General features: G+C 60.6%; 101 protein-coding genes (1 of these 101 cut by a window edge). 44 read left to right on the forward strand and 57 right to left on the reverse strand.

The genetic code is table 11. The annotated features are described in order from the left end of the window. Positions 1-331 precede the first annotated feature (331 nt). From mddA to TX24_RS26810, 5 genes are all read right to left on the reverse strand, one after another. Complete coding sequence (gene mddA, locus TX24_RS26790) at positions 332-1,099, reverse strand: methanethiol S-methyltransferase (RefSeq protein ID WP_057711771.1); 768 nt, start codon at positions 1,097-1,099, stop codon at positions 332-334. Between the two features lie 121 nt (positions 1,100-1,220). Then, entirely contained in the window at positions 1,221-2,489 is a 1,269-nt protein-coding gene (locus TX24_RS26795; protein WP_034135756.1) for an NAD(P)/FAD-dependent oxidoreductase, read from the reverse strand. Continuing rightward, positions 2,486-3,238, reverse strand: a complete 753-nt coding sequence (locus TX24_RS26800) for an amino acid ABC transporter ATP-binding protein (RefSeq protein WP_057711772.1) — start codon at positions 3,236-3,238, stop codon at positions 2,486-2,488. The genes TX24_RS26795 and TX24_RS26800 overlap by 4 nt, the downstream gene beginning before the upstream one ends. Then, entirely contained in the window at positions 3,235-3,903 is a 669-nt protein-coding gene (locus tag TX24_RS26805) for an amino acid ABC transporter permease (protein WP_003191710.1), read from the reverse strand. The genes TX24_RS26800 and TX24_RS26805 overlap by 4 nt, the downstream gene beginning before the upstream one ends. After that, on the reverse strand, positions 3,900-4,682 hold the full coding sequence (locus tag TX24_RS26810) for an ABC transporter substrate-binding protein (protein WP_003191708.1): 783 nt from the start codon (positions 4,680-4,682) through the stop codon (positions 3,900-3,902). The genes TX24_RS26805 and TX24_RS26810 overlap by 4 nt, the downstream gene beginning before the upstream one ends. Positions 4,683-4,897: 215 nt before the next feature. Here TX24_RS26810 and TX24_RS26815 point away from each other — a divergent pair, with 215 nt between their 5' ends. Continuing rightward, entirely contained in the window at positions 4,898-5,677 is a 780-nt protein-coding gene (locus TX24_RS26815; RefSeq protein WP_003191707.1) for an IclR family transcriptional regulator, read from the forward strand. A gap of 213 nt (positions 5,678-5,890) precedes the next feature. Here the strand turns inward: TX24_RS26815 and TX24_RS26820 are convergent, their stop codons facing one another. Both TX24_RS26820 and TX24_RS26825 read right to left on the reverse strand, forming a co-directional pair. Then, positions 5,891-7,135 (reverse strand): saccharopine dehydrogenase family protein, encoded by a 1,245-nt coding sequence (locus TX24_RS26820; protein ID WP_003191706.1) that lies wholly within the window; start codon positions 7,133-7,135, stop codon positions 5,891-5,893. Positions 7,136-7,163: 28 nt separating this feature from the next. Beyond that, a complete protein-coding gene (locus tag TX24_RS26825) occupies positions 7,164-8,261 on the reverse strand; it encodes a carboxynorspermidine decarboxylase (protein WP_003191705.1) in 1,098 nt (365 codons plus the stop codon). Between the two features lie 344 nt (positions 8,262-8,605). Here TX24_RS26825 and metE point away from each other — a divergent pair, with 344 nt between their 5' ends. Next, complete coding sequence (gene metE, locus TX24_RS26830; RefSeq protein ID WP_057711773.1) at positions 8,606-10,894, forward strand: 5-methyltetrahydropteroyltriglutamate--homocysteine S-methyltransferase; 2,289 nt, start codon at positions 8,606-8,608, stop codon at positions 10,892-10,894. Positions 10,895-11,023: 129 nt separating this feature from the next. On the opposite strand, the gene TX24_RS26835 is transcribed toward metE, so the two are convergent. Then, positions 11,024-12,178 (reverse strand): acetyltransferase domain-containing protein, encoded by a 1,155-nt coding sequence (locus tag TX24_RS26835; protein WP_047711024.1) that lies wholly within the window; start codon positions 12,176-12,178, stop codon positions 11,024-11,026. Between the two features lie 62 nt (positions 12,179-12,240). On the opposite strand from TX24_RS26835, the gene TX24_RS26840 reads away from it, so the two are divergent. Continuing rightward, the gene (locus TX24_RS26840) at positions 12,241-12,783 is read left to right on the forward strand and encodes a DUF924 family protein (RefSeq protein ID WP_057711774.1); all 543 of its coding nucleotides are present in this window, start codon (positions 12,241-12,243) and stop codon (positions 12,781-12,783) included. Here TX24_RS26840 and TX24_RS26845 read toward each other — a convergent pair. After that, entirely contained in the window at positions 12,780-14,219 is a 1,440-nt protein-coding gene (locus TX24_RS26845; protein WP_057711775.1) for an alpha/beta hydrolase family protein, read from the reverse strand. The genes TX24_RS26840 and TX24_RS26845 overlap by 4 nt on opposite strands. 146 nt (positions 14,220-14,365) lie before the next feature. Here TX24_RS26845 and yfcF point away from each other — a divergent pair, with 146 nt between their 5' ends. Then, on the forward strand, positions 14,366-14,998 hold the full coding sequence (gene yfcF / locus TX24_RS26850) for a glutathione transferase (protein ID WP_057711776.1): 633 nt from the start codon (positions 14,366-14,368) through the stop codon (positions 14,996-14,998). Here the strand turns inward: yfcF and TX24_RS26855 are convergent. Further along, on the reverse strand, positions 14,957-15,241 hold the full coding sequence (locus tag TX24_RS26855; RefSeq protein ID WP_034135748.1) for a hypothetical protein: 285 nt from the start codon (positions 15,239-15,241) through the stop codon (positions 14,957-14,959). The two genes, yfcF and TX24_RS26855, sit on opposite strands and share 42 nt — an antisense overlap. A 138-nt stretch (positions 15,242-15,379) precedes the next feature. On the opposite strand from TX24_RS26855, the gene TX24_RS26860 reads away from it, so the two are divergent. Continuing rightward, positions 15,380-16,024 (forward strand): hypothetical protein, encoded by a 645-nt coding sequence (locus tag TX24_RS26860; RefSeq protein WP_057711777.1) that lies wholly within the window; start codon positions 15,380-15,382, stop codon positions 16,022-16,024. A gap of 46 nt (positions 16,025-16,070) precedes the next feature. Further along, positions 16,071-16,412 carry a hypothetical protein gene (locus TX24_RS26865; protein ID WP_034135746.1) on the forward strand — a complete coding sequence of 114 codons (342 nt, stop codon included), beginning with the start codon at positions 16,071-16,073 and terminating at the stop codon, positions 16,410-16,412. A gap of 145 nt (positions 16,413-16,557) precedes the next feature. On the opposite strand, the gene TX24_RS26870 is transcribed toward TX24_RS26865, so the two are convergent. Both TX24_RS26870 and TX24_RS26875 read right to left on the reverse strand, forming a co-directional pair. Then, the gene (locus TX24_RS26870) at positions 16,558-17,304 is read right to left on the reverse strand and encodes a creatininase family protein (protein WP_044274105.1); all 747 of its coding nucleotides are present in this window, start codon (positions 17,302-17,304) and stop codon (positions 16,558-16,560) included. A 30-nt stretch (positions 17,305-17,334) separates the two neighbouring features. Next, positions 17,335-18,063, reverse strand: a complete 729-nt coding sequence (locus tag TX24_RS26875) for a murein L,D-transpeptidase catalytic domain family protein (protein WP_003191690.1) — start codon at positions 18,061-18,063, stop codon at positions 17,335-17,337. 39 nt (positions 18,064-18,102) lie between these two features. Here TX24_RS26875 and TX24_RS26880 point away from each other — a divergent pair, with 39 nt between their 5' ends. Continuing rightward, positions 18,103-19,704, forward strand: coding sequence for a L,D-transpeptidase family protein (locus TX24_RS26880; protein ID WP_057711778.1), 1,602 nt, complete (start codon positions 18,103-18,105; stop codon positions 19,702-19,704). A gap of 7 nt (positions 19,705-19,711) precedes the next feature. On the opposite strand, the gene TX24_RS26885 is transcribed toward TX24_RS26880, so the two are convergent. Beyond that, positions 19,712-21,103 carry a sensor histidine kinase gene (locus TX24_RS26885; RefSeq protein ID WP_057711779.1) on the reverse strand — a complete coding sequence of 464 codons (1,392 nt, stop codon included), beginning with the start codon at positions 21,101-21,103 and terminating at the stop codon, positions 19,712-19,714. Further along, complete coding sequence (locus TX24_RS26890; RefSeq protein ID WP_003191687.1) at positions 21,081-21,764, reverse strand: response regulator transcription factor; 684 nt, start codon at positions 21,762-21,764, stop codon at positions 21,081-21,083. Before TX24_RS26890 ends, TX24_RS26885 begins: the two co-directional genes overlap by 23 nt. Positions 21,765-22,604: 840 nt before the next feature. Here TX24_RS26890 and TX24_RS26895 point away from each other — a divergent pair. Beyond that, positions 22,605-23,510, forward strand: coding sequence for a hypothetical protein (locus TX24_RS26895; protein ID WP_057711780.1), 906 nt, complete (start codon positions 22,605-22,607; stop codon positions 23,508-23,510). Between the two features lie 199 nt (positions 23,511-23,709). Here the strand turns inward: TX24_RS26895 and TX24_RS26900 are convergent, their stop codons facing one another. Further along, on the reverse strand, positions 23,710-24,618 hold the full coding sequence (locus TX24_RS26900) for a MurR/RpiR family transcriptional regulator (RefSeq protein ID WP_057711781.1): 909 nt from the start codon (positions 24,616-24,618) through the stop codon (positions 23,710-23,712). Positions 24,619-24,902: 284 nt separating this feature from the next. Here TX24_RS26900 and TX24_RS26905 point away from each other — a divergent pair, with 284 nt between their 5' ends. The 13 genes from TX24_RS26905 (at position 24,903) to TX24_RS26960 (ending at position 38,937) form a co-directional block, all read left to right on the forward strand. Continuing rightward, positions 24,903-26,840: a bifunctional 5-dehydro-2-deoxygluconokinase/5-dehydro-2-deoxyphosphogluconate aldolase gene (locus TX24_RS26905; RefSeq protein ID WP_057711782.1), complete on the forward strand. Its 1,938-nt coding sequence runs from the start codon at positions 24,903-24,905 to the stop codon at positions 26,838-26,840. A 148-nt stretch (positions 26,841-26,988) separates the two neighbouring features. Further along, entirely contained in the window at positions 26,989-27,876 is an 888-nt protein-coding gene (gene iolE / locus TX24_RS26910; protein WP_034134955.1) for a myo-inosose-2 dehydratase, read from the forward strand. A 3-nt stretch (positions 27,877-27,879) separates the two neighbouring features. After that, positions 27,880-28,668, forward strand: coding sequence for a 5-deoxy-glucuronate isomerase (gene iolB, locus TX24_RS26915; protein ID WP_003191678.1), 789 nt, complete (start codon positions 27,880-27,882; stop codon positions 28,666-28,668). 26 nt (positions 28,669-28,694) lie between these two features. Next, positions 28,695-29,516, forward strand: a complete 822-nt coding sequence (locus TX24_RS26920) for a TIM barrel protein (RefSeq protein WP_003191677.1) — start codon at positions 28,695-28,697, stop codon at positions 29,514-29,516. Between the two features lie 148 nt (positions 29,517-29,664). Then, positions 29,665-31,596: a 3D-(3,5/4)-trihydroxycyclohexane-1,2-dione acylhydrolase (decyclizing) gene (iolD, locus tag TX24_RS26925; RefSeq protein ID WP_034134957.1), complete on the forward strand. Its 1,932-nt coding sequence runs from the start codon at positions 29,665-29,667 to the stop codon at positions 31,594-31,596. Between the two features lie 19 nt (positions 31,597-31,615). Next, entirely contained in the window at positions 31,616-32,626 is a 1,011-nt protein-coding gene (gene iolG, locus TX24_RS26930; RefSeq protein ID WP_057711783.1) for a bifunctional inositol 2-dehydrogenase/D-chiro-inositol 1-dehydrogenase, read from the forward strand. A gap of 150 nt (positions 32,627-32,776) precedes the next feature. After that, positions 32,777-33,814, forward strand: coding sequence for a Gfo/Idh/MocA family protein (locus TX24_RS26935; RefSeq protein ID WP_057711784.1), 1,038 nt, complete (start codon positions 32,777-32,779; stop codon positions 33,812-33,814). Between the two features lie 118 nt (positions 33,815-33,932). Next, the gene (locus tag TX24_RS32225; RefSeq protein WP_003191673.1) at positions 33,933-34,109 is read left to right on the forward strand and encodes a hypothetical protein; all 177 of its coding nucleotides are present in this window, start codon (positions 33,933-33,935) and stop codon (positions 34,107-34,109) included. Between the two features lie 49 nt (positions 34,110-34,158). After that, the gene (locus TX24_RS26940) at positions 34,159-35,094 is read left to right on the forward strand and encodes a sugar ABC transporter substrate-binding protein (protein WP_003191671.1); all 936 of its coding nucleotides are present in this window, start codon (positions 34,159-34,161) and stop codon (positions 35,092-35,094) included. Between the two features lie 64 nt (positions 35,095-35,158). Then, positions 35,159-36,712, forward strand: coding sequence for a sugar ABC transporter ATP-binding protein (locus TX24_RS26945; RefSeq protein WP_003191670.1), 1,554 nt, complete (start codon positions 35,159-35,161; stop codon positions 36,710-36,712). A gap of 26 nt (positions 36,713-36,738) precedes the next feature. Continuing rightward, positions 36,739-37,761 (forward strand): ABC transporter permease, encoded by a 1,023-nt coding sequence (locus TX24_RS26950; protein WP_003191668.1) that lies wholly within the window; start codon positions 36,739-36,741, stop codon positions 37,759-37,761. Between the two features lie 409 nt (positions 37,762-38,170). Beyond that, complete coding sequence (locus tag TX24_RS26955; protein WP_003191666.1) at positions 38,171-38,575, forward strand: TraR/DksA family transcriptional regulator; 405 nt, start codon at positions 38,171-38,173, stop codon at positions 38,573-38,575. Positions 38,576-38,733: 158 nt separating this feature from the next. Beyond that, positions 38,734-38,937 carry a hypothetical protein gene (locus tag TX24_RS26960; RefSeq protein ID WP_003191664.1) on the forward strand — a complete coding sequence of 68 codons (204 nt, stop codon included), beginning with the start codon at positions 38,734-38,736 and terminating at the stop codon, positions 38,935-38,937. On the opposite strand, the gene TX24_RS26965 is transcribed toward TX24_RS26960, so the two are convergent. The 3 genes from TX24_RS26965 to TX24_RS31445 all read right to left on the reverse strand — a co-directional run bounded on the left by TX24_RS26965 (position 38,938) and on the right by TX24_RS31445 (position 39,866). Beyond that, positions 38,938-39,180, reverse strand: coding sequence for a DUF2789 domain-containing protein (locus tag TX24_RS26965; RefSeq protein ID WP_003191663.1), 243 nt, complete (start codon positions 39,178-39,180; stop codon positions 38,938-38,940). Between the two features lie 69 nt (positions 39,181-39,249). After that, positions 39,250-39,480 carry a hypothetical protein gene (locus TX24_RS26970; protein WP_003191661.1) on the reverse strand — a complete coding sequence of 77 codons (231 nt, stop codon included), beginning with the start codon at positions 39,478-39,480 and terminating at the stop codon, positions 39,250-39,252. Between the two features lie 110 nt (positions 39,481-39,590). Then, positions 39,591-39,866, reverse strand: a complete 276-nt coding sequence (locus tag TX24_RS31445; RefSeq protein ID WP_080765570.1) for a hypothetical protein — start codon at positions 39,864-39,866, stop codon at positions 39,591-39,593. Between the two features lie 395 nt (positions 39,867-40,261). Here TX24_RS31445 and TX24_RS26975 point away from each other — a divergent pair, with 395 nt between their 5' ends. Both TX24_RS26975 and TX24_RS26980 read left to right on the forward strand, forming a co-directional pair. Next, a complete protein-coding gene (locus tag TX24_RS26975; RefSeq protein ID WP_044274081.1) occupies positions 40,262-40,711 on the forward strand; it encodes a hypothetical protein in 450 nt (149 codons plus the stop codon). A 131-nt stretch (positions 40,712-40,842) separates the two neighbouring features. After that, positions 40,843-41,850, forward strand: a complete 1,008-nt coding sequence (locus TX24_RS26980) for an ABC transporter substrate-binding protein (protein ID WP_003191654.1) — start codon at positions 40,843-40,845, stop codon at positions 41,848-41,850. 140 nt (positions 41,851-41,990) lie between these two features. Here TX24_RS26980 and TX24_RS26985 read toward each other — a convergent pair whose 3' ends face one another. Further along, complete coding sequence (locus TX24_RS26985; RefSeq protein ID WP_057711785.1) at positions 41,991-44,117, reverse strand: TonB-dependent receptor; 2,127 nt, start codon at positions 44,115-44,117, stop codon at positions 41,991-41,993. Between the two features lie 91 nt (positions 44,118-44,208). Then, the gene (locus TX24_RS26990) at positions 44,209-44,598 is read right to left on the reverse strand and encodes a DUF2946 domain-containing protein (RefSeq protein WP_034134960.1); all 390 of its coding nucleotides are present in this window, start codon (positions 44,596-44,598) and stop codon (positions 44,209-44,211) included. 93 nt (positions 44,599-44,691) lie between these two features. Here TX24_RS26990 and TX24_RS26995 point away from each other — a divergent pair, with 93 nt between their 5' ends. The 4 genes from TX24_RS26995 to TX24_RS27010 all read left to right on the forward strand — a co-directional run bounded on the left by TX24_RS26995 (position 44,692) and on the right by TX24_RS27010 (position 51,152). Next, complete coding sequence (locus TX24_RS26995) at positions 44,692-45,129, forward strand: DUF3995 domain-containing protein (RefSeq protein WP_057711786.1); 438 nt, start codon at positions 44,692-44,694, stop codon at positions 45,127-45,129. A 232-nt stretch (positions 45,130-45,361) separates the two neighbouring features. Next, entirely contained in the window at positions 45,362-46,528 is a 1,167-nt protein-coding gene (locus TX24_RS27000; protein WP_057711787.1) for an efflux RND transporter periplasmic adaptor subunit, read from the forward strand. Next, positions 46,525-49,701 (forward strand): efflux RND transporter permease subunit, encoded by a 3,177-nt coding sequence (locus TX24_RS27005; RefSeq protein ID WP_034134962.1) that lies wholly within the window; start codon positions 46,525-46,527, stop codon positions 49,699-49,701. The genes TX24_RS27000 and TX24_RS27005 overlap by 4 nt, the downstream gene beginning before the upstream one ends. Beyond that, positions 49,698-51,152 carry an efflux transporter outer membrane subunit gene (locus tag TX24_RS27010; protein WP_003191645.1) on the forward strand — a complete coding sequence of 485 codons (1,455 nt, stop codon included), beginning with the start codon at positions 49,698-49,700 and terminating at the stop codon, positions 51,150-51,152. Before TX24_RS27005 ends, TX24_RS27010 begins: the two co-directional genes overlap by 4 nt. 264 nt (positions 51,153-51,416) lie before the next feature. Here the strand turns inward: TX24_RS27010 and TX24_RS27015 are convergent, their stop codons facing one another. Both TX24_RS27015 and TX24_RS27020 read right to left on the reverse strand, forming a co-directional pair. After that, positions 51,417-52,709, reverse strand: a complete 1,293-nt coding sequence (locus tag TX24_RS27015) for a PQQ-dependent sugar dehydrogenase (RefSeq protein ID WP_003191644.1) — start codon at positions 52,707-52,709, stop codon at positions 51,417-51,419. Next, positions 52,706-53,131, reverse strand: coding sequence for a DUF2231 domain-containing protein (locus tag TX24_RS27020; protein WP_057711788.1), 426 nt, complete (start codon positions 53,129-53,131; stop codon positions 52,706-52,708). Before TX24_RS27020 ends, TX24_RS27015 begins: the two co-directional genes overlap by 4 nt. 188 nt (positions 53,132-53,319) lie before the next feature. Here TX24_RS27020 and TX24_RS27025 point away from each other — a divergent pair, with 188 nt between their 5' ends. Genes TX24_RS27025 through TX24_RS27035 form a run of 3 tightly spaced genes read left to right on the forward strand, consistent with a single transcriptional unit; the run spans position 53,320 to position 55,035 of the window. Beyond that, on the forward strand, positions 53,320-53,799 hold the full coding sequence (locus TX24_RS27025; RefSeq protein WP_057711789.1) for a P-loop nucleotide/nucleoside kinase family protein: 480 nt from the start codon (positions 53,320-53,322) through the stop codon (positions 53,797-53,799). Continuing rightward, the gene (locus TX24_RS27030; RefSeq protein WP_057711790.1) at positions 53,796-54,593 is read left to right on the forward strand and encodes a nucleotidyltransferase domain-containing protein; all 798 of its coding nucleotides are present in this window, start codon (positions 53,796-53,798) and stop codon (positions 54,591-54,593) included. The genes TX24_RS27025 and TX24_RS27030 overlap by 4 nt, the downstream gene beginning before the upstream one ends. Then, complete coding sequence (locus tag TX24_RS27035) at positions 54,586-55,035, forward strand: NUDIX hydrolase (RefSeq protein ID WP_003191640.1); 450 nt, start codon at positions 54,586-54,588, stop codon at positions 55,033-55,035. The genes TX24_RS27030 and TX24_RS27035 overlap by 8 nt, the downstream gene beginning before the upstream one ends. Positions 55,036-55,097: 62 nt before the next feature. Here the strand turns inward: TX24_RS27035 and TX24_RS27040 are convergent, their stop codons facing one another. After that, positions 55,098-55,658: a cysteine hydrolase family protein gene (locus tag TX24_RS27040; RefSeq protein WP_003191639.1), complete on the reverse strand. Its 561-nt coding sequence runs from the start codon at positions 55,656-55,658 to the stop codon at positions 55,098-55,100. A gap of 145 nt (positions 55,659-55,803) precedes the next feature. Between TX24_RS27040 and TX24_RS27045 the strand changes: the two genes are divergently transcribed. Then, positions 55,804-58,002, forward strand: a complete 2,199-nt coding sequence (locus tag TX24_RS27045) for an OsmC domain/YcaO domain-containing protein (RefSeq protein ID WP_057711791.1) — start codon at positions 55,804-55,806, stop codon at positions 58,000-58,002. A gap of 122 nt (positions 58,003-58,124) precedes the next feature. Here the strand turns inward: TX24_RS27045 and TX24_RS27050 are convergent, their stop codons facing one another. From TX24_RS27050 to TX24_RS27070, 5 genes are all read right to left on the reverse strand, one after another. Then, positions 58,125-59,291 carry a cystathionine gamma-synthase gene (locus TX24_RS27050; protein ID WP_057711792.1) on the reverse strand — a complete coding sequence of 389 codons (1,167 nt, stop codon included), beginning with the start codon at positions 59,289-59,291 and terminating at the stop codon, positions 58,125-58,127. After that, positions 59,288-60,664, reverse strand: a complete 1,377-nt coding sequence (locus TX24_RS27055) for a pyridoxal-phosphate dependent enzyme (protein WP_034134969.1) — start codon at positions 60,662-60,664, stop codon at positions 59,288-59,290. Before TX24_RS27055 ends, TX24_RS27050 begins: the two co-directional genes overlap by 4 nt. A gap of 671 nt (positions 60,665-61,335) precedes the next feature. Continuing rightward, on the reverse strand, positions 61,336-61,818 hold the full coding sequence (locus tag TX24_RS27060) for a VOC family protein (RefSeq protein WP_003191632.1): 483 nt from the start codon (positions 61,816-61,818) through the stop codon (positions 61,336-61,338). A 65-nt stretch (positions 61,819-61,883) separates the two neighbouring features. Next, complete coding sequence (locus TX24_RS27065) at positions 61,884-62,603, reverse strand: SDR family NAD(P)-dependent oxidoreductase (RefSeq protein WP_003191630.1); 720 nt, start codon at positions 62,601-62,603, stop codon at positions 61,884-61,886. A gap of 64 nt (positions 62,604-62,667) precedes the next feature. Further along, positions 62,668-63,852 (reverse strand): MFS transporter, encoded by a 1,185-nt coding sequence (locus tag TX24_RS27070; RefSeq protein WP_034135712.1) that lies wholly within the window; start codon positions 63,850-63,852, stop codon positions 62,668-62,670. A 94-nt stretch (positions 63,853-63,946) separates the two neighbouring features. Between TX24_RS27070 and TX24_RS27075 the strand changes: the two genes are divergently transcribed. Continuing rightward, entirely contained in the window at positions 63,947-64,840 is an 894-nt protein-coding gene (locus tag TX24_RS27075) for a LysR family transcriptional regulator (protein WP_057711793.1), read from the forward strand. 267 nt (positions 64,841-65,107) lie between these two features. Here TX24_RS27075 and TX24_RS27080 read toward each other — a convergent pair whose 3' ends face one another. Then, entirely contained in the window at positions 65,108-65,491 is a 384-nt protein-coding gene (locus TX24_RS27080; RefSeq protein ID WP_057711794.1) for a nuclear transport factor 2 family protein, read from the reverse strand. Positions 65,492-65,635: 144 nt separating this feature from the next. After that, positions 65,636-66,739: an alkene reductase gene (locus tag TX24_RS27085; RefSeq protein WP_044270781.1), complete on the reverse strand. Its 1,104-nt coding sequence runs from the start codon at positions 66,737-66,739 to the stop codon at positions 65,636-65,638. A 102-nt stretch (positions 66,740-66,841) separates the two neighbouring features. On the opposite strand from TX24_RS27085, the gene TX24_RS27090 reads away from it, so the two are divergent. The 3 genes from TX24_RS27090 (at position 66,842) to TX24_RS27100 (ending at position 70,093) form a co-directional block, all read left to right on the forward strand. Then, entirely contained in the window at positions 66,842-67,813 is a 972-nt protein-coding gene (locus TX24_RS27090) for a LysR family transcriptional regulator (RefSeq protein ID WP_057711795.1), read from the forward strand. Positions 67,814-68,103: 290 nt separating this feature from the next. Then, the gene (locus TX24_RS27095; protein WP_057711796.1) at positions 68,104-69,318 is read left to right on the forward strand and encodes an aldose 1-epimerase family protein; all 1,215 of its coding nucleotides are present in this window, start codon (positions 68,104-68,106) and stop codon (positions 69,316-69,318) included. 259 nt (positions 69,319-69,577) lie between these two features. Continuing rightward, on the forward strand, positions 69,578-70,093 hold the full coding sequence (locus tag TX24_RS27100) for a GNAT family N-acetyltransferase (protein ID WP_057711797.1): 516 nt from the start codon (positions 69,578-69,580) through the stop codon (positions 70,091-70,093). 481 nt (positions 70,094-70,574) lie between these two features. Here the strand turns inward: TX24_RS27100 and TX24_RS27105 are convergent, their stop codons facing one another. Further along, entirely contained in the window at positions 70,575-71,195 is a 621-nt protein-coding gene (locus TX24_RS27105) for a LysE family translocator (RefSeq protein ID WP_057711798.1), read from the reverse strand. Positions 71,196-71,288: 93 nt separating this feature from the next. Continuing rightward, complete coding sequence (locus TX24_RS27110) at positions 71,289-71,549, reverse strand: DUF6429 family protein (protein WP_057711799.1); 261 nt, start codon at positions 71,547-71,549, stop codon at positions 71,289-71,291. 66 nt (positions 71,550-71,615) lie between these two features. Here TX24_RS27110 and TX24_RS27115 point away from each other — a divergent pair, with 66 nt between their 5' ends. Next, on the forward strand, positions 71,616-72,137 hold the full coding sequence (locus TX24_RS27115; RefSeq protein ID WP_082628887.1) for a DUF2867 domain-containing protein: 522 nt from the start codon (positions 71,616-71,618) through the stop codon (positions 72,135-72,137). A 78-nt stretch (positions 72,138-72,215) separates the two neighbouring features. Here the strand turns inward: TX24_RS27115 and TX24_RS27120 are convergent, their stop codons facing one another. The 22 genes from TX24_RS27120 to TX24_RS27225 all read right to left on the reverse strand — a co-directional run bounded on the left by TX24_RS27120 (position 72,216) and on the right by TX24_RS27225 (position 101,794). Then, positions 72,216-72,572, reverse strand: a complete 357-nt coding sequence (locus TX24_RS27120) for a VOC family protein (protein ID WP_057711800.1) — start codon at positions 72,570-72,572, stop codon at positions 72,216-72,218. Between the two features lie 69 nt (positions 72,573-72,641). Further along, positions 72,642-74,129: a methyl-accepting chemotaxis protein gene (locus TX24_RS27125; RefSeq protein WP_003191607.1), complete on the reverse strand. Its 1,488-nt coding sequence runs from the start codon at positions 74,127-74,129 to the stop codon at positions 72,642-72,644. A gap of 185 nt (positions 74,130-74,314) precedes the next feature. Then, positions 74,315-76,468, reverse strand: a complete 2,154-nt coding sequence (locus TX24_RS27130) for a TonB-dependent siderophore receptor (protein WP_057711801.1) — start codon at positions 76,466-76,468, stop codon at positions 74,315-74,317. A gap of 211 nt (positions 76,469-76,679) precedes the next feature. Next, the gene (locus TX24_RS27135) at positions 76,680-77,441 is read right to left on the reverse strand and encodes a PIG-L deacetylase family protein (RefSeq protein WP_034135723.1); all 762 of its coding nucleotides are present in this window, start codon (positions 77,439-77,441) and stop codon (positions 76,680-76,682) included. A gap of 393 nt (positions 77,442-77,834) precedes the next feature. Beyond that, positions 77,835-78,494, reverse strand: coding sequence for a glycosyltransferase family 2 protein (locus tag TX24_RS27140; RefSeq protein WP_057711802.1), 660 nt, complete (start codon positions 78,492-78,494; stop codon positions 77,835-77,837). Further along, a complete protein-coding gene (locus TX24_RS27145) occupies positions 78,491-79,090 on the reverse strand; it encodes an SAM-dependent methyltransferase (protein ID WP_003191601.1) in 600 nt (199 codons plus the stop codon). The genes TX24_RS27140 and TX24_RS27145 overlap by 4 nt, the downstream gene beginning before the upstream one ends. After that, positions 79,087-79,845 carry a PIG-L deacetylase family protein gene (locus TX24_RS27150; protein WP_003191600.1) on the reverse strand — a complete coding sequence of 253 codons (759 nt, stop codon included), beginning with the start codon at positions 79,843-79,845 and terminating at the stop codon, positions 79,087-79,089. Before TX24_RS27150 ends, TX24_RS27145 begins: the two co-directional genes overlap by 4 nt. Continuing rightward, positions 79,842-80,840, reverse strand: a complete 999-nt coding sequence (locus TX24_RS27155; protein WP_057711803.1) for an acyl-CoA dehydrogenase family protein — start codon at positions 80,838-80,840, stop codon at positions 79,842-79,844. Before TX24_RS27155 ends, TX24_RS27150 begins: the two co-directional genes overlap by 4 nt. Position 80,841: 1 nt before the next feature. Then, positions 80,842-83,001, reverse strand: a complete 2,160-nt coding sequence (gene glgX, locus TX24_RS27160; RefSeq protein WP_003191597.1) for a glycogen debranching protein GlgX — start codon at positions 82,999-83,001, stop codon at positions 80,842-80,844. A 121-nt stretch (positions 83,002-83,122) separates the two neighbouring features. After that, on the reverse strand, positions 83,123-83,392 hold the full coding sequence (locus tag TX24_RS27165; protein WP_003191595.1) for a DUF2934 domain-containing protein: 270 nt from the start codon (positions 83,390-83,392) through the stop codon (positions 83,123-83,125). 23 nt (positions 83,393-83,415) lie between these two features. Then, the gene (locus tag TX24_RS27170) at positions 83,416-86,166 is read right to left on the reverse strand and encodes a malto-oligosyltrehalose synthase (protein WP_057711804.1); all 2,751 of its coding nucleotides are present in this window, start codon (positions 86,164-86,166) and stop codon (positions 83,416-83,418) included. Further along, positions 86,163-88,247, reverse strand: a complete 2,085-nt coding sequence (gene malQ, locus TX24_RS27175; RefSeq protein ID WP_057711805.1) for a 4-alpha-glucanotransferase — start codon at positions 88,245-88,247, stop codon at positions 86,163-86,165. The genes TX24_RS27170 and malQ overlap by 4 nt, the downstream gene beginning before the upstream one ends. Continuing rightward, positions 88,244-89,989, reverse strand: a complete 1,746-nt coding sequence (gene treZ, locus TX24_RS27180) for a malto-oligosyltrehalose trehalohydrolase (RefSeq protein ID WP_057711806.1) — start codon at positions 89,987-89,989, stop codon at positions 88,244-88,246. The genes malQ and treZ overlap by 4 nt, the downstream gene beginning before the upstream one ends. 30 nt (positions 89,990-90,019) lie before the next feature. After that, positions 90,020-91,576 carry a glycogen synthase GlgA gene (gene glgA / locus TX24_RS27185; protein ID WP_082628888.1) on the reverse strand — a complete coding sequence of 519 codons (1,557 nt, stop codon included), beginning with the start codon at positions 91,574-91,576 and terminating at the stop codon, positions 90,020-90,022. 480 nt (positions 91,577-92,056) lie between these two features. Then, the gene (locus TX24_RS27190; protein WP_057711808.1) at positions 92,057-93,010 is read right to left on the reverse strand and encodes a D-2-hydroxyacid dehydrogenase family protein; all 954 of its coding nucleotides are present in this window, start codon (positions 93,008-93,010) and stop codon (positions 92,057-92,059) included. Positions 93,011-93,035: 25 nt separating this feature from the next. Further along, a complete protein-coding gene (locus TX24_RS27195) occupies positions 93,036-94,049 on the reverse strand; it encodes an alpha/beta fold hydrolase (RefSeq protein WP_057711809.1) in 1,014 nt (337 codons plus the stop codon). A gap of 193 nt (positions 94,050-94,242) precedes the next feature. Continuing rightward, positions 94,243-98,109, reverse strand: coding sequence for a hypothetical protein (locus tag TX24_RS27200; protein WP_244175940.1), 3,867 nt, complete (start codon positions 98,107-98,109; stop codon positions 94,243-94,245). Between the two features lie 124 nt (positions 98,110-98,233). Then, entirely contained in the window at positions 98,234-98,659 is a 426-nt protein-coding gene (locus TX24_RS27205; RefSeq protein WP_057711810.1) for a YqaA family protein, read from the reverse strand. Positions 98,660-98,662: 3 nt separating this feature from the next. Beyond that, on the reverse strand, positions 98,663-99,109 hold the full coding sequence (locus TX24_RS27210; RefSeq protein WP_057711811.1) for a DUF411 domain-containing protein: 447 nt from the start codon (positions 99,107-99,109) through the stop codon (positions 98,663-98,665). A 93-nt stretch (positions 99,110-99,202) separates the two neighbouring features. After that, positions 99,203-99,661 (reverse strand): SRPBCC family protein, encoded by a 459-nt coding sequence (locus tag TX24_RS27215; protein ID WP_057711812.1) that lies wholly within the window; start codon positions 99,659-99,661, stop codon positions 99,203-99,205. 89 nt (positions 99,662-99,750) lie between these two features. Further along, entirely contained in the window at positions 99,751-100,653 is a 903-nt protein-coding gene (locus TX24_RS27220) for a calcium-binding protein (protein ID WP_057711813.1), read from the reverse strand. A 145-nt stretch (positions 100,654-100,798) separates the two neighbouring features. Beyond that, complete coding sequence (locus TX24_RS27225; protein WP_057711814.1) at positions 100,799-101,794, reverse strand: aldo/keto reductase; 996 nt, start codon at positions 101,792-101,794, stop codon at positions 100,799-100,801. Between the two features lie 116 nt (positions 101,795-101,910). Between TX24_RS27225 and TX24_RS27230 the strand changes: the two genes are divergently transcribed. Continuing rightward, entirely contained in the window at positions 101,911-102,822 is a 912-nt protein-coding gene (locus tag TX24_RS27230; RefSeq protein WP_003191581.1) for a LysR family transcriptional regulator, read from the forward strand. Here the strand turns inward: TX24_RS27230 and TX24_RS27235 are convergent. Continuing rightward, entirely contained in the window at positions 102,819-103,724 is a 906-nt protein-coding gene (locus tag TX24_RS27235) for an AraC family transcriptional regulator (RefSeq protein WP_057711815.1), read from the reverse strand. The genes TX24_RS27230 and TX24_RS27235 overlap by 4 nt on opposite strands. A gap of 103 nt (positions 103,725-103,827) precedes the next feature. On the opposite strand from TX24_RS27235, the gene TX24_RS27240 reads away from it, so the two are divergent. The 5 genes from TX24_RS27240 to TX24_RS27260 are packed head-to-tail and all read left to right on the forward strand — an operon-like array spanning position 103,828 to position 108,233. After that, positions 103,828-104,388 carry a carboxymuconolactone decarboxylase family protein gene (locus tag TX24_RS27240; RefSeq protein WP_057711816.1) on the forward strand — a complete coding sequence of 187 codons (561 nt, stop codon included), beginning with the start codon at positions 103,828-103,830 and terminating at the stop codon, positions 104,386-104,388. 39 nt (positions 104,389-104,427) lie between these two features. Continuing rightward, positions 104,428-105,489, forward strand: a complete 1,062-nt coding sequence (locus TX24_RS27245; RefSeq protein ID WP_003191576.1) for an acyl-CoA dehydrogenase family protein — start codon at positions 104,428-104,430, stop codon at positions 105,487-105,489. Then, a complete protein-coding gene (locus tag TX24_RS27250) occupies positions 105,486-106,289 on the forward strand; it encodes an ABC transporter ATP-binding protein (protein WP_003191574.1) in 804 nt (267 codons plus the stop codon). Before TX24_RS27245 ends, TX24_RS27250 begins: the two co-directional genes overlap by 4 nt. Next, positions 106,276-107,475 (forward strand): ABC transporter substrate-binding protein, encoded by a 1,200-nt coding sequence (locus TX24_RS27255; RefSeq protein WP_003191572.1) that lies wholly within the window; start codon positions 106,276-106,278, stop codon positions 107,473-107,475. Before TX24_RS27250 ends, TX24_RS27255 begins: the two co-directional genes overlap by 14 nt. After that, positions 107,472-108,233 carry an ABC transporter permease gene (locus tag TX24_RS27260; RefSeq protein WP_003191571.1) on the forward strand — a complete coding sequence of 254 codons (762 nt, stop codon included), beginning with the start codon at positions 107,472-107,474 and terminating at the stop codon, positions 108,231-108,233. Before TX24_RS27255 ends, TX24_RS27260 begins: the two co-directional genes overlap by 4 nt. A gap of 50 nt (positions 108,234-108,283) precedes the next feature. Here TX24_RS27260 and TX24_RS27265 read toward each other — a convergent pair whose 3' ends face one another. Continuing rightward, entirely contained in the window at positions 108,284-113,191 is a 4,908-nt protein-coding gene (locus TX24_RS27265; RefSeq protein WP_057711817.1) for a TraB/GumN family protein, read from the reverse strand. A gap of 288 nt (positions 113,192-113,479) precedes the next feature. Here TX24_RS27265 and TX24_RS27270 point away from each other — a divergent pair, with 288 nt between their 5' ends. Continuing rightward, complete coding sequence (locus TX24_RS27270) at positions 113,480-113,674, forward strand: hypothetical protein (RefSeq protein ID WP_003191569.1); 195 nt, start codon at positions 113,480-113,482, stop codon at positions 113,672-113,674. Between the two features lie 10 nt (positions 113,675-113,684). Here TX24_RS27270 and TX24_RS27275 read toward each other — a convergent pair whose 3' ends face one another. Then, a complete protein-coding gene (locus tag TX24_RS27275; protein WP_003191568.1) occupies positions 113,685-114,065 on the reverse strand; it encodes a hypothetical protein in 381 nt (126 codons plus the stop codon). A 238-nt stretch (positions 114,066-114,303) separates the two neighbouring features. Between TX24_RS27275 and pvdQ the strand changes: the two genes are divergently transcribed. Beyond that, positions 114,304-114,955, forward strand: partial view of a bifunctional acylase PvdQ gene (gene pvdQ / locus TX24_RS27280; protein ID WP_057711818.1) — the 5' portion only. The gene runs 1,628 nt beyond the window's last position; only the first 652 of its 2,280 coding nucleotides appear in the window; the start codon lies at positions 114,304-114,306; its stop codon lies beyond the right edge, outside the window.

A 114,955-nucleotide genomic window follows, 5' to 3' on the forward strand; every position in this document is an offset into this window, starting at 1 on the left:
AAGGCGGCAACAACTTGCTCAGCACGGCTTCTTTTCGCTCATGGGAATAACGGGCCACATCGGTGTCCTTTACCGCCTATCTGGGGAAAACTGGAGGGTGACAACTATCCTGCCAGAGGGGGCGGTCCACAGGTTATTCAGCGAAATTCCGAGCGACAACCTGAAACAGTTGTGAGAAATATCCTGACGCCGCAAATCCTCTGTGGGAGCTGGCTTGCCTGCGATAGCGGTTTTTCAGTGCCGGATGTGCTGGCTGACACAGCGCCATCGCAGGCAAGCCAGCTCCCACATTTTGATCTTTATTGTTCGTGGGAACGATCAGGACAGTGGGTTAGTGGCGGGGCCTGTTGAGACGCGGCACGATCATGCCTACCTCACGCTGATAACGCCGATACCGCTCACCAAACAGCGCCACCAAATCCCGTTCTTCGAAACGGGCGCCGATGAAGAGATACACCGACATCCCCAGCGCAAACAGCAGATGCCCCACAGTCATATGCGGCGTTGCCCAAAAGGCGATCAGGAAGCCCAGGTACAGCGGATGACGCACGACTTTGTAGAGCAGCGGCGTCCTGAATGCCGGGCCCGATTGTGGGGCGTTGCGCCAGCGATCAATGGCCTGTTTCAGCCCGAACAACTCGAAGTGACTGATCAAGCAGGTTGCCAGCACCACGATGCCCCAGCCCAGCCAGAACAGGCCGGTTAGCAGTGCCTTGGCCCAGGCGGCGTCAACCTCCCAAACGGTGTGCCTAATGGGCCGCCATTGCCAGAACAGCAGCGCGAGCATCAGGCTGGAGAGCAGCACATAGGTGGAGCGCTCCACCGCTGCCGGGGCGAAGACTGCCAGCCAGCGCTTGAAGCGTTTACGCGCCATGGCGCTGTGCTGGACGCCAAACACAATAATCAGTGACGTATTGATCATGAGTGCCAGCGCCCAGTCGATGCGCGCGCCGGAGTCGATGTGTTTGGGTACGACCACAGCCCCCATGAAGCCCATCATGTAAAGCAAGGTGAATAAGAAAACCAGATAGCAGCAGGTGCTATAGACCAGGCCAGCCAAGCGTGCCGTGAAGTTGTTTGAAGAGGTCTGCCGTTTCATGGACGATTCCTTTCGCACATGGTGAATGGGTGAGCCAATCGAGGACTGGCTCGCTCAGACTAACGGCATTCAAGTAGGCGGTAACCTGTTGGAATTGACAGTTTCAAGAGCGATTGGCGATTTAACCGACGTTCAACCGATCCAACAAGCTATACCAGGCCACGCCCGCGCCAATGTAGAACCGCTGCAAGCGATGCAAGGGCAAGCGCTGCAACGGCGTTATCGGGTAGGCGAAGTCTGCCGTGCTGTCGCACAACCGCCCGGCTAATTGCTGACCCAGGCTGGTACACAACGCGATCCCGCGCCCATTGCAACCCAACGCCAGGGTGAGCCCCGGCGCCGGTTCGTGGACATGGGGCATGAAGTCCCGCGTGATTGCGATGCGCCCGGCCCAGCGGTAGTCGAATTCCAATGGCCCCAGTTGCGGAAACAGCAGCGCCAGGGAGCGCTCCAGGTGGGCAAAATCGGCCGGCCCGGTGGGGTCGTTGAACAGGCCGCGGCCGCCCATCAGCAGGCGCCCATACGCGTCTTTGCGAAAATACAGCAGCAAGCGTTGCGCGGTCGACACGGTTTCCTGGCCTGGCAAAATGCTTTCGGCTGCGCGGCCACTCAATGGTTTGGTGGCGACGATAAAACTGTTGGCCGCAAGGACGCTCTGGGCCATGCCGGGCCATAAGTGATCGCTGTAGCCATTGGTGGCCAGCACCACTTGATCTGCCGTGACCTGCGCACCGCCGGCCGTCTGCAACTGCCAAGCCGAACCCTGGCGCTGCAAGCCTGTCACCGCACTGTGGCCGTGCACCCGTGCGCCCGCCGCCAACGCCGCGGCCACCAACCCGCGGGCATACGCCAAGGGTTGAATGGCCCCGGCACGGCCATCCAGCCAGCCGCCGGCAAACGCCGAGCTGCCCATGCGTGACGCCACCGCCGTGGCATCCAGGCGCTGAACTGGTACGCCGCGTCGGGCCCATTGTTCGGCCCGAGCATGCAGCCCGGCCACCGCCTTTTCACTGTACGACACCTGCATCCAGCCCTTGCGCACCGGCGCGCAATCGATGCCATGGCGTTCGATCAGCTTGAACACCAGGTCCGCCGAGTTCGACACCGTGGCGATCAACGGCTCGGCGCGTTCCGGCCCGTACTTCTGTACCAGCTGCTGCGGGTCATATTTGAGCGTGGGGTTGACTTGCCCACCGTTGCGCCCCGAGGCACCCCAGCCTGGCTCATGGGCCTCCAGCACACACACGCGCACGCCACGCTCTGCCAAGTGCAGCGCCGTCGATAAACCGGTATATCCGGCTCCGACAATCGCCACGTCGACCTTCACCGACTCGTTCAATGCCGGTGTTGGCACCACTGACGGCGCAGTCGCCGACCACAACGATTTCATGACAGGCTCCGCGTGTTGCCTGTGGGGTGCAGCACGCGCCGCAGGAAGTCCTGGGTGCGCGCATGCTGCGGGTTGCCCAGCACCTGTTCAGCGGGGCCGCTTTCGACGATGTAGCCGCCGTGCAGGAAGCACACGCGGTCGGCCACTTCGCGGGCAAAGCCCATTTCGTGGGTGACCACGATCATGGTCATGCCTTCATCGGCCAGGGTGCGCATTACCGCCAGCACATCGCCGACCAGTTCCGGGTCGAGGGCCGAGGTGGGTTCGTCGAACAGCATGGCGCCGGGTTTCATCGCCAGGGCGCGGGCGATGGCAACGCGTTGCTGCTGGCCGCCGGAAAGCTGTTCGGGGTAGGCGTCGGCCTTGGCGCTCAGGCCGACTTTTTCCAACAGCACCAGGGCTTCTTCGCGGACTTGGCGGGGCGATTCGCCTTTGACGTACACCGGGCCTTCCATTACGTTTTCCAGCACCGTGCGATGGGGGAACAGGTTGAAGCGCTGGAACACCATGCCCATGCGGCTGCGCAGAGCGTGTACGGTCTTGCTGCCACGTTGTACGGTTTCGCCGAACACGTTGATATGCCCGCCGTCGTAGGCTTCCAAGGCGTTGATGCAGCGCAGCAGGGTGGATTTTCCCGAGCCCGAGGGGCCGATCAGGCACACCACTTCGCCCTTGGCCACGTCGAGGTCGACGCCGTGCAGGACGTGGTGGTCACCGTAGTGTTTTTGCAGCTGGCGAATCTCGATCATGCTTTTTTCCTCCGGCCCAGGTACTGCTCCATGCGACGCAGGCCATACACCAGTGGCAGGCTCATCAACAGATAGAGCAGGGCGACCAGGGTGTAGACGGTCATGTTCTGGAAGGTCGATGAGGCGATCAGTTGGCCCTGGCGCGTCATCTCGGCGACGGTGATGGTCGACACCAGCGAGGAGTCCTTGAGCATCATCACCAGGGTGTTGCCGTAGGGCGGCAGGGCGATGCGAAACGCCTGGGGCAGGATCACCCGGCGCATCATCAGCCCCGTGCGCATCCCTAAGGCTTCGGCGGCTTCACGTTGGCCTTGTTCGACGGCGATGATGCCGGTGCGGAAGTTCTCTGCCTGGTACGCCGAGTAGGCGATGCCCATACCGATCACCCCGGCATAAAACGCCGTGAGATGGATGCCCATGTCCGGCAGCACGAAGTAGATGTAGAACAGCTGCACGATAATCGGCAGCCCCCGGATCACGTTGATGATGGTGCTGGCGGTCCAGGACAGCGCGCGAATCGGCGACAGCTTGAGCAGCGCCAGCACCAGGCCGAGGGCGCTGCTGAGCAGGAACGACAGCACGGTGATCTGGATCGTCACCCAGGCGCCTTGCAGCAGGATCGGCAGGAAGTCCTGGGCGTTCTGCAGGAACTCAGCCAGGTTCATGGGCGCTCCTGGGCGTCCAGCCCCCATTTCTTGAGGATGCTGTCCAGCGTGCCGTCGGCCTTGATACTGGCGATGGCGGTGTTCAGGCGCTCAAGGGTTGCGGCATCGCCCTTGCGCACCACCAGGCACACTTCGCCGACGTTAGTGGGCTTGTAGTCAGGCGCCAGTTTCACGCCTTTGAACAGCTTTTGACGGATCTGGTAGGCCACCACCGGCTGGTCACCCACGGCGGCCTTGATGCGGCCCAGGGACAGGTCGCGAACCATCTCACCGATGGAGTCGTAGGTGCGGATCTCCTTGAAGATGCCCAGCTTGTTCAGTTGGTCGTAGAAGATTGTGCCGGCTTGCACGCCGACGACCTGGCCTTTGAGCGGCATAAGGTCAGGGTAGGCGGCATCGTCGTCGGCGCTGATGATCAGCCCTTCACCATAGGCGTAAACCGGGGCGCTGAAGTCGACCACTTGGGTACGCTCCGGGGTCTTGAGCATGCCGGCGGAAATAAAGTCCAGCTTGCCGGATGTCAGGGACGGGATCAGCGCGGCAAAGTTGGTCTGCTCGATCTGGCTGCTGAACCCGCCGGCCTTGCCGACGGCTTCCGCCACGTCGACCATCACGCCCTGGATGCTGTTGCTCTTGATATCCAGGAAGGTAAACGGCGAACCACTGGCGGTTGCACCGACTTTGTACGAGGACGCACTGCCTGCGTGCGCGACGCTGATGCAGAGCGTGGCGCACAGGCCGAAGGCAAGGCGGCGAAACAAGGGCGAAAGACTGTTCATCGGGTTACTCCAGACGGAAAACGGAAAGTCAGTACCGCAAGCGGCTGCCGATGAAATCGCAAGCTCTATGCCATTTCGAATCAGAAAAATCGTAAATGATGGGAGAAAGTTTTAAAAATGAACCTTTCGTATCGATATGCGATATTTAATGGTCATTAATCAGCTTTTAAGGTAGAAATATCACCACGCCTGAGCCACCTGCCCGCGAGTTCGCCATGTCCGAAGACCGCAACAGTTTGCACAACCAATCCCTGGAAAAAGGCCTGTCGGTGCTCAAGGCTTTTAGCGCACAACGCCGTAGCATGAGCCTTGCAGAGGTGGCAGAGGCCGCCGGTATGACCAAAAGCTCGGCCCAGCGCATGGTGTTCACCCTCGAAAGCCTGGGTTACCTTCGGAAACACTCACGCACACGCCATTACCAACTCACCCCCCGGGTATTGGAGCTGGGCTTCAGTTACCTGGATGCGCATTCGTTGATCGAAGTGGCCAACCCGTTCTTGTCCGAGTTGACCCGATTGACCGGCGAGACGTCGTGCCTTACCGAGCCGGCGGGCTACGACATGACGTACATCGCGCGCTTTGTTAGCGCAGGGTTCGTGCCGGTCCATATGCCGATTGGCTCACGGGTGCCGATGTACTGCACGGCGTCGGGGAGGGCGTATTTGAGTGCGTTGCCGCAGGAGGAGGCGTTGGCGTTGATCGAGAACAGCCAGCGAGTGGCGCATACCAGCCGCACGCTGACCGACGTCGAGGCGATCATGGCCTCCTTGGAGCAGGTGAGGGCGCAGGGCTATGCGGTGAACACTCAGGAACTGTTCCTCGGCGACATGACCATCGGCGCGCCGGTGCTGGGCGGCAATGGCCGGCCCGTGGCCGCAGTGCATGTGGTGGCGCCGACCAGCCGCTGGTGCCAGGCGGATGCCGAACGGCAACTGGCGCCGGCGCTGTTGCAGTGCTCAAGGGCGTTGAGTAATTCGGCGCGGAATCTGGAATGAACCGAAGCTCCGTTTGCGCTGCAGATTCAGTGTGGGAGCTGGCTTGCCTGCGAAAGCGTCAGTTCAGTGACAGATTAATTGACTGACACGCCGCCATCGCGGGCAAGCCAGCTCCCACATTTTGATCCTCATTGTTCTTCGCGCTGTAGGTGAGCCCACACAAAAAATGCGCCCCTAGGGGCGCATTCTTTTTGCTCGGTCAGCTATCGCCTATCAGGCCGTCGCATCCCAGGCCCGATCACCGTTCTCGTCTTTGATCCGAGTCGGCAAGCCCATCACATCCAGCGCCTTGAGGAACGGCTCGGCCGGCAGTTCCTCGACGTTGGCCATGTGCTTGACATCCCACTCGCCACGCGCCACCAGCAGCGCAGCGGCTACCGGTGGTACGCCTGCGGTGTAGGAGATGCCCTGGCTGTCGGTCTCGGCATAGGCCTCTTCGTGATCAGCCACGTTGTAGATGAACATCTCACGCGGCTGGCCATTCTTGGTGCCTTTGACCAGGTCACCGATGCAGGTCTTGCCGGTGTAGCCAGGCGCAAGCGAAGACGGGTCGGGCAGCACGGCCTTGACCACTTTCAACGGCACCACTTCCAGGCCTTCGGCGGTCTTGACCGGCTGTTCGGAGAGCAGGCCGAGGTTTTTCAGCACGGTGAACACGTTGATGTAGTGTTCGCCGAAGCTCATCCAGAAACGCACGTTGGGCACGTCGAGGTTTTTCGACAGCGAGTGCACTTCATCGTGGCCGGTGAGGTAGAGGTTTTGCGAGCCGACTACCGGCAGGTCGTCGGTGCGTTTGACTTCGAACATGGTGTTGCTGGTCCACTGGCTGTTCTGCCAGCTCCACACCTGCCCGGTGAATTCGCGGAAGTTGATTTCCGGATCGAAATTGGTGGCGAAGTATTTGCCATGGGAGCCGGCATTGACGTCGAGAATGTCGATCGAATCAATGCGGTCGAAATGCTGTTGCTGCGCCAGCGCGGCATATGCGTTGACGACACCTGGGTCGAAGCCCACGCCAAGGATGGCGGTGATGTTCTTCTGTTTGCACTCTTGCAGGTGGTTCCACTCGTAGTTGCCGTACCACGGCGGGGTCTCGCAGACCTTGCCCGGCTCTTCGTGGATGGCGGTGTCCAGGTAAGCCACGCCCGTGTCGATGCAGGCACGCAGTACCGACATGTTGAGGAAGGCGGAGCCGACGTTGATGACGATCTGCGATTCGGTCTCGCGGATCAGGGCCTTGGTCGCTTCCACGTCCAGGGCGTTCAGCGTGAAGGCTTGGATATCGGCGGGAACCTTGAGGCTACCTTTGGCCTTGACGCTGTCGATGATGGCCTGGCATTTGGAGATGTTGCGCGACGCGATAGCAATACGACCGAGTTCGTCGTTGTGCTGCGCGCACTTGTGGGCCACCACCTTGGCGACACCTCCTGCACCAATGATAAGAACGTTCTTTTTCAATTGCTTTATCTCTCCTTTATCCGCCAGCTCAGGACAGGCTGGACAGGTAGTCGTCGTAACCAAATTCACGAACCACCTCGACAGTACCGTCGAGTTGTTTCACTACGATGGACGGCATTTTCAGGCCGTTGAACCAGTTTTTCTTGACCATGGTGTAGCCTGCGGTGTCGATGAACGACAGCCGATCGCCGATGGCCAGCGGACGATCAAATTGATACTCGCCGAAGATGTCCCCGGCCAGGCAGGATTTGCCGCACACCATGTAGGTGTGTTCACCCTCGCTCGGCGCCAGCTTGGCGTTGAGGCGATAGATCAGCAGGTCCAGCAGGTGGGCTTCGATGGAGCTGTCTACCACGGCGAGATTTTTGCCGTTGTAGAGGGTGTCGAGCACGGTGACTTCCAGGGAGGCGCTGTTGGTGATCGCCGCTTCGCCGGGTTCCAGGTAGACCTGCACGCCGTACTTCTCGGAGAAGGCCTTGAGCCGCGCGCAGAATGCGTCCAGTGCATAGCCTTCACCGGTGAAATGGATGCCGCCGCCGAGGCTGACCCACTTGACCTTGTGCAGCAGCGTACCGAAGCGTTCCTCGATGGTGCCGAGCATCTTGTCGAACAGGCTGAAGTCGCCGTTCTCGCAGTTGTTGTGGAACATGAAACCGGAGATCTGGTCGATCACGCCATCGATCTTCACCGGGTCCCACTCGCCCAGGCGGCTGAACGGGCGCGCCGGGTCGGCCAGCAGGTAGTCGGAGCTGCTCACCTGTGGGTTTACGCGCAGGCCGCGGGTCTTGCCTTCGCTGCGTTCGGCAAAACGCTGCAGCTGGCTGATGGAGTTGAAGATGATCTTGTCGCAGTTCTCCAGCATCTCTTCGATTTCATCGTCGGCCCAGGCCACGCTGTAGGCGTGCGCTTCGCCTTCGAACTTCTGGCGACCGAGCTTGAGTTCATACAGCGACGACGAGGTGGTGCCGTCCATGTATTGCTGCATCAAGTCGAATACCGACCAGGTGGCAAAGCACTTGAGCGCCAGCAGAGCCTTGGCGCCAGACTGTTCGCGCACGTAGGCAATCTTCTGCATGTTGACCAGAAGCTTCTGTTTATCGATGAGGTAGTACGGCGTTTTGATCATTTTTGAGAGCCTGCGGCGGTGCCTGCCAAAAAAGGACACGCATTGTGCCCGCACTTGGAACAGATCGAAAGGTTAGCCGGCGGTTTTTGCGCGCCACGTTAAGCATAGGGCGTAAGTATGACCGTTCATAAGAATCACCCCGTCCCCCTGTGGGAGCGCTCGAACCTAAGCGAGGCCGCGATGACGCCAGCCCTGGCACCGCAAACCCTACAGTAGCGCCGCTAAAATCAGGCCCACCTAAACATGAGTAAATCTTGTGATGATCTAGAACAAAATGAGTTTGTCTCAAGAAACCCCTCTGCCGACAATGACCGCCATCAATCACACCATCGGAGTTGTAAGTCATGGCAGTCGCTCATTCCCTCGGGTTTCCACGCATTGGACGCGATCGTGAACTGAAAAAAGCGCAGGAAGCGTTCTGGAAGGGAGAGCTCGACGAAGCCGGCCTGCGCGCCGTTGGCCGTGATGTGCGCAGCACCCACTGGGCGCTGCAACAGCAAGCCGGCATCGAACTGTTGCCGGTGGGTGATTTTGCCTGGTACGACCAGGTGCTGACCCACTCGCTGATGTTCGGCGTGGTGCCTGAGCGATTCCGCCCGGCCGATGGCCAGGCCACTCTGCATACCTTGTTCGCCATGGCCCGTGGCGTCAGCGACAGCTGCTGCGGCGGAGCCCATGCCCAGGAGATGACCAAGTGGTTCGATACCAACTATCACTATCTGGTGCCGGAGTTCAGCGTCGATCAGCAATTCTACCTGGCGTGGGACCAGTTGTTCGAAGAGGTCCAGGAAGCCCTCGATTTGGGACACAGCGTCAAGCCGGTGGTGATCGGCCCGCTGACCTACTTGTGGCTGGGCAAGGCCAAGGGCGCTGACTTCGACAAGCTCGACCTGCTCGAACGACTGCTGCCGCTGTATGGCCAGATCTTCCAGCGCCTGGCCGATTTGGGCGTGGAGTGGGTGCAGATCGACGAGCCGATCCTGGCGCTTGATCTGCCCCAGGAGTGGAAGAACGCTTTTGAGCGCGCCTATAACCTGATCCAGCGCGACCCGCTGAAAAAATTGGTGGCCACTTACTTCGGCGGCCTGGAAGAAAACCTCGGCCTGGCCGCCAACCTGCCGGTGGATGGCTTGCATATCGACCTGGTGCGTGCACCGGACCAGTACCCGACGATCCTCGACCGCCTGCCAGCGTACAAGGTGCTGTCCCTGGGTGTGGTCAACGGCCGAAACGTGTGGCGCTGCGACCTGGAAAAAGCTCTGGCTACCTTGCAGCATGCCCATGAGAAATTGGGCGATCGCCTGTGGGTCGCGCCGTCCTGCTCGCTGCTGCACAGCCCGGTGGATCTTGAGCGGGAAGAGCAGTTGGATGCCGAACTGAAAAGCTGGCTGGCCTTTGCCGTACAAAAGTGCGCGGAAGTGGCGCTACTGGCCAAGGCGGTTGACCAGCCGTCAGCACCTGACGTACTCGCCGCCCTGGCCGAAAGCCGCGCCGTGCAGGTGGCTCGTGCTGCATCGTCACGTATCCATAAACCCGCTGTTCAGGCCCGTGTCGCCGCCATCACGGCGCTGGACAGCCAGCGTCAGTCGCCGTTTGCCCAGCGCATCGAAAAACAGCGGGCCGGGCTTAACCTGCCGTTGTTCCCGACCACCACCATCGGCTCGTTCCCACAGACCGCGTCGATCCGCCTGGCGCGCCAGTCGTACAAGACGGGCAAGTTGAGCGAAGCCGAATACATCGAAGCCATGCACAGTGAGATCAAGCATGCGGTTGAGGTGCAGGAAAATCTTGGGCTGGATGTGCTGGTGCATGGTGAAGCCGAGCGGAACGACATGGTCGAGTACTTTGCCGAGCAACTTGATGGCTACGCGTTCACCCGCTTTGGCTGGGTGCAGAGCTATGGTTCGCGCTGTGTGAAACCCGCGGTGATTGTCGGCGACTTGATGCGCCCGAAAGCCATGACCGTGGAGTGGATTCGCTATGCCCAAGGCCTCACCGACAAGGTGATGAAGGGCATGCTCACAGGCCCGGTGACCATGTTGATGTGGTCGTTCCCACGGGAAGACCTGAGCCGCGAAGTGCAGGCCCGGCAACTGGCCCTGGCGATTCGTGACGAAGTGGTGGACCTGGAAGCGGCCGGTATCAAGATCGTGCAGATCGACGAAGCGGCTTTTCGTGAGGGCTTGCCGTTGCGCCAGGCGCAGTGGCAGCACTACCTGGACTGGGCGACTGAAGTGTTTCGTTTGTGCGCGAGTGGCGTGGGCGATGAAACCCAGATCCACACCCACATGTGCTACAGCGAATTCAACGACGTGATCGAGTCCATCGCCGCCATGGATGCCGACGTGATCACCATCGAAACCTCACGCTCGGACATGGAGTTGCTCGACGCGTTCGAAGCCTTCGCCTACCCGAATGAGATCGGCCCGGGGGTCTACGACATTCACTCGCCACGGGTGCCGGATGCCTCGGAAATGGCCAACTTGCTGCGCAAGGCCGCCAAGCGGATTCCGGCAGAGCGCTTATGGGTGAACCCCGATTGCGGCTTGAAGACGCGAGGCTGGCCGGAGACCGAGGCGGCGCTCATTCATATGGTCACCGCCGCTCGCCAACTGCGTGCCGAACTGGCCTGATTCCTGAGCCCGGCGCGGTTAAAACTGTGGGAGCGGGCTTGCTCGCGAAGGCGGTCTTTCAGTCACAGCAGCAGTGGCTGACGCACCGCCTTCGCGAGCAAGCCCGCTCCCACAGTTGCCTGCATCAGGTCAGAGGTATTTGAGCCACGCCAGGTCGCGCCGCCGTGCTTTCAGGCCGGCGAACCAACGCACGGGCAAGTACAGGGCAATCGGCAACAGCAGCGCTGCCAACCACACCGCACCGATACCGTCGAAGCCAAAATAATTGCCATGGTTGAGGCCAAACAGCGCAACGCAGGCGACATAGAGGATTTTCAATACATAGAGGTGCAACAGATAAAAGAACATTGGCGCCGCGCCGAACACCGCCAGCACCCCGATCCAGCGCTTATGCCCGGCGCGTTCAAACGCCAGCAGCAACAGCAAGCCAATCCCCAGGGTCAACGCCAGGAACAACAGCGAAGGCGGGTACTTGGTGATGTTGAAAAAGCTCATCAGCGTCAGCACGCCGCTGTCATACACCTGCCAAGGCTGCTCGCCGTAGCCATTAAGCGCGCGCAACAGCCCAAAACCCACCAACGCGCCCACCCCCGCGATCAGCAAATAACGCTGACGCACAGCCGGCAGCGTGGCATTGGCAAACCATGGCCCGAGGCCGTAGCCCAGGGCAATCACACCGATCCATGGCAGTACCGGGTAGGTGGTGCGCAGGCGCAGGTTGTCAGACACTTCAATCCAGTTGCGTTCATGCAAGATCGTCCACGGCACGTGCCACATCGAACCGGCTGCAAAATGCAGCCCATCCAACAGGTTGTGCCCGGCGATAATCACCAGCGCCACGCCGATCAGCCAGGCGCGCGGCAGCCAGACCAGCGCGGCAAGGGCGATCATACTGATGCCGATGGCCCAGATCACTTGCATATAGATCACGCTGGGCGGCAGTTGGAAGGTCCACGCGAAGTTGACCAGGGTGAATTCCAGCACCACCAGGAACAGCCCGCGCTTGAACAAAAATGCCGACACGTCGCGACGGCCCTGATATTTCTGGCCATACAGCCACGCCGACAATCCGGTAAGCAGCACAAACACCGGCGCACACAGGTGAGCGAGGGTGCGGCTGAAAAACAACGCTGGCTCGGTGCTGTCAATGCTCATGGGGTCGCTGACCTGGCGGTGCAGCAAGAAGGTTTCCCGCACGTGGTCCAGCAACATGAACAGGATCACCAGGCCGCGCAGGGCGTCGATGGACAGCAGGCGTTTGCGTAAAGTCATAGCGTCAGTCATAAGTTAAGGATCACACGCAGGCACAATATTGACGTTATTCTATAACATTAAGCGAGGTAAGCATGACCCCTCAATCGGCCGAAGCGGTAATCGCGTTCTGGAAACAGGCGGGGCCCAAGCGTTGGTTTGCCAAGGACGAAGAGTTCGATGCGGACTTTCGTGACCGCTTCCACGCCACCCATATGCAGGCGGCGCGGCGTGAACTCGAAGACTGGTTGACCACGGCGGATGGCGCGCTGGCGTTACTGATCCTGCTGGACCAGTACCCGCGCAACGCCTTTCGCGGCACGGCACACATGTTCGCCACCGACCCGCTGGCCCGGTTGTATGCGCGAAAGATGGTGGACGCGGGGTTGGATCAACAGGTCGAACCTCAGTTGCGCGCGTTCTGCTATTTGCCTTTTGAGCATTCGGAAGACCCACAGGACCAGCAACGGTCTCTGGCCCTGAACCGGCAGTTGGATAACAGCACCTATCACTGGGCCAAGGAGCATGCCGATATCATTGAGCGGTTCGGGCGGTTTCCGCATCGCAATGGGGTGTTGGGCAGGGCGAGCACCGATGAAGAGCTCGCCTTCCTCAAGGCCGGTGGCTTCGCCGGTTAGGCATGTTCTGGCGCCAGGCTTTGCTGGGCGCCAACACGTCGAAACCGCCGCACCCCCTTAAGGTCAATTGCCCACCGCAATGCTTCAGTGGCCGAAGGGCGCGGGCCTTGGGTGATCGCCTGTTCATCCTTGCCCAGTGCACTGAGGTAACCCTGTGTACCGCCGCGTTCGCTCCAGTAATGGGTGTGGCTGAGCCAGGATCTGGCCAGCCAGCCTTTGCCATTGCCCACGGTCACCGGCAAGTCCAGCACGCCGCCGCCCATCACCGGCTTGACCGGGCCGCCGACGATGTCGCCGAATACGCCGAAGGGGGCAGGGAAGTACAGGTTGGTCCAGCGCGTGACGGCAAAGGCTGCGGCGTGGTGCAGGTAGTGCGGGGTGAAGGGCTTTTGGCCGAGCATCAGCGGTTGGCGGGCGTTGTAGCCGTAGCCTTGGGTGTCTTCGGTAGGCGGGCAGGCCGGGGCTTCGCGGCGCTCCATGCGCTGCTGGAAGTCACTGACGCTGCGGCCCAGCAACAGGCTGGCGTGGGCCATCGGGCTGCCGACCGTGACCAGGTCGGTGATGCGCCAGGGGTTGCCCAGGCCGCGCTGTTCGACGAATGCCTCGGCCTGTTGCTGACGAAAATTCAACAGGCTGCCCAGGCTGCCGTCCAGTAAGGCGCCAGCGGCGGGCAGGGCCTCCTTGACCACCGGTTGCAGCGGTTCGCGGTTGGCATAACGGGCCGCCAGCTCACGGTTGCTGGGGTTCAGTTGGGTCAGTTGGTCGTGGTATTCATGCCAGAGGTAGCCGACGATGTCGTAGGCAATCACGCTGCCCAAACTGTGGCCCACGACGATGATGCGCTCGTAGTCACCCTGGTTGTGCAGCGCACGCAGGAGGTCGACACCATCGGCACGGATCTGCTCGCGCACCCTCACGTTCTGCGGGTTGGGGCTTAAGTAGCGTGCGGCATCTCCCAGGTACGCCAGCGCCGAATAGCGCAGCCCCAGTCCCATGGCCGCGAGCAGCAGGGGGATCAGCGCGAAGGGGTTGTCGTTGGCGGGCAACTGACCCCAGGCTGCGGCCAGTGCGCCGCTGGCAATCAATAGCAGTAACGCCAACACCGTCCAGCGCGTGCTACGCCAGATCGGCACGATGGCGTCGGGAATGTCGCGCCGCGGGCGCTTGAAGATGTCCCACAGCCAGCCCAGCAGATGGCCGAGCTTGGTGCCCTGCATCTTGTGGGCCCAGTAGTACTCATAGAAATCCGTCGAGGTGCGGCCCGAGGACTTCAGTACGCGCAGGTCGAAGTTGCGCGACAGCCGATCCGGCTTGCTCCAGTACAGAGGTTTGCCATCGGGGGTGTCCGTGGGGATCATCGCTTCGACAAAGCCGCGCAAGGTGTCCATTGGGCGCTGCTCGCCGATGCCGTGGATAACCACAACTGCTTGTTTCATGTGCTGTTCCTTCCTTGAAAATCAGCGGTAGCCATAATATTGCCACTACCCGCGCTATTCCCGCCAGGAATGCCCCCATAAAAACCCTGCATTGTCTTTATCGGCCCGGATCTCGTAGCGTGATGGCTCATCCCAGGAGATTGCCCATGAGCCAAGGCCCGCTGCACCTCTACGTTGATTCGCTGTTTACCAGCCCTTATGCCATGTCGGTGTTTGTCGCCTTGCGCGAAAAAGGCCTGGCGTTCGAGACCCTCACCCTGGACCTCGATGCCCGGCAGAACCAAGCGGCAGATTTCGCCCAACGCTCCCTGACCCAGCGCGTGCCGACCCTGGTAGATGGTGATTTTGCGCTGTCGGAGTCTTCGGCCATCACCGAGTACCTGGACCAGGCCTACCCCGAGACCAGCGTGTACCCGGCGGATGTGCAGCAGCGGGCGAGGGCGCGACAGGTCCAGGCGTGGCTACGCAGCGACCTGCTGCCGATTCGCCAGGAGCGCTCGACGCTGGTGGTGTTCTGTGGGCAGAAGAGGCCGCCGTTGTCAGCAGACGCTCAAGCCGCCGCGACCAAGTTGATCAGCGCGGCGCAAGCGTTGCTGGCGGATAACCGCGAGTACCTGTGCGGCCAGTGGTCGATTGCCGATGTGGACCTGGCGGTGATGCTCAATCGCCTGATCCTCAATGGTGACGCCGTACCCACGCAACTGGTGGCCTACGCGCAACGCCAGTGGCAGCGGCCGTCAGTGCGCGAGTGGGTCGAGCTGCGACGGCCCGCGCTCTAGCTCTGCCTGCTGGGCGACACGCCGGTCGAGGTCTTCCCAATCAGCCATGCCCAGCACGCGCATGGTGTTCAAACCGCGCAAGTAGCCGCGCAGTTGCTCGGCGCTGGCGCTGCCTTTTGCGGCGTCGGCGTTTGAGTCCAGCAGCACGGTTTCGTACTCGACCAGGTAGTCGGCGACCCGCTCGCGAAACTCTGGCAGTACTGCCTCGCGGATACGATCGAAGATTTTCTGGTAGGGCTTCATGGCGGGGTCCTTATAGATTTTATGGGCGGCCTGACACTATCGGTTCAAATGATAGTCACCATCAAGGATCACAAGTTCTGTTTTTTCGCCAAACGCGCAGAATCGGCACATCGAGACGCAGCCCAAGGAAAATGCGCGATGAGGACGATTATCCAGTTGGCTTTGATGGCCCTGATGCTGGGCACCGCGGTCATGACCACCCCGGCGATGGCCGATCAAGTGCGTACAGGCCATTTGCTGCCCCTGGTGGGTAGCGTAGACTCCCTGCAGCGTGCCCAGTCGGTGGGGGTGTTGTTCAGTGAAAACACCCGCGACAACCTCAGCTACCTCGAACGCTACCACGCCATGGCACTGAACGGCGCCAAGGATCCGCTGGATGGGCGGATTCGCGAGGCGTTCGTCAACAGCTCCGACCCGGAACTGGCGATCGACTGGTTGATGCACTCGTTGCAGGGCACTTTTGCCTCGGTGACGGTCTATAGCAGCCTGGATGCCCTGGTGCAGGCGCACCCGGATGTGGTGGTGGTGCTCGATACCCATAACCAATTGCTCACCCAGCGTAATGACCGGGTCGAGGCGCGCTTTGTCGCACGCTTCTTTGATGCGAACCTGCAGTTTATCGCCAAGGCCGAAGGCTCGGTGGACAAGCACGTGCCGTCCGTGTGGGTGCACGACAAGGCGGCCCCGGAGATTGCTGCACTGATCGAGCAACAACGCGATGTACAGCAAGATGCCCTGAAGCAGTTCGATGCGTCGCTCAAGGCCCTGGTTCGCGCAGGTTGACCCGCGAATGGTTGTGAACCCTATTTGGTTATTTTCAGGAATGAATATGCGCTCTTTCTTCGCCCCGGCCCTGGCTTGTGCTTCGTTGTTGCTGACCGGCTGTATCACGGCGCCCAATGCCCCATCGCTGACCCTGCAAACCAACAAGACCCCCGACGGCTATGTGCAATGCGTATTGCCCAAGCTGGAAAAGCATGGCATCACCTCGACCGTTACCCAGAACTCGCGCCACGCCAAGGTGCTGTTGACCAGCAAGATTGCCGCCGATGATGTGCTGGAGGCCTACAAGTCCCAGGACGGCACCAAGGTGTTCCTGTATGAGCGCAAGCCGCTGGCTTCGGCGATCAAGCCGTCACGGCTTGAGCAGGCCGCCCAGGATTGCAAATAAACCCGCACATGCACCGCAACCCCACCCTGTAACCAATGTGGGAGCTGGCTTGCCTGCGAAAGCGGTGGTTCAGTTGAAGATTCAGTGGCTGACACACCGCCTTCGCGGGCAAGCCCGCTCCCACAGGGTATTGGCCCCATTTGGCTCAGGGTTTGGCTTCGTTGCTGAAGCTGTCGACGGTCTTGACCAGTCCTTGCGCCGCCAACGCCACCAACTCACCGCCTTTCTCCACGGTGGCCAAGGCCGGGTCCGAGCCCATGCGGCCGTCAGGGAAGCGCGCACGGAAGTCCAGGGCTTCGCGAATCGGGCCGGTGTTGGCGATTTGCGGTGAGTACTCGGCAGACTTGATCGAATCCGGATACGCCCACTGCGTCACGGCAATTTCCGACGGCGTGGCGTGGCTGCCATGCCCGACCGGGAATTGGCGCTGGGCCAGGTCGGTGACGCCTTCCAGGTCCCACCAGTTCACCAGCTTCAGCGCGAACCCGGCCGGGCGGCGGGCGAAGCTGGCTTCGGCGTACAGCTCTGAGAACGCCGCTTCAATCGTGGCGATATTGCCGCCGTGGCCGTTGAGGAACAGGATCTTTTCGAAACCATGCCCGGCCAGCGAACGCACCCAGTCGCCAATCGCAGCGATAAAGGTGGAAGGGCGCAGGGAGATGGTGCCGGGAAAGCCCAGGTGGTGTTGGGCCATGCCGATATTGAAGGTCGGGCCGACGAGGATGTCGGCGTGCTTCTGGGCGTGGTGGGCGATGATCTCCGGGCACATCCAGTCAGTGCCCAACAGGCCAGTGGGTCCATGTTGCTCGTTGGAGCCGATGGGAATCACCACCGTGCGGCTGCGTTCCAGGAACTGCCCGATTTCGATCCAGGTGGAGGTGTGTAGAAGCATGCGACGCTCTCTTTTATCTATGGGGACAGGCTATCCGCCACGGATTGTACGACTACTCGCCACCTGCTGGGGTTTGCAATTGAGGTAGGTCGATGACTTCAGCCAGCGCTGGTCGGGGTACCACGAAAACATGAACTGCCCGTCCTTGAGCTTGTCCACCACTTGGCGGGCGACCTGCGGGCGCACGGCCGGGCAACCCTGGCTGCGGCCAATGCGGCCTTCGCGCTTGCTCCACAACGGGCTGACGTAATCGGCGGCATGAATCACGATGGCGCGGTCGCGGGCCTGGTCATTGAAGCCCGGCTCCAAGCCATCCATGCGCAGCGAGTAGCCATGGGCGCCCAGGTAGCTTTCCTGGGTGCGGAACAACCCCAGGCTCGACTGGTGGCTGCCTTCGAGATTGGAGAACTGGGTGGCGAAGTTTTCCCCGGACTTGGCACCGTGGGCCACCAGGTCGCGCAATACCAAGGTCTTTTTGCGCAAGTCGAAGATCCACAGGCGACGGGCGGTCGAGGGCTGGGAGTAGTCAATAACCGCTAGGCGATCGGAACGTTCCTCGCCGTTATTGACCGCGCACTGCACGGCGCTCAGGGCGCTTTTGAGGACGGTGGGATTGAGTTCTGGAGCAGAGCGCGCCAGGCTGCTATACAGGGAAAGAGAGGTGCCATTGGCGGCGAGCGCAACATTGCTCAATAAAGCCAGGCACCCGGTGATCAAGCCCAGGCTGGTTAGCCTGCGCCTGCGTATAAAAGTCAGCATCTACAGTCGAGTCCCCGCTGTGGAGTGGAGCTAAGTCAATTGTTCAAAAAACACGCATGTTACTTGAGCATTTGCCTGCTCGTTGCACCATTGGTCGCTACAGCCGAAACGCTGCCGTTAGAACCACTGCCCGTCACCACCCCTGCACCGGTCGCGCTCGCGCCGCTGCAACAGGCCTTGGCGCAGTTGACCAGTGTCTGCCCGCATCTTGCGCCGCGTATCGATGCCGCCGCGTTGGCGCGCCTGCAAACCTTTTACCAGCAGCAGGGCGATGCCCCGCTATGGGCGGCTGACGAACGCCGGCAAGCCTTGCATGCCCAGTTGCTGATGCTTGCCGACGATGGCCTGGACCCCACCCACTATAGCTTGCCTGCGGCGGATGCCACGGCCAACGTGCTGTGCAGCGATATCGCCAACAGCCAGCAGTACCTGCAAGCTCTGCAGGATTTGCACTACGGGCGCCTGCAGCAATCGCGTTTTGAGCCCCTCTGGCACTCCCAGCCACCCAGTGGCGACCCGAATACCGAGGTACTGGCGTTCGCCGCCACCGGCCTGCACGACATGGCCCAAGCCTTCGATCAGTCCCGGCCCAGCGCCGATTTGTACCGCAGCCTGCGCAATGCCTATGCCGGCGTGCGCCAGCAACCGCTGCCCCATTGGGACCCGGTCGCCGAGGGCACGTTGTTGCGTCCTGGGATGAATGACCCTCGCGTGCCGGAACTGGCGCGGCGCCTGCACAGCGGCGGCTACCTGGCCCAGTTACCCAGCGGCAACGGCAAGCAGTACCAGGGCGAACTGGTCAAGGCGGTGAAAGCCTTCCAGCTCAGCCACTCGTTGCAGGCCGACGGCGTGATCGGCGCCGGCACCGTGGCCGAACTCAATATCAGCCCGGCGATGCGTCGTGAACAACTGCGCATCAACCTGGAGCGCTTCCGCTGGCTGGCCCAGGACCTGGAGCCTGAAGGCGTCGTGGTCAATGTGGCCGCCGCGCAACTGAGCGTGTACCAGAGCGGCATCCCAGTGTGGCAAACCCGCCTGCAAGTGGGCCGGGCCGAACGCCAGACGCCGTTGCTCAAGTCGCGCATCACCCGGCTGACCCTCAACCCCACCTGGACCATCCCGCCGACCATCATGCGCGAGGACAAACTGCCCGCCATCCGCCTCAACCCTGAATACCTGCGCCAGCAAAACCTGCAAGTGCTCGACGCCGAAGGCCACCCGCTGGCCCCCGACCAGGTCGACTGGGCGCGCCCCGGCAATATCCTGCTGCGCCAGCAGGCCGGCCCGCGTAACCCGCTGGGCAAGATTGTGATGCGCTTTCCCAACCCGTATTCGGTGTACCTGCACGACACCCCCAGCCAACCCTTGTTCACCAAGGGCCCGCGGGCGTTCAGTTCAGGATGCGTGCGGGTCGAGCAACCGTTGTTATTGCGCGACCTGCTGGTAACGCCGGCCGAACGCACCCGCACCGATGAGCTGCTGGCGACCGGCGAGACGCATGAATTCAGGCTGGCCACGCCGGTACCGGTGCTGTTGGGGTATTGGACCGTGGAAGTGGATCGCCAGGGCGAGCTGGTGTACGCGCCGGATATTTATGCGCGTGACCCGGCGTTGATCAAGGCCATGGGTAGCGTGCTCTAGGGCACGCTTATTCCGGCATCAATTGTTGGCGACATTCGAGCACCAAGCGGGCGCCGCCCAGTTCACTGGTGCCAACCTCCAGTTTGAAACCATGCAAGTTGATGATCGCCGCCACAATCGACAGGCCCAGGCCAAAACCGCCTTGCTGATCACTCTCATCGACCCGATAGAAGCGCTGGAACACCGAGGCGCGCTCGGCAGCCGGAATGCCTGGCCCGGAGTCGAGCACTTCGATGCGCGTACTGCCCAGGTCGTTGACTGCCCGCAGGATCACCTTGCCCTTGGGCGGGGTGAACTTGATCGAATTACTCAGCAGGTTGGCCAGGGCTTCGAATAGCAGCGCACGGTCACCGGTAATCCACGGCAGTGAGTCAGGCGCCTGCAACACCAACTCCAGTTCGCCTTCTTCGGCCAGGGGCAGATAGAAGTCATGCAGCTCGCGCAGCAACGGCAGCGGGTCCAGTACCAGGAAGCCGGAGCGGCGCTGGTGGTCTTCCAGTTCGGAAATGCGCAGCAGCCCGCGAAAGCGCGCCATCAGGGTGTCGGTTTCGGCGATGGCGTCATCGAGCTTTACCGCGTGGGCCGAGTCTTCCTCGGCTTGTTGCTTGATGCGGTAAAGCTGGGCGCGCAAGCGGGTGAGGGGGGTGCGCAGGTCGTGGGCGATGTTGTCGCACACGCCCTTGACCTCGTTCATCAGTTTTTCGATGCGGTCGAGCATCGCGTTGACGATGGCGGCGAGCATGTCTAGCTCGTCGCGCCGGTCGGACAGCGGCAGGCGGTGCGTGAGGTCGCCGGCGACGATGGCCTCGGCGCTGGCCTGGATCCCACGAATGCGCCGCAACGGGCGACGGCGCAGCAGGTGCCAGCCAGCAGCGCCGGGGATGATGGTCAAAGAGAGCGCCCACAGCAGGGCGTGCCAGATAATCCGTGTGACCCCGAACAGCGAGCCGTTGGCGCGCACCAACACCAGCCAGCGGCCGTCTTCGGTGTGGGTGGCCACCGCGTCGCAGCTGTCCTTGGGCAGTTTGGGGTCATCCGATTGCACGCAATTGGTCAGGGCGTGGATCTTGCCATCCAGCGGCAAGTCGGGTGGTACGGCGCGGATCGGCCCGCTCAAGGGACGAAAGTGCTCATCGAACAGGCCATAGGCGTCCACGCCCTTCATGTCGAAGGTCATGCTGGTGGTGAGCGCCTCCACCAGCTCTTCGCCGTCAAAACGCTGGAACAGGTGCTGGCGTTGCAGCAGGGAATGGCGCGACAAGTCGCTGAGGTAGCCCGACACTTCGTAGTACAGCACCCCCATGAGGATGCAGCTCCAGGCCACGAACAACGAACTGTACAGCGCCAGCAAGCGGCTGCTGGAAGAGCGCCAGCCTTTAGAGGGGTTCAGCAATGACATAGCCCGAGCCTCGTACCGTGCGGATCAGCGGCGTGAGGCCCGGTGGGTCGATTTTCTTGCGCAGACGGCCAATGTGCACGTCGATCAGGTTGGTGCCGGGGTCGAAGTGATAGCCCCAGACTTCCTCGAAAATCATCATCCGCGACAGGATCTGCCCGGTGTTGCGCATCAGGAACTCAAGCAGTTTGTATTCGGTGGGTAGCAGGGTCAGCGGCTGGTCGGCGCGGCTGGCTTCGCGGCTGATCAGGTTCAGTTCCAGGTCGGCCACGCGCAGGGCGGTTTCGAATTCCTGGACCGTGCTTTTACGCCGCAGCAGCACCTCGACACGGGCGGCCATTTCATCCGAGGCGAACGGTTTGGTCAGGTAGTCATCGCCGCCAGCACGCAGGCCGCGCACGCGCTCGTCGACATCGGAGAGGGCGCTGATCATCAGGATCGGCGTGGACACCCCAATGGTGCGCAACGTGGTGACGATGGCCAAGCCATCGAGTTCGGGCAGCATGCGGTCGAGGGTGATCAGGTCGTAATCACCACTCACAGCGCGGACCAGGCCCTCGCGGCCGTTGTCCACCCAATCTACGTCCAGTCCATGGCTACTCAGCTCGGCGACAATCTCGCGGGCCGTTACGGCGTCATCCTCGATGGTCAAAATGCGGGTCATAGGATTACCTGGTGAGCGTTCACACTAGAAGTGGCGACATTTTGCCAAGAAGTTGCTGAATGTTTCCTAAATAAAACTTCATCTTCCTGAAACTGACACTACATCGAACACTGTGGGAGCTGGCTTGCCTGCGATGGCGGCCTACCAGCCGACACCTATCTAGCTGACGCCCCGCGATCAAATTGTGGGAGCGGGCTTGCTCGCGAAGGCGGCCTGGCAGTCAACACAGTTGGACCGGGTACATATCCGTTATTTAGGTAACGGCCACCTAGGGTTCCGCCCTGACGGCGGCTCACTTTCGAAAAGCGCGAAAGTAAGCAAAGCGCTCTTGCCCCACCACTCGGCACCTCGCCTGGGCTCGGTGTGCCCGTAATCCGCCAGTGATTTGGGGGGCCGCCGCCACGCGCCATCCATGGCGCGGGGCGGCTAAACCGGCATCCCTGCCGGTTTACCCCCCAAATCCCTGTCGAATTCCGGCCAGCGTGGTTTAACGGGGCGCCTGAAATCAAGATCAAAAGCAGATCAAGATCAAAAGCAGATCAAGATCAAAAGCAGATCAAGATCAAGAGCGGCTCGCTTCGCATCGTGGTTACCGTGGGCTGCTACAGGCTACAAAGTTGTGTAGAGACCTATGGCTATCGTAGGCAAGCCAGCCCACAGGGGAGTGCATTACGCCCGCCTGATATCGTCGTTTATTGCAACCTGCATGATCTGGCTAAGTTCAATTTAAATAAACCATTGAAATTAAAGGAATTTAATTTCAGTCGCAGCTGGCACGCTGCCTGCACTGTCCGTTTTGAGACTTGTAACATCATTTTTCGTGCCTGGAGCAAAACAACAATGATCACATCCTCATCCACGCTGCAAGAGTCAAGCACGCTCTCCGGGGTTTCCTGGGGGGCGATTTTTGCCGGGGCCGCTGCGGCGGCTGCCTTGTCATTGATCCTGGTGTTGCTGGGTTTCGGCCTGGGCTTCTCGGCGGTGTCGCCGTGGGCGGACAGCGGTATCAGCGCCAAGGGCCTTGGCATTTCCACGATTGTCTGGCTGGCGTTCACCCAGATTGTCGCTTCTGGCCTGGGCGGTTACATCGCCGGTCGGTTGCGGGTGACGTGGGCCAACATGCACGGCGACGAGGTGTACTTTCGCGATACCGCCCATGGCTTCCTGGCGTGGGCAGTGGCCACATTGATCACGGCGATGCTGGTGGTCGGTTCGGTCAGCAGTGTGGTCAGCGGCGGCGTGAAAGCTGGTGCGAGTGTGGCATCGGGCGCCGCCAGCGGCCTCACTCAAGCGGCGGGCAGTGCGGCCAAGGGTGCCGACAGTGGTGACTTCGGTTATTACGTCGACAGCCTGTTCCGCGATGATCGCCCCGCGGCGGTCAGCGATGATGCAGCCCACGCCGTAGTCGGTCGCATCCTGACGCGCACGTTGAGCAACGACGGCCAACTGGCAGCGGAAGATCGTGCCTACCTGGCCCAACTGATCAGCCAACGTACCAACCTGAGCCAGGCCGATGCCGAAGCCCGCATCGACAAGGTCTATGGCGATGCGCGCAAAGCCGTCGAAGACGCCAAGCTCAAAGCCAAGCAAGCCGCCGAGACCGCGGCGAAAGTAGCGGCCTACACATCCCTGTGGACCTTCGTGGCCCTGCTCATCGGTGCGTTCTTCGCCAGCTTCGCTGCCACCTTCGGCGGTCGCCGCCGGGATGCCGTGGTGTACGTCGAAACCGAAAACTACGTTCGTTAATTCAAGGAGAACATGATGCGCTCATTACTGCTGTGGTTCCTCGGCGTGCCGATTCCAGTGATCATCCTGATTGCGATCTTCATGCACTAATTGTAGGAGCGAGCTTGCTCGCGAAGAACTGTCGGGCGCCGCATTCATTCAAAATGGCCGCGGCGTTCTTGCGTTTTTCGCGAGCAAGCTCGCGCCTACAGGTGGCGTGTCAGTCGTCGAACCCGACTTGCTCGTGAATCTCATCCACCTTCAATTCCAACCGATACGCCACCGCAATAAACAACGCCTGGCACAGGCACAGCGTGGCGCTCAGCGAGCGGAAAGCAAACGAAGAACCTTCATTGACCAACAGCACCGCGTTCGCCCGCTTGGCCAGGGGCGACAGGTTGCTGTCGGTGATGATCAGGGTCTTGGCCTGGTGATGCTGCGCGATGCGCAGGCAGTGCTGGGTCTCTTTGCCGTAGGGCGTGAAGCTGATGGCGATCACCAGGTCATTGGCGCGCACGCTGCGCATCTGCTCGCGATAACTGCCACCTAGGCCCGAGATCAAGTGGATGCGCTTGTTGGTGTGCTGCAGGTTGTAGACCAGGTAGTCGGCCACCGCAAAGGAGCGGCGCACGCCAACCACGTAGATGTTGTCGGCATTGACCACCAGGTCTACGGCTTTCTCGAAGGCCGCGTCGTCCAGCTCCAGCCCCAGGCGTTCGATGCCCGACAAGGTCGCGTTGACGCACTCGCGCGCCAGGTCGCCGCCGCTGGCCTTCTGCGACTTGTTGGCGATCATGCTGCGGATGCGCTGCTGGTAGTTCTGCACCGGCGTGGTCTTGTGGGTATACGCCTCGCGAAACAGCGCCTGCATCTCACTGAACCCACTGAAGCCGAAACGCTGGGAAAACCGCACGATGGCCGAGGGGTGCACTTCGCACTCGCGGGCGATGTCGCTGATGCGGTCGACCATGATCCGGTCGCTCTGCTGGCTCATGTAGCTGGCGATGCGCTTGAGCTGGCGCGGCAGGCTGTCGTATTCGTCGGTGATCAGCTGCAACAGGCGTTCGGCATTGATCGGAGGGCTGGCGACAGTTTCTTCCAGGGTGGTCTCGGGATCGGTGCGGGACATGGGCAATCCTTCTGGCGTGTTCGTCTGATGCGCTGATAGGTGGCGCAAGTCTACAGGGTAGGCGCAAAAAAATACCCCGGCATCGCGGCCCGCGTGGCCTGCTGAAACGATGCATGGGTGCTGGCGTGCCACTATCCTGAGGTATTGGAAAAAATATTCCACTAAAAATAAATATGGAATAAATATTGATTGCTGCCTGCGGACGTTCTAGTCTGCTCCCACCAAGAGCGTTTGCCGCCGCCACGGCGGCACAACGCAGGCTGATAAAAATAACAGGAGCCAGCATGGGCCAGACTCGTTTTGCCAGTGGGCGTCAATTGGATCTGATTTGCCTCGGGCGCCTGGGCGTCGATCTCTATGCGCAGCAAGTCGGTGCGCGGCTTGAAGATGTGTCCAGCTTCGCCAAGTATCTGGGCGGTTCCTCCGCCAATATCGCTTTCGGCACCGCCAGGCTTGGGCTCAAGTCGGCGATGCTGAGCCGGGTAGGGGATGACCACATGGGCCGTTTCCTGGTGGAGTCCCTGGCCCGCGAAGGCTGCGATGTCAGCGGCATCAAGGTCGACCCGGAGCGCCTCACCGCCCTGGTGCTGCTGGGCCTAAAAGACCGTGAAACCTTCCCCCTGGTGTTCTACCGCGAAAACTGCGCCGACATGGCCCTGCGCGCCGAAGACATCAGCGAAGCCTTTATTGCCTCGAGCAAGGCGCTGTTGATCACCGGTACGCATTTCTCCACCGACGGCGTGTACAAGGCCAGCCTGCAGGCCCTGGATTATGCGGCCAAGCACAACGTCAAGCGCGTGCTGGACATCGACTATCGCCCCGTGTTGTGGGGCCTGGCCGGCAAGGCCGATGGCGAAACTCGTTTTGTTGCCGACCAGAATGTCAGCCAGCATGTGCAGAAGATCCTGCCGCGTTTCGACCTGATCGTCGGCACCGAAGAGGAATTCCTCATCGCCGGCGGCAGTGAAGACCTGCTCACGGCCCTGCGTACCGTGCGTGAACTGACCCCGGCGACCCTGGTGGTCAAGCTCGGCCCCCAGGGCTGCACGGTGATCCACGGCGCGATTCCCGCGCGCCTGGAAGACGGGGCGATCTACCCCGGTGTACGGGTTGAAGTGCTCAACGTGCTGGGCGCCGGTGATGCCTTTATGTCGGGCTTTCTCAGCGGTTGGATCAATGACGCCAGCGATGAGCGTTGCAGCCAGTTGGCCAATGCCTGTGGCGGCCTGGTGGTGTCGCGCCACGCCTGTGCGCCAGCGATGCCGACCCCCGCCGAACTCGATTACCTGTTCAGCAGCCGCGTGCCCATCACCCGGCCGGACCAGGACGTGACCCTGCAACGCCTGCACCGTGTCACGGTGCCGCGCAAAGCCTGGAAGCAACTGTTCGTATTTGCCTTCGACCACCGCTGGCAATTGGTGGAGCTGGCGCAAAAAGGCGGCCAGGCCCCTGAGCGTATCAGCGACATCAAGCAGTTGTTTATCCAGGCCATCGAACGCGTGGAGCGCAAACTCAGCGAGCAGGGCGTCGAGGCCGATGTGGGCCTGCTCGCCGACCAACGCTTTGGCCAGGATGCACTCAACGCGGCCAGTGGTCGCGGCTGGTGGATAGCGCGCCCGGTGGAAGTGCAGAACTCGCGGCCCCTGGCGTTCGAGCACGGGCGTTCGATTGGCAGCAACCTGATTGCCTGGCCCCAGGAACACATCATCAAGTGCCTGGTGCAATTTCACCCCGATGACGAGCCGATGCTCCGCCTGGAACAGGAAGCGCAACTCAAGGCGGTGTACGAGGCGTCGCTGGTCAGTGGCCACGAACTGCTGCTGGAAGTCATCCCGCCCAAGGATCACCCGTCCACTTACCCGGACGTGCTCTACCGCAGCCTCAAGCGCCTCTACAACCTGGGCATCTACCCGGCCTGGTGGAAGATCGAAACCCAGTCGGCCGCAGACTGGAAAAAGCTCGACGAACTGATCCAGGAACGCGACCCCTACTGCCGCGGCGTGGTGTTGCTGGGCCTGAATGCTTCGCCCGAGTTTCTCGCCGATGGCTTTAAGCAGGCCAGCCAGAGCAGCACCTGCCGTGGGTTTGCCGTGGGCCGCACGATCTTCCACGAGCCGAGCCGGGCGTGGATGGCGGGGGAGATTGATGACGAAACGCTGATCCAGCAGGTGCAGCAGACCTTCGAACAGCTCATCAATGCCTGGCTCAGTGCCCGACAGTAAATACGATCAGATGTGGGAGCTGGCTTGCCTGCGATAGCAACCTATCAGTTGCAAATGTACTGCCTGACACGCTGCTATCGCAGGCAAGCCAGCTCCCACACAAAGCAGATCCCAGTGAATTCTGAAGATAAAAACAAAAGGTGCAGCCATGCCCGCAATCCGAATTGGCATCAACCCGATCTCCTGGAGCAACGACGACCTCCCGGCCCTCGGCGGTGAAACCCCGCTGAGCACGGCCCTGAGCGAAGGCAAGGACATCGGCTACGAAGGTTTTGAACTCAACGGCAAATTCCCCAAGGATGCCAAGGGCGTCGCTGACGTGCTGCGTCCCTATGACTTGGCGCTGGTGTCCGGTTGGTACTCCAGCCGCCTGGCCCGCCGTTCGGTGGCTGAAGAAATCGAAGCCATTGCCGGCCATGTCGAACTGCTCAAACACAACGGCGCCTCGGTGCTGGTATACGGCGAAGTGGCCGACTCGATCCAGGGCTCGCGGATCCGCCTGATCGAGCGCCCGCGTTTTCACAGTGAACAGGCCTGGCAGGCTTACGCCGACAAGCTCACCGAGCTGGCGCGCTTCACCTTGTCCCAGGGCGTGCGTCTGGCCTACCACCACCATATGGGCGCCTACGTCGAATCCCCCGACGACATCGACCAGTTGATGAAACGTACGGGCCCGGAAGTCGGCCTGCTGTTCGATTCGGGCCACTGCTACATGGGCGGCGGCGAACCCATCGAAGTACTGCGCAAGCATATCGACCGCGTCTGCCATGTGCATTTCAAGGACGTACGCAAACCCGTGGTGCAACTGGCGCGCAACCAGATGTGGAGCTTCCCGGACTGCATCGTCAACGGCACCTTTACCGTGCCCGGCGATGGAGATATCGACTTCGCACCGTTGCTGGATGTGTTGCTCGCGGCCAGCTACAAGGGCTGGCTGGTGGTGGAAGCCGAGCAGGACCCGGCCGTGGCGCCCAGCTATATCTACGCGAAGAAGGGTTACGACACCCTGCGTGCGCTTCTCAACCAGAGGACTTGAGTGATGAGCTTGTTGGTCAAAAGCAGCAAACGCGGGCAAACCATGGTGGCGCTGGAAGCGGGGCGCCTGGAGTATGTGGGCTTTGCGGCCTACCGTTTGAGCCTGGGCGAAACCCTGCCGGTCAGCGCCGGTGATCAGGAGCTGTGCCTGGTGTTGCTCAGCGGTCGGGTGAATATCGAAGGTGAAGGTTTCAATTGGCAGAACCTGGGTGATCGCCAGTCGGTGTTCGAAGACAAATCACCGTTCGCCGCCTATTTCCCGCCGGGCACCGACGCCCAGGTCACGGCCCTGAGCGATGTGCAGATCGCCGTCTGCGCAGCGCCGGGTGCCAAGGGTTTTGCCCCGCGCTTAATCCGCCCCGAGCAGTGCAAGCGCAGTGTGCGCGGCAAAGGCGCCAATACCCGCTACGTGTGCGACATCCTGCCCGACAGCGAGCCGGCCCATTCGCTGCTGGTGGTGGAAGTACGCACGCCGTCCGGGCATTCCTCCAGCTACCCGCCGCACAAGCACGACACCGACGACCTGCCGCACCAGAGCTTTCTGGAAGAGACCTACTACCACCAGGTCAACCCGCCCCAGGGCTTTGTATTCCAGCGCGTGTACACCGACGATCGCAGCATCGACCAGGCCATGGCCGTGGAAAACAGCGACCTGGTGGTGGTGCCCAAGGGCTATCACCCGGTCAGCGTGCCGTACGGCTACGAGTCTTATTACCTGAACGTGATGGCCGGCCCCAAGCGCGCCTGGCATTTCCATAACGACCCGCAGCACAGCTGGCTGCTGGACCTCTAAACGGTGTTGGACGGAGAACAAAAACAATGAAGTCGCCGCTACGTTTTGCCCTTAACCGCATGGTCGCCCCCCACCTGTCCTTGCCGGATTTCATCCAGTTGGCGGCTGCCCTCAACTGCGAGGCCATTGAGATCCGCAACGACCTCAAAAACCGTGAAATCGAATACGGCACACCCGCCAGCCGCGTGCGCGAGTTGTGCGCAGCGCAGGGTATCAAGGTGCTGTCGATCAACGCGCTGTACCCCTTTGATGTGTGGAACGACGAGCGCCGTGCCCAGGCAATCGAACTGGCCACCTACGCCCGTGAGTGCGGGGCCGAAGGCTTGGTGATGTGCCCGTTCAATCAGCCTGGCGATACGCGCAACGACGCGCAGCGCGCCGCCGGTTTGCGCACGGCGTTGAGCGAGCTGGCGTTGATCCTGCGCGAGTACGGGATTCTCGGTTTCATCGAGCCCCTGGGCTTCACGGTATCCGCTCTGCGCCGCAAGCGCGTGGCAGTGGATGCCATCAAGGCCATCGGTGGCCTGGATGTATTCCGGGTGGTGCACGACACCTTTCACCATCACCTGGCCGGCGAGCATGAGTTCTTCCCGGAACTGACCGGCCTGGTGCATATCTCCGGAGTGGAAGACCGCGAGGCGCCGCTGGACTCGATCCGCGACGGCCACCGCGTGTTGGTGGGCGAGGACGATATCCTCGGCAATGCGGCGCAGATCGAGACCTTGCTGAGCACCGGCTACAGCGGCTATTTGTCGTTCGAGCCGTTTGCCGAAAGCGTGCATGGGTTGGCGGATATCCGGCAGGCGTTGGGCAGCAGCATGGCGTACTTGCAAAAGCCCCTGCCATAACGCGATCAAAATGTGGGAGCTGGCTTGCCTGCGATAGCGGTCTATCAGTTGCACATGTATTGCCTGACATACCGCTATCGCAGGCAAGCCAGTTCCCACACTGGATCGGTGTTGAACACTTCAATTGCAGTCACACAAGGTGCAAGTAATGACCACAACACGATTGACCATGGCCCAGGCCCTGGTGAAGTTCCTGGACAACCAATACATCGAAGTCGACGGCGTACAGAGCAAGTTTGTCGCCGGCGTATTCACTATTTTCGGGCATGGCAATGTGTTGGGCCTCGGCCAGGCCCTGGAGCAGGACAGCGGCGATCTGGTGGTGCATCAGGGCCGCAATGAGCAAGGCATGGCCCATGCCGCCATCGGATTTGCCAAGCAGCACCTGCGCCGCAAGATCTATGCGTGCACGGCCTCGGTCGGGCCGGGCGCGGCCAATATGCTCACCGCCGCAGCCACCGCCACCGCCAACCGCATCCCGTTGCTGTTGCTGCCCGGCGATGTGTATGCCAGCCGCCAGCCCGACCCGGTGTTGCAGCAGATCGAGCAGTTCCACGACCTGAGCATCAGCACCAACGACGCCTTCCGTTCCGTGAGCAAGTACTGGGACCGCATCAACCGCCCCGAGCAACTGATGACCGCGGCGATCCACGCCATGCGCGTGCTGACCGACCCGGCCGAAACCGGCGCGGTAACACTGGCCTTGCCCCAGGATGTACAAGCCGAAGCCTGGGACTACCCCGATTACTTCCTGCAAAAACGCGTACACCGCATCGACCGACGCCCGGCCACCCGCGCCATGCTCGATGACGCGCTGGCGGCTTTTCGCGGCAAGCGCAAGCCGCTGATCATTTGCGGCGGCGGGGTCAAGTACTCCGGCGCCAACCAGGCACTGCAAGCCTTTGCCGAGCGGTTCGATATTCCCTTCGCGGAAACCCAGGCGGGCAAGAGCGCCGTGGTGTCCAGCCATGCGCTGAACGTCGGCGGCATCGGCGAAACCGGCTGCCTGGCGGCCAACCTGCTGGCGCCCGAGGCCGACCTGATTATTGGCATCGGCACCCGTTATACCGACTTCACCACCTCGTCAAAATCGCTGTTCAAGCACCCCGAGGTGAAGTTTCTCAACCTCAATATCAGCCCAGCCGATGCCTTGAAGCTGGACGGTGTGCAAGTGCTGGCCGATGCAAAAGTGGCCCTTGAAGCACTGGCCACTGCCCTGGGCGATTACCGCTCGGGCTGGGGCGAGCAGATCGCCGACGCCAAGGCGCAACTCGACGCCGAAGTGGACCGCGTGCATCAGGTGCAATACCTGGGTGATGAGTTCGTCCCCGAAGTCGACGACCACCTGGACCGTGCCGTCCTGCGCGAATTCATCGAACTGACCGGTTCGTGCCTGACCCAAAGCGCGGTGCTCGGCGTGCTCAATGCACGCCTGGCCGATGACGCGATCATTGTGGCCGCCGCCGGCAGCCTGCCCGGCGATTTGCAGCGCGCCTGGCGCAGCAAGGGCGTCAACACCTACCACGTCGAGTATGGCTATTCATGCATGGGCTATGAAATCAATGCCGCCCTGGGCGTGAAGCTGGCCGAGCCAGGCAAGGAGGTGTACGCCCTGGTCGGCGATGGCTCCTACATGATGCTGCACTCGGAGCTGGCCACCTCGATCCAGGAGCGGCGCAAGATCAACGTGGTGCTGTTGGACAACATGGCGTTCGGTTGCATCAACAACCTGCAAATCGGCAATGGCATGGACAGCTTCGGCACCGAGTTCCGCTACCGCAACCCCGAGAGCGGCAAGCTCGACGGTGGCCTGGTGCCGGTGGATTTCGCCATGAGTGCGGCGGCTTATGGCTGCAAGACCTACAAGGTCAGCACGCTGGAACAGCTGGAAGCGGCGTTGGCCGATGCCCGCACGCAAACCGTCTCCACGCTGATCGATATCAAGGTGCTGCCCAAGACCATGGTCCACGGCTACCTGTCGTGGTGGCGGGTGGGGGTGGCGCAAGTGTCCACCAGTGAGCGCACGAATGCAGCGGCAAAAAAACTCAATGAACACCTGGCCAAGGCCCGGCAGTACTAACAACAAGAGGAGTGTTTGTATGTCTTTGAAGCTTGGAGTGATCGGTACGGGCGCCATCGGCCGGGACCATATTCGTCGTTGCAGCCAGGCCTTGCTCAACAGCCAGGTGGTGGCCGTCACCGACATCAACCTTGAACAAGCCGCCCAGGTGGTGGCGGATTTGAAGCTGGACGCCGAGGTGTACCCGGACGGCCATGCGCTGATCAACTCGCCAGAGGTCGAAGCGGTACTGGTGACGTCCTGGGGGCCGAGCCATGAAGAATTTGTGCTGGCCGCGATTGCCGCCGGCAAACCGGTGTTCTGTGAGAAACCCCTGGCGGTGACGGCCGAGGGGTGCCGCAACATTGTCGAGGCCGAAGTGGCCCACGGCAAACGCCTGGTCCAGGTGGGTTTCATGCGCCCGTACGACCAAGGCTACCGCGCCCTCAAGGCGGTGATCGACAGCGGCCAGATTGGCGAGCCGTTGATGCTGCACTGCGCGCACCGCAACCCCACGGTGGGCGAGAACTACAACACCGGCATGGCGATCACCGACACCTTGATCCATGAGCTGGACGTGCTGCGTTGGCTGCTTAATGACGACTACGTGTCCGTGCAGGTGGTGTTCCCGCGCAAGACCAGCAAGGCGCTGGCGCACCTGCGTGACCCGCAGATCGTGCTGCTGGAAACCGCCAAAGGCACGCGTATCGACGTGGAAGTGTTTGTGAACTGCCAATACGGCTACGACATCCAGTGTGAAGTGGTAGGGGAGAGCGGCATCGCCAAGTTGCCGGAGCCGTCCCAGGTGCAACTGCGCAGCGAGGCGAAGCTGTCCAATGCGATCCTGATGGATTGGAAGGATCGGTTTATCGGTGCCTATGACGTGGAGTTGCAGGCGTTTATCGACAGCGTGCTGGCCGGGCAAGTCGGCGGGCCGTCGGCCTGGGATGGGTTTGCGGCGGCGGTGGCGGCGGATGCGTGTATTGAAGCCCAGGACAGTGGGCAGATTGTGAAAGTCAGCCTGCCGGATCGCCCGCGCTTCTACGGCTAACTCACTGAAGAAATGTGGTTAACACTGTGGGAGCTGGCTTGCCTGCGATAGCGGTCTATCAGTGACAAATTCATTGCCTGACACACTGCTATCGCAGGCAAGCCAGCTCCCACAGTTGATTGGGTTTCCAAATCAATTCCGGAGTTGAACATGCGAATCGGACTAGTGGGCTACGGTCACGGTGGGCGCTTTTTTCATGCGCCGCTGATCGCCACCCTGCCTGACGCCACCTTTGTCGGCGTGGTGACGCGTTCACCCGAACGTCGCCAGCAATTGAGTACTGATCTTCCCGGTGTCAAAGCCTTCGACTCCATCGGCCAGATCGTCGAAGCCGGCGTCGATGCCCTGGTGATTTCGACCACCTTGAAAGGTCGGCCGGCCCTGGTGCTGGAAGCAATCGAGCATGGGGTGGCGGTGGTCAGCGACAAACCTTTTGCCGCCAACGCCGAACAAGCCCAGGCCCTGATTACCGCTGCCGAGCGCCAGGGCTCGTTGCTCAGCGTCTACCAGAACCGGCGCTGGGATTCGGACTACCTGACCCTGCGCAAACTGATCGACGCCGGCGCCCTGGGCACCATTACCCGCTTTGAATCCCGCGTGGAGCGCTACAGCCCGCAGGCCGTGGGCAATGCCAGCGGTGGCGGATGGCTGCGCGACCTGGGCAGCCACCTGGTCGACCAGGCGCTGCAACTGTTCGGCCCGGTGGAGCGGGTGTTCGCCCAATTGCACTACACCCCTGAACATCCCACGGTAGACCACGGCTTCTTTGTCTCCCTCACCCACGCCAACGGCGTGATTTCGCACCTGTGGGGCAACGCGTTGCAGAACAGCCAGGCGCCGCGCTTTCGCGTCAGTGGAAGCCTGGGTTGCTACACCGTCGACGGCCTGGACGGCCAGGAAGAAGCGCTGCTGGCCGGCAAGTCGCCGAAAACCGAAGGCGAACACTGGGGCGCTGAGGAACATCGACGCTGGGGCTGGTTTGAACAAGGGCCGGAGCGTGAGCGGGTGCCGTCGGAGAAGGGCTGCTGGAACCAGTTCTACCGCCAGTTGCAAGCCGCCGTGATGGGGCAGGGGCCGCTGCCCGTCAACGCCTATGACGCCCTGGAAACCACCCGTATATTAGACGCCGCACGCCTGAGCGCCGAGCGCCAGCAGGTGGTTTCGACAAAAAATAGAATAAAATTCTAAAACAGGTTGATATGGAAATTATTTTCTAATACAGTCTTTTCCAGGTTGCATAAAGTACGTCCCGGAACCTACGGGCGACTCAACAAAAACAAGATCAAAAACAACCAGGTACCGTCAGATGAAAATCTTCAACGCTGTACTGCGAGTTTTACGCCCCCTCCAAGCGCCACGCGGACTGCCCCGCGCCCGGCCGTTCTACTTCTCCTTCCTGAATGTGCTGTGCGTCGAAAACCAGGGCGCGCTGGTGTGCTGCATTCCAGGCGCGCCGGTGGTGCGACTGACAGCCGAGTCCTGATCAACGCAACGTCGAACAAAACTAACAAGAAAGTGGAGACAGACCGTTCATGAAGACCCCGATCCGTTTTACCGCCCTGGCCTTGTCCATGCTGCTGGCCAGTGGCGTTGCCGGCGCCGCCGATCTCAAGGTGGGCGTGACGATGTCCGCGTTCGATGACACCTTCCTCACCTACCTGCGCGAAGACATGGACAAGCAAGCCAAGTCCTATCCAAAAGGCGATGGCGTGCAACTGCAGTTCGAAGATGCCCGCGCCGATGTGGTCAAGCAGTTGAGCCAGGTCGAGAACTTCATCAGCCAGAAGGTTGACGCGATTATCGTCAACCCCGTCGATACCGCGTCGACCAAGAACATCATCAGTGCCGCCACCAAGGCAGGTATTCCGCTGGTGTTCGTCAACCGTCGCCCCGACCAGAAAGACCTGCCCAAGGACGTGGTGGCCGTGACCTCCGATGACGTCGAGGCCGGCCGCCTGCAAATGCAGTACATCGCCGAAAAACTCGGCGGCAAGGGCAAGGTCGTGATCCTGCTGGGCGACCTGGCGAACAACTCCACCACTAACCGCACGAAGGGCGTGAAGGAAGTGCTGGCCAAGTACCCGGACATCAAGATCGAGCAGGAACAAACCGGAATCTGGTTGCGTGACAGGGGCATGACCCTGGTCAACGACTGGCTGACCCAGGGCCGGGAGTTCAATGCGGTGCTGGCCAACAACGATGAGATGGCGATCGGCGCGTCCATGGCCCTGAGATCGGCTGGCAAGGAAAAAGGCAGCGTGTTGATTGCCGGTGTCGACGGCACGCCCGATGGCTTGAACGCGATCACCAAGGGTGACATGACCGTGTCGGCCTTTCAGGACGCCAAGGGCCAGGCGGTAGGTTCGGTGGAAGCAGCGCGCAAGATGGCCAAGAACGAGCCGGTCGAGCAGAACGTGGTGATCCCGTTCCAGTTGATCACCCCGGACAACGTCAAAGACTTCAAGTAGCCCCGACATAACAACAAAAGCTGGCAGGGCGGTTACGGCCGCCCTGCAGATGGAGTACCTCCCTATGCTTGCTCAAGCCGCCACGTCTCAGCCCGCCGCCCACCGGGCGCTGGCGCTGGACGAACCTTACCTGCTGGAAATCCTCAACATCAGCAAAGGCTTTCCCGGTGTCGTGGCCCTGGACGATGTGCAACTGCGGGTGCGCCCCGGCACGGTGCTGGCGTTGATGGGCGAGAACGGCGCGGGCAAGTCGACGCTGATGAAGATCATCGCCGGCATCTACCAGCCCGACGCCGGCGAAATTCGCCTGCGTGGCAAGCCGATCACCTTTGAAACGCCGCTGGCCGCGCAAAAGGCCGGGATCGCGATGATCCACCAGGAACTCAACCTGATGCCCCATATGAGCATCGCCGAGAACATCTGGATCGGCCGCGAACAACTCAACAGCCTGCACATGGTCAACCACCGCGAAATGCACCGCTGCACCGCCGAGCTGCTGGCGCGCCTGCGTATCAACCTCGACCCGGAAGAACAGGTCGGCAACCTGAGCATTGCCGAGCGGCAGATGGTCGAGATTGCCAAGGCGGTGTCCTATGACTCCGACATCCTGATCATGGATGAACCCACCTCGGCCATTACCGACAAGGAAGTGGCCCACCTGTTTTCGATCATTGCCGACCTCAAGTCCCAGGGCAAAGGCATCGTCTATATCACCCACAAGATGAACGAAGTGTTCGCCATCGCCGATGAAGTGGCGGTGTTCCGTGACGGCCAATACATCGGTTTGCAACGGGCCGACAGCATGAACAGCGACAGCCTCATCTCGATGATGGTCGGGCGTGAGCTGAGCCAGTTGTTCCCAGTGCGCGAGACGCCGATTGGTGACCTGCTGCTGTCGGTGCGCGACCTGAGCCTGGACGGCGTGTTCAAGGACGTATCGTTCGACCTGCACGCCGGGGAGATCCTCGGGATCGCCGGGCTGATGGGCTCCGGGCGCACCAATGTGGCGGAAACTATTTTTGGCATCACCCCAAGCTCCAGCGGGCAAATCACCCTGGACGGCAAGGCGGTGCGCATTACCGACCCGCATATGGCCATCGAGAAAGGCTTTGCGCTGTTGACCGAGGACCGCAAGCTCAGCGGCCTGTTCCCGTGCCTGTCGGTGCTGGAGAACATGGAGATGGCGGTGTTGCCGCACTATTCGGGCAACGGCTTTATCCAGCAGAAAGCTTTGCGCGCCCTGTGTGAAGACATGTGCAAGAAACTGCGGGTGAAAACCCCGTCCCTGGAGCAATGCATCGACACTTTGTCCGGTGGCAACCAGCAAAAGGCCTTGCTGGCGCGTTGGCTGATGACCAACCCCCGCTTGCTGATCCTGGATGAACCGACACGCGGCATCGACGTGGGCGCCAAGGCCGAGATCTATCGCTTGATCGCCTTCCTCGCCAGCGAAGGTATGGCGGTGATCATGATTTCTTCCGAACTGCCCGAAGTGCTCGGCATGAGCGACCGGGTGATGGTGATGCACGAAGGTGAGCTGATGGGCACCCTGGACCGCGCCGAGGCGACCCAGGAAAAAGTCATGCAGTTGGCTTCCGGGATGACCGCAGTCCACTGATCTACAGAATAAGAAGGTGATGGGTTATGAACGCAATAACAGACAACAAGCCGGCAACCGCACCGGTCAAGAACCGTCGACGCATGCCCACCGAGCTGAGTATCTTCCTGGTGCTGATCGGTATCGGCCTGGTGTTTGAATTGTTCGGCTGGATCGTGCGCGACCAGAGCTTTCTGATGAACTCCCAGCGCCTGGTGCTGATGATCCTGCAGGTGTCGATCATTGGCCTTCTGGCCATCGGTGTGACCCAGGTGATCATCACCACGGGCATCGACTTGTCGTCCGGCTCGGTGCTGGCGTTGTCAGCGATGATTGCTGCCAGCCTGGCGCAAACCTCCGACTTTTCCCGGGCGGTGTTTCCGTCCCTCACCGACTTGCCGGTGTGGATCCCGGTGGCGATGGGCTTGGGCGTGGGGCTTTTAGCGGGGGCGATCAACGGCAGCATTATCGCGGTCACCGGCATCCCGCCGTTTATCGCGACCCTGGGCATGATGGTCTCGGCCCGTGGCCTGGCGCGCTACTACACCGAAGGCCAGCCGGTGAGTATGCTCTCGGACTCCTACACAGCAATCGGCCATGGCGCCATGCCGGTGATTATCTTCCTGGTGGTGGCGGTGATCTTCCACATTGCCCTGCGTTACACCAAGTATGGCAAGTACACCTATGCCATTGGCGGCAACATGCAGGCGGCGCGTACCTCGGGGATCAACGTCAAGCGCCACCTGATCATTGTCTACAGCATCGCCGGTCTCCTGGCGGGCCTGGCCGGCGTGGTGGCCTCGGCACGTGCAGCGACGGGGCAGGCCGGCATGGGCATGTCCTACGAGCTGGACGCGATTGCCGCCGCAGTGATCGGCGGTACCAGCCTGGCCGGTGGAGTAGGGCGCATCACCGGCACGGTGATCGGCGCGCTGATCCTCGGGGTGATGGCCAGCGGGTTTACCTTTGTCGGGGTGGACGCGTATATCCAAGACATCATCAAGGGCCTGATCATTGTGGTGGCGGTGGTGATCGACCAATACCGCAACAAGCGCAAGCTCAAGCGCTGAGTACCTGCCCCTTGTAGGAGCGAGCTTGCTCGCGAAAGCTGCAAAGATAACGCGGGCTATCTGATTGAACGCGGTGTCCTTGAATGCTTCGCGAGCAAGCTCGCTCCTACAGGGGGCCAGGCCCTTTCAACCGTTTGTCTTCTATATAGCTCCATAACACTGAATTTCTTGCTATAAACGCACTCCGATGACCATTCGCCAAGCCCGTCCTGGTGCTTTTGGGGGTTGATCGGGAAAAAATGCCTGTCTTTTCAGTTGCTGCGCCCTCAAGTCGGCCTTAGACTGCCGCCCCTCGTAAATTGAGTGCCGGGTGGCGCTTGAAATGGACGGCGCCCTTCCGAGACCTGCACAGGCCTTGCGGAACGCTCCCTTATTCGCCTTAATGCACGTATTTTTTATAGAGAAATCAATGACAAAGGAAAAGTTGCTGGCCATGCCGGCGGATGACTACATGAATGCCGAACAGCACGCTTTTTTCGAGAAGTTGCTGCAAGACATGAAAGTGGAACACCACGAGCGCATTGAGCAGAACCGTATCGCCATTGAAAGCCTGGACACCCCGGCCGACCCGGCTGACGCGGCTTCCGTGGAAGAAGAGCGCACCTGGTTGGTGAACGCCATTGACCGCGACCAGCGCATGCTGCCGCAACTTGAGCGCGCCCTGGAACGCATCAAGGAAGATTCCTTTGGCTGGTGTGACGACAGCGGCGAGCCTATCGGCCTCAAGCGCCTGCTGATCAGCCCTACCACCAAGTACTGCATCGAAGCGCAAGAGCGCCACGAGCAGATCGACAAGCACCAGCGTCAAGCCTGATGCGGTGAATGGGGCGGCTCTCGAGCTGGCCGCCCCCGTCTCTACATTGTTGCTGTTTATGCAATGAAGCTATTCCGAAGATAGCTTTTTCCAACTGGAATAAAACCGTAGCATGGCCAACATTGTTAGCCAGCTAACTAATGCTGCGGAGAAGCTCCATGCAAAACAAAGTCGATGTGGCCGTGATGATCGGCAGTGGCGTGCCTGAAACCCTGCGTGCCCTGGGCCAGCGCGCCTGCTGGGTAGTGTTACTCAACGGTGAGCAGCGCGGTACGGCATTCGCCAGCCGGGATGAGGCGCAGGAATGCCAGGCTGCCTGGCAAGCGCTGTTGCGCAGTGAAGCGTCAGACAGCCTGCATTGATCACACGCGGGGAGGCTCATGCAGCAGTGCATTGAGGTCATCCACTGCGGGCGCCCATTCTGCGTCGACGTGCAATTGCTCCCTGAGGAAGTTCGCCTGCTGTTCGCTCCAGAACGGCGCGTCGATGAGTTTTACATCATCGGGCAGGCGATGTTCGGCGGTGAAACGCTCGATAGCTTCCTGGCTGGAATCCAGGCCCAGTTGTTCGAACAGGGTTTCAAGGGTTGGGGTCGTGGTGTCCATAACGTTCTCCATGCGGGTTTATCGTCATGCATGTGAGGGGTCGAGGGACGCCAGAGTTCTATCGGATTGTCAGGAATTGAGCGCGCCGCAATCCACGGCGGCTTTCAGCGCCTGGGCCGCTTCTTTGCCCGCCACGGCAGCTGCGTCGGCGGTTTTGAACCAGCGGTCTTTTTCCACCTGGTGCGCGGTGACCTTGTTCAGCGGCGGTTTGGCCCGCATGATGATGACCGCTTGAAACTCGCCGTCTACTTCCCTCGCATCACCGTGGATAATAAATTCGCCAATATCAAATTCCGTCACGTATAGCTTTCCCTTCAAGGTAACTGCGTTGATGAAACCTGACCCGCAGGGGGCAAACTTCAATGGACGGGCCAGTATGGCAGTTGTTGAGGGGCGGTGGCGCAGTAAAGTCAGCCAGGTGACGAAACGACCCGACCGCAACGAGCGTGCAGCTTTGCTTCCAGAGTCTTGGCCAGTTCACAGGCCTTGTTGTGATCACTGCGAAAACCCTTGATTCTGCCGCTCGGCACTTCAAGAATATGAAAAAAGTTCTTTCCTGCCGGTACAACTTGGTACAGCACTGAATTGGAGTACCCGTCAAGGTTAAGCAAGCAGTAGTATTGGCGTTCGTCTGGACATGATGAACGAGTGTGGAAGGACGTAGCGTCGTGTTGACGTCGTTGCATGCTCAGCTCCTGTCGATCGATCTTATTGGCCTGTGGTTAGCATTTGCGGTGGTTTTGACCCCGGTTGCTGTTTTAGTATTGTCGTCGGCAGTTCGCGACTGGTTCCATGTCTTGCGTATTTTTTGTGTTGAGTGTCGGAAAACTGCACTTTTAATCGGGTTATTCTCTGAAGTTGGTCGACCTGTATTCTCGGGTCGTTGAACCTGTGATTTGCTGTACCACCGGATGACCTTGCATGAGGTCCGCCGCAGATGTCTGTACTAGCCTTACGCGTTCTCTTCAGTTTTTTAATGACTCTATGATCGTGTCGTAACGGCTATTTTTTGTGCTGCTCGCTTCGGCGGCCAGCGCTTTTTTGATGTGGGGGCGTTTCCTTGGCAGTCAGTAATCTGGATATGCACGCGTTATTCGTGCTGGGTGATTTGCGCGCTAAGTTGGTCAAGCAGTTTCAATCTCGGTTTGTCTACATCACTGAACAGACGCCGGAAGGTATTTATATCGCCGAGATCGATACTGAAACGGCGCTGGTCGTGGATGACAAGCCGCGCCTGGAACTCAAAGTGGGCGACCATTTTCGCGCTTCGGTGTTGCCCAGCCGCGAGGGTGGCAAGTTCGAATTGAGGTTTCGCGACATCAAGTTGACCGTGTACGGCCTCGGCGACTATGCCTTTGTGTCATCGAACGAAGGCCAGGGTATTGTGTTCAAGGAGGGCCACAGCGTGATGCTGGTATTCGCCGCCCATGAGCAATTGCAAGAAGGGTTGACCAAAACCCTGAAGGCCGTGACGGGCAAAGCCGCCAAATGGCGCAAGGGTGAGCTGGTGACCTTCAAGGCCAGCGAGTAGGCGATAAATACGCTGTGCATCTTTGTCTTTTGGAACCTCTACTACAGTTGAGTTGACTTAACTATTCAGAGGCTTCGCGCATTCGCAGCAAAGCCGTTCGCCATGACTGCGAAAACGCGAGGTGCACAGGCATGAAAGGATTGAAGTCACTGCTGGCGGCGGGCCTGACGACCCTGACTCTGTCATTGCCGGTATCGGCTGCCCAGGCACCGGTGCATTTTGCCGACCTGAACTGGGAAAGCGGCAGCCTGATCACAGAAGTCCTGCGTTTTATCGTCGAGAAGGGTTATGACCTGCCCACCGACACCTTGCCAGGCACCACCATCACCCTGGAAACCGCCCTGGCCAAGAATGATATCCAGGTGATCGGCGAGGAGTGGGCTGGCCGCAGTCCGGTGTGGGTCAAGGCGCAAGCCGAAGGCAAGGTGACGGGCCTGGGCGATATCGTCAAAGGCGCCACCGAAGGTTGGTGGGTGCCGGAATACGTGGTCAAGGGTGACCCGGCAAAAGGGCTCAAACCCCTGGCACCGGACCTCAAAAGCGTACAGGACCTGGCGCGTTACAAGGACGTGTTCAAAGACCCTGAGTCTCCAGGCAAGGGACGCTTTCTCAACAGCCCTATTGGCTGGACCTCCGAAGTGGTCAACAAACAGAAGCTCAAGGCTTATGGCCTGGACGACAGCTACGTGAACTTCCGCAGCGGGTCAGGCGCAGCGCTGGATGCGGAGATTGCCTCGTCGATTCGCCGGGGCAAGCCCGTGCTGTTCTACTACTGGTCGCCGACCCCGTTGATGGGGCGCTACAAATTGATCCAGTTGGAAGAACCGCCATTTGATGCAGATGCGTGGAAGACCCTCACTGACGCGGACAACCCGAACCCGAAGCCGACGCGCTCGTTGGCGTCCAAGTTGAGCATTGGCGTATCGACGCCGTTCCAGCAGGAACATCCACACATTGCCGAGTTCTTCGAGAAGGTCGAGTTTCCCATCGAGCCGCTTAACAAAGCCTTGGCGACGATGAGCGAGCGCCATACGCCCCCTCGGGAGGTGGCCCAGGCGTTTCTCAAGGAACATCCACAGGTGTGGAAGGCGTGGTTGACGGACGATGTGGCGCAGAAGGTCGAGGCGAGCCTCAAGTAAGCGCCAGTCTTGGTATCCAGTGAAGATCAAAATGTGGGAGCTGGCTTGCCTGCGATGACCGAGTGTCAGACAACCTATTTTTATGCTGACCCACCGCTATCGCAGGCAAGCCAGCTCCCACATTTGATTGTGTTTGAGCTTTAAAATTTGGTCTGTACAGCCAGCTCAAAGGTCCTCGGTGACCCCAGATAGTACGCCGGCGACACATGGGCAAACTCGGCATACACCTCGTTGGTCAGGTTACGCACCCGCCCGGTGACCGAGGTGTTCGCATCCAGCTTATAGCGCAGGAATGTGCCAAACAGCGTATACGCCGGCACGGTCTGGGTGTTGGCGTTGTCTGCATACACCTGGGCGACGTAGCGCGCATCCACGCCACCTTGCCAATCCTCGGCAAAGTCGTAGGTCAGCCAGAGGTTGCCCACACGCTTGGGCACGTTGGTCGGCGTGTTGCCCTTGCGCGACACCACGGCGCCGCTGGCGGTTTTTTCGTTGAACTCATCGTACTGCGCGTCCACCCAGGCAAAGTTGCCTTCGGCCAGTAGTTTCGGTGTGATATGCAACGAGCTGGCCAGTTCGATGCCCTTGGACGACTGCGCGCCCACCGGGATGCTGCTGGTCGGGTCCAGCGGGTCGGTGACGGCAAAGTCCTTGCGTTCGATCTTGTAGGCCGCGACCGTGGCGGAGCCCCTACCTTGCAGGTAATCGAACTTGCTGCCGATTTCCCATTGCTTGCCGGTGGACACGTCGAACACTTGGGTAGTGGTATTGGGCTGTTCGACGGCGGTGCTGTATTGCACATAGACATTGGCGGACGGGATGAACTGATAGGTCAGGCCCACCCGGCCCGTTACCGGTTCCCAACTGCGCTTGAAGTGCCGTGGGTTGGTGGCGGTGAGGGTGCGGTGGTTGGTCACGTCCAGGTCGATGGCGTCATAGCGTAGGCCGGTCAGCAGCGAGAGCTTGTCTGTCAATCCAAGACGGTTTTCCACGAACAGCGCCTTGGTGGTCACCTGGTTGGTTTTGTCCTTGACGAAACCTGGCTGGGTACCGGGAATATCATAGAAGTGCCCTGGGTCGTAGTGGTTCGGGTCCACGCTACTTTTGCCCGTCACGTTCAAGGGGCTGTTGGTGGTGCTGTTGACCTTGTACTCAAAACCGCCCGACCAGGTGGTGGCAAGGCCGAACACGCTGGAGTCATGGCGCAGTTCGAACTGGTTGCCGTTCTGCTCGCCCTGGTGCCGCACCTGATAGGCCGTCGAGCGGTTCACCGCGCTGTTGTTGGCGTTGTACTGGTAAGTCTCCAGGTTGCGGTAGTCGCGCTGGCTGTCGAGGTGGTAAAGCGTGTTTTTTAGCGTAGTGCTGTCGTTGATCCGGTAGTCGATGATCGACCGTGCCCAGATCGTGCGTTGCTCATAACGACCGTCGGCAACGTTGTAGTTATTGAAGCGGTTGTGCTTGTCGATCTTCAGTTCACCGGCCTTGGGGTTGAGCACCGGCGTGCCCCAGTACGGGCTGTCTTCATGTTCGTCCTGATACTCAAGCGCCAGGGTGTGGGACAGGTTCGGGGTGAGGTCGCTGAGCAGGGAGAATGCGACGCTCCAGGCATCGCGCTGATCGCGGTCGATGTAGCTGTGGTTGGTGTTGCGGCTCACGTCCAGGCGGGCGTAATGCTGTACGTCGGCGCCGGGTTCGGTCAGCGCATGGTTGAGGCCGAACGCCATGCCGGCGGTGTCGTAGCTGCCATAGCTCAGTTGGCCTTCGACGGCCTGTTCCTCGCGGGTTGCCAGCTTGGTCACGTAGTTCAACGAGCCACCCACGGAGCCTGCGCCGTTGATCAAGGAGGAGGGGCCGCCCACCAGTTCGACGCGGTCGTAGATCCACGCATCCACCGGCCGCGCCAGGCCCGTGGCGACATTGATGCCGTTGAACATCTGGGTGATCTGGCTGCTGGTAAACCCCCGGTACGAGACAAAGCCGCCAAAACCGGGCGGGGCGCTGGCGTTGACACCGGGCAGGGTATTGGCCGCATCGCGGAAGGTCTTGGCGCCGTGGCGCTCGATATCGTTGCGGTTGGCGATGGCCACTGACGCCGGGGTTTTCCGCACGCTCAGGCCCAGGCGCGAGGCCATGCCGCTGGGTTGGTCCAGGGCCAGGCCCGGCTCGGCACTTTGCTCGCCATCAATGGTGGTCGGCGCCAGTTCAAGGGCTGAGGCGCAAACAGGCAGGCAGCCGAACAGGCCCGCCAACAGGGGTAAATGTTTCATGGTTGAATCCTGAAAACTTGGCTCGAAAACAACGCACAGCTACCCGTAGTCCTTACGGCAACGGGGCGATGCAGATCAGAAAGCGCAGGGATCAGGCGACGGCAGGTGGCGCGCGGGGATTAGCCGCAGGCCAGGTGAAGCGGGCGGGAATGTCAGCAGCAAGCACCACCGCAGCAGGCGGCGCATGGGGTTGTGGCAGCACCGCCACGTTCAGGTGGGAATTGAGCGCCGGGCCCATGCCGCCGGTAGAGCACAGCGGGCAACCAAATGCCTTGGATAGCGTGGGCAGGTTTTCGTCTGTCGAGTTGCTGGGCAGCGGCGCCTGGGTACGTGGGTCGACCGTACAGAACTGGCCGCTGATGCCGTTGAGCTGCATCCCCACCATCTGCCCATGACCAATGCTGCAGGCGAACACATTGAACAGGACGCAGCAGTAAAGCATCCAGGCAATGAGTGAGCGGTCGGCACGGGCGAGTTTCATGGGGTGGCACTTTATCATCAGCGACCGACGAAATGCCTGCAAAAAATCTCAGGGCGACTATCCTCATTCGCACATTTTTGTGGAGCGCCGACCATGAGCTTTGTCATTGCGCGATGGATCGTCGGGGTATTTACCTTCATCAGCATGGTGCATTTGTATTGGGCTGCGGGTGGCAAGCTCGGCAGCCTGGCCGCTATCCCGCAACTGCCCGGAGAGTTCGCCAGCGGGCCGAGGCCGGCGTTCAAACCGTCGGCGCTGGGCACTTTTCTGGTGGCGATGGGGCTGGTGGCGATTGCCTTGCTTGTGTGCCTGCGCGCCGGGTTGTATTTCTCGCCGGTGTCCCACGGGGCGTTGCAGTGGGGCATCAGCGCGATTGCCGTGCTGATGTTTGCCCGGGCGATCGGGGATTCGGAGCTGGTGGGGCTTTTCAAGAAGGTCGGCGGGTCGAAGTTTGCTCGCCTGGATACGTATTTTTACTCCCCGTTGTGCCTGGTGTTGGGCGCAGGCTTGTTGGTAGTCGCCTGGACCTGACTGTAGGAGCGAGCTCGCTCGCGAAAAACGTCAACGATGACGCGTTCTTCCTGAATAAGCGCGGCGCTTGTGAGTTTTTCGCGAGCAAGCTCGCTCCTACCTGTTTAACCCTCCAGATATTTCTCAGACAAAACACACCCCCGGTTTTATAGCGCTTGACCTTCCCAGTATGGCAAGCCGGATAAAAACCCCAAGTGTCGATTTGTCTTGAAAATTCCAAGGAGGGTGAACGATGTACACCAAACCAGTAAGCCTGATTGCCGGCGCGTTGGCCGTAGCGTTAACGCTGGGCGGATGCTCGGACAAGGCGCCGCCAGCCGCAGCCGCCCAACCACCTAGTGTGCCGGTGGCCCAGGTGGTGGCGCGGGCGGTGACGCCGTTTGTGGAGTACACCGGTTCATTGACCGCCATCGACCAGGTTCAATTGCGCCCGCGAGTCAGTGGCTATCTGCAAAGTGTCAGCGTGCCCGAAGGCCAGTTCGTGGCCAAGGGCAGCCCGTTGTTTGTGATCGATCCGCGCATGTTCCAGGCGGCAGTGAACGCCGCCAAGGCGCGCTTGCGCGAGGCCGAGGCCAATGCATCACTGGCCCAGGCCGAGCATGGCCGCGCCGAGCAGTTGTTTGCCAAGAAGGTGGTGGCGCGTGATCGCCTCGACACCGCCGTTGCTTCGCTGAATGCCGGCAGGGCCCAGGTGGAAGCCGCCAGGGCGGCGCTAGACACGGCCCAACTGGACCTGAGCTACACCCGCGTCACCGCGCCTATCAGCGGGCGCATCGACCGCGCACTGGTGACGCAAGGCAACTATGTCACCCGTGGGGAAACACCCCTGACCACAATTGTCTCCATCGACCCCTTGCATGTGTATTTCGATGTGGATGAACGCACCTACCTGCATTCGCTGGCCGCGACGCGGCAGCATGCCGGGTCCAAGGGTGAACAAGCCGCCAAGGTCATGGTGGCAATGCTCAATGACACCACCTATGCACGCGCCGGGCGCGTGGACTTTCTGGCCAACTCGGCCGACCGCAAGACCGGCACCGTGCGCGTGCGTGCGGTGGTGGCGAACCCGGATGGACGCTTGACGCCGGGGCTGTTCGCCAAGGTCAAGCTGGATACCGGCACGGCGCAACCCCGGGTGTTGATTGCCGACCATTCCATCGGCACCGACCAGGGCCGCCGTTATGTGCTGGTAGTGGGTGAGGGTGACAAGACCGAATACCGCCCGGTCGAACTGGGCCCGGTGGTCGACGGCCTGCGGGTCATCGAACAGGGCCTGCAACCGGGCGAGCGCATTGTCGTCAAAGGCCTGGTGCGGCCGGGCATGCAGGTAACACCACTGGCCGCCAGCATCGAGGGCAAGCCGCTTGAGGCGCCGCTGGCGGTGGGGGGCGTGCAATGAGCTTCCCACGCTTTTTCATCGACCGACCGATATTCGCCATCGTCCTCTCGGTGTTGATGATGATCGGCGGCATCGTGGCCTTCTTCCATTTGCCGTTGAGCGAATACCCCGCCGTCACGCCGCCCACGGTGCAAGTGACTGCGTCGTATCCGGGGGCCAACCCGCAGGTAATTGCCGAGACAGTGGCAGCGCCGCTGGAACAGGTGATCACCGGGGTCGAGGGCATGCTTTACATGACCTCGCAGTCGGCCACCGACGGCCGCATGATCCTGACCGCGACCTTCGCCCAGGGCACCAACGCGGATATGGCCCAGATCCAGGTGCAGAACCGTGTGTCGCGGGCTTTGCCGCGCTTGCCCGAAGAGGTACAGCGCCTGGGCGTGGTCACGCAGAAAACCTCGCCGGACATCCTCATGGTGGTCCACCTGCTGTCCCCGGACCAACGTTATGACCCGCTCTACATCTCCAACTATGCCTACCTGCAGGTGCGCGATGAGTTGTCGCGGCTGCCGGGGATCAACGATGTGCTGGTGTGGGGCGCGGGTGAATACAGCATGCGCCTGTGGCTCGACCCGGACCTGATCGCCGCCCGTGGCTTGACCGCCGGCGATGTGATTGGCGCCGTGCGCGAGCAGAACGTGCAAGTGGCGGCGGGCTCGGTCGGCCAGTCGCCGGATTCCACTGCGGCCTTTCAGGTCACGGTCAATACCCTGGGGCGCTTGACGGACGAAGAGCAGTTTGGCGACATCATCATTCGCACCGGCGATAACGGTCAGGTCACGCGTTTGCGCGATGTGGCCCGTATCGAGATGGGCGCCGATGCCTACGCGCTGCGCAGCCTGTTGGACGGCGAGCCGGCGGTGGCCTTGCAGATCATCCAGAGCCCTGGGGCCAACGCCCTCGATGTGGCGCAGTCGGTGCGCGACACCATGCAGCGCCTGCAGGCCAACTTCCCGGAAGGGCTGGTGTCGCGGATTGCCTACGACCCCACCGTGTTTGTGCGCGCTTCGCTGGAGTCGGTGGCCATCACGCTGATGGAAGCGATCCTGTTGGTGGTGATTGTGGTGGTGGTGTTCCTGCGCAACTGGCGCGCGTCGCTGATCCCCTTGATGGCCGTGCCGGTGTCGATCATCGGCACCTTCGCGGTCATGCACCTGATGGGCTTCTCCCTCAACACCTTGTCGCTGTTCGGCCTGGTGCTGTCGATTGGCATCGTGGTCGACGATGCCATCGTGGTGGTCGAGAACGTCGAGCGGCATATCGAGAACGGCGAGGAGCCGATGCAAGCTGCACGACGGGCCATGGGCGAGGTCACCGGCCCTATCATTGCGATCACCTCGGTGCTGGCGGCCGTGTTCATTCCCACCGCGTTTCTCAGCGGCCTGCAAGGCGAGTTCTATCGGCAGTTTGCGCTGACCATCGCGATTTCCACCATCCTCTCGGCGGTCAACTCGTTAACCCTCAGCCCGGCGCTGGCCGGCCTGTTGTTGCGGCCGCGGCATGCCGCCGTGGCGCCCGACCCGCGTAGCCTGCGCGGTCGCGCCACGCGACTGCTGGAGGTACTGGGCCGGCCGTTCCAGCGTGCGCCGCAAGCCTATGGCAACACCGTGCGCAAGGTTGTCGGCCGCCGCGGCGTGGCGCTGTTGGCCTACGGCGGCTTGCTGGCGTTGACCTGGTTTGGGTTCAACGCGGTACCGGCCGGCTTCGTGCCGATGCAAGACAAATACTATCTGGTCGGCATCGCCCAACTGCCGAACGCGGCCTCGTTGGAGCGTACCGATGCGGTGGTGCGGCAAATGTCGAAAATCGCCCTGGATGAACCGGGGGTCGAGAGTGTGGTGGCGTTCCCGGGGCTGTCGGTCAACGGTTTCGTCAACGTCCCGAATGCGGCGGTAATGTTCGTCATGCTTGATCCGTTCAAGGAGCGCACCTCGCCGGATATGGCAGCGGTCGCCATCGCCGGGCGCCTGCAAGCCAAGTTTGCGAGCATCCCCGACGGCTTCCTCGGCGTATTCCCACCGCCGCCGGTACCGGGGCTCGGGGTGACCGGGGGCTTCAAGCTGCAGGTCGAAGACCGTGGCGGCGTCGGGCTTGAGGCGTTGGTGCAGCAGACCCAAATGCTGATGACCAAAGCCACTGAGTCAGGCCAGGTGGCCGGGTTGATGACCAGCCTGGACGTCAACGCGCCGCAACTGAATGTCGACATCGACCGCACCCAGGTCAAGAGCCAGGGCGTGCGCCTGGCGGATGTGTTCGAGTCGCTGCAGGTCTACCTGGGGTCGCTGTATGTCAACGACTTCAACCGGTTTGGCCGCACCTACAAAGTCACGGCACAGGCCGATGCAGACCACCGCATGCAGGCCGAAGCCATCGGCCGTCTGCAGGTGCGCAATGCCGCCGGCGACATGCTGCCGTTGTCGGCATTTGTCACGGTCACGCCGAGCTCCGGGCCTGACCGGGTGATTCACTACAACGGCTATCCGTCGGCGGATATCTCTGGCGGCGCGATGCCAGGGGTCAGCTCGGGGCAGGCGGTTGCGCTTATGGAACGCTTGGCCCAGGAGGTACTGCCCGAGGGCGTGACCTATGAATGGACAGACCTTACCTACCAGCAAAAACTTGCCGGGTCATCGGCCCTGTTTATTTTCCCGCTGTGTGTGTTGCTGGCGTATCTGATCCTCGCCGCGCAGTACAACAGTTGGCTGCTGCCGTTGGCGGTGTTGCTGATCGTGCCCATGTGCCTGCTCAGCGCAATCCTCGGCGTGTGGCTGGTGGACGGCGACAACAACGTGTTCGTGCAGATCGGGTTGGTGGTGCTGGTGGGCCTGGCGGCGAAGAACGCCATCCTGATCGTCGAGTTTGCCCGCAGCCTCGAAGCCGAAGGCGCCAGCCCCTTGGAGGCGGTGATCCACGCGTGTCAATTGCGCCTGCGGCCTATTTTGATGACGTCTCTGGCGTTTATCGCCGGCGTGGTGCCGCTGGTGTTTGCCAGTGGGGCAGGCGCCGAGATGCGCCATGCCATGGGGGTGGCGGTGTTTGCCGGGATGTTGGGCGTGACGCTGTTCGGCCTGTTCCTGACGCCGGTGTTCTATGTGGTGATGCGCAGCCTGGCGCTGCGCGTGGAGCGCCAGGGGGCGAGCCCTAAGGTGCAGCTAAAGGAGAGCGCATCATGAAACAGGCGTATCCAGCGTTTGTGTTGTCGTTGACCCTGCTGGCTGGTTGCGGTTCGGTGGGGCCGGACTATTCCGCGCCGGTGCTGCCCGCTGCGCAACGGGCGACGAGCTTTGGCGCGCCCATCGCCGGGCTTGGTCCGGGCGAGGTGGAGGTGCAGTGGTGGCAGGTGTTTGATGAGCCGGCACTGAGCCAATTGATCCAGCAGGCACTGGCGGCCAACCACGACATCGGCATCGCCGCCGCACGCCTGGACGAAGCCAAGGCGCTGCTGCGTGAAAGCCGCCAAGGCTTCCTGCCCAGCGGCGGCGCCGCCCTGGGCTACGAGCATCGCAAGCGCAGCGAGGTCCAGACCCCGTTCGGCGAGCAGCGCTCCATTGAAACCACCCGCGCGGCGGTGGATGCGGCCTGGGAAATCGACTTGTTTGGCCGCGTGCGTCGCTCGGTGGAGGCGGCCCAGGCCCAGGCGGGGTCGCGTCAGGCGTTATTGCGCAACGTGCAAGCGAGCGTCGCGGCGACTGTCGCGGCCACCTGGTTTGACCTGCAAGGCATCGAAGCCGAGCAGGCCGTGGTTGCGGATATCAGCCAGAGCCAGCGCGACAGCCTGGGCCTGGTGGGGCAGATGGTCAGCGTCGGCGCCGCCACCGAATTCGACCGGCTGCGCGCCGAGGCCTTGTTGCGCAATGTGGAGGCGGTAGCGCCTGACCTGGAGCGACGTCGCGCCAGGGCAACCAACGCGCTGGCGGTGCTGCTGGGGCAAGCGCCTCAAGGGTTCAAGCCACCGCAGGCCCGGCCTGGGCGTGAAACCTTGAACCTGCGCACGCTGCAGGTGGGAGACCCAGCTGGCTTGCTGGCGCGCCGCGCCGACATCGCCGCGGCCGAACGCACGCTGGCGGCCGCGACCGCGCAGATCGGCGTGGAAACCGCTGGTTTGTATCCGGACATTCAGGTGCAGGGCTCCATCGGTTTGCTGGCCGGAAGCCTCAGCGCCCTGGGCGATGCGGGCATGCAGTCGAACTTTATCGCGCCGGTGATTCGCTGGTCGCTGCTGGACACCGGGCGCGTACGTGCGCGGATTGCCGCCAGCGAGGCGCGCACCCAGGCGGCCTTGATCGCTTATGACCAGACCGTGTTGCGGGCCCTGCAGGAAACCGATGATGCGTTCCAGGCCAACCGCACGGCCGGCAACACCCTGGGCTTGCGGCTGCTGGAGGCGGCCGCCAATCGTGAGGCCGCCAGCTTTGCGCGCGAGCGGTTTGCGCAAGGCGAGGGTGTGTACCTGGATGTGCTTGAGGCTGAACGTGCCGACTTCACCAGCCGCCGCGCATTGACCGCGGCGCGCACGGAGCAGCGCTTGGCGGTGGTGGGGATCTATAAGGCGCTGGGGGGCGGCTGGGAGATCTGTGAGCGGGCGGGGCAGGCGTGTAGCGGGGCTGCTGCTGTGTTGCGGTAACGGCCAGGTATCACACAGCGATCAAATGACGGTGGGCCTGTGGGAGCGGGCTTGCTCGCGAAGGCGGTTTGTCAGTCACTGGATCTGCGACTGAACCACCGCTTTCGCAGGCAAGCTAGCTCCCACATTGGTTACGTATTGCCCACAAAATCAGCGCCTGGCACAGACCTTGTGTGCGCCCGATGTCAGCCTGACAGCCGAACAGCATGTTGGATCAAAACCGCCTACACATCAGTCTCACTACCTCTTTGCGTAGTTCCTCGATTATTGGTTACGTGTGACTCGCCAAACAGTATTGGCCAAGTCGTCAGCAATGATCAGCGCGCCTTTGGGGTCCACGGTCACTCCAACCGGGCGGCCACGGGTTTTGCCGTCGTCGCCGCGAAAGCCGGTGGCAAAGTCGATGGGCTCGCCCGCCGGCTTGCCGTTGCTGAACGGTACGAAGATCACTTTATAGCCCACTGGGTTGTCACGGTTCCAACTGCCGTGCTCGCCGACAAACACGCCGTCAGCGAATTTTTCACCCAGGGCGGGGATGGAGAAATCCACGCCTAAAGCGGCCACGTGGGAACCCAGGCTGTAATCGGGCTTGATCGCCGCAGCCACCTTGGCCGGGTTTTGCGGTTGTGCGCGGGGGTCGACGTTCTGGCCCCAGTAGCTGTAGGGCCAGCCGTAGAAGGCACCTTCGCGCACCGACGTCAGGTAGTCCGGCACCAGGTCGGGGCCCAGCTCATCGCGCTCGTTGACCACCGTCCACAGTTGCCCGGAACCCGGTTGGATGGTCAACGCCGTCGGGTTGCGCAGGCCCGTGGCGTAGGGTTTGTGCGCGCCGGTGGCCGCGTCGATCTGCCAGACCATCGCACGGTCGATCTCCACTTCCATGCCGCGTTCGGTGATGTTGCTGTTGGAACCGATGCCCACATACAGCTGACGCCCGTCCTCACTCACGGCCAACGACTTGGTCCAGTGATGGTTGATCTGCGCCGGCAGGTCGGTGACTTTGACCGGTGGCGCGCTGGCCTTGGTCTGGCCGTCGGCGTAGTCAAAACGCACCAGTGCATCCTGGTTGGCCACATACAGCTTGCCGTCGGCGAATGCCAGGCCGTAAGGGGCGTTGAGGTTATCGGCGAACACGGTCTTGAGTTCATAGGTGCCGTCACCGTCGGCGTCACGCAGCAGCGTAATGCGGTTGCCGCCTTTGACCTGGGTGTTGCCCTGGGCCTTGATCACACTGGCGATCACGTCCTTGGGCTTGAGCTTGGCCGCGCTGCCGCCACGGCCTTCGGCCACCAGGATATCGCCGTTGGGCAGCACCAGGGTCTGGCGCGGGATCGCAAGGTCCTTGGCGATGGCGGTCACGCTGTAGCCTTCGGGCACCTTGGGCTTTTGTTCGCCCCACGGTGTGGGCTCGGCAATCTTCATGCTCGGCAACAGGCTGCTTTGTTGCTCGGGCAGTTTGGGGTCAGGGCCGCGTGCCTGGGTCTTGTCACCTTCGCCGCCACAGGCACTCAGCAACAGGGCGGCGCTGAGCAGGGTCAGTGTGTTGAGTGGTTTCATCGGGCAGCTCCTGAGCGCAGGTTGGTCAAGCCGATCCAGGTGGCGACAATCGCCAGCACGGTGACAATCGCCGACAGCACCAAGCCAGCAGGCATCATGGCGTAGGCATCCTTGGCATGCTGAAAGGCGTTCACCAGCCCTAGCACCCAAGTGCCCAGCAACAGCAGGAAGTACGCCACCGGGCGTCCGCCCTTGTGTTCGGCACGCACCAGGTTGACCAGCGCAAACAGCAGGGCAAAGCCACAGAACACCAAGGCTCCAGCGATCAGCCAGGAGGCAAAATTGGCCCATTGGATCTGGTAGGTCTGGCCGTAGGCGATATCACTGAGCAAGGCTCCGAGAAACAACGGCACGGTGCCGGCAAGCAAAGTCCCGTGCAACGGCCCGGGCCTGACGACGGGGTAAGTGGGGAGGGTAGTCATGTCGGTGGCGGCTCCTTATCGTTCTGCACCCTGGACTCAGGGCGCGCTGACTTCGCATAGGAAAGGAGCCTGTCATTTGTCAGAAAGTTCATTGAGAGATGGCGATGTTTCCTGGCAGATGTACCTGGATGTGTTTACGACGCCAGCGTCATGACTCATCCTGTTTGGCCACAACAAGGAATCGTTTTATGCCAACCCTGCACCTGTTATGCGGCAAGATCGCCTCCGGTAAGTCCACACTCGCCAAAACCCTGGCTGCCGAGCATGGGGCCATTGTGCTCAGCGAAGACCAGTGGCTGGCCAGTCTCTACCCTGGTGAGATCCTGAGCATTGCCGACTACCTGCGCTGTGCCCAGCGGGTTCGTGGGGTACTTGAGCCGCTGGTGATCGATCTGTTGGCATGCGGCGTCAATGTGGTGCTGGATTTTCCGGCCAACACCCTCGTCAATCGTCAATGGTTGCTCGGCCTGGCCCAGGCAGCCAAGGTGCCGCACTGCCTGCATTACCTGGAGCTGGACGATGCCACCTGTCGTGCGCGCCTGCACGCGCGCAACGCCCGGGGTGAGCACGATTTTGCCGCCACCGATGCCGAGTTCGACCTGATCACTCGCCATTTCAGTGTGCCGAGTGAAGAGGAAGGTCTGGTGATTGAGGTGCACCGCCCGTGAACACCCAAAAATCTGCAGGCATTGATGTCGACGGCTATATCCTCACCGTTGCCGATCGGCCTATACAACCCGAGTTCCAGCCCCTGCTGACGGACATCTGCGCTACCTTGTCCCGGCCAGAACTGGGGCTGCACGGGATTTACCTATATGGCAGCATCGCACGGGGTGAAGGTGAGATCGGCGTTTCTGATCTTGACCTTTCGCTGATACTGGTCGAACCACCGAATGCGCCGGTGCTTGAACAATTGGAGTCGGCCCGACTCGCTTTGGAGCAACGGCATCCGAGCGTCACCAAGATCGACTTCGACATCGGCCACCGCGCCCAGGTGTTGGCGCCCGAAAACCGAAACAGTTGGGGCTTCTGGCTCAAACATCATTGCCGCTGTATCTGGGGCGAAGACCTGTCACTGCACTTCGAACCGTTTCGCCCGTCCTGCGCCATTGCCCTGGCGGTCAACGGCGATTTTGAACAGGCGCTCACGGCGTATCTGGTAGGTATCGAACAGGCCAGCACTGAGCAGGTACGCCATCGCTTGCAGCGGGAAGCATCGCGGGCCTTGATCCGCGCCACCCACACTCTGCGAGCGCAAGATGCGCAAACCTGGCCGCAAACCCTGGAAGAGTACGTCGGCCTGTTTGTTCAGCATTACCCGACCATGCGCGTGCAAATCGCCTACTTCCTGTTTGAGGCACGCAACCCGAGCGCCGAGGGCCAGGCATTTACGACACGCCTACGGGCGTTTCTGAGCTGGATGAATTCAGCAGTCATAGAAAGGAATCAATCTGATGCGTGAACGCAAAGCGGCACGATTACTGGTCATAAACCCTGCACAGCAAGTGTTGCTGTTTCGCTTCGTGCACAAAGAAGGCGCCTTGGCCGGCCAGGATTACTGGGCCACGCCGGGCGGTGGCGTTGAGGCCGGGGAGACCTTTCACAGCGCCGCGATTCGTGAGTTGCGCGAAGAGACGGGTATCACGGTCAGCAGCGTCGGGGAATGTGTAGCAGAGCGCAACGTGACCTTGATGCTACCCTGCGGCGAAACGGTGCTGGCGGTTGAGCGGTACTTCGTTGTGCATGCGCCCAGCGAGGCGTTATCCAGGGCCGAGTGGACGCAGCAGGAGGCACAGGTGATGGCGGACCATCGCTGGTGGTCGGCAGAGGCGCTGCGCGCAACGAGCGATACGGTATGGCCGCAAGCGTTGCCGCAAATGCTGGAGGATGCCGGGGTCTTTTAACCGTCCAGGCCGGCAAGCGGTCGCCATCGTGCGTTTGCCCTGATGCATGTCTGCATTGCTTATTAATGATTGGCCAGGATTTCACTCGTCTGGAACACCCTTGCATAGTCCATCGCCAAGTTGCTGAGCGACAAAGCATGCACATCTTCTGCCGCCCACAGGCGCCCCGACAAGTCGGTTTGGTCGAAGGTAAAACACGCATCCGCCGCCACGATCACGTCGAACCCCAGGTTGCCGCCCGAGCGTGCGGTGGACTCCACTGAATTGTTGGTGATGACGCCGACGATCACCAACTGCTGGATCGAGCGCAGGTGCAGCCAGCGCTCCAGGCCCGTGGCGCTGAACGCATCCGGTACGTTTTTTTCCACCACATGCTCGTGGGCCAGGGGGTGCAGCGCATCCTGGAACTCACAGCCGGGTTGGCCTGGCCGGAACACCGAAGCGTCAGCGCGGGATATATGCCGCACATGAATGATCGGGCGTTGCGCCTGGCGCCAGGCATTGAGCAATTGCTGTATGTGCAGCTCAGCGTCTGGGTTGTTGCGGCGGCCAAGGGTGGGATCGGCCATGCCTTTTTGCATATCGATGATCAACAGTGCGGCGTTCGTCGCTATCGGTTCCATGGCCTGTCCTGGCAGAGGTGAACATTATCTAACTAGTTGGAAGTTAGCACCGATCGGCAGCCCATACGCAAATCCCTGAGACTTCCCGGCGAAACGCTTCATAATGGCGGCCAATTTGTTTAGCTCGTTATTCTGGTGTGCCCGCATGGAAATTAAGGTCAACTTTCTCGACAACCTTCGGCTTGAAGCCAAGTTCGATGACTTCACGGTCATTGCCGACCAGCCCATCCGCTACAAGGGCGATGGCTCGGCACCTGGGCCATTCGACTACTTCCTGGCTTCGTCGGCGTTGTGTGCGGCGTACTTTGTGAAGTTGTACTGCCAGACGCGCAATATTCCCACCGAGAATATTCGCCTGTCGCAGAACAACATCGTCGACCCGGAAAACCGCTACAATCAGATTTTCAAGATCCAGGTCGAATTGCCCGCGGACATCTCCGACAAGGACCGCCAAGGCATCCTGCGTTCCATCGACCGCTGCACCGTGAAGAAAGTGGTGCAGGCCGGGCCGGAATTCGTGATTGAGGAAGTCGACAACCTCGACGCCGATGCCCAGGCGCTGTTGATGCCCAACTCCACGTCCGAGGCGGGCACCTACATTGCCGGCAAGGACCTGCCACTGGAACAGACCATCGCCAACATGTCGGCGATTCTCGCCGGCCTGGGCATGAAGATCGAGATCGCTTCGTGGCGCAATATCGTGCCCAACGTGTGGTCGCTGCACATCCGCGACGCCCATTCGCCGATGTGCTTTACCAACGGCAAGGGCGCGACGAAAGAAGGCGCGCTGGCGTCGGCGCTGGGCGAGTTCATCGAGCGCCTGAACTGCAACTTTTTCTACAACGACCAGTTCTGGGGCGAGGATCTGGCCAACGCGCCGTTCGTGCATTACCCGGACGAGCGTTGGTTCCAGCCGGGCTCCAACGATGAGTTGCCGAGTGAAATCCTCGATGCCTACTGCCTGAAAGTCTACAACCGCGAGGGCGAGCTGCGCGGTTCGCACCTGTTCGACACCAACTCCGGCAATGAGGCCCGTGGGATTGTCTCGCTGCCGTTCGTGCGCCAGTCCGATGGCGAGGTGGTGTATTTCCCGTCCAACCTGATCGAAAACCTCTACCTGAGCAACGGCATGAGCGCCGGCAACACCCTGGCCGAAGCCCAGGTGCAGTGCCTGTCGGAGATTTTCGAGCGGGCGGTGAAACGCGAAATCATCGAAGGCGAATTTGCGCTGCCAGATGTACCCGCCGAAGTGTTGGCCAAGTACCCAGGCATCCTGGCGGGCATCGAAGGCCTGGAAGCCCAGGGCTTTCCGGTGCTGGTCAAGGATGCGTCCCTGGGCGGTGAATTCCCAGTGATGTGCGTGACCTTGATGAACCCGCGCACCGGCGGCGTGTTTGCTTCGTTCGGCGCGCACCCCAGCCTGGAAGTGGCGCTGGAACGCAGCCTCACCGAGCTGCTGCAAGGCCGCAGCTTCGAAGGCTTGAACGACCTGCCGCAGCCGACCTTCGAAGGCCAGGCGGTCACCGAGCCGAACAACTTCGTCGAGCACTTTATCGATTCCAGCGGCGTGGTGTCGTGGCGCTTCTTCAGTGCCCAGTCCGATTATGAGTTCGTCGAGTGGGACTTCTCCGGCCAGGGCGAAGACTCCAACGCCCAGGAAGCCGCCACGCTGTTCGGCATCCTCGAAGGCATGGGCAAAGAGTCGTACATGGCGGTGTATGAGCACCTGGGCGCTACCGCCTGCCGCATCCTGGTGCCGGACTACTCGGAAATCTACCCCGTGGACGACCTGATCTGGGACAACACCAACAAGGCGCTGTTTTTCCGCGAAGACATCCTTAACCTGCACCGCCTCAACGAGGAGGAGCTGCAGGCGTTGGTCGAGCGCCTGATAGAAAGCGAGCTGGACGACTACACCGATATCACTACGTTGATTGGCATCGAGTTCGATGACAACACGGCGTGGGGCCAACTGACCATCCTGGAGCTCAAGCTGCTGATCTTCCTGGCCTTGCAGCAGTATGAAGAGGCCAAGGAGTGCGTGGAGATGTTCCTGCAGTACAACGACAACACGGTTGAGCGTGGGTTGTTTTACCAGGCGATGAACGCGGTGCTGGAGATGGAGTTGGATGACGACTTGGAACTGGCCGATTACGAGGCCAACTTCCGGCGCATGTTCGGTGATGAGCGCATGGACGCGGTGATCGGTTCGGTTAACGGCAGCGTGCGCTTTTATGGGCTGACGCCGACCAGCATGAAGCTGGAAGGCCTGGACCGGCATTTGCGCCTGATTGACAGCTACAAGAAGCTGCATGCAGCGCGGGCCAATATCACCCAAGGCTGACCCACACTGATCGTTCCCACGCTCCGCGTGGGAACGCATCCGGTGACGCTCTGCGTCACGCTTGGGGACGCAGAGCGTCCCGGGTGGCATTCCCACGCAGAGCGTGGGAACGATCATGGCGGTTAGATGTGGGCCAAGGCCTGCGCCAGGTCTGCGCGCAAATCCTCCACATCTTCAACCCCCACCGACAGCCGCACCAGCCCATCGCCAATGCCCAATTGCGCCCGCGTCGCCGCTGGAATGCTGGCATGGGTCATGATCGCCGGGTGTTCGATCAGGCTTTCCACGCCCCCCAGGCTCTCGGCCAGGGCGAAGATCTTCACGTTTTCCAGAAAGCGTGTCGCGCCGGCCAGGTCGCTGTTCAAGTCCACGGAAATCATCCCGCCAAACCCGCGCATCTGCTGTTTCGCCAGGTCGTGCTGTGGGTGGGATTCCAGCCCCGGGTAATGAACCCGCGACACTTGCGGCTGTTGTTCCAGCCAGGTGGCCAGGTCGAGGGCATTGCTGCAATGGCGCTCCATGCGAAGCGCCAGGGTTTTTACCCCGCGCAGGGTCAGGAAGGCATCGAACGGCCCGGCGATGGCGCCAATGGAGTTTTGCAGGAAGCCCAGGCGTTCGGCCAATTCAGCGTTGTCGCCAACCACAGCGATACCACCGATCACATCGGAATGCCCATTGAGGTATTTAGTGGTGGAGTGCACCACGATGTCGAAGCCCAGCTCCAGCGGGCGCTGGATCCAGGGGCTGGCAAAGGTGTTGTCGGCCACGCAGATAATCCCGCGGGCACGGCAGATGCGGGCCACGGCCCGCAGGTCGGTCAGGCTCAGCAGCGGGTTGCTAGGGGTTTCGACCCAGACCATGCGCGTGTCGTCCTGCAATGACGCTTCAAAGGCTGACAAGTCGCTGAGGTCGACATAGCTGAAGCGGTGCCCGGCACTGCGCTGGCGCACCTTGTCGAACAGCCGGAAGGTGCCGCCGTACAGGTCGTTGCCCGAGACGATATGCCCGCCGGCATCCAGCAGCTCCAACACAGTGGAGATCGCCGCCAGCCCCGAGGCAAACGCAAACGCCTGGCTGCCGCCTTCAAGGTCGGCCACGCAGCGTTCCAGGGCAAAACGCGTGGGGTTGTGGGAGCGGCCATAGTCAAAACCCTTGTGCACGCCGGGGCTGTCCTGCAGGTAGGTGGAGTTGGCGTAGATCGGTGGCATCAGCGCGCCCGTGGTCGGGTCGGGTGACTGCCCGGCGTGGATCACACGGGTGGCAAACGCGCTTTTATCGGGCTGGCTCATGCAAGGGATCTCCGTAGGTGGTTAAGCAGGTCGACGCGGGTGATCAGGCCATAAAAGCCTGAGGCGTCGGCAATGATGGCGACCAGGCCGCGATCCAGCTCGGCCTGAAGTTCGGCCAGGCTGGCGCTGGGGGCCAGGGTGTGCAGCGTATTGGTCATGGCGCTGGCGACGGTCATGGAGAAGTCCGCGGCGTCATGGTGCAGGCCCAGCAGGATGTCGGACTCGTCGATGACGCCCACCAGTGTCTGGCCATCGACCAGTACCGGCAGTTGCGACACGTCCGCCAGGCGCATGCGCTGGAAGGCGGTAAGCAGGGTGTCGTCGGGGCTTACGCTGATCACGCGGCCGTCTTCGAAGCGGCGCGCGATCAGGTCACGCAGGTCGCCGTAGTGCTTGTACTGCAACAGGCCGGCGTCGTTCATCCACTGGTCGTTGTAAACCTTCGACAGGTAGCGCGTGCCGGTGTCGCAGACAAAGGTCACCACGCGCTTGGGTTCGGTTTGCTCGCGGCAGTAGCGCAAGGCAGCGGCGAGCAGGGTGCCGGTGGATGAGCCGCCGAGGATACCTTCGGCCTTGAGCAATTGGCGGGCGTGGTCGAAGCTGTCGGCATCGCTGATGGAGTAGGCGTGGCGCACGCTGGACAGGTCGGCGATCGAGGGGATGAAGTCCTCGCCGATGCCTTCCACCGCCCAGGAACCTGGGGTTTCCAACTTGCCGCTGCGGCTGTATTCGGCCATTACCGAGCCGACCGGGTCGGCCAGTACCATGGCCAACTCGGGTTGCACGCGCTTGAAGAAACGCGTGAGGCCGGTGAGGGTGCCGGCCGAGCCGACGCCCACCACAATCGCGTCCACATCGTGCTGGGTTTGCGCCCAGATCTCCGGCGCGGTGCTGGTCTCGTGGGCCAAGGGGTTGGCCGGGTTATTGAACTGGTCGGCGAAGAACGAGCCTGGAATATCTTTGGCCAAACGTGCCGCCACATCCTGGTAATACTCGGGATGGCCCTTGCCCACATCGGAGCGGGTGATATGCACCTCGGCGCCCATGGCCTTGAGGTGCAGCACCTTTTCCGTGGACATCTTGTCGGGCACCACCAACACCACCCGGTAACCCTTGGCCCGGCCCACCAGCGCGAGGCCCAGGCCGGTATTACCGGCGGTGGCTTCAATGATGGTACCGCCAGGGCGCAAACGACCATCGCGCTCGGCAGCGTCGATCATCGCCAGGCCGATGCGGTCCTTGATGGAACCGCCGGGGTTTTGCGATTCAAGCTTGAGAAACAGCGTGCAGGGGCCGGTATCGAAGCGGCTGACCTTGACCAGCGGGGTATTGCCGATCAGCTCGAGTACGGCAGGGCGGGAAGGCGTGGGCATGTCGTCTCCTGGTTACGGGATGGGCGTAGGGCGAGGGACAGCAAAAAAACAGCATGGCTTGGAACATAGGCCGGTATCGCCGGTGTCGCAACTGGGCGTCCGTTGGATGACTTTTTTTGCCGCATGGGGGGAAGGCGCGCAATCAAACGGTGGGAGCGGGCTTGCTCGCTAAGGCGGCCTGACAGCCAACGCTTATCTACCTGATGCCCTGTGAAATGTGGGAGCTGGCTTGCCTGCGAAGACGGCCTGAAAGTCTGCCGGAATGTTGGCTCAGGCCGAGTACATATCCGTTATTTAGGTAACGGCCACTTAGGGTTCCGCTCTGACAGCGGCTCACTTTTGAAAAGAGCCGGAATGCCGGCCCAGCCAAAAGTAAGCAAAAGGCTCTTGCCCCACCACTCGGCACCTCGCTTAGGCTCGGTGTGCCCGTAATCCGCCAGTGATTTGGGGGGCCGCCCCAAATCCCTGTCGAATTCCGGCCAGCGTGGTTTGACGGGGCGCTTAAGATCAAAAGCAGAGCAAGATCAAGAGCGGCACGCTTCGCATCGTGGTTACGGTTGAGCATATACCTATGCCTTCATGTGGGAGCGCGCTTGCTCGCGAAAGCGGTGGGTCAGTTTTCACATGTGTGGCGGATACATCGCCTTCGCGAGCAAGCCCGCTCCCACAGTTCAGTTCCCGGCAATGGCGGCTTCGATGGTAGCGATGTCGATTTTGGACATGGTCATCATCGCTTCAAATGCACGCTTGGCGACGGCAGGATCTTTACTGGTAACTGCATTGACCAACACCCTCGGCGAGATCTGCCACGACAGCCCCCACCTGTCCTTGCACCAACCGCAAGCACTCGCCTGCCCACCGTTGTCGATGATGGCATGCCACAAGCGGTCGGTTTCCTCCTGGTCATCCGTGGAGACCTGAAAGGAAAACGCCTCACTGTGCTTGAACATGGGGCCGCCATTGAGGCCCACGCAGGGGATACCCAGCACGGTGAATTCCACGGTCAACTCATCGCCCTGCTTGCCGGCCGGGTAGTCGCCAGGCGCACGGTGTACGGCCTTTACTTCGCTGTTGGGGAAGGTGTTGGCGTAGAAGGTCGCTGCCTCCAGGGCATCGCCGTTGTACCAGAGGCAAATCGTATTCTTGTTGTTCATCGCAAGGCTCCTCGGGTTGAAAGGTGCATGAAGTCTAGACGATAGCCACAGACGTTCTTCCCCGTCTAAAACCGCTCATCCAGAATCGCCGGCAAGGTGATGTCCTTGACGAAGCTGGCCGAGGACAAGCTCAGCGTCATGCGCACCACCTGCACCACGTCATGTACAGGGATCAACTGACCTTCACCGCGTTGCGCCGCCACTGTGATCGGTGTGCTCAACGGGTCTTCGGTGTTCAGGTCACCGAGGTTCAGGCAGGTCACGCCCAGGCGCTGATGCCGATAACCTTCACGCAAGGCATCGGCAATCCCGCGCAGCGCAAACTTGGAGGCACCGAAGGCCACCTCTGGGCGACCACTTTGCGGCAGGCCGGAGGTGGAGCCGGTCAGGATGATCCGTGGGTTGGCGCTGCCGAGCAGCACCGGCAGCAGGCGTTTGATCAGCAACAGGGTAGAGGTGATATTGCACGTGACAATGGCTTCGAGTTGCTCATCACTGTCGGCCAAAAAGTTGTACGCCGGATCGAAGGCAAACTCTTCCCAGATACCCAGGTTGTAGATCAGGGTATCCAGCCCGCTCTCGACCACCGAAGCTTCAATGGTCTGAGCAGCTTTGGCGGGTTCGGCCAGGTTGGCTTCGATCCAGTGCACCTGCACATCAGCCTTGTGGTTGAGCTGGTCAGGACGGCTGCGGGATACACCGATCAGCGTATCCCCGGCTTCGCCCAACCCTTCGATCAGGGCTTTGCCCAGGCCTTTGCTGGCGCCAACTACCATGGTTTTCATTACGCGTCTCCTTGACTGGAGGGCGTAGTTATAAGGCAGTTGGGTGGGGCTTTCCAGCGTGTACTTACGCTTGCACCGCTTCCGGGCAAGTCCGCAAACCTGCACGCCGCGCACGCCAGCCCAAACCCAGCACCATCAGCAAACCCAGCCCAGCCATGATCGCGCCTGCCAGTGAAATGGCCGGATAGCCCAACCCGGCATTGATCACCGCACCCCCCAACGCCGCACCAATCGCATTCCCAAAATTGAACGCACCGATGTTCATCGCCGAAGCCAGGTTAGGCGCGTCCTTTGCTGCCTCCATCACCCGCATCTGCAACGGCGGCACCAGGGCAAAGCTGGCAGCGCCCCACAGCAGGATCGACAGCGCCGCAGGCAGCGGCCACTGCATAAGGACCGAGAAGGCCAACAGCACGGCAATCAACACCACCAGCGAGATGATCAGGGTGCGGTCCACCGAGCGGTCCGCAGACTTGCCACCCCACACATTGCCCAGGGTGAGCCCGACTCCGAACAGCACCAGCATCCCGGTGACGAAGTTGGTCGAAGCGTGGGTGACGTCGCGCAGAATCGGCGCGATGTAGGTGAATACCGTAAACATCGCACTTGAGCCCACCACGGTCAGCGCCAACGCGGCCAGCACCGGCCCGCGACCCAGCACACGGATTTCCGCCATCAGCCCGCCACCCTTGGGCGCGGGAGTATTGGGCAATGCCCACCACAGCGCCGCCATGACCACCGCGCCGAGCCCACTGATGCCCCAGAACGCGGTACGCCAACCGAAGTTCTCGCCAAACCAGGTCGCCAGGGGCACGCCGCCAATGGTTGCGAGGGTCAGCCCCATGAACATCGCCGCCACAGCGCCCGCGCGCTTCTCGGGCGCCACCAGGCTTGCGGCCACAATCGAGCCAATCCCAAAGAACGCTCCATGATTAAGCGACGTCACCAGCCTGGCGATCATCAGCGTCTGGTAGTTGCTGGCCAACGCTGACAGCAAATTACCCAGGGTAAAAATCGCCATCAGCCCGATCAGCAGATAACGGCGGGGCACCCTGGCCGTCGCCAGGGTCATGATCGGCGCGCCAATCAACACGCCCATGGCGTAGGCGCTCACCAACAGGCCCGCAGCGGGAATGGAGACATCAAGATCAGCGGCGATACCGGGCAACATGCCCATAGGGGCAAACTCTGTGACCCCGATGCCAAAGGCACCGACGGACAATGCTACAAGGGGGGGATTGATACGCATGGGTGACTCCTCATCTGTGAGCCAAATGCTACAATCCTGCCTTTTGCAGCAGTAGCCCTCGGTTGGGAACTACAGCTTTGCGCAGGAGGCACAAATGGACATCGGCGGGCGTTCGGGAGAGATGGAAGTCTTCACCATGGTCGCCGAGCACGGCAGCCTGTCGGGCGCGGCCAGGGCGTTGGGACTGACCCCATCGGCCATCAGCCGCATCATCACCCGCACCGAACAGCGCATCGGCACCCGTCTGCTGCTGCGCACCACCCGCGCCATCACCTTCACCGCTGAAGGCGAAGCCTACCTGCGCGGCGCCCGGCGCATCCTCGCCGACATGGCTGAAGTCGAAGACGCCATCACCGACCAGGGCGCCCCACGCGGACGCCTGCGCGTCAGCGCCGCACTGGCCCACGGCCGCATGACCATCGTCCCCCTGATCGCCGCCTTCAGCGCCCGCTACCCCGCCATCGTCGTCGACCTGATGCTCGGCGACGAAGTCGTAGACATCCTCGGCGGCCAGGCCGACGTCGCCATCCGCTTCGGCCCCCTCGCCGACAGCCCCCTGACCGCTCGCCTTATCGGCTCTACCGGGCAGGTTATCGTCGCCTCACCGGACTACCTGGCACGGCATGGCACCCCCGTGACGCCGCAGGATTTACTGCAACACAACTGCCTGCGCTTCAACTTCCGCAGAGCGGCGCCGGATTGGCCGTTTCGGGTGGAGGGGCGGGAGTTTTCGTTGAAGGTGGCGGGGACGATTGAGGGAAATAGCGGCGAGGCATTGGCGCAGTTGGCGAAGCTGGGGGCGGGGGTGGCGAGGATTGGGGCGTTTAGTGTGGTGGAGGAGGTGAGGCGGGGGGAGTTGGTGGTGTTGCTGGAGGAGTTTAATCCTGGAGATGTGGAGCCGATTCATGCGGTGTTTGTGGGGGGAGGGGCGATGCCGGCGCGGGTTAGGGCGTTTGTGGATTTTTTGGTGGAGAGGCATGGCGTTTGAGGATGTGTTGGTTTGGATTTTTGGGGAGGCGGGCTGACCGGCGGATTTCGGCCTATTGTGTTGAAAAGTCGCTTTATGGCCTGATTGTGTGCGTCATTAAATGGCGGCCTGTTTTATTACTTTGTTCGCGTGCGGTTAGGCGGTAGAAGTCAGCGGATTTCAGGCGGTGCGCTGGACGCACAGTGCAGCGCCGCTCGGCTGCGAATAAAAAACACGACAGATAGGGATGAAAACCTCATCTGTCGCGGGCTCAAGGAAGGTAGATATTCAAGGCGCGACGTGGGTGTGGAAGATCTTGCTGACGACCGTCCACTTGCCATCGACTTTCAGCAGGTTAAAGAAATCTGTAAAGCAAAAGCCCGATACGTCATTGGTGTCGATGCGCGCGCTGGCAGCGGTGCCTACGATGTCGATTTTGACGATTACGCCTTGAGCTTCAGGAGACGGGCGGAACGCGCTGTCAATGCCATCGAACAATGTCTGAATCGGGCCCCCGGTCAGCTTACCGTCGCCATCGACGCTAAACATTGTTGCTTGCTCACTGAAAGCTGGTTTCATGATGCTGCTTTTGGCCTGCTTGCAGCCTTCGTTGTATTTGTTCAGTACCTCGACGATGGCTTGATATTCCGGCACATAAGTAGGTTTGTTCATGTTTGTACTCCTGGCTGTTAATTCGAATCATGTTAAAAAAACCAGCCACTGCTGGCTGGCATTCAGATCAATCCCTGAGACCATCCGCAGCGGCATTCACCGCTGGGGCCCAAGGTCTCACTTTTTGAATGTTGCTCAGTTGGCTTATCCCGCGAGCGTAGGCCAATCGGTGTAACCCTTTGCGCCGTTACCGTAATAGGTTTCGCGTGGCGCAACAGTGAGTTCTGCACCTTCTTTTAATCGACGAACCAAATCCGGATTAGCAATAAACGGGCGGCCAAAAGCGACTGCATCGACCTTGCCTTCAGCACGGCGGGTAACGGCCAGTTCGATGTCGTAATTGTTATTGCCGATGTATGGGCCTTTGAATCCTCTACGTAACGCATCGAGATCTACGTTCTCGGGAACAGTGCGTGACGTAGCGGTGGCGCCCTCGACAAAATGCATGTAGGCGAGTTGGAAGCGATTCAGTTGCTCAATCAGATAGCCATAGGTTTGCATTACCTGGCTGTCCAAGGGCGTGTTGCCGGCATCTGGCGTCACGGGAGAGAGGCGAATGCCAACGCGGTCATGCCCCCAGATCTCGACGACTGCTGCGGTTACTTCCAGCGTGAGTCGTGTGCGATTCTCAATCGAACCACCATATTGGTCGGTTCGCTGATTGGTAGAGTCGCGCAGGAACTGATCGAGCAAATAGCTATTGGCAGAGTGCACTTCTACACCATCAAAACCGGCGTGTTTTGCGCATGCGGCGGCGTGTCGGTACTGCTCGATAATGCCTGGGATTTCGGATGTTTCCAGCGCTCGCGGCATGGAGACGTCCATCATTCCCATTTCAGTGAAGGTCTGGCCTTCGGCTTTAATCGCCGAGGGCGCTACCGGTGCCGTGCCATCGGGCTGCAGGTCCACATGCGAGAAGCGCCCCACATGCCACAGTTGGCAAACAATAAGTCCACCAGCGGCATGCACTGCATCTGTCACCTGTTTCCAGCCTGCTACGTGCTCTTCAGTCCAGATGCCTGGCGTCAATGCATACCCACGCGCTTGCGCGGAAATATTGGTCGCTTCACTAATGATCAGACCGGCGCTGGCACGTTGTGCATAGTAGAGAGCGTGCATTTCGTTGGGGACGCCTTTTGGCCCCATGCGGCTGCGCGTTAACGGGGCCATGACAACGCGGTTAGCCAGAGATAAGGCTCCTAAAGTCATTGGAGTGAAAAGATCCGTTGATGGGCGGTTGAGCGTCATTGTGATTCCTAAAGATAACTGTTCTGCCGGATGAAACACCTTGCTATATCAACTATGGAGGGCAATGATAATGACGTAAATAGTCATAGGCGTGGATACAGTATGAGCAAAAAGGTCATAATGCAGGGCCCTGCGCGCGCTGAGGGCATCGAGAGTTCACTTCCCTTGCCACCAGTGCATTTCCCCGGTCTTTTAACCTTCGAGGCGGCCGCCAGACATTTGAACTTCGCTCGCGCCGCTGCAGAAATCGGTGTCACGCCAACTGCGGTATCACGCACGATCAAAAGTGTCGAAGCGCAACTCAACGTGCGGCTATTCAATCGAACAACACGCAGTGTCAGCCTGACCGAGGCCGGCGCGTCATTGAACGCAGCATTAGCACCTGCGCTGGCTTTGATTAGAGACTCCTTGTCACAAGTCTTGCTCGCGACTGATCAACCATCTGGCACAGTACGCCTCAACTCTTCGTATGTTGCATACCGCATCTTGATCGAACCGCATCTAACCGCCTTCATGGAAGAGTTCCCGCTGATTAATGTCGAGGTATCACTGGATAATCAACTTGGCGATATCGTTAATGCCGGTTTCGATGTCGGCATACGCATGGGAAAACGAGTGCAAAGCGACATGGTCGCGATACAGTTGGGAGCGGCACAAAAAAGAATTGTGGTGGCTGCGCCGGATTACTTCCGCACGCGGGTTGAGCCGCAGACGTTGGAGCAACTGCTGAAGCACAACTGCATTCGCCAGCGGTATTCAGTTGGCGGAAGATTCTTTGAGTGGAGGTTCGAAGAGGGCGGGCAAATGGTTCAAATCGATGTTCAAGGGCGTTTTATTTTTGACGAAATGAGATCCGTCCTTGATGCGGCAATACAAGGCCAAGGCATTGGTTTTGTTTTCGAGGACTTCGCGAAGCAAGCGTTAGAAAACGGTACGCTTCGTCAGATATTGAAGCAGCACAGCGGCATGGACGATGCGTTTCATTTTTACTACCCCCATCGTAAACACATGCCAGGCAAGCTGCGTGCGTTTGTTGATTTCATGCGTAGTGCTAATAAGATCGGAAAGGTCTGATTTGACTTTCCCAATGCAGCATGACCTGATCGCCACATGGGCGACCGGGGGGGCTATGAGCGTCAATGCAGCGACGATCAACGCCAAGGTTTAACAGGCTCGGGAGGACTGAAACTCATGAACCGCCCAGCCGCGTTTTCGTTCCAACGTGCCCGCAAGCGTATCGCTTCAGCCTGCTAATTTGTTCCACCTTCTTCATGGCCTTTCCATGCATCGCCTCGTTTTTTCAGCTTGCTGAAACGTTTCATCGAGTTTATAAAACGCAAACAACTCCAATAAAGGCGCCCACCATGACCCCGCTAAAACTCCTCGTTGCCCTCAGCGCACTCTCTGCTGCCTCCCACGCCATGGCCTGGGACTACGTGCTCCTCGACACCGACAAAGCCGCCCAGAACTGGCAGGTCACCAGCCAGCAGCTCGGCATCCAAACCGACAAACCCTTCAGCGTCACTCTGCGCACCCTGCACGGTGGTCGGCAGGAGGGTGTGAGCATCGTCGATATCGATAACGGCACGATGAAGCTCTCGGTGGTGCCGACCCGTGGCATGAACGTGTTGCAGGCGTCGGTTGGCGATGTGCGCATGGGCTGGGATTCGCCGGTCAAGGAAGTGGTCAATCCGTCCTTCATCGAGCTCAATGGCCGTGGTGGTCTGGGTTGGTTGGAAGGTTTCAATGAGCTGGTTACCCGCTGCGGCTATGAATGGGTGGGGCATCCTGGCATCGACAACGGCGAGCTGCTGACCCTGCACGGGCGGGCCGCGAATATTCCTGCGAATAAGGTCACACTGCATATCGATGAAAAACCGCCGTACGCGATCACCCTGCGCGGCGAGTTGAAAGAGCAGGCGTTCAAGAAGGTCGATTTCTCTGTTGCGACCGAACTGGTCACCGAGCCTGGCAGTGTGGTGTTCGCCCTTAACGATACGCTGACCAACAATGGCGATTATCCGAAGGAATACCAGGCGCTGTATCACAGTAATTTCAGCACGCCGTTCCTGGAGCAGGGCGCGCGTTTCGTTGCGCCGGTGAAGCAGGTGTCGCCGTTCAACGACAAGGCCAAGGGCGAACTGGCCGACTGGCAAACCTACCGTGCGCCGACCAAGGACTATGACGAAACGGTCTACAACGTGGTGCCGTATGCCGATGCCAAGGGCGATACCTTGACGGTGTTGCATAACAAGGCCGGCAGCCTGGGGGTTTCGGTGGGTTTCAATACGCAGACACTGCCGGTGTTTTCCCTGTGGAAGAACACTGATACCCAAGGGCAGGGTTATGTCACGGGGTTGGAGCCGGGGACGAGTTTTTCCTATAACCGTCGTTATCAACGGCCACTGAACCTGGTGCCTACCATTGGGGCGAAGGAACATAAGCAGTTCCGTATCAGCTACAGCTTGTTGGCGGATAAGGCGGCTGTTGAAAAGGCCTTGAAGCAGGTCAGCGAGATTCAGGGTGGGCGGGAGACTGAGGTGCGCCAGACGCCTTTGGTGGATTTGACCAAGGGCTGATGTTGGCTGGAGCTTTCACGCGGAGCTCGGCGTTCTTCATCGAAGCCGGAATCGCCTTGCAGCTGTAGGAGCGAGCTTGCTCGCGAAAAACCCACAGGCGCCGCGTTCACTTAGCAAGCCCGCGTTATCGTTGAAGTTCTTCGCGAGCAAGCTCGCTCCTACATTGGGGTTGGTATTGATATTGGGCGGTGTTCAGCGCAGGGCTTTCTGTCATCGACGGGCATGCATACTGAAATAACCGTATTTCAGGAGCATCTCCATGATTCGCAGGGCCTTACCCGCCGACGCAAAAGCCATTGCCCAGGTGCATATCAGCAGTTGGCAAGACGCCTACCGTGACTTGATGCCCGCCCAGTTCTTGAGCGGGTTGCAAGCAACCCTGGCTAGGCGCGAAGCCCATTGGGTTCGCTCGCTTGCCTTGGGTGAGTCGACGGTATGGGTTGCCGAGGTGGGCCAGCAGATTGTCGGCTGGATATCCGTTGGCGCCAGCCGTGACGAAGACGCCGTCCAGGCAAAGGCTGGTGAGGTCATGGCTATCTACGTGCTCGCCGAGCATTGGCAAACCGGCGTTGGGCTGGCCTTGTGGAAAGCCGGCTTGCAGGACCTATTGGCGCAAGGCTATGAGCGTTTAACGCTGTGGGTCTTGGCCGGTAATGAACGGGCGATTGGATTTTATCGCCGGGCGGGGTGTGTGGAGGAGGCCGGGACTGAGCGCGATCTTGAGAGGGGCGGTGTTACGCTGGTGGAGGTGAGGTATGGTTTGCCGTTGAGATAGCGTCGGTATCTACGCAACTTTGCAGACCGTAGCAGCCGACGGTAACCACGATGCGAAGCGAGTCGCTCTTGATCTGCTTTTGATCTTGACCTCAGGCGCCCCGTTAAACCACGCTGGCCGAACGCAGGCTTGAATTCGCGGCCCACGGATTCAAGCCTGTGTTCGGGCACACCGAGCCTAGGCGAGGGGCCGAGTGGTGGGGCAAGAGCGCTTTGCTTACTTTCGCGCTTTTCGAAAGTGAGCCGCTGTCAGAGCGGAACCCTAAGCGGCCGTTACCGCAGCAACGGATATGTACACAATCCAACTGTGTTGACTGCAAGGCCGCCTTCGCGAGCAAGCCCGCTCCCACAGTTTGGATCCCGGGGCGTCAGATGGATAGGCGTCGGCTGGGAGGCCGTCATCGCAGGCAAGCCAGCTCCCACATTTGGATCGCGGGGCACAGCTCGATCGGCGTCGGCTGCCAGGTGCACTCCTACCTCACTCATGCCCTGCGCGCAGTCAACAACACTGCCGCCGCCGCTGACAACAAACCCGCGCAGCAGCGATTGAACAGGCGCTTGCCCTTGGGCTCGGCAAACCAGCGGCGCATATGCAGGCCCATATAGGCATAGGCGCTGATGGCGACCCATTCCAAAGCCAGGAACATCACACCCAGGAGGGCAAATTGCGCAGTGATGGGTTGGCCGGGCACTACGAATTGCGGGAGGAAGGCGGTGAAGATCAGGATGGCTTTGGGGTTGCCCGCCGCCACCAGAAACTCCTGCCGTGCCAAGGCCCACAGGCCCACCTTGCTCGTCGCGGTTTCTACCTGCTGCTGCGGGTCTGCGCGCCATAGCTGATACGCCAGGTAAAACAGATACGCAGCGCCAAGAATCTTGATCCCGTAGAACAACAGCTCCGAGGTTTGCAGCACCACCGCCAACCCGGCGGAGGCAAGGGCGATCATGCCGGCGAAGGCCAGCAGGCGGCCGAGACCGGCGAGGCAGGAGGTGCGGTAACCGTAGCGGGTAGCGTTGCTCACGGATAGCAGGTTATTGGGGCCGGGGGCCATGTTCAGGGCGAAGCAAGCGGGGAGGAAGAGGGCGAGGGTGGCGAGGTCCATGGTGGCTCCGGGTTGGCAGGTCGGGGGGCTGGAGGATAAAGGCATAAAGCGCGGTTTAACAATTCGTGGCTGGGCTTAAGCTCCGCTAGCGCTTCAGGTGTCCGGGTTGGATAAGCGCTCGGCTTCAGGTGCTGCACCAAACAATTGATCCGCGATGTGCCGGCCCCGTTCCAAGCCTTCCGGCGTCAGCCAAATGGATTTGCTTTTGTTTACCGGATTTCGGATAAAGCCTTGCTCATGGAGTCGGTTCATTATCTGAAAGTCGTAACCTTTCCATGAGTTGCCCTTATCAAAACTGAAGGTGGTCGGCAGGGCAAGTACGGTTTCCTCAATCCGTTTTTCGTCGTATTCCATAATGGGTACTCCGCTTGAATTCCACAGACCCTATCTAGCTTAGCGCAGCATTTCGCTTGAAGAGTTATGATGCCAATCCCGGTTTTGATCATGGACGAAAAAATGTTGGCGACTCACTCTGTCAGTCACACGTTGGGTACACCGTCTGAACTCAATTATTACGATTGCAGGTCGGTGCCATTGTCGACTGAGATCAGCGCGCTGGATGCCTGGAACATCATGACCGCCGAAACGGGACCGCTGTTAAAATTGGCCTTTCGGATCAGAGATGGGATTTCTTCAAGATTTGGCGTAAAGCGCATCGGCGGGTTCTCCGGCAATCGGCGCGTGACGGTGCAAGCGGGTGAGCGGCTTGATTTTTTCCTGGTGGAGGACTGCGCGCCGGATAGGCTGGTGCTGACCGAGCGTGACCGGCACCTGGATGTGATGATTTGCCTTTCACTTGCTGATCGTGTGCTTACGATCACTTCATCGGTGATCACCCACAACACCTTTGGGCGCCTCTACATGCTGCCGGTGGGGCCGGCGCACAAGCTGATCGTCAATCAGCTAACGACCCGCTTGCAGCACAAGCTGCAACAGCTTTGAATCTAGAAAAGGCTCCCACAACACAATTTATTCTCTGTCGGAGCTGTCGCGCTTCAACGATACAGCTAAAGCGCTGGATCACAGCGCAACGCTCCACACCGCCAGTTCATACCCATCTGGATCGGTGAAGTGGAACCTGCGGCCACCTGGAAACGCAAACGTCTGGCGAGTAATCACCGCGCCCAGCTGTTGAAGCCGCTGCTGCACGCTGTCCAAGTCATCTGCGTACAAGATAACCAAGGGGCCGCCCGGTCGCACAGGCTCGCCGGTGGTGAAACCGCCCGTGAGCCGGCCATCGCTGAATTCGCTGTAGGTGGGGCCGTAGTCGACGAACGTCCAGCCGAATGCAGCGCCGTAAAAGGCTTTACTGCGGGCGATGTCGCTTACGTTGAACTCAATATTGTCGATCTGTCTGTCTTTACCGGCTGTGCTCATGTTGGCCTCCGTGGCTCGTGGTTCAGGCTGCGAGTTTAACGTATCCGTGCCTGCCCATTTCCCATACGCTCAAGGATGAAACCTGCGCCCCAACGCATCCAGCCGCACCGCGATCGGTGGCAGGCGTTCGCTGCTGCGCGCGAGTGTCTCGACGTCGTCGGCGGTGTTCTGGGCGATGCTTTGCACCGACTGCAAGCGCTCGACGATCTCCAGGTTGGCCGAGGTCTGTTCGCGGGTGGTGGTGACAATGTGGCCGTTGAGTTGGTCGATGTGCGCGATGTCCTCGCCCACCGCCCGTAGCATGTCCACCGCCTCTTGGCTGTCGGCCACGCAGCGCTCTACGCCTTCGCGGCTGGCGTGCATGGCTTCGACGGCTTGGCGGCTGCCGTGTTGCAGGCCCTCGATGATGCTCTTGATTTCCTGGGTGGACAGGGCGGTGCGCTGGGCCAGGCTACGCACTTCATCGGCCACCACGGCAAAGCCACGGCCTTGCTCGCCGGCGCGGGCGGCTTCGATGGCGGCGTTGAGGGCCAGCAGGTTGGTCTGGTTGGCGATGCTGCTGATCACTTCCAGCACCGAGCCGATTTGTTCGGCCTGCACCGCCAGGGATTCTACGGTCGACTCCGTGCCGTTGATGCGCGAAGCCAGTTGGCTGATTTCATGCTGGGCGCGGCCGACGCTTTCCTGGCCGCGCACAATCTGCTGGCTGGCCTGGCCCGCGTGTTCCACTGCCTGTTCGACCTGCACCGTAATGTGGCCCATGGCGTCTTCCATGCGCTGCATTGAGCCGGTCATCTCGCCGATCTGTGCCAACTGATGCCGTGCGCCTTTTTCCAGGGTGCCGCTGGCGCTGGCCAGTTCCTGGCCGAGCTGGCCCAGGCCATGGGAGTCGCGGGCGACGCCGTCGATCAGGTGGGTGAGTTGCTGCAGGAAGTGATCGAACCGCTTGGCGAGGGACACGTGGGCCTTGCCTTCACCTTGGGCGGTTTCCACGGTGAACTGCGAGGTGACGGCAAGCATCTTCTCCAGCATTTCCTGGCTCTCCACCGCTTCGGCCTGGCTATGGACGGCGAGGTAGAGCAGGGCGACGGTCTCCATCACCACATAGAAGGCATGGACGAAAACCATCGTCCAGCCGCCGTGATGCTCCATCACAAACACCGGGAAGCCCTGATGCTGCAAGGCATGGAACACCACGTGATGCACCGCGATGGTCAGCGCTGCCACCAGAATCGGCAGCCAGTCACGGTAAAAGGTCAGCACCGCCAACAGCGCGAAAATGCCGAAGTGGGATTCGATCACCCCGTGCGCCTGGTTGATGTGCAACGCCGCCATCACCATCAAACCGGCGCCCAATGCACAGCGCATCACGCGGGTGCCGCCGATGACGCGGTACAGCGCCGTGAGCACCACGCCGGTGCCCCCACCGACGATCACGGCCTGCATGAGGGTGTCGTGCCAGAACGCCAGGCCGAGGGAGAACAGCAACATCAGCCAGATCAATGCCAGCATGATGCGGTCGGCCTTGCGATAGTGCTCGAGAAAACGGACGGGCATTCACTCTTACTCCATGAGAGGGGGGGCGTCGAGGTCAAGCAAGCACGCGGTGTGCCACCCAGGCGCGCCGCTGTGGAGTGAAGCAGATGTTCACGATTATTGCCGGTTACCCACGCGTTATCGGCATGCGGGCACGGGACTTTAAGAACGGCTGCCCGAGCGGGCAGCCGAGGTAGCGATGAGGCTCAGAAGCTGTACTTGGCGGTCAGCATCATGTTGCGGGGGCTGCCATAGGAGTCGCCGCCATAAGTCACTGAGTCGGAGATGGACTGGTAGTAGTGGCGATCGAAGATGTTGTTGGCGTTGAGTTGCAAATCCAGGTGCTGATTGACCCGGTAGCCTGCCATCAAGTCAGTGACGGCGTAGCCGCCTTGCTGGAGCCGGTAGTTGCTGCCATCCGCTAGCTTGATGTCGTTGTACATGCGGCTCTGCCAGGAGATATTGCCGCCGACGCGGAGTTTTTCCAGCGGGCCCTGGAAGTTGTAGCGTGTAGTCACTTTGAACAGATGTTCCGGGATGTCGGTATCGAACTGTTTGTTGACCTTCTGCGGGTTGGCGTCGTCCTTGATGGTGTGGGTGCGCGCATAGGTATAGCCGCCGCCGACCTGCCAGTTTTCGGTCAAGGCGCCTTGCAGTTCGAAGTCGATACCCTGGCTACGGATTTCGCCCGAGGCCTCGGCACAGGACGCCTGCGGGCAGTTGGGCACCACCACGGCCACGGCGCGGTTTTCCTGGTCGACACGGAACAGCGCTACGCTGGCATTCAACGTGCCACCGAAGTATTCGCCTTTGACGCCCACCTCATAATTTTTACCGACGATGGGTTTGAGCGGAGTGCCGGCTGTGCTCTTGTCTTTTTGCGGCGTGAAGATGTCGCTGTAACTCACATAAACCGAATGCTGGTCGTCCAGATCGTAGATCAGGCCGGCGTAGCGGGTGAGGTTGCGGGTGACCTTGTAGTCGCCGGCGGCATCACGGTTGTCGTAGTCGTACCAGTCCAGGCGAGCGCCGAGGATCAGCTTCAGCGGGTCGGCCAGGCTCAGGCGGCTGGTGAGGTAGAAACCATCCTGGGTGGTGACTTCGCGCACATTGTTGGTGTGGGTGAAGTTCGGTTTGCCGGCATTGATCGGCCAGTTGAGGTCGTACGGGCTGTAGTTATGGGTGGTCATGTCGTAGATGCGCTTGCTGGCGCCCACCACCAGTTCATGGCTACGGCCGAACGCCTCGAACGGGCCGCTGGCAAAGGCGTCGAGCCCGGCCTGGTTTTCATCGTAGCTGGCCTGGTACACCGTGCGGGCCAGGGTGTTGTTGGTCCAGCGCGATTGGTAGGAGCCGGAGAACAAGGCGTTCTGTTCGGCATAGTTGGCGTTGACCTGCAGGCTCCAGTCGTTGGCCAGGCGCTGGCGCAGCTCAGCGAACACGGTGTTGATTTCCTGGTCCTTGTTCTCCCAATCGGTGCCTGGGTTATAGGCGCGCGACAGGCCCAGGTGGCGCCCATCCAGGCCGACCATCGAAGCGCCCCAGAAGTAGTTGGTCTTGTCCTTCTGGTTCGAGTAACCGAGGGTCAGGGTGGTGTCTTCGCTCAGGTCGGCTTCGGTGACGGCATAGAAAAGGCCATGATCCTGCTCGGCCTTGTCGATAAAACTGTTGGCATCGCGGTAAGAGGTGACGACACGGCCACGCCAGGTGCCACTGTCATTGAGTGGGCTGGAGGCGTCGAGCTCGCCACGGTAGTCGTCCCAGCTGCCGACGGCGCCGGTGAGCGTGACTTTCTGCTCATCCAGTGGCCGCTTGCGGATCAGGTTGATGGCGGCCGAAGGGTTGCCTGCGCCGGTCACCAGGCCGGTAGCGCCACGTACCACTTCGACGCGATCGAACATCGCCAGGTTCGGCTGCGCGCCTACCGATGCACCGTTGTAGCCGCTGGGTATACCGTCATACATGAGGTTGTCGATGTCGAAACCGCGTGCGGTAAAGCCTTGTCGCCCAGGGCCGTTGGAGTAATTGAGGAACAGCCCCGGCGTGGCGTTGACCACGTCGTTGATGCTGGTCATGGCCTGGTCATCCATGCGCTGGCGCGTGATCACGGTGACGGCCTGCGGGGTTTCGCGCAGGGTCAGCGGCAGTTTGGTTGCGGTCTTCATCGAGCCGGTGGTGTACGACTCGCTGCCTTCGGTGGTTGCGCCAAGCTGTTGGCCCGAGACCTGGGTAGCACCCAGCTCGATGGTGGCCGGGGCTTCGGCGTCGGCGGCAATGGCCGCATTGGAGGTTGCTAGAGCGATAGTGATTGCCATCAGACTGGGTGTAAAAACGTTGCCGCCGCGTTGTTGCACAGACATGAAAGTAGGGCTCCCCAAGTGCCGTCCGTGGCGAATAGTAAATCTGTTGATAATTATTCGCATCAGTTTGGCAGATTGAGTCTGTAGGTAAAAGCCCCAACGCTGTAGGAGCGAGCTCGCTCGCGAAAGACTCACAGGCGCCGCGTTTATTCAGGAAGCCCACGTATCGTTGAGGTTTTTCGCGAGCAAGCTCGCTCCTACAGGGTTGCTTTCAGGTGAACAGGATTTCGTAGGGCTCGCGCATGCGTTCCAGCAATATTTGCGCGAGCATCGGTGGTAAGCCGATCTGCGGGTCGCCCACCAATTGGCTGGCGTAGGCATGGGCGGCGTGCAGTTTGCGCGCGACGGTCCAGGTGTCCAGGCGGACCTTGCGCGCACGTTGCCAGGGCATTACCGCGCTTTCCCGTGCGGGCCAGTGCCAGGCCCAGACCGGCAGTTCATACAGTTGCGCACCCACCAAACTACATGCCTTGGCACTCGCGCGGCCGACGGCATCGTGGTCGTCATTGCCGTCGTTGCGCCAGGTGGTAAACACCACGTCGCCGGGTTGCAGGTAGCGCGCGATGAACTGGCTCATCGGCTGTTCACGGGCGGCCAGGGCGTCATCACAAAACCCGCCACGAATCCATTTCAGGCTGTGCAAGGGCATGCCCAATCGGCGCAGGGCTTCGGCGCTTTCCTGGGGGCGCACCACGCTCAAGCGGCTGGCCGGCCATACCTGAGAGCCGGGATGGCTGGCGCTGCCGTCGGTGATGGAGATCAGTTGCAGGGGATGCTCCTGGGTGCTGAGCAGTTGCAGCAAACCGCCGCACGCCAGCACTTCATCGCCCGGGTGCGGGGCGATCACCACCACGCGAGCGCCGCGCGGTACCAGGGTGTTCAGGGAGATGATGGGGATTTGCGCCAACTGCGGCGCACTGTTCCAGATTTGCGCGGGGCCGCGGCGGCCTTCGCTTAAGGAGGCAGGCTTCATGGGTGTCACATCCTTGTCGGTTGATACCGGGTCGTACCCCGTTGACGGGACGACGCTCTTGTCTTCACCCCAGGCTCCGCTGGGGTGAGTGCTGTGCGAGGCGTTAGGAGCATAGACAGGCATGGGTGTCCGCACAACTTTGGATGCGATGCCGCATAACCGTCGACGATTAGCCTGCCGCCCCACGATCCAACTATGGGAGCGGGCTTGCTCGCGAAAGCGGTCGGTCAGTCACCATCAATGTTGGCTGGGCCGACATCTTCGCAGGCAAGCCAGCTCCCACATAGGTCATGGGTTGCCCAAAAAATTAGCGCCTGGCACACAACCCTGTGGGAGCTGGCTTGCCTGCGATGACGGCGCCCCAGCCCCCTGCTGTTAAACGCTTTTTCGTTTTCACCCAGCCTGCATCAAGCTCTTCAAATAGTCCCCAAACCCACCCTCAGCCCGGCAATCCAGGCGCGCACTGGTCACCACTTGCGGTGCATGGCTCCAGGCGATGGAGGCGCCGCAACGCTCCAGATCACGCACCAGCTGTACATCTTCGTGGCATTCCAGCGGTTCAAACCCTCCGGCCTCTACATAGGCGCGGGCACTCACGCCCAGGTTGGCACCGTGGATATGCCGATGCCCGTCGCGGGCCTGGTAGGCCTGGTGATAGCGGATCTGCGCAGCCGGGTCGAAGCCTTCGCTCCAGGCGTCTACGGTGACTGTGCCGCACACCGCGTCACAGTCTTGGGCCAGTTGGGCCACCAGCCAGTCAGGGGCGACGCGGCTGTCGGCGTCGGTACAGGAAATCCACCGCGCGCCTTGCTCCAGCAAGTACGTTGCACCCACGCCACGGGCATGCCCCACATTGCGGGCCTGCACGTGCAGGCAGTGCACTTGGTGGGCCTGAGCTATCGCCGCGCTGGCATCGCTGCAGCTGTCGAGCACCACCAGGATGTGTACCGCTTCACCCAGCAAGCCCGGGTGGTCGGCGGCGATCCGCGCAGCCCTCAGGCAATCATCCAACCAGGCTTCTTCGTTATGTGCCGGGATCAGAATACCGATCATCGTAAGCCCTCGTGACGAGCGACTGAGGTGCCGTCGAGGCTCCACAGGTCGAGTAGGAAATCCGCGTCCTGATACTGCACCAACGGTGCTACACCCAGACGCTGTTGGAGCACGGCGTGCGCCTGTTCGGCGGTTTGCGGGCAACCGTCAATGGGTGGTCGCCAATGGCAGGCCAGCAGTTGACCGTCAGCGGTCAAGGCGGCGAGGGCGCAATCGATCAGACGTTTCAAATCATCTGCATCCAGGTAGTAACAAAGCTCACTCAATACGATCAGTTCGAACTGCCCGCTGGGCCATTGCTCCGGCAGGCGGCGCTGCTCCACGCGGGCATGAGCAAAACGCTCCAGCCGCGCCTGTGCCAGTCGCACCGCAGCGCTGGCGGTGTCGCAGCACAGCAGGCGGTCGCAACGTGGCGCCAGCTCGGCACTCAGTTCGCCATTGGCACAGCCCGGCTCGAATATCGACGCATAGCGCGGCCGCGTCAGCATGGCCAAGGTCAGGGCGCGCTTGCGTTGTTCATACCAGCGCTGGCGAAAAGCCCAAGGGTCGTCATTGCCGGCAAACAATTGGTCGAAGTAGGGGGTTGCCACACTCATACGAATACCATTTCAAAAGGTTGCAGCAAGCGTTCCACCACATAGGGCGCCAGCACCGGAGGCAGGCCGATTTGCGGGTCGCCCTCCAACTGGCTGGCAAAGGCATGGATCGCATGGCGTTTGCGTGCCACTTGCTCGGCGGTCAGCGGGATCTTGCGCGCCCGATGCCAGGGCACCTTGTGGTCTTCGGCAGTGGCCCAGTGCCAGGTCCATACCGGCAGTTCACACAACGCTGCGCCGACGGCCTTGGCTGCGTTGGCGCTGGCGCGGCCCACGGCTTCATGGTCGCAATGCCCATCCTCGCACCACGTGGCAAACACCACGTCGTTGGGCTTGAGGTGGCGCTGGATAAACTCGCACAGCTGGGTTTCGCGCTCGGCCACATGGCTGTCGGCGAACCCGCCGCGCAGCCATTTCAAACTGTGCAGCGGCAAGCCAAGGCGGTGCAGGGCCTGGGCTGATTCCTGCGGGCGCACCACGCTCAGGCGCTCCACCGGCCAGCGCCTGGAGCCAGGGTGGCTGGCGCTGCCATCGGTGACGGAGATCAACTGGATGGGGCGATCCAGCGCCGCCAACCCTTGCAGCAAGCCGCCGCTGCCCAGCACTTCATCATCCGGGTGCGGGGCGACGATTACCGCTCGATGCCCTGGCGGCACCAACTGCGCCACGCTGATGTGTGGCAACTCGGCCAGCCGTTCAGAGTTTTGCCAGTGGCTCAACGGCGTGCCCTGGCCAACAATCGGGTTGGGCTTCATAGCACCCATCTCCCTGAGGGCTCACCAGCGACGTGTTCGCCCAAAGCGGCCAAGTCGCGTTCGGCATGGCTTTGCCGCACATACACCGGCAAATCCGCCATCAACTGGGCAAAGTGCGGGTCCTTGCAATACGGCCCGGCGCCGACCCCACGGCCCACATGCTGGATCACTTGCTCGACGGTGTCCTCGATACACGCACGCGTCTGTTGCGCCAGTTGCCGCGCATCGGCGCGTGGCTCGCGGTCGATCTGCGCGGCGCTGGCGCGCAACACGCAGGCGGCGCTGTTCAGGGCGCTGTCGACCGCGCCGAGGTGGGCCAGTGCATGGGGCTCCGCACGCGTGGCACATTGGGCGCGCAGCACTTCACCCAGGCGTTGCGCCGCGCCGTACCAGCACGCGGCGATGCCGATGCCGCCGTGCCAGAAGCCCGGGCGGGACAGATAGTCGCCCGGGCCACCCACGGCAATCCCCCTGGCGGCACTGAACAGGATGTCGACACTACCGGTCGCCGCCATGCCCACTGCCTTCCAGCCCTCATCCGTCACCGTGATGCCCGGTTGATCCATCGCCACGGCCACCAGTTGCTGGCGGTCCTCTTCGTCCCAGGCCGTCAGCAAGCCATGGCTGACCACCGCCGCACCGGAACACCAGGCTTTGCGCCCCTCGACCAGCAATCGCTGGCCGTCGTGGCGCACGCGCACCTTGGCGGCCGGCGGCTCGGCCGCCCACATGCCCCAGGTGCTGCCCAGCGGCGGCAAGGGGCTGTCGAGTTCGGCAATGATCGCCAGCGCATCGGTATGGCCTTCGAACAACTTGCACAGGCGCAGGTCATGCCCGGCCACCTGAGCCAATTGGCTCAAGCGGGCCAGGGTATTTCCGCTGCCCGGCAACGGCAGTTGGTCAAGGCCTTCCTCTTGAAGGGCCCTCAGCGCATTACCCAGGGCTTGCGTGTCGGCATAGCCCCGGTAGCCCTGAAGGAAACCGTGCAACGCCATTTCACACCTCGCCTTCGTGCTGCAGTTCAAACAGCAGCAGCGAGCGGCCGGTGACCGCGTACTCATGCTCGAAATCAAAGCGTTCCTGGCCACGCACAGCCGGGTCGTTGGTGTCGAGCAGGCAGGTCCAGAACTCACCCTCCGGCACCGGCGGCAGGCGGAAATTGACCATGTCGTGATGGGCGTTGACCACCAGCAGCAGCGTGGCATCGGCCCCGGCGCGGCGAATCCCGGTTTCCTGGGCGCGGCCATCCATCAGCATGCCCAGGCAACGGCCCTGGCTGTCTTCCCATTGCTCGGTGGTCATCTCGTTGCCATCCGGCGCCAGCCAAGTGACGTCCTTCACGCCGATGTCTTCGTTGTAGTCGCCCACCAGGAAACGCCCGCGCCGCAGGATCGGGTACGCCAGGCGCAGCTTGATCAGGCGCTTGACGAACTTGAGCAGGGCCTTGCCGTCATCGTCCAGGTCCCAGTTGACCCAGCCGATCTCGCTGTCCTGGCAATAGGCGTTGTTGTTGCCGTGCTGAGTGCGAGCGAACTCGTCCCCGGCGACGATCATTGGCGTGCCCTGGGCCAGCAGCAAAGTGGCGAAGAAGTTGCGCATCTGGCGCAGGCGCAGCGCGTTGATCTCCGGGTCGTCGGTAGGGCCTTCGACACCGTGGTTCCAGGACAGATTGTTATTGCTGCCGTCCTGGTTGTTCTCGTCGTTGGCCTCGTTGTGTTTGTCGTTGTACGACACCAGGTCGTGCAAGGTGAAACCGTCGTGGGCGGTGATGAAGTTCACCGAGCTGTACGGCCTGCGCCCACGGTGGTTGAACATCTCGCCCGAGGCGGTCATGCGCCCGGCGAAGTCTGCGAGTTGGCCGTCGTCGCCTTTCCAGAACGCACGCACGGTGTCGCGGAAGCGGTCGTTCCATTCCACCCAGCCCGGCGGGAAGTTGCCCACCTGGTAGCCACCGGGGCCGCAGTCCCAGGGTTCGGCGATGAGTTTCAACTGGCGCAGGATCGGGTCCTGGCGGCACGCCACGAGGAAACTGTGGCGCTCATCGAAGCCGTCGCGGTAGCGCCCGAGGATGGTCGCCAGGTCGAAGCGGAAGCCGTCCACATGCATCTCGGTGGCCCAGTAACGCAGGGAGTCGGTGACCATCTGCAGCACGCACGGGTGGCTCAAATCCAGGGTGTTGCCGGTGCCGGAATCGTTGATGTAGAAACGTTTGTCGTCGGGCATCAGCCGGTAGTAAGAGGCATTGTCGATGCCACGCATGGACAGGGTCGGGCCGCGCTCGTTGCCTTCGGCGGTGTGGTTGTAGACCACGTCCAGAATCACTTCCAGCTTTTGCTCATGCAGGTGCGCGACCATCTCCTTGAACTCGGCGATCTTGCCGCTGGCCAGGTAGCGCGGGTCGGGGGCGAAGAACGCGATGCTGTTATAGCCCCAGTAGTTGGTCATGCCTTTTTCCAGCAGATGCTGGTCGTTGACGAAGGCGTGCACCGGTAGCAACTCGACCGAGGAGATACCCAACTGACGGATATGCTTGAGCACGTCATCTTCCATCAAGCCGGCGCAGGTGCCCCGCACCGACTCGCCCACCGAAGGGTGACGCATGCTGATGCCACGCAGGTGGGTTTCATAGATGATCGTGCGGTCCCATGGCACCCGTACCGGTTGGTCGTTGCCCCAGGTGTGCGCCGGGTCGATGACCTTGCACTTGGGCACGAAGGGCGCACTGTCGCGTTCATCGAAACTGAGGTCGTCGTCCGGGTGGCCGATGGTGTAGCCAAACAGCGCTTCGGACCATTTGAGTTCGCCCACCAGTTGCTTGGCGTAGGGGTCGATCAGCAGCTTGTTGTGGTTGAAACGGTGACCATTGGCCGGGTCATAGGCACCGTATACGCGGTAGCCGTAAATCAGCCCGGGGTGTGCGTCGGGCAGGTAGCCGTGGAAGATCTCGTCGGTGTATTCGGGCAGTTCGATACGCTCCAGCTCAACCTCGCCGGTATCGTCGAACAGGCACAGCTCTACTTTGGTGGCGTTGGCGGAAAACAGCGCAAAGTTCACACCCAGGCCATCCCAGGTGGCGCCAAGGGGGAAGGGCAAACCTTCACGGATCCGCGACGGCTCATGAACCGGCGTCGCTGTGGTGTTGTCGGGTTTGCTCATCGAGTTGCTCCTGCAAAGGGTCTTTTTTCGGGCCGAACGCCGCCGTACTGACGGTGCTTCAGCGCATGGCATGGACGGAAAAGAGCCTGCAGCGCGCATTGCGTGCTGCAGGCCCGAGAAATCATGGGGCGGGCGGTTTGGGCTTCTTCGGCGCGGCGGGTTTCTTTGCCGCAGGCTTGGCGGCGGCAGGCGCAGCCGGCTTGGGCTTGGCCGCAGCCTTGGGCGCGGTTTTTGGCTTGGCGGCCGGTTTAGGCTTGCTCGGCGTCAGCGCCTCGGCTTCGGCCAGCTTGCGCGCCATCTCCCAGTGGCGATCATGGGCGCCATCGGGCTTGCCTTCAGACTCCCAGATCTGATGCGCCAGTTCGCGAATGCGTTTGTCTTCTTTACTCATCACAAACTCCTCACAGAAAATTTTCAGCTTTCTTGATTATCAGGATTGATAAAGACATTGACCGGGAGATCCCCCAGGGCAGCGCTGATCAACAGCTCCTTGTTGGGTGTGACTACGCCCGTTTGAAAAAGTCCCTTCCAGTTTTGTGCAGGGGCGGCGAACGGTAATTTCACCCGCGTATCGCCCCAAACCTGCGCATTGATCTGGGGAAACATCCCGTTTTCAAGCAGAGGATAAGACCAGCGCGGCACCACCACCAGCAACTGCCTGCCCTGATGTTCACGGTAGAACGCAACGACGCGTTCCGCGTGCTGGCCCAGCACTTCCAGCGGTGTGTAGCTGCCATGGCGCAGCAGTTCGGGGCAGGCTTTACGCAGGCCCAGCACCTGGGCGATCACTGCCTGTTTGATACGCCCGTCGCGCCAGTTGAACAACAGTTCGCCGATGTCCGGTGGTGCCTGCAATGCACGTTGCCGCGCAGCGAAGTCCACCGGGCGACGGTTGTCCGGGTCGACCAGGCTGAAGTCCCAGAACTCATCGCCCTGGTAAATATCCGGCACACCCGGCACGGTCAGATGAAGCAAGGTTTGCGCCAGCCCATTCAGGGCGCCGGCGGGGGCGATGGCCTGGGCCGCGCTGTCCAGGGCACTGCGCAGCGGCGCACCGGCCTCACTGAGCAGCAGGCGCTTGAGGAACCCGTCCACCGCCTGTTCATACGCGTCGTTGGGCGCGCTCCAACTGCTCTGCAACTTGGCCTCGCGCAGGGCTTTTTGCTGCCACTGCCAGAGGCGTTGTTGGTACGCCTCCAGATCGGGGTTGGGTTCCAGCGGCCAACTGCCCAGCAGCACCTGATAAAGAATCAGCTCATCACCCGCCGAGGGGCTCTCTGCGCTCTCGCGCAAAGGCTCGGCCAGGCGGCGCCAGTGCTCGACCTGTTCGGCATACCAGGGTGCGCACTCGCTGAGCACCGCCAGGCGCGCACGGGTGTCTTCGCCGCGTTTGTGGTCATGGGTGGCGGTGGCCAGCAGGTTGCCAGGGAAGGTCTGCAGGCGCTGTTGATTGGCCGCATGGAAATCTGCCAGCGGCGCACTGAATTGCTCGGTGCTGAAACCCACATCGTTACGCGACAACAACACCGCCGAACGGTAGAACGCGGTGTCTTCCACGGCCTTGGCGGCGGCGGGCGAGGTCAGTTGCTGGAAGCGCACGCAGGCATGCTTGAGCATCTTGCGCGCGCGGCCCATCGGACGATTGCGCCAGGGCTGGCCGCCGAGCCATTGCTCCAGGTGGTCGAGCACCGGCCAGTCGCCTTCGTTGAGGGTGCTGCGCGCACCCTCCATGGCCTGCTGGAACACCTTGTCGTCGGCCGCGCTGCGGCCCATGGCGCTGATGTAGGTGCGGTACACCGGGAAGTGCACGATCAGTTCCTGCAAGGCACGGCGAATGGCGCCCAGGGTCAGGTCGCGGGTCATCACATCATCGCGGGCCACTTGCAGCAGCGCCTGGGCCACGCTTTCGAAGTCGCCGCCCAACGAACCATTGAGGATCTGCTGGCGCGCCAGCCGCGCTTCTTCGCCGAAGGCTGAAGGCCGTTCGCTGTAACGCGTCCACATCTGGGCCAGCGGCGCAAACCCCTCGGGGTGGTGTTGCAGCAATGACAACTGGTTCATGAACTCGTAGCCAGTGGTGCCGTCCACCTGCCAGTCTTCGCGCAGGGTTTCGCCTTCGCCAAGGATCTTTTCGACAAAGATCGGCAAGTGGCGCTGGGGTGACAGCGCATCCACCCGCCGACGCAATTTGCGGCAATAGCCACGCGGGTCGGCGAGGCCGTCGATATGGTCGATGCGCAGGCCGTCGACCAGCCCCGCGCTGATCAGCTCGAAAATCTTGCCATGGGTGGCTTCGAACACCGCTGCACGCTCGACCCGCAGGCCGCCCAGCTCATTGACGTCGAAGAAGCGCCGCCAGTTGATGTCGTCTGCGGCGGTGCGCCAACTGGCCAGGCGATAGGTCTGTTGTTCAAGCAGGTGATGCAGGCGCTCGAAGCCCTCGGGCTGGCGACTGTCGAATGCGGCCAGGCGTTGTTCGATGGCTGGCAGCAGCTCGCTGGCGCGTTCGGCCAGGGCTTGTTTGAGCGTGGCGGCTTCGGCGTAGGCGTCGTGCTGGTAGGCGAGGGCGGCGAAACGTTCGGCCAGCGGTTTGAGTAACTCATCGTTGCCCAGGATCAGGCCGTAGTCCCTGGGGCAAATCGGAAAACGGTGTTCGTAATGCTCGACGTAGAAACTCCCCTGTTCGGCATCGAACTTGAGCGGCAAGGTGCCATTCTGCAAGGCTTCGCCGTAATCGCTGCCGAGAAAGGGCATCAGCAACTGGCCCTTGAGCAACGGGTCGGGGGAATGCCACTGGATGTCGAAGAACTCGCTGTAGGGGCTCAGGCGGCCCCACTCCAGCAGGTCCAGCCACCAAGGGTTGTCCGCGCCGCCCACGGCCATATGGTTGGAGACGATATCGAGGATCAAGCCCATGTCGTGCTCACGCAGCGCGGCGACCAGGCGACGCAACGCCGCTTCGTCCCCCAGCTCCGGGTTGACGCGGGTCGGGTCGACCACATCGTAGCCGTGCATGGAGCCGGCGCGGGCGCTTAACAGCGGTGAGGCATACAGATGGCTGATGCCCAGTTGGGCGAAATACGGCACCAGCGGCACCGCGTCATCGAGGGTAAAGCCTTTATGAAATTGCAGGCGCTGGGTGGCGCGCAGGGGCAGTGCGTTCATCGGTCACGCTCATAGGCTTGGTTGCGCGCTACGGCCAGCAGTTCGAGGCGACGCGCGGCGCTGTCATTGTCGAGCAGGCTGGCGGCTTCGCCGGGCAAGCGGCGGCGCCAATTGGGGTGGGTGTCGAGGGTGCCCGGCAGGTTGGCTTGCTCCTCGATGCCCAAAGCATCTTCCAGGGGCAACAACACGAGGGGCGCGCGGGTATGGCCCAGGTAGCGCACGCTGGCGTCGATCATATGGTCGGTGTCGTTGCGGATTTCATCGATGAAGTTCTGCGGGTCCTGGCTCAAGGCTTGGCGCAGTGCCTGGCGTTCGCGCAGGCGGTGTTCGCTCCATTGGTCCACAGTAGGCGCGTCGATCAGGCCCAGCTGGATGTTCCATTCGATATCGCGGCTGTGCCACCAGCCATTAAGGGTGGGCAAGTCGTGGGTACTGGTGGTGGCCAAGGCGTTGTCGGGCCAATCGAGTATGGGCTTGAACTGGCCGTCATGGTGCTGTTCGAACAGCAGCACACGCATGCCCAGGATCGAGCGGGCACTGAGCTTTTCGCGCAGGCCGTCGGGCACGGTGCCCAGGTCTTCACCGAGGACGATGGCCTGGTGGCGGTGCGATTCCAGGGCGAGCAAACGCAGCAGGTCGTCCACCGGGTAATACAAGTAGGCCCCTTCGCGGGGTGATGCGCCCAGGGGGATCACCCACAGGCGTTGCAAGCCCATCACGTGGTCGATGCGCAAGCCGCCGGCATGGGCGAAGTTGGCCCGCAGCATTTCGATAAAGGCGCGATAGCCATTGCGCTTGAGGCCCTCAGGCGAAAAGGCAGAGATGCCCCAGCCTTGGCCTGCGCGGTTGAGAATGTCCGGCGGCGCGCCCACAGTGAGGTCGGCCAGCAGTTCATCCTGGCGGCTCCAGGCCTGGCTGCCGCCACCGTCGGCACCCACCGCCAGGTCGGCGATCAGGCCGATGCCCATGCCGCTGCCACGGGCGGCTTGTTGGGCGCGCTCAAGGCTGCGGGCGATCAGCCATTGGGTGAAGGCGTAATAACCGATTTCATCGCGATTTTCCTCGGCGAACTGCGCCAGGGCCGGGCTTTGTGGCGTACGCCAGGCTTCGGGCCATTGGCGCCAGTCCAGGTCCTCACCGGCGGCAGCACGCTGGGCCTGGATGGCTTCGAAGCGGCAGTGGTTTTCCAGGGCTTCGCCACCGGCCTGGCGGAAGCTTTGAAAGTCGGCATGCTGGGGATGCGCGCCGTGGCGGAAGTCTTCATACAGCGTGCGCAGCAGGCGTTGCTTGGCCTTGGCGGCGGCAGGCCAGTCGATCAGCGTGAGCTGTTCCAGGGCATGCAGCTCATCGGCCAAGCCGGCAGCCTCGATGGCGTTACGCACCTCACGTTCACCGAGGATGCACGCCGGCGAAGCATACAGGCTGTTGAGAAACAGGCGGCTGGAGGGTGAATAAGGGCTGAAGCGCTCCGTGTCGGCACTGAACATCGCGTGCATCGGGCTGATTGCCACGGCGTCGGCGCCGCGCTCGGCGGCTGAACGCACCAGGTGTTCCAGAGCCAGGGTGTCGCCAAAACCGCCATCGCCGAGGCGGCGCAAGGCATACAGCTGGGCGCTCAGGCCCCAGGCGCGAGCGGGTTGGCTGTCGACCGCGTCGGCCACGCTATAGCAATGGCTGGGCGCGACGGCCAGGGTGAAGGTTTGCCCGTCGATATGCACCTGGTGGTAGCCGAGGGCAATGACGCCGGGCAGCACGGCCTCGCCGTCCAGGCGCAGCTCCAGGGTTTCGCCGCCTTCCAGGCTGACGCGACACGGGGTGTCCGGGGCGAAATAGCGCGCCAGGTCCAGGCCCGCGCCGCTGTCGGTGGTCATCAAGGGCGGCAGGTGGGTGTCTTGCTGTGCCTGCTCAAGTTGCTGCAGGCTGGCGTCGATCTCGTCGTCGTTGTCGGCCGGGTGCCCAAGGCCTTTGAGAACGGCGCGCAGGGCGTCAGGTTTCACATGTTGCGGGCGACCGTTGGCATCGATCCAATCGACGGCCAGGCCTGCGCGGCTGGCGAGAATTTCCAGGTTCGCTTCGCTCAAAGCATTTCTCCAACAGGGGATAAGCAAACGCGTGCGCTCAAGGGCGGTAAGTGCGCACCTTGCTCGGCAGGCGTTTGGAAAATAATCGGGTGGGGTGCCGGATGGTCCAGGGGCTGCTCACTCAGGTTCAGGTCGATCTGCAGCACACGGCCGTTGCCCAGGCGCCAGCGCGCGCTGACGGCGCGGTCGGCCAGCACGTGCGCGCCCAGAGCTACGGTACCGGACAAGTGCGGCACTACATGCGCGTGACGCAGGCTCAGCAGGTGGCGGTAGAGCTGGGTGTGGTCGTTTTCGACGAAGGAGGGCATCGATTGCAAAAAGGTTTGCAGCGCGTTGGGGTCGGGGATGCGCTTGCGTTGCTCGGGGTCGTGAAACGCCGCGAAGTCGGCAAACTCATTGCGCCGGCCTTCACGCACGGCCTCGGCCAGCTCGCCATGATGGTCGGTGAAAAACAGGAAGGGCTCGGCGGCATTTACCTCGTCGCCCATGAACAGCATCGGGATCATGGGGCACAGCAACAGCAGGGCCGTCGCCGCTTTCAGCGCCTCGGGCGAACACAGCTGGTGCAGGCGTTCGCCCAGGGCGCGGTTGCCGACCTGGTCGTGGTTTTGCAGGAACGCCACGAAGGCGCTGGGGGGCAAATCCGCACTGGGCTCGCCGCGGGCATGCCCATGGCGTGTGGTCTCGCCCTGGTAGATGAACCCCTCGGCCAGGCAGCGCGCCAGCTTGGCGGTGGGCTGTTCGGCAAAGTCGCTGTAGTAGGCGTCGGTTTCACCGGTGAGCAGCACGTGCAGCACATTATGAAAGTCGTCATTCCATTGCGCGTCGAAATCGTGCTGCAACAGGCTGGCCTGGTTCAGTTCGTTTTCCAGCATCAGCCACACGTGGCGCCCGCCGTCCACCTGCTGGCGTACCCGTTGTGCCAGCTCCTGCAGAAACCCAGGGTTGTCGATGGCGTGCACGGCATCCAGGCGAAGGCCGTCGAAGCGGTATTCGAGCAGCCACATCAAGGCGTTATCGAGGAAGAAGTCCCGCACTTCACGGCGCTCGAAATCAATGCCGGCGCCCCAGGGCGTGTGCACGTCTTCCTGGAAGAAACCCTGAGCGTACTGGCCCAGGTAATTGCCGTCGGGGCCGAAGTGGTTGTAGACCACATCGAGGATCACGGCCAAGCCATGGCCGTGGGCACTGTCGATCAGTTGCTTGAGTTGCTCGGGCGTGCCGTAGGTGGCGTGGGGCGCGTAGGGCAGTACGCCGTCATAGCCCCAATTGCGCTCGCCGGGGAATTGCGCCAGAGGCATTAACTCAATGGCGGTGACGCCCAGCTCAGCCAGGCGCGGCAAGTGTTTCTCGACGCCAGCGTAGCCGCCCATGGCGCCAACGTGAAGCTCGTAGATCACCGCCGTGTGCCAGGGGCGGCCTTGCCACTGGCTGTGGCGCCATTCATAGGCGAGGGGGTCGACTACTCGGCTCCAGCCATGCACATCCAGCGCCTGGGCCCTGGAGGCGGGGTCAGGCACCGTGTTTTCGCCATCGATATTAAAGCGGTAAAGCGTGCCGGCAGGGCACGCGACTTCGACTTCGAACCAACCACCGGCCTGGGGCAGCATGACGATGGTTTTACCCTGTTCCAATTCAACGCTGACATAAAATGCGTCTGGCGCCCATAACGCAAAGCGCGTGCGGTGCGCGTCCAGCATGATTGCGCCGTGGGGCCAGGTTTCCAGAGTCCGTAACGGCATCTATGAAGACCTCCCTTGTTGTTCCAATCGCTATTTGTTCGATTTCCCCAGGGCCTTGGCCACCAGTTGTTCGTAGAGTTCGGCGTAGGGTTCCACCGCCTGGCACCAGTTGAACGGCTGGGTCATGGCACGGCTGCGCATGGCATTGAGCAGACCGGGGAAGGCGAACACCTTGAAGGCGCGGCGCAGCGCCTCTTCGTAGCTTTGCACCGTTGACTCATTGAACAGGAACCCGGTGACGCCATCCTCAATGGTGTCCGCCAGCCCGCCGGTGTTACGCGCCACCGGCAACGAGCCGAAGCGTTGCGCATACATCTGGCTCAGGCCGCAGGGCTCATAGCGTGACGGCATCAGCAGAAAATCGCTGCCGGCGAACATGCGGCGTGCATCGGTCTCGTTGAAGCCGATGCGCACGCCCACCTGGCCAGGGAAGCGCAGTGCCAATTCGCGCATGGCCTGTTCTTCTTCAGGCTCGCCACGGCCGATGATCGCAATCTGGCCGCCGTTCTCGACGATGAAACTGGCGACGGCTTCGGTGAGGTCCAGGCCTTTCTGGTAGACCAGGCGCGAGACCACCGCGAACAGCGGGCCACTGGATGGCTGCAGCTCAAACAGCTCGCGCACATGGGCGGCGTTGATGGCCTTGCCTTCCCAGTCGCCGATATTGAAGTTGTGGATCAGGTGCGTGTCGGTGGAGGTTTCCCAGCTTTCGTCGATACCGTTGGGAATGCCGCTGAGCAGCCCCTGTTGAGTCTTGCTGGCAAGGAAACCGTCCAGGCCACACCCGAATTCCGGGGTGGTGATCTCCTGGGCGTAAGTGGCGCTCACGGTGGTGATATGGCTGGAATACGCCATCCCCGCCTTGAGAAACGACATCTTGCCGTAGAACTCCATGCCTTCCTGTTGCAGGGCGTGGGGCGGAATGCCCAGCTCTGGCGTCGAGGCCAGGCTGACCACGCCCTGGTAGGCCAGGTTATGAATGGTGAACAGGGTGGGCGTACGTGACCCACGCCAGTGCATATACGCCGGAGCCAGGCCCGCAGGCCAGTCATGGGCGTGCACCAGGTCTGGGCACCAGTGGATTTGCGCGAGGTTGGCGGCCATGTCGGCGGCAGCAAGGCCCAGGCGGGCGAAGCGGATATGGTTGTCTGGCCAGTCGCGACCATTGTTGGCGCCGTAGGGCGTGCCTTCACGCTCATACAGTTCGGGGCAGATCAGTACGTAAATGACCAGGCCATCCTTGAGGTCCATGCGCCCGATCTTGCACGGTGGCAACGCAGCGTGGCCGCCCAGTTCACCGACGATATGAATCGGGTTGTCGCTTTCCATCACTTGCGGGTAACCCGGGATCAGCACCCGCACATCATGTAGGTGCGCCATGGCGCGGGGCAGGGCCGCGGAGACGTCGCCCAGGCCGCCGGTTTTCACCAGGTCCGCGAACTCGGAAGTGACAAACAAGACTTTCTTTCGATTCGTATTCTGACTCACGACCGGCCGCACAGTGTTGGGCAGGTCGGCCAAAGACTTTGGCCCTCCTGCCGGCTGACTAAAACGCTCTCCCTGAGTATCTACTGCGGCACTGATCATAATGCACTCCCATCTGTTGGTTGGCTAATGGCCCGCTGCCATCGGCTCCGAGTGACCGCATCCTGCGGCCAGACACACAAGCGCTATACAAGCTGGCAAGGCGTATGCCAGTTGTAACGTCGGCTTAAAAAGATTGGATGAGCGGGCATTCGGCCTGAAGCGCGCGTGCTCGCCCTTACCTAAAACTTGACCAGCGGCAGGTTTCGAAAGTTTAGATTTTTTGCGGGGTTTTTGTTTTGGAACGGACCCATCGGTCATGAGTCTAGGACAGATCCCAGCGCCTGCTGGGTTTTCATGCGGATTTTGTAGGACAAAAAACTTTTAACGATATACCGCCCTGCCTCTGTAGGAGCGAGCTTGCTCGCGAAAAACCAAAGGCCGCCGAGTAAAACCAGAATGACCGCGTTATCGTTGGCGTTTTTCGCGAGCAAGCTCGCTCCTACCTGAATACAGGGTGAAATAACGCACTAAAGTGGTGCGTCAGGCGAGCCCGCGAATGGGCACACCCTCGGCCCAGGCTTGGATATCTTCGATCATCTGCTGATAGAACTGCCGGTAATTCTGCTCGCTCACATACCCCACGTGTGGCGTAGCCAGCACATTGGGCAGGCTGCGAAACGGATGGTCAGCCGGCAGGGGTTCCTCGGCATACACGTCCAGCGCCGCCCCGGCCAGGCGACCGCGGCTCAAGGCTTGCACCAGTGCCTGCTCATCCACAATCGGCCCGCGTGCGGTGTTCACCAGCCGCGCGCTGGGTTTCATCCAACCCAAGGCTTGCGCATCCACCAGGCCACGGCTGCGCTCGCTGAGCACCAGATGGATGGTCAGGATATCCGCCTGCTCAAACAGCTCGCGCTTGCTGACCCAGGTCACCCCCGACTCCGCCGCACGCTCGGGTGTGAGGTTTTCACTCCAGGCAATCACCCGCATGCCAAACACCTGGGCGAACCTTGCGACTTTCTGGCCAATGCTGCCCAGCCCCAGGATGCCCAAGGTCTTGCCATGCAGATCGCCGCCCAGGCCAACCTGCCATCCACCTGCGCGCAGCGAGTTGGCTTCGGCGAGCAGGTTGCGCGTAGAGGCCATGATCAAGGCCCAGGTGAGTTCCGGTGCGGCGTGTTTATAGCTGTCGGTGCCGCACACCTGGATGCCCAGGGCCTTGGCGGCGGGAATGTCGATGGCGGCATTGCGCATGCCGCCGGTCACCAGCAATTTGAGCTTGGGCAGCCCTTGCAGCAGGGCTTTGTCAAAGGTTGAGCGTTCGCGCATGAGGCAAATCACCTCGAACTCTTTCAAACGCTCGATCATGGTGGCGGTATCGGCGGGGTAGTCGTGGAGAAAATGCACCTTGCCTACGCTGTCCAGCGTCGACCAATCCACCACCTCGCTGGCCACGTCTTGCCAATCATCCAACACTGCGATCTGTATCGACATGCACGCGGGCCTCGAAAAGTTGGAATTAAAGGGCCTTCAACCCCTGCAACAGGGCTTTATGAAACTGTTCAGGTTCTTCCATTTGGGGCGCATGCCCCAGGCCTGGAAACTCCACTAGCGTAGCGCGGGGAATCAGCTTGGCCACCTGCTTGCCCAGTACCTCGTAATGACCGATTTTGGCCTTGACCGCCGGCGGCGCCACATCTTTGCCGATAGCGGTGGTGTCGCTGGTGCCGATCAGCAGCAGGGTAGGTACCTGCAAGTCCTTGAACTCGTAGTACACCGGCTGGGTGAAGATCATGTCGTAAATCAACGCCGAGTTCCAGGCAACCTGCAGATGCCCCGGGCCTTTGTTCAGGCCGGCGAGCATGTCTACCCAGCGCTCGTACTCGGGTTTCCAGCGCCCAACGTAATAGGTGTTTCGCTCATAGTTGCGTACACCGTCGGCGCTCAGCTTCAGCTCGCGCTGGTACCACTGGTCGACGCTCTGGTAAGGCACGCCGAGGGCTTTCCAGTCTTCCAGGCCGATGGGGTTCACGAGGCCAAGCTGTTCGGTTTGCTGGGGGTACATCAGCGCATAGCGCGTGGCGAGCATGCCGCCGGTGGAATGGCCGATCACCGTGGCCTTTTGAATGCCGAGCTTTTCCAGCAGTTGGTGGGTGTTGGTCGCCAGTTGCTGGAAGCTGTACTGGTAATGGTCGGGCTTGCTGGAGGTGCAAAAACCAATCTGGTCCGGGGCGATGACGCGGTAACCGGCGTCACTCAGCGCCTTGATCGAACCCTCCCAGGTGGCGCCGCAGAAGTTCTTGCCGTGCATCAGCACCACGCTGCGACCATTTGGAGTACCAGTGGCGGGGACGTCCATGTAGCCCATTTGCAGGGTTTTGCCTTGGGATTGGAAGCTGAAATGTTGGAGGGGGTGGGGGTATTGGAAGCCTTGGAGTTCAGGGCCATACGTGGCGCCTTCGGTGGCAGCGATCACGTGGGCGGTGGGGGCGCTAAGCAGGATGGCGGCGCAGAAAACGCGGAATAAGGGCATAGGTCGGGCTCCGAGTGGAATGTTCGGATGCTGTGGGGAGGGGATTAAGTGAAAATTAATAGTTTCCGTGAGGCGAGAGTGCCTTCAGGTCAAGGTATTCCTTGAATAAGTGAAATCGAGGGCCGCCCCGGTTTTTTCAACGGGGCGGCCTCGACGTACCTTCGTATCTTTTATATTGCAGCCAGATCTATCCTCAGGACGCCTGCGAAGGAACCACGCACAGAGCGTGCCTGATGTTTTCGTTGACGCTTACAGATTGGGTCGCGCCTGTATTGCCGTTATAGCTTTTTGATCTGCCACCCTCGACCACCGATGTTATCCAAGCAAGCTGAGTGACCCCGCTCCATCGGATAGGTACTCTGCCGTACGCAGTGTAGATAGACGACCAGCGGGATTCCGGAATTTGCTCATACGGCGGCTGAACGCTCTCAAGAAAGTTATGGTGGCCGAAGGGATACACGTCACCGGCCAAGATATACAGATCCCAGCAGTTTGAGACGGTCACTGGGTAGCTGACTTGGGCGCCTGCACTGTCGCTTACGGTGACTCGCGTCGAACCGTTTCTACGACTTCTGACATTTCCACTGTTATCTATGACTGCGGCCGGGTAACTTTGAGGTTGAATTGAATAATAATAAGGCGCAACGCCTCCCTTAGGCTGTCGGGCAAATGCGGCCCCAGGAAAATCAGCAATCTGATTTGCACCGGTGGAGTTAAAGTGCCATCCATTTAGTACCAAGGTTGAGGTGTCGATGCTCAAGGGTTCATAAGCGATACTGTACGTTGTCGTTGGAAACTCAACCGCTCGGCTCTTATCGTTAATACGGTTATAGGCCACCCAAAAACTAACCGTGATCTGGCTGTTATTCAGTACCCTGGCCAACCAACTACGCAGCACCGCTTGATCTTTCAACCCATTCGCGGCCTCCGTGGCGCTAATCGCCTTGGCCTCGAACACCGGTAAATCTTCAATTCCCTCAGCGCTCAACACCATCCACGTGAGTTGATCTTTATCGCTCAAAGGCCATTTACTTACTGACCCCTTGGCTTCGCCGGTAAAACTTCCCAGGTCCAGCGTGCCGCCGTCGATGACATTGTTGATGAGTGGCTGCGGTAAGTCCTCGACCGGAATCGCATTGACCCACACCGTCTGCACCTGTGACGGGATCGGGTCAGGCACGCCTGTGCGCGCCACGGAATATTTCAGGCATACCGTGCTGTACACGCTGCGATGCAAGACTTTATCGGCGGTGAGATTGAACACCACGGTGCCGCCATCCAGCCCAGGCAGGCCGACCGAATGACTGCTGCCGTCGGCAAAAGTCCATACAAGCGTGATGAAATCTCGGCCACTCATACCGGTATAGCGAACGGTCACCGTCGTATTGTGTTCAAGCGGCAGTGGATCGACCGCCACATTTGGCCCGGTATCGGTGGTGCCGTTGATAAACGGGTGTGGTAATACGCCGGGCAATGCCTGAATTATGTACGTCCGTTGACGAAACAGCACAGCATTGGCCTTGTTGGAACTACGATCAAAGCTGACCCAGAAACTGATGGTCAGCGTCGATCCGTCCTTGAGCTTACGCAACTCGTCTACGGGGGTCGGCGGCAGGATTCCGTTGTTCACGCCATCTGGGGTTACCAGGTTGTTAGTGTAAGTGGCCTCGAAGAACTCGCTTTCAGGATCGGTTGCATAGGTGCCTCGGTATTCCATCCATATACGCTCGTCCTTATGGATGAAGTGCCAGGTGTTAATGGCGGTGCGCTCGGTACCATTGAGCCTGGAAAGATCGAGTAGCGGCGCATCCCCGATACCTTCGATGGTTGGGATCGGCAAGGTGGTGAGGTTGAGCAGCAACAGGTCCAGAATGGGGGAGGCTTTTTCTCGCCCGCTGCGTATCAGGAAGTATTGCACCGTAACCTGCTGGCCAAATGGCGCAATATTGGCGCCCACGACTTCAGGCGGGACGGTGAAGTCCACCGTCTTACGGATGTCGCCGTCTTTGGTTTCACAGTGGCTGCCGATGTCGGGAATACCTGTCCAGCACGCCCGAATACGGTCGCTGGGCAGCATTTGCGGGAAGGTGACTCGAATGGTGGCACCGGCTGTCGCCGCTTCCGGGGCTAATTGGTCGGGAGCTTTCGATGCTTCAAGCACTTCCGGGCGAGGCAGATCACCCACCGCCTTGCCGACGGTCACTTCGAGTATTTCAGAGCGCAGGGTGCGCCCGCCATTCGCGGGGATCAGCGAGTAACTCAGGCGAATGATGCCGCCCTGATTGGTGTCGGCGTAGTGTCGGTCCAGCGAGAATGAAACCGGGCTACCCGCAGTGGCCCTATTCAGAACGATTCGATCGCTGGTGCTGCCATCTGCGGCGGTGCCGATCAGGCGCCATTCAAAGATGTCGTCCGGGTTTGTCCTGTCGTAAGGCAGCGTAATATCGAGTTGGCCAAACAAATCGTTCGGGTCAAGGTTATCGTCCTCATCGACTCGGTCGATTTCCGGCCGTGGCATTTCGGCTAAACGGGGACCAAATTGCACAAAGGTCGAATCGGATTCGCGGATCGCTTCTGTGCCAGCGCCCAGTATCCTCATCAATCCATCGTTGACCTTGTAGAAAATCCGCACATCGCCCAGCCCGACAAACCGTGCGAAGTTAGCTTGGGTCACAGTCCGAAAACGTGTAGGCGGCGGTGCGCCGGCTAAGTGCGGTTGTTCATACTCAACGATGCCGCCCCCCGGCAGTAAGGCTTCCATGCGCAACGTGACAAGGTTGTTCGGATCGTAGGGGCTATAGGCCGGGTTCGGATAGTCAATGGTGATGAAAGGTTCATTGGGGTCGACCAGACCTGCATCGGCCTGCCTCACCGTGACTGCCGGCATACTCGCAATCGTGCCGGAGATCAGGATTGTCAGTGATTGGGAAGAGGCCAGTACAGTGCCCAGTGGGAACTCCAGCCGCCAGGTGATTACCATTGTGCCTTTGATCAATTGTTTGATGATGTCGTCATCGACATTAAAAAAAGATGAGCGTCCTGGATTGGCGGCAGCGTCGGGCAGATCTTGGGTCAGCACCGGTACACCATCGACAGTACCGCTCAATGTCACCAAAACACGAGCGTTTGTCGGCGTTGAGCTTCCGTTTGGAAGCCGGCGTGGTGCAACCACCTCGATACGGAAATTACTCCCCGCGTCCTCGTCGTAATTGACCGAGGTTGCATCGACAAAATTGATTTGGAAGTACGCCCGTTCAAGCAAGTTGGGATCAAGCTCGGCTTGCACATGTACGGCCTGGGAAAAGTGCTCGACATGCCCGGAGCGGTTTTGAACTTCATCGAACACTTGGTAGCGTATAGGAATCAGGCCGCTACCCGTGCCAATGGTATTTGGCGGGACAGTCACTTCAATTGGCTTTGCCCCGGAGGCATGGTCCTCATCGAGTTCAAAAACTACCACCTGCGCGATCGTGTCCCAATACAGAGAAACCTTATCGCGCACACGCTTACCGGGGTAATCGAGCGTAATTAAAACACCCAGGGCAGCGCGCTCCGGCGTCAACACTGCTCCGGGCATTGCCAAGTCAGCGGGCAAGCTCAGCAGTAATCTGTTGTGATAGCCCAACCCAGGCTGCTCGTCCAGGCCAGGCCGTGTTTCCTTGACGAAGACCGTCAAGTCATCTGATGTTCTGGATGTGCCAGGGCCATTTCGCACAACCCGCACGAACACCGGAAAGGAGGAGTCTTGCGGGACGCGCTCTTGTTCGATAGCCAGCCGAAAAAAGCTGTTGCCTGTTTCACCGGGTCTGACGAAGTCTGAAGCCAGAGCCACTGTTCGACTGCCGTGGTAGTACTCGTACGTATCGCCTTCTTGCAAACCGGTCCAGCGAGAAAGCGTGACCAGCAGGTAAGGGTCGACATGCCGCAGGCCCAGGCCTCTGTCAGCTCCCACTACGTCGAGTATCGGGTTGGAATAGATCGGCGGGTCGAGATCGTTGATAAACGCTGATGGTTTGCAAGCAACGGGAAAGTGGTCATCGGGCGATGGTAGCTTGGACATGGATGAACTCCTCGAATAGGGCCTCGACAGCCGCGGTTCAAGGAAATCAGACGCTTGAAGGGGCGGGTGTCTAGCTGTCAGAATTGACAGTGGCGACAAACGGTGCGGCCTGATGCTTCGAGTCTCACATCAGAGTCAACAGGACCAGCGCAAAATAACGCGCTCCTTTGGCCATACTCACGACCAATAAGAACCGCCACAACGGCTCGCGCATCACCCCAGCCACCAACGTCAGCGGGTCACCAATAATCGGCACCCAACTGAGCAACAATGTCCAATGCCCCCAGCGCGCATAATGGCTGCGAGCCTTGTCCAGTTGCCTGGCGCTGACAGGGAACCAGCGCCGTTCCTTGAAGCGCTCCACCGAGCGCCCCAGCAGCCAATTGACCAGCGAGCCCAGCACGTTACCCAGGGTGGCGATACCCAGCAGCAGCCAAAGGTTGTAATGCCCGCTGAGCAGCAGGCCCACCAACACGGCTTCCGATTGCAGGGGCAATAACGTAGCGGCGCCAAATGCCGCGACGAACAGCCCGAGGTACCCCATCAACACCGATCAGTGAGCCGGGTAGTCCGCTACCACCACGTCTTCGCCGTCGCGGGTCAGGCCAATGATTTGATACGCCTCGCTGCGTCCGTCTACTTCCATGCCTGGCGAGCCCAATGGCATGCCCGGTGCGGCAAGTCCCAGCAGGTCGTTGCGCTTGCGCAGAGCCAGGACCTGCTCGGCGGGTACGTGGCCTTCGACGAACTTGCCGTCGATCACCGCGGTGTGGCAGGAGCCAAGGCGTGGCGCCACGCCCAGGCGTTGTTTCACCGCGCTCATGTCGGCTTCAATGTGGTCGTTGACCTTGAAACCGTTGCTCTCCAAGTGGCTGATCCACTTCTTGCAGCAGCCGCAGTTGGCGTCGCGGTGTACATCGATGGGGATCAGTTCGGCGGCCTGGGCCAGGGTGGTGGTAAACAGGGCACTGAGCAGGGCCAATCGCAATGGGGTTTTCATCGTGGGTCTCACTGAAGGCGCGGCAATAAGCCGGGCATTCTCCCTGCTTTTGCAGGCATGTTTGCAATCTGACGTCGTGGTAATGTTTCTAAATTATACGAAACCCTGATTTTCCAGCCGCTGCTTGAGCCGGTCCAGCGCGATCGCGGACAGTTCGACCATGCGCTCGTGCAAAGACGCCAGTTGCAGTTCGGTCTCGTAAGTCAGCACCCGCTTGAACAGGGTGCCGTCCTGATGAGCGCGCAAGTAGTAATGAATGGAACCATCAACCGCCAGGGAGGTGAACACGGCTTTGAACTCGCTGGGGCGGCGGGCGATTTGTACGCGGTAACTCATGGGGACGCGTATGCCCAGCAGGTCGATGATTTCGGTAAAGCGCGTGCCGACCGGCAATGAGCCGGTGGTGCCGGTGTCGGCGCTAAGGGAGGTGGGGTGCCACTCGTGCCAGCGGTTGGGTTGGGTGACATAGTCGTAAACCGCCTCGATCGGCGCCTGGATGAAGCGCTCCTGACTGATCTGCTCCAAGCGGACCGAATGCTCAGTCGCGTGCATGACACACCTCCTGTGTGGCGGTTTTTACACTAGGAGCTGTGAGAATAGTCTGACTCCCGCGCTTTGCACGGGAGCATTGCGACCGTTGGTTAACTTGGCTGCTCGCCGGCTTTGCCCGGTTTCGCCTCATTCAAGACCGTGCCTTGGGCGAGCGTCCAATGATCATTGACGCGTGTGTGAATGCTGTCTGTGGGCTGATGATTGGCGATGCGGTCGTTATCTTCGCCGGTGTAGAAGGACGTACGGTCATGCCCTGTCAGCAGGTCATCGCCCTTGCCGCCTTTCAGATAGTTGTTCCCGCTTCCGGCATACAGTTTGTCGTCGCCGTCGCCACCGTCGAGCAGGTTCTGTTTATGTGTGTTGCCAAACCCTGCATAGAGTCGGTCGTTGCCCGCGTTACCAAACATAAGGGTGTTGCCGCTTGCGCCGATGATCAGGTCGTCTCCGTCGTTGCCTTCGGCATAGCCAGAGTTGCTACCCAAGAGCAGGGTATCGTGGCCACCGCCGCCAAAGAGTCCGGACATGCCACCGCCGGCCTGGATGAAGTCGTTTCCGGCGCCACCCTCTACTTCCAGGAGGTGCTTGACGTCATCATCGACTATGACTCTGTCATCGCCGCCATTGGTTTTGATCAAAAGGCTCTGATCCGGGCCTTGTAGTGCTTTGGCGTCAAGCACATACGGTCTGCCGTTGATGATGAACTGCAGCTTGTCGCCCGGCCAACCGCGCACGTGGATTTCGTCGGCGCCATTACCGGTTTCTACTATGAGCCGATTAGTTGCGATCTTCGGTTTTTCGGGGTTCCAGGTGCTCCAGGTGATTTCCCGACTGAAGGTCACATCACTTTTTTCAAGCAGCAGATGCGTCCTGATATTCGGCACGCCCAGCTGCAAGTCTGAGGGTGGGTCATAGGGTGTCGGCTTGGACTGCTGCGGTTCGGTAGAAACCGTGGAGTGATGGGGGACTGCTGCATGAGTGAGGGGTAATAGCATCAGGTGTCCTTCGGGTTGATCATAAAAGTCTGACAGTGCGTCATGACTACTCTTGCGTGGAGGATCGGCCCAAAGGGTTCCTGCGGGCGGGGGCGCATTTGCGTCAAGGTATTTGTGCCAACCTTTAATGCGCCCCTCGGGGCAATCAGATATCCAGCATGGTCATCACTTCCTTGGGGTAGCGCAAACCGGCGGTTGCATCGGCCGGGAAGATCGCATCCAGCCCAGCTAGTTCGTCCTTGCTGAGAGTGATCGATACCGCCGCGACATTCTCTTGCAGATACGCACGCCGCTTGGTCCCGGGGATAGGAATGATGTAGTCACCCTGGGCCAATACCCAGGCCAGCGCCAGTTGCCCGGCCGTCACACCTTTTTCTGCCGCCAGGGACTGCACCTGTTCTACCAGCCGCAGGTTTTTTGCAAAGTTTTCACCCTGAAAGCGCGGGCTGTGGCGCCTGTAGTCGTCTGCGCCGAAATCATCCGGGCTTTTCAAGGCACCGGTGAGAAAACCTCGGCCCAACGGGCTGTACGGCACAAACGCGATGCCCAGGCGCTGGCAGGCAGCGAGGCAGCCGTTGTCTTGCTGGTCACGGCTCCACAGCGAATATTCACTTTGCAGGGCGCTGATGGGATGGACCTTATGCGCACGCTCCAGGGTAGCGGCGGATGCCTCGCTCAGGCCCAGATAGCGCACCTTGCCCTGTTTCACCAGGTCGGCCATGGCGCCGACGGTTTCTTCGATGGCCACGTCGGGGTCGATGCGGTGCTGGTAGTACAGGTCCAGCGTATCCACCCCCAGGCGTTGCAAGGTGCCGTCGATGGCATTGCGGATATAGTCGGGCCGGCCATTCACCCCGCGCACTACGGGGTTGGCAGGGTCGCGCACGATCCCGAATTTGCTGGCCAGGAACACCTGGTCGCGCTTGCCGGCAATGGCCTTGCCGATCAGTTGCTCATTGGTGTGCGGGCCGTACATGTCAGCGGTATCGAGAAAATTGACGCCCAGTTCCAGGGCGCGGTGCAAGGTTGCGGTGGCTTCGGTGGTATCGGCGACGGGCGTGTAGAAATCGGTCATGCCCATGCAGCCAAGGCCAATGGCAGACACATGCGGGCCGTTTTTACCGAGTTGTCGAGTATGCATAGGGAAGCTCCTTGTGATGAGGGGCCCATTGTTACCCTTGAAAAAATGCAGATAAACCCGCTAAAAGTGCTATCACTGTTCGTAATATCTTAATAATCTCCCATAGGAGCATTCTCTTGGACCGTTTTAACGCCATGCGCGTGTTCACTCGGATTGTTGAATTGGGCGGGTTTGCCAAGGCCGCCGACAGCCTGCAATTGCCACGCGCCTCCGTGACAATTCTGATCAAGCAACTGGAGGCCCATCTCGGCGTGCAACTGCTGCAGCGCACCACGCGCCACGTCAGCCCGACCCTGGATGGCGCGGCGTACTACCAACGTTGCGTGCAATTGCTGACTGATCTTGAGGAAACCGAGGCGGTGTTCTCCACGCGGCGCCAGAACCCCCGTGGCACATTGAGCATCGATATGCCCTCAGGCATTGGGAGCTTGATTGTGATTCCGGCTTTGCCAACGTTCACCGCGTTGTACCCACAGATCGAGTTGGAGATCGGCCTCAATGATCGGCCAGTGGATTTGATTCGCGAAGGCGTCGATTGTGTGTTGCGCGGTGGTCCGGCCTTGGATGAATCGCTGGTGGCACGACCCTTGGCAATGATGGAACAACTGACGCTGGCCAGCCCCGCGTACCTTGAACGCATGGGCACGCCCAGCAGCCTGGAACAGCTGGCTGGTCACCAAATGGTCGAGTACATTTCCAGTGCCAGCGGCAAACGGTTTGGCCTGGAATTTGTGCTGGGCAGCGAGTTGCGCCCGGTCAACCTGTCGAAGGTGGTTGCCGTGAACAGTTCCGCCGGTTACTTCGCTGCGTGCGAAGCCGGATATGGGCTGATCCAGGCGCCTCGATATCACGCCCTGCGTCAACTGGCCGAGGGCACGCTAGTGCAGGTACTGGCCGATGTGGCAGTGCCGGAAATGGCGCTGACCGCGTTATACCCACCCCATCGGCAGTTGTCGCAGCGGGTGCGGGTGTTCGTCGATTGGCTGGTGCAATTATGCGCGCGGCCCGGCACGGGTTTACAACGCTAGGCTTGCGCCCTGCGATAGGCCCCTGGCTGTTGGCCGGTGACCTTGTGGAAGGCTCGGGTAAACGCCGCCACCGATTGATACCCGGCTGCGAGGGACACCTCGGCCACGGTCTGGTCCGCCTTGAGCAGTTCACAGGCGTGACGCATACGGATCATCAGCAGCACTTGCCCAGGTGACTGCCCGCACAATTCACTGAACCGTTTAAAAAATGCCGAGCGCGACAGCCCGGTACGGGCCGCCATGCTTTCCAGGCTCCAGGGCTCGGCCGGGTGTGCGATCAATTGCTCCAGCAAAGGCGCGAACGCCGGTGCCCGACCCAATGCGGCCAGGCCGCCAAGCTCGGTATTGTCGATCACTTGCTGGCGCAACACGTATAGGAACAACAGGTGGCAAAGGCGTTCAAGCAGCGCGGAAGAGGGCGCTGGCGTACATGCGCATTCTTGCAGGATCAACTCGAAAAGATTGCGTGCAGCCGCAAGCGACGGGTCGCCAGCGCGCAGGATGATCCAGCTGGGCAGGGTGTCGACAATCAGCGTCGACAAGCCGGATTGGAAGTGAAAGAAACCGCAGACTAATCCCACACCGTCCGTGGCCGTGCTGTCGAGGGACAGCATCTGCCGGCGTGGGCACTCTTGGGCGCCTGCCGCCGTGGCGTGCCCGGACAGCCGAAAGGCAAAATCACGCAGCAGAAACACCGCGTCACCATTATTCAGGTGTTGGGGCGTTGGATCGCCGTCGATATGCAGCCAGCATTCGCCCTGCACGATCAAGTGGAAGCTCGCCTGTGCCAGGCCATGGGTGCTCGCGTGCCAGTCACCGCAATAGCGGCCGACGTGAAACAAACTGGTGTTGAGTTCGAGGCTATCTAATAACCAATCGACAAGAACATCGGACGAATTCATCTAATGGAAAGACTCAAGAGCAAGTAATCGCTACTTTAGCCTATTGAGCGCTTTTTTTAGAACCAACAGACTGGGGCATTCAAACCCAACAGGAGACCACTCCATGTCCCGTGTACCGTTGCTCACGCCTGAAACCGCCCCGCAAGCGGCCAAACCCTTCCTGGAAAACGCGCTCAAAGGCTCGGGTTTTATTCCTAACCTGCTGGGGGTACTGGCCAACGCACCCGCCGCGCTGGAAACCTACATCACCGTCTCCGGCTTGAATGCCAAGGCAGAACTGAGCCTGGCCGACCGTGAAGTGGTGCAATTGATTGCCGCCACCAGCCACGGGTGTGATTTCTGCGTCGCCGGCCACACGGCGGTTGCCCGCAATAAAGCCAAGTTGCCAGAGGAGGTGATCGAGGCCTTGCGCCGCCGCGGTGAGTTGCCCGACGCGCGCTATGAGACACTCGCTGCCTTTACCCGTGAAGTGATTGCCACCCGTGGGGATGTGAGTGACGCGGGCTTTGAGGCATTCCGCGCTGCCGGCTACACCGACGGCCACGCGCTGGAAGTCATCCTGGGTGTCAGCCTGGCAACCCTGTGCAACTTCGCTAACGTGTTTGCCCGCACCCCGCTGAACCCGGAACTGGCGCAATACCGTTGGGAAAAACCGGTCAACTGATTCGGCGTTGGCCCACCTGCTGTAAAAGGAGAGACATGAATGCTTGACCCAATCTTGAGCCGTTGGCTCGATGTTCAAGCGCAGGCCCTGGACGTGGGCAGTTGCGATCCACAGGAAGTGCTGCCGCGGCTGGCAGAAGCCAATATTCTGAAAATCGGTGTGCCCACTCAATTGGGCGGCCTGGGCGGTGATGTGGCGGGGGCGGTCGAGGCCATCGCCAATGTGGCCAGCCATTCCCTGGCGGCGGCGTTTGTGTGCTGGGGCCAGCGCTCGTTTATCGAGTACTTGCTGCAGAGCCCCAATCAGCGCCTGCGCGAGCAACTGATGCCAGACCTGCTCAGCGGCAAGTTGGCCGGCGCCACCGGGCTGTCGAATGCGATGAAGTTTCTGTCGGGTATCGAGACGTTGCAGATCAGCGCCGAGCCCAACGACCACGGTTGGACGCTCAACGGTCGCCTGCATTGGGTGACCAACTTGCGCAAGAATGGCTTTGTCGCTGCAGCGGCCATCGAGCATGCGGGCGGCGGCGCGCCGTTTATCCTGGCGATTCCGGATTCGGTGGCCGGGTTACAGCGTTCACGTGACCTGGAGCTGCTCGGGCTGCAATCGAGCAACACCGCAGCGCTTGGCCTGGAAGGCGTGGAGCTGAGTCGCGAGTGGTTGCTGCACGAGGATGCGCGCAAGTTTTTACCGGCGGTACGCCCGGCGTTCCTGGGCTTGCAGTGCGGCATGTCGATTGGCTTGGCCCGGCGTTCGCTAGCCGAAGTGGCTCACCATTTGGGTGCCAGTCGCACTGTGCTGCGCGAAGAGTTGGAAGCCCTGCGCGTGACCCTGGATCATCTGGTCAGCGAGCTTAAAAACGGGCTGTTGGCCGGGCGTTTTACCGCCGAGCCCATACCGCTGTTCAAGCTGCGCATCGCCTTGGCTGAAACCGCCGCCAGCGCCGTGCAGCTTGAACTGCAAGCCAGCGGTGGCAAGGCCTATTTGACCGCCCATGGCAGCGGCTTTGCCCGGCGCTGGCGCGAGTCGGCCTTTGTGCCGATCGTAACGCCCAGCCTGGTGCAACTGCGTACCGAGCTGCATCGCCAGGCCAATCTATGAGCCAGCCGGTATTGACGGCCCAGGGTATTTGCCTGGGGTATGGCAGCGGGCCGGTGCTGCAAGGCTTCGACTTGCACTTGCAACCGGGTGAAGTGGTGTCGATCCTGGGCCCCAGCGGCGTGGGCAAATCCAGCCTGCTGCGGGTGCTGGCCGGCTTGCAGGCACCTCAGGCTGGCCGCGTGCAGGTGTTGGGCGAACCATTGAGCGGCCCGCATCCGCGCGTGGTGGTGGCCTTTCAAGACCCGAGCCTGCTGCCTTGGCTGACCCTGGAAAAGAACGTTGCCTTCGGCCTGGATTTCGCCCGCCAACCGCACTTGAGTGTTGAAGAGCGCCGCCGGCGTGTCGACCACGCCATTGCGGCGGTAGGGCTGGAACCTGCGCGCCAGCAGTTCCCGGCGCAATTGTCCGGTGGTATGGCCCAGCGCACGGCATTGGCTCGCTGCCTGGCGCGTCAGCCGCAAGTGTTGCTGCTCGACGAACCCTTCGGCGCGCTGGATGAAGTGACTCGCGCCGATATGCAGCACCTGTTGCTCAAGGTCAATCGTGAGCAAGGCTCGGCGGCCGTATTGATCACCCACGACATCGACGAAGCACTGCTGCTGTCGGATCGCATCCTGCTACTGGGTAACCGCCCGGCGCGGACGTTGGGTGAGTGGGTTATCGACTTGCCACACCCTCGGGAAGAACAGGTCGAGGCCATCGGCGCACTGCGTATCGATATTCTGAAAACCTTACGGCAGGCGAGCCGCCCTCAACCCAACCCCCTTGAACAACAGGAGATTAACTATGTGTCTGGATGACTTGACCCACTCGCGCCGTGATTTTCTCAAGCTGTCGGCGGTGCTCAGTGCCGCCGGCGCCTTGCCGTTGTTGAGCAGCCTGCAAGCCCGTGCCGCCAACGAGCCCGATGCGCCGGTACGCATCGGCTATTTGCCTATCACTGACGCCACGCCACTGCTGGTGGCCCACAACAACGGCCTGTTCGAAGCCGAAGGCATCAAGGCCGAGCGCCCGGTGTTGTTGCGCAGCTGGGCCCAGGTGATCGAGGCGTTTATCTCCGGCCAGGTCAACGTGATACACCTGCTGTCACCCATGACCGTATGGGCGCGCTACGGCAGTAAGGTGCCGGCTAAAGTCGTGGCGTGGAACCATGTGGGCGGTTCGGGCTTGACCGTATCCCCAGGCATTACCGACGTGAAGCAACTGGGCGGCAAGTCAGTGGCGATTCCGTTCTGGTACTCGATCCATAACGTGGTGGTGCAGCAACTGTTTCGTGACAACGGCCTCACGCCTGTCACCCGTGCCACCGGCAGTTCGATTGCCGCCAATGAGGTCAACCTGATCGTGTTGCCGCCCTCGGACATGCCTCCGGCCCTGGCCAGCAAACGCATCGACGGCTACATCGTCGCCGAACCGTTCAACGCCTTGGCAGAAAACCTCAAGGTCGGTCGCGTGCAGCGCTTTACCGGCGACGTGTGGCGCAACCATGCCTGCTGCGTGGTGTTCATGCACGAACACGACCTGACCAACCGTCCGCAGTGGTCGCAAAAGGTCGTGAACGCCATCGTCAAGGCCCAGGTGTGGACCCGCGACAACCGCGAAGAGGCGGTAAAGCTGCTGTCCAAGGATGGCCCGAACCGCTACACGCCCCATGCCGAGCCGGTGTTGAGCAAAGTCCTGGCGCCTGCGGCCAGCGACCGCGCCGGCTATGTTGCCGACGGCGCAATCCAGCACGCCAACTGGGACGAGCATCGCATCGACTTCCAACCGTACCCGTTCCCCAGCTACACCGAAGAACTGGTGCGGCGCTTGAAGGACACCTTGATCGAAGGCGATAAAAAGTTTCTCGCAGACCTGGACCCAGCCTTCGTCGCCAAGGACCTGGTGGACGACCGTTTCGTGCGCAAGGCGATCGAAGCCGTGGGCGGCATGCAGACCTTCGGTTTGCCGGACGGCTATGAGCGGCACGAGGAGATCGGCGTTTGAACAACAGCAGAATCCCCGGCTGGTGGCTGGGGCTGAGTGGCTTGGCGGGGTTGTTGGTGCTGTGGTGGCTGGGCGTGAAAGTCTTTGGCGAGGCCGATGGCCTGTCGGCGCGCTTTTCCCTGGCGGCCACCGCGAGCAGCCTGTGGGAATTGCTCGGACGCAGTGAGTTGTACCTGCACATCGCCGTCAGCTTGAAGCGTATTTTTGTCGGGTTGTTTCTCGCGTTGTTAGTGGGAGTACCCCTCGGGTTGCTGGTGGGCAGTTCGCGTAACCTGGAGGCGGCGACAACGCCGGCGTTCCAGTTTCTGCGGATGATTTCGCCACTGTCGTGGATGCCTATCGTGGTGATGCTGATGGGCGTGGGCGACCAGCCTATCTACTTCCTGCTGGCCTTCGCGGCTGTCTGGCCGATCATGCTCAACACCGCAGCCGGCGTGCGTCAGCTCGACCCGCGCTGGTTGCAACTGAGCAAGAGCTTGAGCGCCACGCGTTGGGAAACATTGCGTCGGGTGGTCATTCCTGGCGTGGTGGGGCATGTGCTGACCGGCGTGCGCCTGGCCATCGGTATTCTGTGGATCGTGCTGGTGCCCTGCGAAATGCTCGGGGTCAGCGCGGGCCTGGGGTATTACATCCTTGATACCCGCGATCGTCTGGCGTACTCGGAGTTGATGGCGATGGTAGTAGTCATCGGGTTGCTGGGGTTTGCACTGGATGCGTTTGCGCGTTGGGTGCACCAGCGGTGGGTGCATGGCGGCTGATGATTTTGATCGTTGCCTGCGTGCTGCGCAGGCAACTATTTAACGTGTTGTCAGGTTGCTGGCGAATAGATTTGCAGGTCTCCCGCCAGATCGTTGTCAGCGTTCAGGGTGCCCATCGGCCCCGGTTTAATATCCTTGGAGTTCGTGCCGTAGCCCACCTTCATGCCTGTTCGTTCGTAAACACCGATACCGATCCCTCCGGTCGCCTCAGCCAGGCCGGTGACGCCTTGAGTGGTGTTGATGTGCTGGCGTCCTACCAGGGCGACCACTTTGCCTTTGTGTTTGTGTTGTTCAATGACGCGTGCCGCGTAGTAGTTAAACTCCTTGAGTCTTTTCAGGTTTCGTTGGGTTGTGCTTAGCTTCGTGTAAGCATTCCGGTCATGTCGGTGACGCGTCAGATAAAAGTGATCGAGTGGTACGACTTCTATTCCGGCGTCCTGGAATTTTTTGATCAGCGTTTGCAGATTGTATTGAGGGTGAGCCGGTCTCAGGTTGGGGCCTGTATGGCCCATGCCATCGTCCTTGAGTAATCCACGGTTGTCATAGACGACACCCCCAATGCCGACCACCTTCACATTTTTGCGTTTGAACAGCTCTATGCTCGCGTCAATTTCGCGGAACATGGCCAGATGCTGGTGGCTCTCCCCAAATATCACCACATCCGAATTGTCCAAGGCTTTTTCAATCAGGTCGGGCACTTTCTCGTAGGGTTTCGTTTCCGGAATCGTGGGGCGGTTCGGTGGGTCTAAAGGGTCCAGTTTTTGATGGAAGTCATTCATTTCTGCTTCGAATCGTTGTTCTGTCGGTTTCCTCCGGCTCGGTGTGAAATGGCCTTCGTTGGGACGGCCTTTAATGTGTACGACGTATTCTTCTTTGATGGAGTCCAGATGATCGGTTTTGTTTACGATCACTGGTGTTGTTGGCGTTCTTGCATCGATGTTCGGCGTTTTTTCGATGGGTTTTTTGTAGGGGTGAAATCGGCTGTTTTGACGAGCGCTCACTTGCCCACGGGGGGAGAAGTCCGCGCGGGGTGAGGGTGGCATCAGTGTATGCACCGGATCGAAATCCTGAGGTGCACCGAAAGCTTTCTGTTTATGCGCATCGTATGCATACCAACGCCCATCCCGCTTGACCGCCATGCCCTCGACACTGTTCCCGCTGACTTTAAAAGTGCCCGTTGCGGCCGCCTCATAGCGGCTTGCGGCGCTGATCAGCGCTTCGCGGTTTGCGGTACCCTTGAGGGAGCCCACCAGGCCGGCTATCGCTTCTGTGCCTTCGTAAATGGTTTTGCCCGCGCCTTTTAGCAGATCGCCCACGCCGTTTAACGGGTTCAGCTCCTTGAGCAGAGACGGCACCATGATTTTCGTGACCTTGAGCGCCTTGCTGACCGCAGATCCAGCAGTACCCAGCACTTTGCCAATCTTGGCCGCCATGCCTACGCCAGCAGTGACAAAACCGAAAACGTCAAAGGCGACGTCCGTGATGCCTTCCCCATAGTTGCCCTCCATGAAGTTGACGATTGCAGAACGGAAGGGAATAAGGTTGAGGAAAAACTCTGTGACGTGGGTCAGTATTTCTTGGTTGCTCTCAAAGGTCGTGGTTCCCGCGGCGGCTTTCTTGATGGCTGGGTTATCCAGTTCCAATGCCTTGATCACCGAGTCGGCAATATGATGACTGCGCGGGTTGATGAGCATATAAGGCTGCTCAGCGGTGGAGGGCTGTTCGCGATCAAGTTCACTTTCCTTGAAATCACTGAGGTCGATTCGCGAAACCGGCACGGGTTTGTTCGGGAGAAAATCGAGCAGTGTTTGCCAGCCGTCAACGCGTTTGGCATTGGCTCTGTCTGGATAGAATGGCTCCTCCCTGATCAACTCATTGGCAAACGCTTCGGGGGCTTTCGGTGTTTTTCTCTTGCCCAGACTTCGGACAACGCCGTTTACGGTGTCGAACTCATAGGTGGTTGTTTGCCCGTTGTGTTGCGCGGTCACCAGTATGGTCGGGCTGGTATGAAACAAGGTTTCCCCTTTGAAGGGCATCCAGCTGACCCTGTAGCTTTTTTCTTGAAAGTAATTGAGTTTGCCTTGGGTGAGGTTTTTTCTATCTTCGGGCGGCAGATTGCTGAGTGCGTTGAGGATGGACGTTTTCTTGACGGTCTTATGGTTGTCCAAGGCGGTTGAAAAGGCATCCTCAAACGCGCGCTGAATATTGAATGACGCACCTTTAGTGAAGGCAATTATCGCATTGAGATCCACACCGGTATTTTCTTTGGTGAGTTCCCAGCGACCGTCCATGACCCGTTCTTCCATGACGATTTCCAGCAGTGATCGCGGATTGGAGGGTGTATCGCCATTGTATTTGGAAAAAATCTTGAGCTCGAAGTCCATGCCGGGGCCGAATGTCTTCAGCAGCAGGTCCAGCGCCATCTGTTTACGGCTTGGGAAACTCCCGCCGATTAGCGACGAGGCTTCCATCAGTTTATCGAGTTGAGCTTTGAACAACGTCTGGGCTTTATCCAGGTCGGCTGGCTGGTACAGCGCATCGTCCTTGGCCGGGAGAATGTCATTGGCCACTGCCCAGTCCAACATCGTTGCGGCTTGCGCAGAGGCGGGGGCGGCGCCTGCTGTGTCGGCGGTGATCATCACTTCGGCAAACGACATAGTGGCCACCCGGCCTGGGGTTTTGGCTTCAATGGCTGCCGCCGCCATGCACAGGTTTGCCCACGCGGTGCTGCCGTACACCACGGAGTCAGGGATGTTCTTGACCAGCAAATGCGGGGCTGCGCGGCTGAGTAACAGGTGTGCAGCCGCCCCTGCCAATTCCGGTGATTCGCGCCCTGTATCAATCAGGTGTTGGCGCAGGCTGTAGACGATAGTCGACAGCCGTTGGCCCCAATGTTTTTTGTCTGCCAGGTCGAAACCCGCCACATGGTTTCGTTGGGGCGCTGTCAAGGATTCGGGGTCTAGCAGCAATTGAATTGCCGCCAGTGCGTAGTCGTTTGCGCTGGAGTCCGTGGCAATGCCATTCATTTTGGTTTGCATGGCCTGGCCCAGCGCCTGGCCATCCTTGGAGCTGATCAGGGTTTCGAGCACCTTGACCGGGTCCTCCAGTGTCTGCTCGGAGAGATGCAGGTTTCTGCCCAGATGTTCCAGTACGCCGCGCTTGGGGATCTCCTGTGGTAACTCAGGATCGCTGTGCACATGCTCGACGGCGGCCATGCGCAGCGTCTGTTGTTGGCCGGCGTCCAGCGGGATCGGCCAGGACAAGCCTCCACTGAAATTGCCCAAGGGGTGTTGCTGTGCTCGCGCTTTTGCGGTTTGCGCCAATGCCAGCAGTTCATCCCTGGTCTTGGGCAATGGCAAGCCATGTTCAGTGATGAAGGCTTTAAGGCTTACGGACAGGCCAGGTACCCTTATATAGGCTTGGTAATGGGCGGAGTCTGGCGCGATATTCATCGGTGTTTTTTTCAGAATGGCCGACACGTCGCGCTCTGTGGGGGTTTCTGACAAGGCCTGGGCGGACTCGTTGAGTTTTTGCGCCAGGTAGCGCCAGTTTTTTTGATTCCCCAGGTTTTGATCCAGCGCCTGGCGTGCGTCAATGCTGCGTGATGGGCTGTCCAGCCATTGCTCACGAGCCTCCAGAGCGCTGCTGCCGTCGAAATGCGGCCCCAGGTCAGCGGCGTGATGCACGTCCGCCTCAGTCAATAGGTGTCGCCAGGGGTCGACCAGTTCCGGTTCGACGCTTTGCCGGTCATACAGCGCTTGCAGTGCGTTGACCACCTGTTGGCGCTGACGCGCCAGCAACTGCGGCACGCCTGCGGCGATAACGTCGGCCTCTACCGGGGAGAGGTTCTGGCTCAATTGATTTTTCCAGTCACCCTTCAGGCCTTGTTGAACCTCTATTGGCAGGCTCAGTAACAATTGCTCTGCGGCAGCGGGATCGTCGTTGATACGTTGACGCAGCGCCGCAAGTGCCTTGGCCGGGCTTTCGAATGTTTCATAGCCATCGCGGGGGGTGTAGAGCACTGTCAGCCCGTGCTGTTGGCCAGGTGACAAGGTGCGGTCGGTTTGCGCACTATTGAATGGGCGTGCCGCTGACGCCCCGTCGCTGCTGGTGATCAGGAAGGCGCCCGCCAGCAGGCTGCCGGCGGGGCTTGGTACCTCGAGCTTGAGCGGGTACACACCAGGCCGTTCTCCATCTCTCATCGCGCTTTCCCGAGCCTCCAGGGTCGGATACTCGAGCGCCTTGTCGATCAACGATTTGGCGGCAGGCGTCAAAGCGCCGTCCTCCACTCCCAAGGCTGCCAGGGTGGAAAGCATCTCGCGGTGGATACCCAACAACTCGTTTTGGGGTGACTCAGGGTTGGGTTCGCCCGTGCGTGGCTCGGTCCAGAATCGGGCGAGGCTCAGGGGCAGTTCTTTTTCGATGGCTTGTGCAATTGAAAGCAGGGTGTCGCGAGTCTGCAATTGCTGGGTGCTTTCGCTTGGCGAGTCGCTGCGGTAAAAGCCGACTTCCATGCCGACGATACTGGTCGAGGGCTCAGCGTCCGGAGATGTCTTGAGTTGGCGCAACGCATTGAATAGCGCCTCGGTGATGCCTTCTACCGAGACCAACTTGCGCTGGCCCTGCTCATCGGTGTGATAGCGGTGTACATACAGCGACGAGACGTCCACGGGCGGCGCAATGCCTAAACTGCGGGCGAGTTGCTGCTCGATAACGCTGCTGAGCGTCGGCTGGCGTAGCAGCAGTGCCTGGATGTCCTGATTGAGTTGCTGGTATTGATTGAGCAACAGGCGTTGATCAGTTATTTGCAGGACCTTGATCAGGTCAGAGCGATTCGCGCTGACTGGTGCAATGGCCTCCACCTCAGGAAGGGAAGGGCCGTGGACCTCAGATGCATGAGCAGTTTCTTCGGTGGAGACGTCATGACGCGGGCGAGGGTGAGTGATACCTATAATCAAGTGGGCTAGTCCAATGGCTTTGGCCCACGCGTCCTGATGATAGTTCGAGGGATGATTCTTCCTTAGTTGGGCCTCGAATAATTGGTTTGAAGGTGTCGGAAGGTTCCGAATCCAGCCCGAGCGATGCTGTAAATGAATATGTACGACCGATGTCGCAGGACAAGCCAAAAATTTTCATCGCCTGTAACATACGATGCTGCCGACCTCGCGCCATCCCCGTACGCGGGTATGTGCCTGGCCTGTACGGCGATACACCGTGGTTACATTCTTAAGGTTCAGGAACTTGTCATGACCCAAAAGCAACGCTTGAAATATTCGCTTCTGATTGCCCTGGCGGTACTGGGCGCGATGTTTGGCCTGTCTTATCTGCAAAACATAGGCGTGATCAGCGAAAAAACCTTCCAGTACCTGGCGATCGCGATTGCCGTGGTCGTCGTGGTGATCAACGGCATCATGCGCCGCAAGGTCAAGCCTAACTTCTGACGGGCATCAGTCAGGCACGGCTTTCAAGGACCTTGGCAGCCTCTTCATGGAGGCTGTAGCTCTTGTCAGCGTTCAGGGTGATCACGCCCTCGCTGCACAGACGCTTGAGCACCTCGCGCACGCTGAGAAACGACAACGGAATGCCCAGTTCCAGCAAGTGGCTGTGCACGCCGCGGACCCCTAGGGTGCGCTGGTTGTCGGCGGCGGTGAGGAGGGCGTCGATGACCTTCAGCCGGATCAGACTGGTGCGCAAACCGAAACACTTGAGCAAATGGCGGATGCGCTGGTTGCCCTGCTGTTCGGGCGCGTTGCCGAACGCCTGTGTGCCTTTGCCAAAGTGAGTATCTGTGGCCTTTGAATGTCCATCCGTGGGCACTTGAGGGTTATACATGCAAAAACTCCTTTTCAGAGCCTGATCAGGAAAAAGATGGTGCTCTTGAGTAATAAGACGAACGAGTGACGCAAATCATGAAACGGCGGATGTAGAAAATTTGTCGGTATCGGGTTTGTCACTTTTCAAGCGCTGACGATATACAGCCGTGTGCGGCTAAATTATTCCGGTCGATGTGCGTTCTTACGGTGGGGTAACCATCCCTTGTGAGGGTGTTCAATTTGACTGTGGAGTCGGCGTGATTATTTCCAACGGGTTGTCCAGAGTGGGCGTGGCAGGGCTGTTGCTGGGGCTGAGCCTGGCCGCATCGGCACGGGAACAAATGACGCAGGCGTCGGCGGATATCCGCCGTACCAGTTATGGCGTGCCGCATATTCGCGCCGTTGATGAGCGTGGCCTGGGGGTGGGTATGGGCTACGCCTATGCCCAGGACAACCTGTGCCTGTTGGCCAATGAGGTGATCACGGTCAATGGTCAGCGCGCCAGGTTTTTCGGGCCGGACCAAGCGACCCTGGAGGAGCGCAACAACCTCGCCAGCGATGTGTTCTTCAACTGGCTGAATACACCCGAGGCCGTGGCGGCCTTCTGGAAAGCCCAGACGCCAGCGATGCAGCAGCGCATCGAAGGGTACGTGGCTGGCTACAATCGTTATCTAAAGGAGCAGGGCGCCCCCGCGCAGTGCCAGGCCGCGTGGGTACGGCCCTTGGTGAAGGAAGACCTGGTCAAGTTGACCCGTAGGCTATTGGTGGAAGGGGGCGTCGGCCAATTCGCCGAAGCCTTGGCCGGGGCAGCACCACCCCAAGCCACCGCCGGCATGCAATCCAGCGCCAAAGCCTTTGCACTGGCCGCAGCCAACCAGCAACGCTTTACCCTGGACCGAGGCAGCAATG

The organism is Pseudomonas lactis (assembly GCF_001439845.1).
Classification (GTDB): domain Bacteria; phylum Pseudomonadota; class Gammaproteobacteria; order Pseudomonadales; family Pseudomonadaceae; genus Aquipseudomonas; species Aquipseudomonas lactis.

Bases quoted from the DNA above. Each gene is read 5' to 3' on its own strand.
- TX24_RS27005 (WP_034134962.1), top strand. From the start codon at position 46,525: ATGAGCTTCCCACGCTTTTTCATCGACCGACCGATATTCGCCATCGTC.
- glgX (WP_003191597.1), bottom strand. From the start codon at position 83,001: ATGAGCAAACCCGACAACACCACAGCGACGCCGGTTCATGAGCCGTCG.
- TX24_RS27275 (WP_003191568.1), bottom strand. From the start codon at position 114,065: ATGTATAACCCTCAAGTGCCCACGGATGGACATTCAAAGGCCACAGAT.
- TX24_RS27195 (WP_057711809.1), bottom strand. From the start codon at position 94,049: ATGCCCTTATTCCGCGTTTTCTGCGCCGCCATCCTGCTTAGCGCCCCC.
- TX24_RS26900 (WP_057711781.1), bottom strand. From the start codon at position 24,618: ATGTCCCGCACCGATCCCGAGACCACCCTGGAAGAAACTGTCGCCAGC.
- treZ (WP_057711806.1), bottom strand. From the start codon at position 89,989: ATGCCGTTACGGACTCTGGAAACCTGGCCCCACGGCGCAATCATGCTG.
- TX24_RS27225 (WP_057711814.1), bottom strand. From the start codon at position 101,794: ATGCATACTCGACAACTCGGTAAAAACGGCCCGCATGTGTCTGCCATT.
- TX24_RS27150 (WP_003191600.1), bottom strand. From the start codon at position 79,845: ATGAAGCCCAACCCGATTGTTGGCCAGGGCACGCCGTTGAGCCACTGG.
- TX24_RS26870 (WP_044274105.1), bottom strand. From the start codon at position 17,304: ATGCTTCTACACACCTCCACCTGGATCGAAATCGGGCAGTTCCTGGAA.
- TX24_RS27125 (WP_003191607.1), bottom strand. From the start codon at position 74,129: ATGCCCGTCCGTTTTCTCGAGCACTATCGCAAGGCCGACCGCATCATG.
- TX24_RS26950 (WP_003191668.1), top strand. From the start codon at position 36,739: ATGAACGCAATAACAGACAACAAGCCGGCAACCGCACCGGTCAAGAAC.
- TX24_RS27035 (WP_003191640.1), top strand. From the start codon at position 54,586: ATGCGTGAACGCAAAGCGGCACGATTACTGGTCATAAACCCTGCACAG.
- TX24_RS27240 (WP_057711816.1), top strand. From the start codon at position 103,828: ATGTCCCGTGTACCGTTGCTCACGCCTGAAACCGCCCCGCAAGCGGCC.
- TX24_RS26885 (WP_057711779.1), bottom strand. From the start codon at position 21,103: ATGTCATTGCTGAACCCCTCTAAAGGCTGGCGCTCTTCCAGCAGCCGC.
- TX24_RS27095 (WP_057711796.1), top strand. From the start codon at position 68,104: ATGACCCCGCTAAAACTCCTCGTTGCCCTCAGCGCACTCTCTGCTGCC.
- TX24_RS26975 (WP_044274081.1), top strand. From the start codon at position 40,262: ATGCACGCGTTATTCGTGCTGGGTGATTTGCGCGCTAAGTTGGTCAAG.
- TX24_RS26865 (WP_034135746.1), top strand. From the start codon at position 16,071: ATGCGCTCTTTCTTCGCCCCGGCCCTGGCTTGTGCTTCGTTGTTGCTG.
- TX24_RS27015 (WP_003191644.1), bottom strand. From the start codon at position 52,709: ATGAAACCACTCAACACACTGACCCTGCTCAGCGCCGCCCTGTTGCTG.
- TX24_RS27045 (WP_057711791.1), top strand. From the start codon at position 55,804: ATGGAAATTAAGGTCAACTTTCTCGACAACCTTCGGCTTGAAGCCAAG.
- TX24_RS27060 (WP_003191632.1), bottom strand. From the start codon at position 61,818: ATGAACAACAAGAATACGATTTGCCTCTGGTACAACGGCGATGCCCTG.
- TX24_RS26810 (WP_003191708.1), bottom strand. From the start codon at position 4,682: ATGAACAGTCTTTCGCCCTTGTTTCGCCGCCTTGCCTTCGGCCTGTGC.
- TX24_RS27200 (WP_244175940.1), bottom strand. From the start codon at position 98,109: ATGTCCAAGCTACCATCGCCCGATGACCACTTTCCCGTTGCTTGCAAA.
- TX24_RS27065 (WP_003191630.1), bottom strand. From the start codon at position 62,603: ATGAAAACCATGGTAGTTGGCGCCAGCAAAGGCCTGGGCAAAGCCCTG.
- TX24_RS26995 (WP_057711786.1), top strand. From the start codon at position 44,692: ATGAGCTTTGTCATTGCGCGATGGATCGTCGGGGTATTTACCTTCATC.
- TX24_RS27115 (WP_082628887.1), top strand. From the start codon at position 71,616: ATGATGCCAATCCCGGTTTTGATCATGGACGAAAAAATGTTGGCGACT.
- TX24_RS27145 (WP_003191601.1), bottom strand. From the start codon at position 79,090: ATGAGTGTGGCAACCCCCTACTTCGACCAATTGTTTGCCGGCAATGAC.
- TX24_RS32225 (WP_003191673.1), top strand. From the start codon at position 33,933: ATGAAAATCTTCAACGCTGTACTGCGAGTTTTACGCCCCCTCCAAGCG.
- TX24_RS27055 (WP_034134969.1), bottom strand. From the start codon at position 60,664: ATGCCCACGCCTTCCCGCCCTGCCGTACTCGAGCTGATCGGCAATACC.
- TX24_RS27235 (WP_057711815.1), bottom strand. From the start codon at position 103,724: ATGAATTCGTCCGATGTTCTTGTCGATTGGTTATTAGATAGCCTCGAA.
- TX24_RS27165 (WP_003191595.1), bottom strand. From the start codon at position 83,392: ATGAGTAAAGAAGACAAACGCATTCGCGAACTGGCGCATCAGATCTGG.
- TX24_RS26805 (WP_003191710.1), bottom strand. From the start codon at position 3,903: ATGAACCTGGCTGAGTTCCTGCAGAACGCCCAGGACTTCCTGCCGATC.
- TX24_RS27220 (WP_057711813.1), bottom strand. From the start codon at position 100,653: ATGCTATTACCCCTCACTCATGCAGCAGTCCCCCATCACTCCACGGTT.
- TX24_RS27250 (WP_003191574.1), top strand. From the start codon at position 105,486: ATGAGCCAGCCGGTATTGACGGCCCAGGGTATTTGCCTGGGGTATGGC.
- TX24_RS26920 (WP_003191677.1), top strand. From the start codon at position 28,695: ATGAAGTCGCCGCTACGTTTTGCCCTTAACCGCATGGTCGCCCCCCAC.
- TX24_RS26945 (WP_003191670.1), top strand. From the start codon at position 35,159: ATGCTTGCTCAAGCCGCCACGTCTCAGCCCGCCGCCCACCGGGCGCTG.
- TX24_RS27255 (WP_003191572.1), top strand. From the start codon at position 106,276: ATGTGTCTGGATGACTTGACCCACTCGCGCCGTGATTTTCTCAAGCTG.
- TX24_RS27130 (WP_057711801.1), bottom strand. From the start codon at position 76,468: ATGTCTGTGCAACAACGCGGCGGCAACGTTTTTACACCCAGTCTGATG.
- TX24_RS26905 (WP_057711782.1), top strand. From the start codon at position 24,903: ATGGGCCAGACTCGTTTTGCCAGTGGGCGTCAATTGGATCTGATTTGC.
- TX24_RS26890 (WP_003191687.1), bottom strand. From the start codon at position 21,764: ATGACCCGCATTTTGACCATCGAGGATGACGCCGTAACGGCCCGCGAG.
- TX24_RS27000 (WP_057711787.1), top strand. From the start codon at position 45,362: ATGTACACCAAACCAGTAAGCCTGATTGCCGGCGCGTTGGCCGTAGCG.
- TX24_RS27080 (WP_057711794.1), bottom strand. From the start codon at position 65,491: ATGAACAAACCTACTTATGTGCCGGAATATCAAGCCATCGTCGAGGTA.
- TX24_RS26845 (WP_057711775.1), bottom strand. From the start codon at position 14,219: ATGAAACAAGCAGTTGTGGTTATCCACGGCATCGGCGAGCAGCGCCCA.
- TX24_RS27140 (WP_057711802.1), bottom strand. From the start codon at position 78,494: ATGATCGGTATTCTGATCCCGGCACATAACGAAGAAGCCTGGTTGGAT.
- TX24_RS27245 (WP_003191576.1), top strand. From the start codon at position 104,428: ATGCTTGACCCAATCTTGAGCCGTTGGCTCGATGTTCAAGCGCAGGCC.
- iolG (WP_057711783.1), top strand. From the start codon at position 31,616: ATGTCTTTGAAGCTTGGAGTGATCGGTACGGGCGCCATCGGCCGGGAC.
- TX24_RS26990 (WP_034134960.1), bottom strand. From the start codon at position 44,598: ATGAAACTCGCCCGTGCCGACCGCTCACTCATTGCCTGGATGCTTTAC.
- TX24_RS27040 (WP_003191639.1), bottom strand. From the start codon at position 55,658: ATGGAACCGATAGCGACGAACGCCGCACTGTTGATCATCGATATGCAA.
- TX24_RS27070 (WP_034135712.1), bottom strand. From the start codon at position 63,852: ATGCGTATCAATCCCCCCCTTGTAGCATTGTCCGTCGGTGCCTTTGGC.
- TX24_RS27120 (WP_057711800.1), bottom strand. From the start codon at position 72,572: ATGAGCACAGCCGGTAAAGACAGACAGATCGACAATATTGAGTTCAAC.
- TX24_RS26815 (WP_003191707.1), top strand. From the start codon at position 4,898: ATGTCCGAAGACCGCAACAGTTTGCACAACCAATCCCTGGAAAAAGGC.
- TX24_RS31445 (WP_080765570.1), bottom strand. From the start codon at position 39,866: ATGCAACGACGTCAACACGACGCTACGTCCTTCCACACTCGTTCATCA.
- TX24_RS27025 (WP_057711789.1), top strand. From the start codon at position 53,320: ATGCCAACCCTGCACCTGTTATGCGGCAAGATCGCCTCCGGTAAGTCC.
- glgA (WP_082628888.1), bottom strand. From the start codon at position 91,576: ATGATCAGTGCCGCAGTAGATACTCAGGGAGAGCGTTTTAGTCAGCCG.
- TX24_RS27090 (WP_057711795.1), top strand. From the start codon at position 66,842: ATGAGCAAAAAGGTCATAATGCAGGGCCCTGCGCGCGCTGAGGGCATC.
- TX24_RS26825 (WP_003191705.1), bottom strand. From the start codon at position 8,261: ATGATCAAAACGCCGTACTACCTCATCGATAAACAGAAGCTTCTGGTC.
- TX24_RS27050 (WP_057711792.1), bottom strand. From the start codon at position 59,291: ATGAGCCAGCCCGATAAAAGCGCGTTTGCCACCCGTGTGATCCACGCC.
- TX24_RS26860 (WP_057711777.1), top strand. From the start codon at position 15,380: ATGAGGACGATTATCCAGTTGGCTTTGATGGCCCTGATGCTGGGCACC.
- TX24_RS26960 (WP_003191664.1), top strand. From the start codon at position 38,734: ATGCAAAACAAAGTCGATGTGGCCGTGATGATCGGCAGTGGCGTGCCT.
- TX24_RS26935 (WP_057711784.1), top strand. From the start codon at position 32,777: ATGCGAATCGGACTAGTGGGCTACGGTCACGGTGGGCGCTTTTTTCAT.
- TX24_RS27105 (WP_057711798.1), bottom strand. From the start codon at position 71,195: ATGGACCTCGCCACCCTCGCCCTCTTCCTCCCCGCTTGCTTCGCCCTG.
- metE (WP_057711773.1), top strand. From the start codon at position 8,606: ATGGCAGTCGCTCATTCCCTCGGGTTTCCACGCATTGGACGCGATCGT.
- TX24_RS27215 (WP_057711812.1), bottom strand. From the start codon at position 99,661: ATGCACGCGACTGAGCATTCGGTCCGCTTGGAGCAGATCAGTCAGGAG.
- TX24_RS26800 (WP_057711772.1), bottom strand. From the start codon at position 3,238: ATGATCGAGATTCGCCAGCTGCAAAAACACTACGGTGACCACCACGTC.
- iolE (WP_034134955.1), top strand. From the start codon at position 26,989: ATGCCCGCAATCCGAATTGGCATCAACCCGATCTCCTGGAGCAACGAC.
- TX24_RS27075 (WP_057711793.1), top strand. From the start codon at position 63,947: ATGGACATCGGCGGGCGTTCGGGAGAGATGGAAGTCTTCACCATGGTC.
- TX24_RS27155 (WP_057711803.1), bottom strand. From the start codon at position 80,840: ATGGCGTTGCACGGTTTCCTTCAGGGCTACCGGGGCTATGCCGACACG.
- TX24_RS27020 (WP_057711788.1), bottom strand. From the start codon at position 53,131: ATGACTACCCTCCCCACTTACCCCGTCGTCAGGCCCGGGCCGTTGCAC.
- TX24_RS27135 (WP_034135723.1), bottom strand. From the start codon at position 77,441: ATGAAGCCTGCCTCCTTAAGCGAAGGCCGCCGCGGCCCCGCGCAAATC.
- mddA (WP_057711771.1), bottom strand. From the start codon at position 1,099: ATGAAACGGCAGACCTCTTCAAACAACTTCACGGCACGCTTGGCTGGC.
- TX24_RS26965 (WP_003191663.1), bottom strand. From the start codon at position 39,180: ATGGACACCACGACCCCAACCCTTGAAACCCTGTTCGAACAACTGGGC.
- TX24_RS26840 (WP_057711774.1), top strand. From the start codon at position 12,241: ATGACCCCTCAATCGGCCGAAGCGGTAATCGCGTTCTGGAAACAGGCG.
- TX24_RS27210 (WP_057711811.1), bottom strand. From the start codon at position 99,109: ATGAAAACCCCATTGCGATTGGCCCTGCTCAGTGCCCTGTTTACCACC.
- TX24_RS26940 (WP_003191671.1), top strand. From the start codon at position 34,159: ATGAAGACCCCGATCCGTTTTACCGCCCTGGCCTTGTCCATGCTGCTG.
- yfcF (WP_057711776.1), top strand. From the start codon at position 14,366: ATGAGCCAAGGCCCGCTGCACCTCTACGTTGATTCGCTGTTTACCAGC.
- TX24_RS26875 (WP_003191690.1), bottom strand. From the start codon at position 18,063: ATGCTGACTTTTATACGCAGGCGCAGGCTAACCAGCCTGGGCTTGATC.
- TX24_RS27190 (WP_057711808.1), bottom strand. From the start codon at position 93,010: ATGTCGATACAGATCGCAGTGTTGGATGATTGGCAAGACGTGGCCAGC.
- TX24_RS26955 (WP_003191666.1), top strand. From the start codon at position 38,171: ATGACAAAGGAAAAGTTGCTGGCCATGCCGGCGGATGACTACATGAAT.
- TX24_RS26895 (WP_057711780.1), top strand. From the start codon at position 22,605: ATGATCACATCCTCATCCACGCTGCAAGAGTCAAGCACGCTCTCCGGG.
- TX24_RS26985 (WP_057711785.1), bottom strand. From the start codon at position 44,117: ATGAAACATTTACCCCTGTTGGCGGGCCTGTTCGGCTGCCTGCCTGTT.
- TX24_RS27010 (WP_003191645.1), top strand. From the start codon at position 49,698: ATGAAACAGGCGTATCCAGCGTTTGTGTTGTCGTTGACCCTGCTGGCT.
- TX24_RS26835 (WP_047711024.1), bottom strand. From the start codon at position 12,178: ATGACTGACGCTATGACTTTACGCAAACGCCTGCTGTCCATCGACGCC.
- TX24_RS27270 (WP_003191569.1), top strand. From the start codon at position 113,480: ATGACCCAAAAGCAACGCTTGAAATATTCGCTTCTGATTGCCCTGGCG.
- iolD (WP_034134957.1), top strand. From the start codon at position 29,665: ATGACCACAACACGATTGACCATGGCCCAGGCCCTGGTGAAGTTCCTG.
- iolB (WP_003191678.1), top strand. From the start codon at position 27,880: ATGAGCTTGTTGGTCAAAAGCAGCAAACGCGGGCAAACCATGGTGGCG.
- TX24_RS27110 (WP_057711799.1), bottom strand. From the start codon at position 71,549: ATGGAATACGACGAAAAACGGATTGAGGAAACCGTACTTGCCCTGCCG.
- TX24_RS26855 (WP_034135748.1), bottom strand. From the start codon at position 15,241: ATGAAGCCCTACCAGAAAATCTTCGATCGTATCCGCGAGGCAGTACTG.
- TX24_RS27170 (WP_057711804.1), bottom strand. From the start codon at position 86,166: ATGAACGCACTGCCCCTGCGCGCCACCCAGCGCCTGCAATTTCATAAA.
- TX24_RS27085 (WP_044270781.1), bottom strand. From the start codon at position 66,739: ATGACGCTCAACCGCCCATCAACGGATCTTTTCACTCCAATGACTTTA.
- TX24_RS26795 (WP_034135756.1), bottom strand. From the start codon at position 2,489: ATGAAATCGTTGTGGTCGGCGACTGCGCCGTCAGTGGTGCCAACACCG.
- TX24_RS26980 (WP_003191654.1), top strand. From the start codon at position 40,843: ATGAAAGGATTGAAGTCACTGCTGGCGGCGGGCCTGACGACCCTGACT.
- TX24_RS27100 (WP_057711797.1), top strand. From the start codon at position 69,578: ATGATTCGCAGGGCCTTACCCGCCGACGCAAAAGCCATTGCCCAGGTG.